The 114775-nt window shown below is 38.5% G+C and carries 122 protein-coding genes, 2 pseudogenes, 2 riboswitches and 3 other annotated features (2 of these 129 cut by a window edge); of the genes and pseudogenes, 91 read left to right on the top strand and 33 right to left on the bottom strand.

Annotated elements, in window-relative coordinates; translation table 11 throughout:
• Together ACFX40_RS22615 and ytvA are read right to left on the bottom strand one after the other, a co-directional pair.
• On the bottom strand, positions 1-464 hold the 5' portion of the coding sequence (locus tag ACFX40_RS22615) for an STAS domain-containing protein (RefSeq protein WP_098334395.1). It extends 370 nt beyond the left edge of the window; only the first 464 of its 834 coding nucleotides appear in the window; the start codon lies at positions 462-464; its stop codon lies off the left edge, out of view.
• A gap of 238 nt (positions 465-702) precedes the next feature.
• Positions 703-1485, bottom strand: a complete 783-nt coding sequence (gene ytvA / locus ACFX40_RS22610) for a YtvA family blue-light photoreceptor (protein WP_098334396.1) — start codon at positions 1483-1485, stop codon at positions 703-705.
• Positions 1486-1637: 152 nt separating this feature from the next.
• Here ytvA and ACFX40_RS22605 point away from each other — a divergent pair, with 152 nt between their 5' ends.
• From ACFX40_RS22605 to ACFX40_RS22590, 4 genes and pseudogenes are all read left to right on the top strand, one after another.
• Positions 1638-1901: a hypothetical protein gene (locus ACFX40_RS22605; RefSeq protein WP_080781662.1), complete on the top strand. Its 264-nt coding sequence runs from the start codon at positions 1638-1640 to the stop codon at positions 1899-1901.
• A gap of 350 nt (positions 1902-2251) precedes the next feature.
• The gene (locus ACFX40_RS22600) at positions 2252-2917 is read left to right on the top strand and encodes a cobalamin B12-binding domain-containing protein (RefSeq protein WP_098332027.1); all 666 of its coding nucleotides are present in this window, start codon (positions 2252-2254) and stop codon (positions 2915-2917) included.
• Positions 2904-3728, top strand: a complete 825-nt coding sequence (locus ACFX40_RS22595) for an STAS domain-containing protein (RefSeq protein WP_377256399.1) — start codon at positions 2904-2906, stop codon at positions 3726-3728. The genes ACFX40_RS22600 and ACFX40_RS22595 overlap by 14 nt, the downstream gene beginning before the upstream one ends.
• Positions 3729-3862: 134 nt before the next feature.
• Positions 3863-4243 (top strand): annotated as a pseudogene (locus ACFX40_RS22590) (EamA family transporter); the annotation flags it as partial.
• 113 nt (positions 4244-4356) lie between these two features.
• Here the strand turns inward: ACFX40_RS22590 and ACFX40_RS22585 are convergent.
• Positions 4357-5271 carry a LysR family transcriptional regulator gene (locus ACFX40_RS22585; RefSeq protein WP_377256396.1) on the bottom strand — a complete coding sequence of 305 codons (915 nt, stop codon included), beginning with the start codon at positions 5269-5271 and terminating at the stop codon, positions 4357-4359.
• A gap of 409 nt (positions 5272-5680) precedes the next feature.
• Between ACFX40_RS22585 and ACFX40_RS22580 the strand changes: the two genes are divergently transcribed.
• The gene (locus ACFX40_RS22580) at positions 5681-6784 is read left to right on the top strand and encodes a citrate synthase/methylcitrate synthase (RefSeq protein ID WP_016764746.1); all 1104 of its coding nucleotides are present in this window, start codon (positions 5681-5683) and stop codon (positions 6782-6784) included.
• Between the two features lie 55 nt (positions 6785-6839).
• Here the strand turns inward: ACFX40_RS22580 and ACFX40_RS22575 are convergent, their stop codons facing one another.
• On the bottom strand, positions 6840-7304 hold the full coding sequence (locus tag ACFX40_RS22575; RefSeq protein WP_223260182.1) for a DUF4306 domain-containing protein: 465 nt from the start codon (positions 7302-7304) through the stop codon (positions 6840-6842).
• A 188-nt stretch (positions 7305-7492) separates the two neighbouring features.
• On the opposite strand from ACFX40_RS22575, the gene ACFX40_RS22570 reads away from it, so the two are divergent.
• Complete coding sequence (locus tag ACFX40_RS22570) at positions 7493-8377, top strand: diacylglycerol/lipid kinase family protein (protein ID WP_025751162.1); 885 nt, start codon at positions 7493-7495, stop codon at positions 8375-8377.
• Between the two features lie 28 nt (positions 8378-8405).
• Here the strand turns inward: ACFX40_RS22570 and ACFX40_RS22565 are convergent, their stop codons facing one another.
• Positions 8406-8969: a YitT family protein gene (locus ACFX40_RS22565; protein WP_016764744.1), complete on the bottom strand. Its 564-nt coding sequence runs from the start codon at positions 8967-8969 to the stop codon at positions 8406-8408.
• Between the two features lie 360 nt (positions 8970-9329).
• On the opposite strand from ACFX40_RS22565, the gene ACFX40_RS22560 reads away from it, so the two are divergent.
• Positions 9330-10499 (top strand): MFS transporter, encoded by a 1170-nt coding sequence (locus ACFX40_RS22560; protein WP_377256393.1) that lies wholly within the window; start codon positions 9330-9332, stop codon positions 10497-10499.
• Between the two features lie 184 nt (positions 10500-10683).
• The gene (locus ACFX40_RS22555) at positions 10684-11130 is read left to right on the top strand and encodes a GNAT family N-acetyltransferase (protein WP_028409176.1); all 447 of its coding nucleotides are present in this window, start codon (positions 10684-10686) and stop codon (positions 11128-11130) included.
• Positions 11131-11458: 328 nt separating this feature from the next.
• On the opposite strand, the gene ACFX40_RS22550 is transcribed toward ACFX40_RS22555, so the two are convergent.
• Both ACFX40_RS22550 and ACFX40_RS22545 read right to left on the bottom strand, forming a co-directional pair.
• Complete coding sequence (locus tag ACFX40_RS22550) at positions 11459-11815, bottom strand: hypothetical protein (RefSeq protein WP_028409175.1); 357 nt, start codon at positions 11813-11815, stop codon at positions 11459-11461.
• A 66-nt stretch (positions 11816-11881) separates the two neighbouring features.
• Positions 11882-12748 (bottom strand): YitT family protein, encoded by an 867-nt coding sequence (locus ACFX40_RS22545; RefSeq protein ID WP_013057742.1) that lies wholly within the window; start codon positions 12746-12748, stop codon positions 11882-11884.
• Positions 12749-12910: 162 nt separating this feature from the next.
• Here ACFX40_RS22545 and cobT point away from each other — a divergent pair, with 162 nt between their 5' ends.
• Positions 12911-13948, top strand: a complete 1038-nt coding sequence (gene cobT, locus ACFX40_RS22540; protein ID WP_028409174.1) for a nicotinate-nucleotide--dimethylbenzimidazole phosphoribosyltransferase — start codon at positions 12911-12913, stop codon at positions 13946-13948.
• A 58-nt stretch (positions 13949-14006) separates the two neighbouring features.
• Here cobT and ACFX40_RS22535 read toward each other — a convergent pair whose 3' ends face one another.
• Complete coding sequence (locus ACFX40_RS22535) at positions 14007-14171, bottom strand: hypothetical protein (protein ID WP_155727968.1); 165 nt, start codon at positions 14169-14171, stop codon at positions 14007-14009.
• A 288-nt stretch (positions 14172-14459) separates the two neighbouring features.
• Here ACFX40_RS22535 and ACFX40_RS22530 point away from each other — a divergent pair, with 288 nt between their 5' ends.
• Entirely contained in the window at positions 14460-15140 is a 681-nt protein-coding gene (locus ACFX40_RS22530; protein ID WP_050689859.1) for an FHA domain-containing protein, read from the top strand.
• Positions 15141-15155: 15 nt separating this feature from the next.
• On the opposite strand, the gene ACFX40_RS22525 is transcribed toward ACFX40_RS22530, so the two are convergent.
• The 3 genes from ACFX40_RS22525 to ACFX40_RS22515 form a co-directional block, all read right to left on the bottom strand.
• The gene (locus ACFX40_RS22525) at positions 15156-15923 is read right to left on the bottom strand and encodes a class I SAM-dependent methyltransferase (RefSeq protein WP_045293281.1); all 768 of its coding nucleotides are present in this window, start codon (positions 15921-15923) and stop codon (positions 15156-15158) included.
• Positions 15924-16111: 188 nt separating this feature from the next.
• Positions 16112-16573 carry a DinB family protein gene (locus tag ACFX40_RS22520; protein ID WP_353749613.1) on the bottom strand — a complete coding sequence of 154 codons (462 nt, stop codon included), beginning with the start codon at positions 16571-16573 and terminating at the stop codon, positions 16112-16114.
• A 120-nt stretch (positions 16574-16693) separates the two neighbouring features.
• The gene (locus ACFX40_RS22515; RefSeq protein ID WP_013057736.1) at positions 16694-16969 is read right to left on the bottom strand and encodes an AbrB/MazE/SpoVT family DNA-binding domain-containing protein; all 276 of its coding nucleotides are present in this window, start codon (positions 16967-16969) and stop codon (positions 16694-16696) included.
• Between the two features lie 413 nt (positions 16970-17382).
• Between ACFX40_RS22515 and rpsN the strand changes: the two genes are divergently transcribed.
• Complete coding sequence (gene rpsN / locus ACFX40_RS22510; RefSeq protein WP_013083817.1) at positions 17383-17652, top strand: 30S ribosomal protein S14; 270 nt, start codon at positions 17383-17385, stop codon at positions 17650-17652.
• 29 nt (positions 17653-17681) lie between these two features.
• Here rpsN and ACFX40_RS22505 read toward each other — a convergent pair whose 3' ends face one another.
• The gene (locus ACFX40_RS22505; RefSeq protein ID WP_377256388.1) at positions 17682-19433 is read right to left on the bottom strand and encodes an N-acetylmuramoyl-L-alanine amidase family protein; all 1752 of its coding nucleotides are present in this window, start codon (positions 19431-19433) and stop codon (positions 17682-17684) included.
• Between the two features lie 560 nt (positions 19434-19993).
• Between ACFX40_RS22505 and ACFX40_RS22500 the strand changes: the two genes are divergently transcribed.
• Positions 19994-20527: a GrpB family protein gene (locus tag ACFX40_RS22500; RefSeq protein ID WP_028409170.1), complete on the top strand. Its 534-nt coding sequence runs from the start codon at positions 19994-19996 to the stop codon at positions 20525-20527.
• A 35-nt stretch (positions 20528-20562) separates the two neighbouring features.
• Here the strand turns inward: ACFX40_RS22500 and ACFX40_RS22495 are convergent, their stop codons facing one another.
• From ACFX40_RS22495 to ACFX40_RS22480, 4 genes are all read right to left on the bottom strand, one after another.
• On the bottom strand, positions 20563-21243 hold the full coding sequence (locus ACFX40_RS22495) for a DUF4397 domain-containing protein (RefSeq protein WP_377256385.1): 681 nt from the start codon (positions 21241-21243) through the stop codon (positions 20563-20565).
• A gap of 115 nt (positions 21244-21358) precedes the next feature.
• Positions 21359-21796, bottom strand: a complete 438-nt coding sequence (locus ACFX40_RS22490; protein WP_028409168.1) for a hypothetical protein — start codon at positions 21794-21796, stop codon at positions 21359-21361.
• Between the two features lie 92 nt (positions 21797-21888).
• Complete coding sequence (locus ACFX40_RS22485) at positions 21889-22626, bottom strand: NADPH-dependent oxidoreductase (protein WP_377256382.1); 738 nt, start codon at positions 22624-22626, stop codon at positions 21889-21891.
• Positions 22627-22655: 29 nt separating this feature from the next.
• Positions 22656-22940: a putative quinol monooxygenase gene (locus ACFX40_RS22480; RefSeq protein WP_013057729.1), complete on the bottom strand. Its 285-nt coding sequence runs from the start codon at positions 22938-22940 to the stop codon at positions 22656-22658.
• 204 nt (positions 22941-23144) lie between these two features.
• On the opposite strand from ACFX40_RS22480, the gene ACFX40_RS22475 reads away from it, so the two are divergent.
• Positions 23145-23459, top strand: coding sequence for an ArsR/SmtB family transcription factor (locus tag ACFX40_RS22475; RefSeq protein WP_013083811.1), 315 nt, complete (start codon positions 23145-23147; stop codon positions 23457-23459).
• 19 nt (positions 23460-23478) lie between these two features.
• On the opposite strand, the gene ACFX40_RS22470 is transcribed toward ACFX40_RS22475, so the two are convergent.
• Complete coding sequence (locus ACFX40_RS22470; protein ID WP_377256379.1) at positions 23479-23814, bottom strand: CHY zinc finger protein; 336 nt, start codon at positions 23812-23814, stop codon at positions 23479-23481.
• Between the two features lie 177 nt (positions 23815-23991).
• Between ACFX40_RS22470 and ACFX40_RS22465 the strand changes: the two genes are divergently transcribed.
• The 16 genes from ACFX40_RS22465 (at position 23992) to ACFX40_RS22390 (ending at position 38848) form a co-directional block, all read left to right on the top strand.
• Positions 23992-25059, top strand: coding sequence for an undecaprenyldiphospho-muramoylpentapeptide beta-N-acetylglucosaminyltransferase (locus tag ACFX40_RS22465; RefSeq protein ID WP_013057726.1), 1068 nt, complete (start codon positions 23992-23994; stop codon positions 25057-25059).
• 157 nt (positions 25060-25216) lie between these two features.
• Positions 25217-25359: riboswitch (cyclic di-AMP (ydaO/yuaA leader) on the top strand.
• A gap of 72 nt (positions 25360-25431) precedes the next feature.
• Positions 25432-25569 (top strand): hypothetical protein, encoded by a 138-nt coding sequence (locus ACFX40_RS22460; protein WP_155920457.1) that lies wholly within the window; start codon positions 25432-25434, stop codon positions 25567-25569.
• A gap of 15 nt (positions 25570-25584) precedes the next feature.
• Positions 25585-25727, top strand: a riboswitch (cyclic di-AMP (ydaO/yuaA leader).
• A 364-nt stretch (positions 25728-26091) separates the two neighbouring features.
• Positions 26092-26178 (top strand): K(+)-transporting ATPase subunit F, encoded by an 87-nt coding sequence (gene kdpF / locus ACFX40_RS22455; RefSeq protein WP_080754503.1) that lies wholly within the window; start codon positions 26092-26094, stop codon positions 26176-26178.
• Positions 26179-26202: 24 nt separating this feature from the next.
• Positions 26203-27864, top strand: a complete 1662-nt coding sequence (gene kdpA, locus ACFX40_RS22450) for a potassium-transporting ATPase subunit KdpA (protein WP_176526453.1) — start codon at positions 26203-26205, stop codon at positions 27862-27864.
• Positions 27865-27885: 21 nt separating this feature from the next.
• A complete protein-coding gene (gene kdpB / locus ACFX40_RS22445) occupies positions 27886-29961 on the top strand; it encodes a potassium-transporting ATPase subunit KdpB (RefSeq protein ID WP_098332036.1) in 2076 nt (691 codons plus the stop codon).
• Between the two features lie 13 nt (positions 29962-29974).
• A complete protein-coding gene (kdpC, locus tag ACFX40_RS22440; protein ID WP_377256376.1) occupies positions 29975-30541 on the top strand; it encodes a potassium-transporting ATPase subunit KdpC in 567 nt (188 codons plus the stop codon).
• 53 nt (positions 30542-30594) lie between these two features.
• A complete protein-coding gene (gene kdpDN, locus ACFX40_RS22435) occupies positions 30595-31737 on the top strand; it encodes a KdpD-like non-kinase potassium sensor (RefSeq protein WP_060746321.1) in 1143 nt (380 codons plus the stop codon).
• A 35-nt stretch (positions 31738-31772) separates the two neighbouring features.
• Positions 31773-32207, top strand: a complete 435-nt coding sequence (locus ACFX40_RS22430; protein WP_028409161.1) for a CBS domain-containing protein — start codon at positions 31773-31775, stop codon at positions 32205-32207.
• 254 nt (positions 32208-32461) lie between these two features.
• Positions 32462-33016, top strand: coding sequence for a signal peptidase I (lepB, locus tag ACFX40_RS22425; RefSeq protein ID WP_013057720.1), 555 nt, complete (start codon positions 32462-32464; stop codon positions 33014-33016).
• Positions 33017-33106: 90 nt separating this feature from the next.
• A complete protein-coding gene (locus ACFX40_RS22420) occupies positions 33107-34201 on the top strand; it encodes an oxidoreductase (RefSeq protein WP_377256372.1) in 1095 nt (364 codons plus the stop codon).
• Positions 34202-34450: 249 nt separating this feature from the next.
• Positions 34451-35338 carry a sulfite exporter TauE/SafE family protein gene (locus tag ACFX40_RS22415; RefSeq protein ID WP_336064443.1) on the top strand — a complete coding sequence of 296 codons (888 nt, stop codon included), beginning with the start codon at positions 34451-34453 and terminating at the stop codon, positions 35336-35338.
• 464 nt (positions 35339-35802) lie between these two features.
• Complete coding sequence (locus ACFX40_RS22410) at positions 35803-36264, top strand: hypothetical protein (protein WP_013057717.1); 462 nt, start codon at positions 35803-35805, stop codon at positions 36262-36264.
• Between the two features lie 115 nt (positions 36265-36379).
• Positions 36380-36838, top strand: a complete 459-nt coding sequence (locus ACFX40_RS22405) for a hypothetical protein (protein ID WP_060746317.1) — start codon at positions 36380-36382, stop codon at positions 36836-36838.
• Entirely contained in the window at positions 36838-37158 is a 321-nt protein-coding gene (locus tag ACFX40_RS22400) for a hypothetical protein (RefSeq protein WP_013057715.1), read from the top strand. Before ACFX40_RS22405 ends, ACFX40_RS22400 begins: the two co-directional genes overlap by 1 nt.
• The gene (locus tag ACFX40_RS22395) at positions 37158-38417 is read left to right on the top strand and encodes a glutathionylspermidine synthase family protein (protein WP_060746316.1); all 1260 of its coding nucleotides are present in this window, start codon (positions 37158-37160) and stop codon (positions 38415-38417) included. The genes ACFX40_RS22400 and ACFX40_RS22395 overlap by 1 nt, the downstream gene beginning before the upstream one ends.
• Before the next feature lie 14 nt (positions 38418-38431).
• A complete protein-coding gene (locus ACFX40_RS22390; protein ID WP_013083802.1) occupies positions 38432-38848 on the top strand; it encodes a DUF350 domain-containing protein in 417 nt (138 codons plus the stop codon).
• A gap of 18 nt (positions 38849-38866) precedes the next feature.
• Here the strand turns inward: ACFX40_RS22390 and ACFX40_RS22385 are convergent, their stop codons facing one another.
• Complete coding sequence (locus tag ACFX40_RS22385; protein ID WP_016764718.1) at positions 38867-39013, bottom strand: hypothetical protein; 147 nt, start codon at positions 39011-39013, stop codon at positions 38867-38869.
• Between the two features lie 189 nt (positions 39014-39202).
• Between ACFX40_RS22385 and ACFX40_RS22380 the strand changes: the two genes are divergently transcribed.
• Positions 39203-39628 (top strand): DUF6843 domain-containing protein, encoded by a 426-nt coding sequence (locus ACFX40_RS22380; RefSeq protein ID WP_014459441.1) that lies wholly within the window; start codon positions 39203-39205, stop codon positions 39626-39628.
• Between the two features lie 42 nt (positions 39629-39670).
• On the opposite strand, the gene ACFX40_RS22375 is transcribed toward ACFX40_RS22380, so the two are convergent.
• Positions 39671-40123: a hypothetical protein gene (locus ACFX40_RS22375; RefSeq protein WP_013083800.1), complete on the bottom strand. Its 453-nt coding sequence runs from the start codon at positions 40121-40123 to the stop codon at positions 39671-39673.
• A gap of 172 nt (positions 40124-40295) precedes the next feature.
• Between ACFX40_RS22375 and ACFX40_RS22370 the strand changes: the two genes are divergently transcribed.
• A complete protein-coding gene (locus tag ACFX40_RS22370; protein ID WP_028409155.1) occupies positions 40296-41633 on the top strand; it encodes a sodium-dependent transporter in 1338 nt (445 codons plus the stop codon).
• A gap of 303 nt (positions 41634-41936) precedes the next feature.
• Positions 41937-42338 (top strand): hypothetical protein, encoded by a 402-nt coding sequence (locus ACFX40_RS22365; RefSeq protein WP_274155533.1) that lies wholly within the window; start codon positions 41937-41939, stop codon positions 42336-42338.
• A 217-nt stretch (positions 42339-42555) separates the two neighbouring features.
• Here the strand turns inward: ACFX40_RS22365 and ACFX40_RS22360 are convergent.
• A pseudogene (locus ACFX40_RS22360) lies at positions 42556-44080 on the bottom strand (catalase); the annotation flags it as partial.
• A gap of 452 nt (positions 44081-44532) precedes the next feature.
• Between ACFX40_RS22360 and ACFX40_RS22355 the strand changes: the two are divergent.
• On the top strand, positions 44533-45708 hold the full coding sequence (locus tag ACFX40_RS22355; RefSeq protein WP_028409153.1) for a C40 family peptidase: 1176 nt from the start codon (positions 44533-44535) through the stop codon (positions 45706-45708).
• A 124-nt stretch (positions 45709-45832) separates the two neighbouring features.
• Positions 45833-46147, top strand: a complete 315-nt coding sequence (locus ACFX40_RS22350) for an MTH1187 family thiamine-binding protein (RefSeq protein ID WP_028409152.1) — start codon at positions 45833-45835, stop codon at positions 46145-46147.
• Between the two features lie 64 nt (positions 46148-46211).
• Here ACFX40_RS22350 and ACFX40_RS22345 read toward each other — a convergent pair whose 3' ends face one another.
• Positions 46212-47795, bottom strand: a complete 1584-nt coding sequence (locus ACFX40_RS22345) for a PucR family transcriptional regulator (RefSeq protein ID WP_028409151.1) — start codon at positions 47793-47795, stop codon at positions 46212-46214.
• 306 nt (positions 47796-48101) lie between these two features.
• Between ACFX40_RS22345 and allC the strand changes: the two genes are divergently transcribed.
• From allC to ACFX40_RS22290, 11 genes are all read left to right on the top strand, one after another.
• Positions 48102-49343, top strand: coding sequence for an allantoate deiminase (allC, locus tag ACFX40_RS22340; protein ID WP_377256422.1), 1242 nt, complete (start codon positions 48102-48104; stop codon positions 49341-49343).
• Positions 49344-49355: 12 nt separating this feature from the next.
• Entirely contained in the window at positions 49356-50606 is a 1251-nt protein-coding gene (locus ACFX40_RS22335; protein ID WP_098432190.1) for a pyridoxal-phosphate-dependent aminotransferase family protein, read from the top strand.
• Positions 50607-50649: 43 nt separating this feature from the next.
• Positions 50650-52260 (top strand): gamma-glutamyltransferase, encoded by a 1611-nt coding sequence (gene ggt, locus ACFX40_RS22330; protein WP_377256367.1) that lies wholly within the window; start codon positions 50650-50652, stop codon positions 52258-52260.
• Between the two features lie 24 nt (positions 52261-52284).
• Complete coding sequence (locus ACFX40_RS22325; RefSeq protein ID WP_028409147.1) at positions 52285-52869, top strand: chromate transporter; 585 nt, start codon at positions 52285-52287, stop codon at positions 52867-52869.
• The gene (locus ACFX40_RS22320) at positions 52866-53396 is read left to right on the top strand and encodes a chromate transporter (RefSeq protein WP_028409146.1); all 531 of its coding nucleotides are present in this window, start codon (positions 52866-52868) and stop codon (positions 53394-53396) included. Before ACFX40_RS22325 ends, ACFX40_RS22320 begins: the two co-directional genes overlap by 4 nt.
• Before the next feature lie 59 nt (positions 53397-53455).
• On the top strand, positions 53456-53914 hold the full coding sequence (locus tag ACFX40_RS22315) for a GNAT family N-acetyltransferase (RefSeq protein WP_029322642.1): 459 nt from the start codon (positions 53456-53458) through the stop codon (positions 53912-53914).
• Between the two features lie 200 nt (positions 53915-54114).
• Positions 54115-54320, top strand: a binding site (T-box leader).
• 70 nt (positions 54321-54390) lie between these two features.
• Positions 54391-54597 (top strand) — a binding site (T-box leader).
• 126 nt (positions 54598-54723) lie between these two features.
• The gene (locus ACFX40_RS22310; RefSeq protein WP_060746308.1) at positions 54724-55797 is read left to right on the top strand and encodes a bifunctional 3-deoxy-7-phosphoheptulonate synthase/chorismate mutase; all 1074 of its coding nucleotides are present in this window, start codon (positions 54724-54726) and stop codon (positions 55795-55797) included.
• A 6-nt stretch (positions 55798-55803) separates the two neighbouring features.
• Positions 55804-56004: a binding site (T-box leader), on the top strand.
• Between the two features lie 48 nt (positions 56005-56052).
• Positions 56053-57219: a chorismate synthase gene (gene aroC / locus ACFX40_RS22305; protein WP_013057697.1), complete on the top strand. Its 1167-nt coding sequence runs from the start codon at positions 56053-56055 to the stop codon at positions 57217-57219.
• Between the two features lie 20 nt (positions 57220-57239).
• The gene (locus ACFX40_RS22300; RefSeq protein ID WP_028409144.1) at positions 57240-58097 is read left to right on the top strand and encodes a prephenate dehydrogenase; all 858 of its coding nucleotides are present in this window, start codon (positions 57240-57242) and stop codon (positions 58095-58097) included.
• A gap of 15 nt (positions 58098-58112) precedes the next feature.
• Positions 58113-59384 (top strand): 3-phosphoshikimate 1-carboxyvinyltransferase, encoded by a 1272-nt coding sequence (aroA, locus tag ACFX40_RS22295; protein ID WP_098334414.1) that lies wholly within the window; start codon positions 58113-58115, stop codon positions 59382-59384.
• Between the two features lie 141 nt (positions 59385-59525).
• A complete protein-coding gene (locus ACFX40_RS22290; protein WP_013057694.1) occupies positions 59526-59771 on the top strand; it encodes a hypothetical protein in 246 nt (81 codons plus the stop codon).
• Between the two features lie 42 nt (positions 59772-59813).
• On the opposite strand, the gene ACFX40_RS22285 is transcribed toward ACFX40_RS22290, so the two are convergent.
• A complete protein-coding gene (locus ACFX40_RS22285) occupies positions 59814-61358 on the bottom strand; it encodes an FAD-dependent oxidoreductase (RefSeq protein WP_377256363.1) in 1545 nt (514 codons plus the stop codon).
• 127 nt (positions 61359-61485) lie between these two features.
• Here ACFX40_RS22285 and ACFX40_RS22280 point away from each other — a divergent pair, with 127 nt between their 5' ends.
• From ACFX40_RS22280 to ACFX40_RS22260, 5 genes are all read left to right on the top strand, one after another.
• Positions 61486-61644 (top strand): hypothetical protein, encoded by a 159-nt coding sequence (locus ACFX40_RS22280; protein WP_176526451.1) that lies wholly within the window; start codon positions 61486-61488, stop codon positions 61642-61644.
• A 366-nt stretch (positions 61645-62010) separates the two neighbouring features.
• On the top strand, positions 62011-62982 hold the full coding sequence (locus ACFX40_RS22275; RefSeq protein ID WP_028409141.1) for an extracellular catalytic domain type 1 short-chain-length polyhydroxyalkanoate depolymerase: 972 nt from the start codon (positions 62011-62013) through the stop codon (positions 62980-62982).
• Positions 62983-63322: 340 nt separating this feature from the next.
• A complete protein-coding gene (locus ACFX40_RS22270) occupies positions 63323-63742 on the top strand; it encodes a CBS domain-containing protein (RefSeq protein WP_013057690.1) in 420 nt (139 codons plus the stop codon).
• Positions 63743-64005: 263 nt separating this feature from the next.
• Positions 64006-64329: a hypothetical protein gene (locus ACFX40_RS22265; RefSeq protein WP_377256360.1), complete on the top strand. Its 324-nt coding sequence runs from the start codon at positions 64006-64008 to the stop codon at positions 64327-64329.
• A 123-nt stretch (positions 64330-64452) separates the two neighbouring features.
• Positions 64453-65406 carry a sporulation protein gene (locus tag ACFX40_RS22260; protein WP_377256357.1) on the top strand — a complete coding sequence of 318 codons (954 nt, stop codon included), beginning with the start codon at positions 64453-64455 and terminating at the stop codon, positions 65404-65406.
• A gap of 29 nt (positions 65407-65435) precedes the next feature.
• Here ACFX40_RS22260 and ACFX40_RS22255 read toward each other — a convergent pair whose 3' ends face one another.
• Together ACFX40_RS22255 and ACFX40_RS22250 are read right to left on the bottom strand one after the other, a co-directional pair.
• On the bottom strand, positions 65436-66761 hold the full coding sequence (locus ACFX40_RS22255) for a hemolysin family protein (RefSeq protein WP_377256354.1): 1326 nt from the start codon (positions 66759-66761) through the stop codon (positions 65436-65438).
• Between the two features lie 650 nt (positions 66762-67411).
• Positions 67412-68044 carry a spore coat protein gene (locus ACFX40_RS22250; protein WP_028409137.1) on the bottom strand — a complete coding sequence of 211 codons (633 nt, stop codon included), beginning with the start codon at positions 68042-68044 and terminating at the stop codon, positions 67412-67414.
• 208 nt (positions 68045-68252) lie between these two features.
• On the opposite strand from ACFX40_RS22250, the gene ACFX40_RS22245 reads away from it, so the two are divergent.
• On the top strand, positions 68253-68804 hold the full coding sequence (locus ACFX40_RS22245) for a hypothetical protein (RefSeq protein WP_028409136.1): 552 nt from the start codon (positions 68253-68255) through the stop codon (positions 68802-68804).
• Between the two features lie 22 nt (positions 68805-68826).
• On the opposite strand, the gene ACFX40_RS22240 is transcribed toward ACFX40_RS22245, so the two are convergent.
• Positions 68827-69279, bottom strand: coding sequence for a Dps family protein (locus ACFX40_RS22240; protein WP_028409135.1), 453 nt, complete (start codon positions 69277-69279; stop codon positions 68827-68829).
• Positions 69280-69471: 192 nt separating this feature from the next.
• On the opposite strand from ACFX40_RS22240, the gene ACFX40_RS22235 reads away from it, so the two are divergent.
• From ACFX40_RS22235 to ACFX40_RS22225, 3 genes are all read left to right on the top strand, one after another.
• A complete protein-coding gene (locus ACFX40_RS22235) occupies positions 69472-69753 on the top strand; it encodes a Fe-S cluster assembly protein HesB (RefSeq protein ID WP_098524722.1) in 282 nt (93 codons plus the stop codon).
• A gap of 93 nt (positions 69754-69846) precedes the next feature.
• The gene (locus ACFX40_RS22230; protein ID WP_013057683.1) at positions 69847-70020 is read left to right on the top strand and encodes a hypothetical protein; all 174 of its coding nucleotides are present in this window, start codon (positions 69847-69849) and stop codon (positions 70018-70020) included.
• 555 nt (positions 70021-70575) lie between these two features.
• The gene (locus ACFX40_RS22225; protein ID WP_098332046.1) at positions 70576-71277 is read left to right on the top strand and encodes a poly-gamma-glutamate hydrolase family protein; all 702 of its coding nucleotides are present in this window, start codon (positions 70576-70578) and stop codon (positions 71275-71277) included.
• 51 nt (positions 71278-71328) lie between these two features.
• Here ACFX40_RS22225 and ACFX40_RS22220 read toward each other — a convergent pair whose 3' ends face one another.
• Positions 71329-71598, bottom strand: a complete 270-nt coding sequence (locus ACFX40_RS22220) for a CPCC family cysteine-rich protein (RefSeq protein ID WP_013057680.1) — start codon at positions 71596-71598, stop codon at positions 71329-71331.
• Positions 71599-71881: 283 nt separating this feature from the next.
• Here ACFX40_RS22220 and ACFX40_RS22215 point away from each other — a divergent pair, with 283 nt between their 5' ends.
• Positions 71882-72442, top strand: a complete 561-nt coding sequence (locus ACFX40_RS22215; protein ID WP_028409133.1) for a copper resistance CopC family protein — start codon at positions 71882-71884, stop codon at positions 72440-72442.
• Positions 72443-72446: 4 nt separating this feature from the next.
• On the top strand, positions 72447-73508 hold the full coding sequence (locus ACFX40_RS22210) for a copper resistance D family protein (protein WP_377256351.1): 1062 nt from the start codon (positions 72447-72449) through the stop codon (positions 73506-73508).
• 31 nt (positions 73509-73539) lie between these two features.
• Here the strand turns inward: ACFX40_RS22210 and ACFX40_RS22205 are convergent, their stop codons facing one another.
• Positions 73540-73734 (bottom strand): hypothetical protein, encoded by a 195-nt coding sequence (locus ACFX40_RS22205; protein ID WP_377256348.1) that lies wholly within the window; start codon positions 73732-73734, stop codon positions 73540-73542.
• Positions 73735-73953: 219 nt separating this feature from the next.
• Between ACFX40_RS22205 and ACFX40_RS22200 the strand changes: the two genes are divergently transcribed.
• Positions 73954-75681, top strand: a complete 1728-nt coding sequence (locus ACFX40_RS22200; RefSeq protein ID WP_377256345.1) for an ABC transporter ATP-binding protein — start codon at positions 73954-73956, stop codon at positions 75679-75681.
• Positions 75682-75722: 41 nt separating this feature from the next.
• On the opposite strand, the gene ACFX40_RS22195 is transcribed toward ACFX40_RS22200, so the two are convergent.
• The gene (locus ACFX40_RS22195) at positions 75723-76388 is read right to left on the bottom strand and encodes a type 1 glutamine amidotransferase domain-containing protein (RefSeq protein ID WP_013083773.1); all 666 of its coding nucleotides are present in this window, start codon (positions 76386-76388) and stop codon (positions 75723-75725) included.
• Positions 76389-76486: 98 nt separating this feature from the next.
• Complete coding sequence (locus tag ACFX40_RS22190) at positions 76487-77065, bottom strand: hypothetical protein (protein WP_098432181.1); 579 nt, start codon at positions 77063-77065, stop codon at positions 76487-76489.
• A 150-nt stretch (positions 77066-77215) separates the two neighbouring features.
• Here ACFX40_RS22190 and ACFX40_RS22185 point away from each other — a divergent pair, with 150 nt between their 5' ends.
• On the top strand, positions 77216-77614 hold the full coding sequence (locus ACFX40_RS22185; protein WP_098432180.1) for a FixH family protein: 399 nt from the start codon (positions 77216-77218) through the stop codon (positions 77612-77614).
• Positions 77615-77677: 63 nt separating this feature from the next.
• Here ACFX40_RS22185 and ACFX40_RS22180 read toward each other — a convergent pair whose 3' ends face one another.
• Positions 77678-79054 (bottom strand): aminotransferase-like domain-containing protein, encoded by a 1377-nt coding sequence (locus ACFX40_RS22180; RefSeq protein ID WP_028409127.1) that lies wholly within the window; start codon positions 79052-79054, stop codon positions 77678-77680.
• A 150-nt stretch (positions 79055-79204) separates the two neighbouring features.
• On the opposite strand from ACFX40_RS22180, the gene ACFX40_RS22175 reads away from it, so the two are divergent.
• Together ACFX40_RS22175 and ACFX40_RS22170 are read left to right on the top strand one after the other, a co-directional pair.
• Positions 79205-80122: a DMT family transporter gene (locus ACFX40_RS22175; RefSeq protein ID WP_028409126.1), complete on the top strand. Its 918-nt coding sequence runs from the start codon at positions 79205-79207 to the stop codon at positions 80120-80122.
• 294 nt (positions 80123-80416) lie between these two features.
• Positions 80417-81748, top strand: a complete 1332-nt coding sequence (locus ACFX40_RS22170; RefSeq protein ID WP_028409125.1) for a polysaccharide biosynthesis protein — start codon at positions 80417-80419, stop codon at positions 81746-81748.
• 34 nt (positions 81749-81782) lie between these two features.
• Here the strand turns inward: ACFX40_RS22170 and ACFX40_RS22165 are convergent, their stop codons facing one another.
• Positions 81783-83573, bottom strand: coding sequence for a transglycosylase domain-containing protein (locus ACFX40_RS22165; protein WP_028409124.1), 1791 nt, complete (start codon positions 83571-83573; stop codon positions 81783-81785).
• An 822-nt stretch (positions 83574-84395) separates the two neighbouring features.
• Here ACFX40_RS22165 and ACFX40_RS22160 point away from each other — a divergent pair.
• The 6 genes from ACFX40_RS22160 (at position 84396) to ACFX40_RS22135 (ending at position 89913) form a co-directional block, all read left to right on the top strand.
• On the top strand, positions 84396-84998 hold the full coding sequence (locus ACFX40_RS22160; RefSeq protein ID WP_028409123.1) for an alpha/beta hydrolase: 603 nt from the start codon (positions 84396-84398) through the stop codon (positions 84996-84998).
• A gap of 290 nt (positions 84999-85288) precedes the next feature.
• Positions 85289-85999: a polysaccharide deacetylase family protein gene (locus ACFX40_RS22155; RefSeq protein ID WP_060746959.1), complete on the top strand. Its 711-nt coding sequence runs from the start codon at positions 85289-85291 to the stop codon at positions 85997-85999.
• A gap of 15 nt (positions 86000-86014) precedes the next feature.
• Entirely contained in the window at positions 86015-86608 is a 594-nt protein-coding gene (locus ACFX40_RS22150) for a DedA family protein (RefSeq protein WP_013083764.1), read from the top strand.
• Complete coding sequence (locus ACFX40_RS22145) at positions 86605-87738, top strand: MGDG synthase family glycosyltransferase (RefSeq protein ID WP_013057664.1); 1134 nt, start codon at positions 86605-86607, stop codon at positions 87736-87738. The genes ACFX40_RS22150 and ACFX40_RS22145 overlap by 4 nt, the downstream gene beginning before the upstream one ends.
• A 92-nt stretch (positions 87739-87830) precedes the next feature.
• Entirely contained in the window at positions 87831-88580 is a 750-nt protein-coding gene (gene nfsA, locus ACFX40_RS22140) for an oxygen-insensitive NADPH nitroreductase (RefSeq protein ID WP_028409121.1), read from the top strand.
• Positions 88581-89019: 439 nt separating this feature from the next.
• Positions 89020-89913, top strand: coding sequence for a 3D domain-containing protein (locus ACFX40_RS22135; protein WP_377256341.1), 894 nt, complete (start codon positions 89020-89022; stop codon positions 89911-89913).
• 80 nt (positions 89914-89993) lie between these two features.
• On the opposite strand, the gene ACFX40_RS22130 is transcribed toward ACFX40_RS22135, so the two are convergent.
• The gene (locus ACFX40_RS22130) at positions 89994-91136 is read right to left on the bottom strand and encodes a C40 family peptidase (protein ID WP_028409119.1); all 1143 of its coding nucleotides are present in this window, start codon (positions 91134-91136) and stop codon (positions 89994-89996) included.
• A 194-nt stretch (positions 91137-91330) separates the two neighbouring features.
• Here ACFX40_RS22130 and ACFX40_RS22125 point away from each other — a divergent pair, with 194 nt between their 5' ends.
• The 8 genes from ACFX40_RS22125 (at position 91331) to ACFX40_RS22090 (ending at position 97483) form a co-directional block, all read left to right on the top strand.
• Positions 91331-92380: an anthranilate phosphoribosyltransferase gene (locus ACFX40_RS22125; RefSeq protein WP_377256338.1), complete on the top strand. Its 1050-nt coding sequence runs from the start codon at positions 91331-91333 to the stop codon at positions 92378-92380.
• Positions 92381-92532: 152 nt separating this feature from the next.
• A complete protein-coding gene (locus ACFX40_RS22120; protein ID WP_028409117.1) occupies positions 92533-92835 on the top strand; it encodes an urease subunit gamma in 303 nt (100 codons plus the stop codon).
• Positions 92836-92849: 14 nt separating this feature from the next.
• A complete protein-coding gene (locus ACFX40_RS22115; protein WP_028409116.1) occupies positions 92850-93176 on the top strand; it encodes an urease subunit beta in 327 nt (108 codons plus the stop codon).
• Between the two features lies 1 nt (position 93177).
• The gene (gene ureC, locus ACFX40_RS22110; RefSeq protein WP_098790616.1) at positions 93178-94887 is read left to right on the top strand and encodes an urease subunit alpha; all 1710 of its coding nucleotides are present in this window, start codon (positions 93178-93180) and stop codon (positions 94885-94887) included.
• A gap of 10 nt (positions 94888-94897) precedes the next feature.
• Positions 94898-95344: an urease accessory protein UreE gene (gene ureE, locus ACFX40_RS22105; protein ID WP_050689807.1), complete on the top strand. Its 447-nt coding sequence runs from the start codon at positions 94898-94900 to the stop codon at positions 95342-95344.
• Positions 95337-96023: an urease accessory protein UreF gene (locus ACFX40_RS22100; protein ID WP_098248159.1), complete on the top strand. Its 687-nt coding sequence runs from the start codon at positions 95337-95339 to the stop codon at positions 96021-96023. The genes ureE and ACFX40_RS22100 overlap by 8 nt, the downstream gene beginning before the upstream one ends.
• A 39-nt stretch (positions 96024-96062) precedes the next feature.
• Complete coding sequence (gene ureG / locus ACFX40_RS22095; RefSeq protein ID WP_377256335.1) at positions 96063-96677, top strand: urease accessory protein UreG; 615 nt, start codon at positions 96063-96065, stop codon at positions 96675-96677.
• A complete protein-coding gene (locus tag ACFX40_RS22090; protein ID WP_377256332.1) occupies positions 96674-97483 on the top strand; it encodes an urease accessory protein UreD in 810 nt (269 codons plus the stop codon). The genes ureG and ACFX40_RS22090 overlap by 4 nt, the downstream gene beginning before the upstream one ends.
• Positions 97484-97739: 256 nt before the next feature.
• Here the strand turns inward: ACFX40_RS22090 and ACFX40_RS22085 are convergent, their stop codons facing one another.
• Positions 97740-98378, bottom strand: coding sequence for a HoxN/HupN/NixA family nickel/cobalt transporter (locus tag ACFX40_RS22085; RefSeq protein ID WP_016764672.1), 639 nt, complete (start codon positions 98376-98378; stop codon positions 97740-97742).
• A gap of 272 nt (positions 98379-98650) precedes the next feature.
• Between ACFX40_RS22085 and ACFX40_RS22080 the strand changes: the two genes are divergently transcribed.
• The 17 genes from ACFX40_RS22080 to ACFX40_RS22000 form a co-directional block, all read left to right on the top strand.
• The gene (locus ACFX40_RS22080) at positions 98651-99112 is read left to right on the top strand and encodes a hypothetical protein (RefSeq protein WP_013057650.1); all 462 of its coding nucleotides are present in this window, start codon (positions 98651-98653) and stop codon (positions 99110-99112) included.
• Positions 99113-99347: 235 nt separating this feature from the next.
• Positions 99348-100115: a carotenoid biosynthesis protein gene (locus tag ACFX40_RS22075; RefSeq protein ID WP_028409108.1), complete on the top strand. Its 768-nt coding sequence runs from the start codon at positions 99348-99350 to the stop codon at positions 100113-100115.
• Entirely contained in the window at positions 100112-100825 is a 714-nt protein-coding gene (locus tag ACFX40_RS22070; RefSeq protein ID WP_050689803.1) for a lysophospholipid acyltransferase family protein, read from the top strand. Before ACFX40_RS22075 ends, ACFX40_RS22070 begins: the two co-directional genes overlap by 4 nt.
• Complete coding sequence (locus tag ACFX40_RS22065; protein WP_377256329.1) at positions 100789-101928, top strand: glycosyltransferase family 2 protein; 1140 nt, start codon at positions 100789-100791, stop codon at positions 101926-101928. Before ACFX40_RS22070 ends, ACFX40_RS22065 begins: the two co-directional genes overlap by 37 nt.
• Positions 101925-103385: a phytoene desaturase family protein gene (locus ACFX40_RS22060; protein WP_377256326.1), complete on the top strand. Its 1461-nt coding sequence runs from the start codon at positions 101925-101927 to the stop codon at positions 103383-103385. The genes ACFX40_RS22065 and ACFX40_RS22060 overlap by 4 nt, the downstream gene beginning before the upstream one ends.
• A 141-nt stretch (positions 103386-103526) precedes the next feature.
• Positions 103527-104255 carry a hypothetical protein gene (locus ACFX40_RS22055; RefSeq protein WP_050689800.1) on the top strand — a complete coding sequence of 243 codons (729 nt, stop codon included), beginning with the start codon at positions 103527-103529 and terminating at the stop codon, positions 104253-104255.
• A gap of 157 nt (positions 104256-104412) precedes the next feature.
• Positions 104413-105156 carry a sugar phosphate isomerase/epimerase family protein gene (locus ACFX40_RS22050; protein ID WP_060746907.1) on the top strand — a complete coding sequence of 248 codons (744 nt, stop codon included), beginning with the start codon at positions 104413-104415 and terminating at the stop codon, positions 105154-105156.
• Positions 105153-106112: a sugar kinase gene (locus ACFX40_RS22045; RefSeq protein ID WP_377256323.1), complete on the top strand. Its 960-nt coding sequence runs from the start codon at positions 105153-105155 to the stop codon at positions 106110-106112. Before ACFX40_RS22050 ends, ACFX40_RS22045 begins: the two co-directional genes overlap by 4 nt.
• Positions 106113-106114: 2 nt before the next feature.
• A complete protein-coding gene (locus ACFX40_RS22040; protein WP_028409101.1) occupies positions 106115-107395 on the top strand; it encodes an MFS transporter in 1281 nt (426 codons plus the stop codon).
• A gap of 26 nt (positions 107396-107421) precedes the next feature.
• Complete coding sequence (locus tag ACFX40_RS22035; protein WP_028409100.1) at positions 107422-108066, top strand: bifunctional 4-hydroxy-2-oxoglutarate aldolase/2-dehydro-3-deoxy-phosphogluconate aldolase; 645 nt, start codon at positions 107422-107424, stop codon at positions 108064-108066.
• Positions 108067-108167: 101 nt separating this feature from the next.
• Positions 108168-109178, top strand: coding sequence for a LacI family DNA-binding transcriptional regulator (locus ACFX40_RS22030; RefSeq protein ID WP_013057640.1), 1011 nt, complete (start codon positions 108168-108170; stop codon positions 109176-109178).
• Positions 109179-109279: 101 nt separating this feature from the next.
• Positions 109280-109915 (top strand): 3-hexulose-6-phosphate synthase, encoded by a 636-nt coding sequence (hxlA, locus tag ACFX40_RS22025; protein ID WP_377256320.1) that lies wholly within the window; start codon positions 109280-109282, stop codon positions 109913-109915.
• Positions 109915-110463, top strand: a complete 549-nt coding sequence (gene hxlB, locus ACFX40_RS22020; protein WP_028412834.1) for a 6-phospho-3-hexuloisomerase — start codon at positions 109915-109917, stop codon at positions 110461-110463. Before hxlA ends, hxlB begins: the two co-directional genes overlap by 1 nt.
• A gap of 339 nt (positions 110464-110802) precedes the next feature.
• A complete protein-coding gene (locus ACFX40_RS22015) occupies positions 110803-111774 on the top strand; it encodes a DHH family phosphoesterase (protein ID WP_060746904.1) in 972 nt (323 codons plus the stop codon).
• 21 nt (positions 111775-111795) lie between these two features.
• Complete coding sequence (locus ACFX40_RS22010; protein ID WP_028409096.1) at positions 111796-112545, top strand: SDR family oxidoreductase; 750 nt, start codon at positions 111796-111798, stop codon at positions 112543-112545.
• Between the two features lie 270 nt (positions 112546-112815).
• Positions 112816-113463 (top strand): nitroreductase family protein, encoded by a 648-nt coding sequence (locus ACFX40_RS22005; RefSeq protein ID WP_098332836.1) that lies wholly within the window; start codon positions 112816-112818, stop codon positions 113461-113463.
• A gap of 425 nt (positions 113464-113888) precedes the next feature.
• Positions 113889-114775, top strand: the 5' portion of a protein-coding gene (locus tag ACFX40_RS22000) for an APC family permease (protein WP_025751241.1). 685 nt of this gene lie beyond the right edge of the window; only the first 887 of its 1572 coding nucleotides appear in the window; it begins with the start codon at positions 113889-113891; its stop codon lies beyond the right edge, outside the window.

The raw sequence follows: 114775 nt of genomic DNA, 5'->3' as shown, positions 1-114775 counted from the left end.
TTCAGCTGTTCTTGCGTATTTTTATGATATTCTTGAATGAAGATATAAATAGATAGATCAAAAGCTTTAACAATAATGTCATACCACATAAATATCTTATCTACGCTTACCTCATTCGAATGCAAAGAGATGAACTTCTTTAAATAATTAACGGCAATTTTTTGTGAATTAAAATATTCTCGAATAATAAAGTGAAGAGGCGTACTTAAATGTTTTGGATCACGAGCTAGTTCTATCGACCACTGCTGAAAATCCGAAAAAAAATACTCCTCATCCTTTATAAATACGTCAAATAAATGCTGAAAATAATCTTGATTTTGCTGCTTCAGTTCTTTCACAATTGCTGGATTTTTACTCGAATAGACAGAGAACTCATTTTCATCGTCGAGCTGATTGTACCAGTCTTCGGTTAATTGAAGAGAATGTTCTTTGAAAAAATGATATAAGTCCTGATTTTTATGCATGAAGACTCTCCTTATATATGTATAGTCTAATTGATTTATAAATAAAGGCATAAAAGCATCCCCTGATCTAGAGTGAGGATGCTTATAAATAAATCCATTATGAAGCGCATTTATTTTCCTATACGCCTTGTTTTCCCTAACTGTATACTCTCAAACCCAATTTATTAAAAAATAAACATTTTTTAACTAGCATATTCATGCATTTTACCTATTTTTCATAAAGAACCACTTCTTGCGCTTATAGCTTTAGCTTGGGTAAGGCATCTTTAATGCTTTGATAGACTAAAATAAAGGACATATCATCTTCCATAGTGCTCATATGTATGGCCATGTCAGGAGAAATTCCTGTTAAAACAAGCTGAGTTCCCATGAGCTTCAGCCAATTGTAAATATTAAGAATATCACGGCCGAATGAATCATTAAATCGCGCTAACCCTGAGACGTCTAGGATTAAATAACGATCTTTGCTCCTTGTGTTACGTGAGGTGAAGCTATTAAATAGCATTTCTATACGCCGTTCGTTTAACGTTCCGATTAATGGAAGAACAGAGATTCCTTTCTCTATTGGCACGATAGGAGTGGATAGCCTTTCAACTTCTTCCAAAGCTTGCTGTAGCTGTTCCTGGGCTGTAATCTCTATTGTTACGTCTTTTTGAACCCCGATAAAGTAGTATTTATCTTCTTCTTCTATATATGTCGGGTCAATCGTTAGCTGATTATGAAAGAAAGAGCCGTCTTTTCGATAATTAACAAGCGTAACAGAGACTGACTGATTGCGGCTGATAGCGCTGCGAATTTCATCAATGTGGTGCGGGTTTGTTAGAGGCCCTTGTAGAAAACGGCAATTTTCTCCTAATACTTCTTCTTCCTTATAGCCGGTCATAAGGGAAAACCCTTGATTGAGGTAAATAATTGGGTTATCAGGCAAAGAAGGGTCTGTCACGATAATGCCAGATTGTGAGCTATGAAGGGCTTTATTTAAAATGGACCATTTTGAATCTTGAGCTTCGGGTGTAGTCAATGCATTCCCTCATTCCTTGGAATTTTTATAAAAATATTGTGACATAAACACATTAAAAAAACAATTTTCGACGCGTGTGCTCCTAGAGAAAGAATGAAGATAAGGAAAAATATGTTATAATAGTTTCAGGGGCAAAGGGAGTGTGAACAAACGTGATAACCATCAATTTATTTAATGTTAGTTTCTTTGTGATGGCGCTAGTAGGCTTTATTCTTATTTTTTGTTTGCGTCTAAAGTTTAACCGGCCACTGTCATTATTTAAATGGTCTTTTTTGTTCGGAACGGTGCTGCTGTCGCTAAGCTTATACTTGTTTATGGCGACCAGCCAATATATTCATTTGATATGCAATACAATCGGCTCAGTTATGACAGCGCTCTATCTTATCAGTATTATGGTCGGAGCAGAAGAGTCATAAATACATATGTTTAAAAGTCTATTGAAAGTGGAAAAAAGAAAGATGCATAAAAGAGAAAGATACAAACTTACATTCTTTTAGCTGAAATGATGACGACTGGAAAAACACCTCGGTATAAAATGCCGAGGTGTTTTTCATAAATAAAAGGGAAAGGAGAATATTTAGAGAAATACTAGTCATATTCTACTGAGTGTAGTAAAATAAAAAGTTATTATTCTATTTTTATGTTGTTGCTATTGGCAACATGTGTTAGTCTAAAAGTGGTATACATTTTAGGCGATCCTGAAAAAGAGAGACGAGAAGCTTTTATTCAAGTTTCTTAAAAGCTTTACGTTTACTGAGGTGAAACAATGAAATCTCAAGTACAAAAATTTGTAGGCTATTTATTAGCTGGTGATCAAGACAGCGCTTGGGAAATTGTGCTGGAAGAAATCCAACAGGGAAAGAACAGCCTAGATATTTATGAAAATTTAATTACAACCGCAATGCGAGTAACTGGAGATATGTGGGAAGAAAATATCATTTCTGTAGCTGATGAGCATGTTGCAACTACGACATGTGATTATGTGCTAACTCGCTATCGCTTTTATAAAAAAATTCAGGGACACGCTTCAGACACCGCTCCAAGGGCACTGCTTCTATGCTTGGAACAAGAACAGCACTTCATTGGTTTAAAGATGGTGGCTTTATTGTTTGAGGAACATGGTTGGAATACTCGCTTTTTAGGGGCCAATCTCCCTCTGGAATACGCTGAGAAAATGGCTATAGAATGGAAGCCGCACATGGTAGGATTATCTGTCAGCATCCCTTATCATATTGAGAGGCTTGCTGAATACACCAAAACTTTGGACAAATTAGAACCAAGACCAACGGTAATGGTAGGAGGGCGCTTAGTTTCTCAAATTGATTTCCGTTCTTACTGTTCTGAGCATACACGCCTAATTCCGGATCTTCACCAACTAAATAACTGGTTAATCAGTTATCACAAAGGAGTGGAAGTTAATGTCGATGCTTGAATATGTTCCAATTCCTTACTTTTTAGTGGATACTGAATTTAATATTTTGGAATGGTCGCAACAATCAGGTCATTCATTTAAGCCTTCAGCTAATTTTTTAGATCTTGTAGACGTATTTAGTCAAGAAAAGGCAAGAAAGTTTTTAAGCTTGCGCCAAAAAGATTCTCGAGAATTGTCTGTAGACGAACCCCATGATGAGCAAACGCTTGTCCAAAGCCGAGGCCAGGCTATTCAGAAAGTAGAGCTCGTGATGCAAACCAATGATTCTCCTTATTCACTGTTTGAATGCTTAATTCAATGGGATAGCGATATAGGTCATTTAGTTTGTATTCGCCAAGATGAACGTATACAAGAGTTAACGAGTCTTGTTCAAGACCATCGGAAACGATTAGCAGATACAGATTTTGAACTGCTTGAACAAAAAGAATGTCTTGAAAAATCATTACAGAAAATCAAGCAATTGTCCGCTTCTTTTATTAAGTTATCCTCTAAAGTAGGACTTATACCTCTTTTTGGAGACTTAGATACAGATCTTGTAGCTGAAAATACGTCCATTTTGCAAAACTTTGCGCATGAAGGAAATTACACCACGCTTCTATTTGACTTTGGAGGACTAGATATATTAACGACCGAAGGAATTCAAGCTTTTGCAGGCTTTATGCAGTCCTTCTATCTCATGGGTATCACATGCTATATTATTGGCATGAAGCCGCACCATACGGCTGCTTTGAAAAATAGAACGTTTGGTGATCAAATTATTTATATGAATAACCTGAGTGAAATTATTGCTGTGAATAAAAATGTGAGTTAAAAGAGTGGAGGAGAAGAAAGTTATTCTTCTCCTCTTTCTGTATACACTTCTCTTCTTATAATTAAACATCTATTAAAGAATCTTTTTATATTTCAGCTGAAAGAATGGCGTTAAGACGTTGAAGTCCTGTGTCGTTTTTAATTAACGGTATTCAAATGTTTTACGGGGGAATATTTCTACTGGTGCTATCTTTGTGTACAGAGCAGATCCATGTTTCAACTATTATGCCTTGGAACGCAGTATGGTCTATTGTATATTTAATTTTTGTTGGTTCAATTGCTGGACACGGCTTATATTATTGGCTAATCGCCCAAACAAATCCGGTTTTTCCATCTACTTGGTTGTATGTATCTCCTTTAATCGCAGTGTTAATCGGCTATGTAGTCTTAAATGAAGCTATCACGCCTTCTATTATTGGCGGAGGCCTTCTTATTTTAATAGGAGTGTTTATGGCCAATCGTGAAGCTTTGGGAGTACATTTTAAAAAAGGTGTGCTATTCAAAAAACAGCTGTAAAACAAGTCGCCATTTGCTGACTTGTTTTTAGTTGATCGCAAGACAAAAAAGATTGAAGAAAGATATAAAAGATGACTAAAAGCCTCTTCCTAATGAAAGAAGAGGCTTTTTTGTTAAGAGTTTGCTGACATTGTATGAGACGGCAAAATGATATCTTGGTCTACTAGGAAGGATAAAAGTTCCCGTGTAGCATATGACATATAGCGATCTTTTTTCAAAATGATGCCGAGCTCCCACATTGGGGTAGGTTCGGCAATTGGAATACTTTTAATAAAAGGGTTATTGATCTTTGGAAACACGGACTTTGGTAAAATTGCAATACCTAATTCAGAAGCGACTAGTTCAATAATCAAATCCCATTGCGAACTTTCGTACGCTATTTTTGGATGAAAACCCGCTTGAATGCACTCATGAATAATGCGATCATGAAGAGAAAAATCTTTGCTGAACAGGACAAACGGCTCTTCTCTAAGCTCGCTCAAAGCAACGATTGATTTAGATGCCAGCGGATGCTCATGATGAATGTATAAATTAAACTCTTCTTCAATAAACGGATAGACGTGAAAAAGAGGGTTTTGAATAGGCAGCACGATAATGCCAAGGTCTACTTGTTCGTTTTCTACAAGTTCGACAATTCGCTTTGCGCCAAGCTCCACAAGCTCTAATTTTACCTGAGGATGTTTTGATGTAAAGTTTTTTGCAATCATCGGGAAAACAACAGTTCCTACTAAAGGAGGAATTCCTACTTTAATATCTCCTGTAGGAAGATTTCGTAAATCATCTAACAGAGCATGCAGCTCGTGAAGAGTGGATACCAGCTTTTGGCTTTGCCCATACACAATCTGTCCTGCATCGGTTAACGTCAGCTTTCGAGTAGAGCGATCAAAAAGATCTACGCCGAGTTCTTCCTCTAGTTTTTTTACAATTTTACTTAATGCTGGCTGAGACAAATGAATTGCAGCTGCTGCTTTCGTGAAACTTTTTTGATTAACTACTTCCATGAAATGTTGCAGTTCTCGAATATCCATAAATTCTCCTCACTAGTATTCTTAGTTTTCATACTATTTATTCTATTTATCTATTTTACTTATGATTCAAATAAATGTAAACTCTTACATAAGGAAGTGAATAGAGATTCATCTAAAAATAGTACATCAAATTCCTCTAAATACGTTAGAAACCCACATATTTGTAAGCGTTAACAAAAAAGCACCCTCGAAGAAAATCCTAGAAAAATATTTTTTTCTCCTGTAAAACAAAGCCGCGAGCGCAGAAATAACACGTGTTGAAATGTTCATTTTGTATACTGTTCTGACAATTAAGAAAGAGGAATAAAATGGTATAGTGAACCACTAAGGTGAGTCTATTCATTCTGCAAACGAGCCGTACATAGAAAAAAGGGCCGGTTTGTTAAAAATAATTGGGGGAGTGGTTGAGATGACATACGTTAAAGGACTAGAAGGAATCGTTGCAGCTGAAACAAAAGTAGGGCACGTTGATGGAGAGAAAGGTCAGCTGATTTATCGCGGATATTGGGCAAAAGATTTGGCGATCAATTATTCTTTTGAAGAAGTTTCTTATTTAATTTGGAACGGCACGCTGCCAAATCATGATGAGTTAAAAGCATTCAAACAAAAAATGGTGACTCATCGTACGCTTCCGGCTAATATTGTTGCGTTAATGGACTGTTTGCCAAAAGATACAGAAGTGATGAGCGCGCTTCGCACATGTATCTCAGCATTAGGAGACCCTTCATACAGCTGGCCTCCGACAAAAGAGCAGGCGCTTGCGATTACAGCGGTAACACCTACCATTATTGCCTATTGGTATCGTAAAATGAATGATTTAGAAGTAGTAGAACCTAACGAGCATTTGGATCATGTAGCAAACTATTTATATATGATTAACGGAGAAATTCCAGATCAAAGTTTGGTTACTGCACTGAACGCCTATTTTGTTTTGACAATTGAGCATGGGATGAACGCCTCAACCTTCTCATCACGCGTTATTTCATCTACCGAATCTGACATGGTTTCAGCTATTTGCGGAGCAATTGGCGCGATGAAAGGTCCGCTTCACGGAGGAGCTCCTTCTGGCGTTATTACCATGTTTGATGAAATTGGAAGTGAAGAGAATATTGAGCCTTGGGTTCGTAAAAAATTAGATAATAAAGAGAAAATCATGGGATTTGGTCATCGCGTTTATCGTACACATGACCCAAGAGCAGAAGCATTAAAAGAAGTATCGAAACAAATCTCAGGAGACAACGGGCTATTTGATTTAATTGTTAAAATTGAAGATAAAACCATTGAATTACTCAATGAATACAAGCCGGGTCGAGGCATTTATACCAATGTAGAATATTTCGCTGCAGCGGTTATGAAAGCGGTTGAGCTTCCGTCTGAACTATTCACCCCAACCTTCACAGCAAGCCGTGTAGTTGGCTGGACAGCTCATGTCGTAGAACAGTCAGAAAATAATCGTATCTACCGACCTCAGTCTGCGTATATAGGTTATACGCCAGTTGAACAAAATCAATAAATAAACTCGCTTTCACATAAAAAACGTCGGTAGATCCGACGTTTTTTTCATATGGTTAAATATATTCTTTTTGAGAATAAAATCGCTTTAATAAATAGAATAATCCGACTGCTAAGCATAAACTTGCTGCAGCTAAGCTAGAGGTAATCATGGCGTGCTCACCTTCGGTAGGGGTATGTGAAAGTTTATAGCTGCTGTAGCATAAGAGAGCTGTGATACATAAACAGCAGGAGCTAATCAATCCATACCGCTTTTTGAAGCCAATAATAGATAGTAATACAATCAAATAAATTCCGCTCACCATCATCATAATTGGAAACTGAGGGTGGAATTTAATTGTATATAACAAATAATCGATGTGAGAATAGTGATGAACCGCCGAGGACTTTGTTAGCCCTCCGGTCAAACTAGCTGATAAAGGTCCTTCAAGCATCGAAGAGCCGTTATACCAAGTAGCGACTGAGGAAAGTAAAAAAACAAAACAACTTGCAAATAGCTGCGTCATGCATTTTATTGACACGTATAGAAAGCTCCTCTCAATAACCATCTTTTGTTAATACAAGTCCGAAAATTATTATAGCAGGTTTTGAAAGTAAAAAAAGTACTATTGGAATGGTTTCATAAAACGTTCATATTTGAAAAGGTTTGTTTTTTAAAAATAAAGGGAAAAAAAGTGAAACGGAAGATATGAATAGAGGAGAGAGAAAGATGAAGGCAGCAGTGATTTTGAATCCAAACGCAGGAAACAAAAAATTAGTAAATGAAATTGACTTTATATGTGATCGGTTAAACACTGCATTTGAGACGGTTACTTTATATAAAACAGAGCAACCTGGAGATGGTGCCGATCTGGTAAGAAAATTGGAAGGCAAAGCGGATGTCATTATTGGAGCAGGAGGAGACGGGACAATTTATGAACTCATTAATGCTCTTGCTCCGCTGCAGCAACGTCCTGTATTTGCTATTTTACCTGGTGGAACGTGCAACGACTTTTCGCGTGCAATTGGAATGAATCAAAATCCTTTAAAAGCGGTGGAGCAAATTATAGAAAAGCAGACCGAGGCAGTGGATGTTGGAAAACATGGCGAAGATTATTTTTTAAACTTTTGGGGAATCGGCCTCGTAGCTGATGTATCTGAAAATATTTTGGAAGAAAATAAAGAGAAATTTGGTAAGCTCTCTTACTACATGAGCGTAGGCAGAACTTTAAATCAAGCAGAGCCTTTTCAATTAAAAATGACGAGCGAAAAAGCTTCCTATGAAGGAGAAGCTGTTATGGTGTTAATTGGAAACGGTCCTTTTTTAGGAGGAACTCGCGCTATGCTAGGAAACAGCTCATTTCAAGACGGATTATTAGATGTATTCGTTATTAAAGAAATGGGAATCGAGCCGGTTATGGCATGGTTACAAACAAGCCCTGATGAGGAACAGCTTAACCCTGAAAGCAACCTTATGCATTTTCGTGCAAAAGAAGTTCATATTGAAACTACTCCTGAAAAAACGGTAGATTGTGATGGAGAAAAAGAAACGACGACACCTTCAACGATTACGGTTCTCCACAATCACATCAATATGATAGTCGGAAACAGATAAAAAAACGCTGGAAGTTCCAGCGTTTTTTTTATGAAGACAGCCATCGCGGAGAAGTAAAGAGCATAATCATTATGCTGCTCATCGTAATAACAAGCATGGAGTAGCAAAAAGCAGTAAATCCGATAATATGTAAGCCCACTATCATAATCGTACTGTCTAAGATAAAAATGGTTATTCCTATATTGATTTTCCATTTTTTCGATACAATAATGGCAATTAAATCAAGCCCATCCGAACTGATGCCGTAGCGAAGCATCAGCCCTATTCCCATTCCTACGAGTGCGCCTCCAAGCAATGAGCTAAAGAGCAAAGGAAGCTCCAGCGTACCTTCGAGAATAGAGAGCCATTCTGTCATAAAAAAAGAAACAAATAAACCTATACTTCCATAAAAAAAGTTTTGACGATGACGAAAAAAAGCATATAAATAGACAGGTACGTTCAAAAAGAAAATGGACAGTCCGATAGGAGTTCCAAACACATAATATACGATAAGCCCAAATCCTATAAGTCCACCGTCTAGTAAGTGATACGGAGCAATAAATCCGTTTAGCCCTAGTCCAATTAATAAGCTTCCACAGCAAATCGAAACCACTCTCGAAAAAATATTCCTCACCCTATACGTTAAATTTTAATAGGAGTACTCGTCCCTCTATGTATATGGCAAGCTTAGGTTATTTAGAAGTGAAGAAGAAGAAAAAGAAAATTATGTAAAAAGTATTGATTCTATAACTCTGATATTCTATAGTTAATCTAACTTCGTTTTCACGACAATTTCTTGATTTTTTACGATACTGTTTAACTGTTTGTATTTTTTACTATATAAAAAAGGTTCGTTCTGCAAAAAGCATACGATTGTAATAAGTCGGTAAAAGCAAGCCGCTATATAAAAGGGGTTGATTACGTGTAGGATTCTCTTTCTTTTCAGTCATACTAAAAAGAAAGAGGGATTGTCGTGAAAAATCGTTCCGTACTTTTTTTATGGTTTGGTCAAAGTCAAGCCAATTTAGCAGATGTATTATATATTGTTGCGTTAATCAGCATTCTTTATGCTCAAAATAGTTCTCCTGTGCTGCTTTCATGCATTCCATTTACCATTACGACTGCTAAGTTTTTGAGCAGTTTTACTGTGCCTTTTCTTATAGATCGCTACAGGGCTAAGCGTATTCTTGTTGTGTCTCAGCTGTTAAAAACCAGTGTTTTGTCTATGTTTTTCCTGTGGCATATGTCGCTTATCAGCATGCTGTGCTGCGTGTCGCTTATCGCTTTTTTCGATGGGTGGGCAGCTCCGGTTCAAAGCTCTATGCTTCCTCATTTAGTAGATAAAGAGAAGCTGTTGAAATGGAACAGTATGTTTAATGTCACCGATCAAATGATTCAAATTGCAGCCTATCCGCTTGGAAGCTTTCTGATCATTAGCTGGGATGCTACTGGCCTTTTATGGCTGTCATTTTCGTTATTCAGTTTGTCAATCGTATTTATGCAGGCTATTCGTATTAACGCTCATTCTTCTAAAACGAAGCAAAAACAAGGGTTAAAAGAGGGATGGAAGCTAATTTGGCATTATCCGCGCCTGCGGGTTTTATTAGTCATGGAGGTTTTAGAAGGAATGGCTGCCGGCGTTTGGGCATCAGCAATTGTCTACGTGTTTGTGAAAGAGATATTAAATAAAAATGAAGCTTGGTGGGGATATATCAACAGCAGTTTTTTTGTTGGAACGGTTCTTGGAGGTTTCGTTTTGTTGAAGATTTCAGTTGAACAAGAGAAAAGTCTTTATCATATCGTAACACTAGGCAGTCTTTTATCAGGTTTCTTTACATTATTGTTCGGAGTGATGCCTGCTCCTTTTCTTTCACTTTTACTTAGTTTTGCTATTGGCATTGCCCTTCAAATAAGCGCTACGTGTTCTTACACGCTTACACAAACGGCCGTTCCTTTAGAAAAGCTTTCTAAGGTACTTTCCGCTACGCTTAGCGTTTCATATGTGACGTTTGGGCTTTCGGTGCTGCTGCTTGGAGCTGTTGCTTCGCTAAATGTAACGGCGGCGTTTCTAACAGCAGGAGGACTGATTGTAATCAGCGGCTGTGTAGGTTTATTCTTACGAAATTATGCGCTTGCTAACTAAAAAAGGTTGCTATTTGCAACCTTTTTTAAAACATCGTATTTTTTCTCCTCAACCATAAGCCGTATAAGGTTGTTTGCCTTAAATACCCCTTGTGTAAAAGTAGGGAGCTTTTCACGAAAACGAAAGGAAATAAAGTATGGCTATCGAATTATGTTAAGAGCGTTCAGCTAAAAGGAGTGATTAAATGGTTGTCATTCGACAGGCGGTTGAAACTGATCGAGAGCGACTGGCTACGTTAATGCAAGAATATATAGTAAAATTCTGTGAGCAGCCTGCCCCTTCCCGGAAAGCTTTAACTTTACATATTAAGCGCTTATTGAATAATCCTTCCTATGGTATCCAGTTTGTTGCTGAATTGGAAGGGAAACTAGTAGGTTTTGCGACGGTGTACGTATCGTGGAGCACCAATTATTTTAAAGAAACAGCCATCTTAAAAGACTTGTACGTATCTCCTTTAAACAGAGGAAATAAAATTGGTGAACGTTTGTTTAAGATCTGCCTGGCCTATTCTCAAAAGTATGAGTTTGCAGGGATGACCGCTGAGTGCAGCAGTGAAAATAAAGTGGCTCAAAACCTTTATCAAAAAATGAACGGTAAAGAAAATGCAGGGGTTCAATACCTTTTTTTTTAAGAGAAGTGCAGCTTTTACTTTTAAGACTTCTACTAAATGGCAAAAATATGTTATAGTATGAAAAGTGAAATTGATGAAAATGTCGGTGGGCTATATGTTAGATGATCGTATCAATAGTAGGGGGAAGTTGGACTAGCTGTTTGAAAGGCGGCCATCCTATTTTTAGTATAGCCGCAAGGAAGGAGCAGGACCTTGAAAAAAAATCCAATCTTAAACGCGTGGAAAATAGTAACTGCGACGAGCGGTTTTTTACTTGCGCTGTTTATCTTTAAAGTCCGAAAAGGAAGATAATCATATAAAGAAAGCTCCTCGATTGAGGAGCTTTTTATTATTTAGTAATAGGAAACGCCAAGGGAGTCACGGTTGATAAAGAATCTCTGTAAGAATGATAAGTGAAATAATGACGTGTTGGACTATAAATAGTCATGTAAAGTAAATAATCATATTTCGTTTCCATATAGAAAAAAACGCCGTCTATGTGGAGTGTATAGAAAGAGTACGAAATCCCGAGCAGCGTTTGCTTTTGTACACGTGTGCTGGGGTTTTCTTTAATCCATTCGTACAGTTCAAACACACTCACTCCTGGTGATGATTGCAGCGTATGTACTTTGTCATATAACTTATCAGATACATCAGAAACCGACTGTTTTAATTGGTGAAATAAGTTGGACATTTGTTCTTTCATTGTGGTGAGCTCCTTTACGGGTAGTCAGCTATTAGCATGCTCAGAGAAATCCACGCTTATGTATAGTTAGTGGATGGCTGATTTGAATTTGCCGCCATGCGCTTCTTGGGTATCCATAATGGTTGTAAAGGCATGTGGATCTATTTCGGAAATAATGGTTTTAAGCTTGGTAATTTCTAAACGCGTCACCACTACGTATATGACTTCTTTTTCTGTACCTTCAAATCCGCCTTTACCATACAGTTTCGTCACGCCGCGGCCTAAACGATGCGTAATAGCGTCTGATAGCTCTTCATAGTGATTTGAAACTATAAAAGCTGCTTTTGTTTCATCAAGCCCTTGAATAATCGCATCGATTGTTTTAGAAGCAATATAGTACGTAAGAATTGAGTACATGGCCTGTTCCCAACCTAGCACAAACCCTGCCCAAGCAAAAATGAAGATATTTAAAAACATCACAAATTCGCCCACAGAAAACGGGATTTTTTTTGTTAATAAAATACCTAAAATCTCAGTTCCGTCTAATGCTCCGCCGTGACGAATGACCGTTCCTACACCTGCTCCCAACAGCAGCCCGCCAAATACAGTAGCAAGAAGCGGTTCAGATGTTACCGCTGGAACATGGTGCAATTGAGATTCTACAATGGATAAAGCAACGACTGCAAACATAGATGAAAAGCAAAAGTTACGACCAATTTGTTTGTATCCACTATATAAAAAAGGGAGATTAAAGATGATGATAAGAAGACTGAACGGCAATTTCGTTAAGTACACTAAAATTAGAGAAATACCGATAATACCGCCATCAATTACGGAATTTGGGACTAGAAATAATTCGATAGAAACGGCAGCCAAGGAAGCCCCAATTAACATCATAATGTAGCGATAAATGAGCCGACCTGCCTTTTCCTTTTTGTGCTGTTTCGTTGTCATAAAATCTTTCCTTTCAAAATACTGCCTATACGCAACTCTTACTAGTATAACTAAGTCTTGGGAACTCTATCCAATTATCTACTTTAAAAAAGACTAGCCAGAATAAACAAAATCCTGTTAAATTAAACGGTAGACATTTGCTGAAATAAAGGAGCTGTACATATGATAAACGTATATATTCCAGCGCTTCAAACAAGCGCTGGCGAAAAAGCGGCACGCTATATTGATACATTAACCAAACCGATAGGAAGCCTTGGCAGACTCGAAGAAATAGCAGTGGAATTAGCGGCCATGACCGGGGAAGTTTTTCCGACGGTCACGCCGCCAGGAGTCCTCGTTTTTGCAGGTGATCATGGAATTGTAAAAGAAGGAGTTTCAGCTTATCCACAAGACGTAACGGCACAAATGGCGCTGAATTTTTTACAGGGAGGAGCAGCTATTAACGTGTTTAGTCAGCAAATAGATGCCCAGTTCAAACTGATTGACATCGGCATTGCTTCTGACCTTTCCCATAAGAACCTTGTACAACGCAAAGTGAAGCTAGGTACAGCAAGTTTTTATAAAGAAGACGCGATGACGCGCAGTGAGGCAGAACTGGCTGTTCAAGTCGGATATGAAGAAGCTGAAGAGCTTATTGCCCAAGGAATCAAATGTTTGATTGTAGGAGAAATGGGCATCGGAAATACTACGTCAAGCACGGCTATTTTAGCTGTATTGACAGGAGAAAAAGTCTCTAAGCTTGCAGGAATGGGCACAGGGATTTCTGATGAACAACTGCGCCACAAAGTGAACGTGATTGAAGAAGCGCTGCAAAACAGGCACATCAACCCTCAGGATCCGATTGATATTATCAGTAAAATAGGGGGTCTTGAAATTGCCGGGATGACAGGCGCTATGCTGGCGGCAGCTGCTCACCGTATTCCTATTTTAGTAGATGGTTTTATTTGTACAGTTGCAGCCCTTCTAGCGACAGAAATCAATACACAAGCAAGAGACTATATGTTTGCTAGTCACGAATCTGTTGAACAAGGCCATGCATGTGCAATGAAGCTTCTTGACAAGAAACCGCTCCTCAACCTCAATCTTCGGTTAGGTGAGGGAAGTGGAGCTGCTGTTACATTTCCGCTGCTGCACTCGGCTTCACTGATGATTGCCAATATGGCCACGTTTCAATCTGCGGGAGTGTCTGAGAAAGAATAAACCTAAAAAAGACATGGGAACAAAACCATGTCTTTTTTCTTTATTTTATAAAAAAATCTTATATTTTTAACATCATAAACCAATAAATGCTAAAGCTAGCACCTGTTAAAATAAATGATCCAATAATTAACAATACCAGTGCAACGCGTCGTTTAATCGCTTGAATTTCTCTATCTTTTGGCAAACGTCCCATTGGTCTTCCTCCATTATGTAAATATTTCACGTATTTTCCTATTTTACTCCGCTTTAAAAAGAGAGAACATATGTCAAAGTTACTAAAAATCAAATTATTTCACAAAAAAATTGTATCCCCGTTACAGCAGGGCAAAGAATACGTATTTTTCCAGTTAGAAAAGGACTGCTCTAAAGGTTTACTTACATGGCAACAACCTTTATCATATAACTGACTATACTATGATGTTATCCAAAGTTGGAAGAAATCTCAATAAATGTGAGTGTTATAATTACATGATAAGAGTCAGAAAATTTTAAAAAAGAGTGTGAGCAAACAATGAACGGTATGTTGATTATTCGGAACGGTGCTCCTTTTTATGAAGGAGCTTCCGTGCCTATTCCAAAAGATAAATCCTGTATTATCGGACGAAGCAGTGAAGAATGGGAGCCTTATCTGGCCTTTCAAAGTGCTTACATTTCACGCAAGCATTTTGAAGTAACGTACGAAAGCAATGCTTTTTTCATTACAGACTTGTTTAGTAAACACGGGACAAAAGTAAATGGAGAAGAGTTACAGCCTGGAACCCCTCGTTTATTGAAAGAGCAGGATGTCATTACCTTAGCAAATGAAGAGGCAGCTTTAGTATTTAGAAATGATGATATGGATGCAACCCTCGATTTAGGACCTTTGCTAAAACAAATAAATAAGCCATTTTACACATTAGATCCAATTTTGCAGAAAGTAAAAGTAAAAGAGGAAACGTATATTCTGTCAGATAAAGAATACGCGTGCTTAGCTTATCTTCTAGAATACAACAATCAATTTGTTTCAAAAGAAGCATTAAAAAAAAGCGTTTGGCCTGAACGAGTAGAGTCAAATGGAGAAATTCTAGTAGCAGCAGAAGAGCTGAATGCGCTGATTTACCGGGTTCGCAAAAAAATAGGAACATATTTAGAAATCGAAGTGATTCGAGGAAAAGGATATTGGCTGCACTTTAACGAAAATGGACGTGAATAGAATCACGTCCATTTTTTAATCTCGTTTTACAGCATGTACACGTATATGTTTAGCTTCTGCCAGCCAAGATCCGTTTTGAAATAGTTTATCTTGCATTCGATTTTCTAAGCGCGTAATGAGGACATTTTTAGTTTCTGTCGTCACGTGAGCAAAAAGAGGGGCTGCATTTGTTTCTAACCAATTACGCAAGCCGTTTTCCCCTTTTAACAAGAAGGGGCGGCTGTAGTGAATAGCCGTGGTGACTTGAAAATTCTGTGATTCCAAAAGAGAAGAATATTCAGCTACAGAAGGAAAGTACCATGGGAAATCTACATCGTTATAAGGGATATCAAACGTTTTAAATTGACGAATGATTTCTGTGAAAATTTCGTCCATGTTTCCTTTTCCCCAAAATTCTGCTACAAATCGGCCATTTGGTTTTAAAGCATTGTAAATGTTTTTAATGACAAGGTGAGGAGGACGGATGTCGTGTAAAGTTGCATTGGAAAAAACTGCGTCAAATTGTTCGTAATAAGGAAGGTTAAGGGCATTTACCTGTTCAAAGGATAGAGTTGGATACTGATGACGAGCTTGTTCAATCATATTTTCAGAGCAATCGATGCCTGTTGCACGGACATGAAGCTTATTGAGCTGCGAAATAAATTCGCCAGTGCCACAGCCAATATCTAAAATATGTTCGCCAGCTTGAGGAGAAAGAAGGTTCATAGCACTTCCTCCAAATGAAGAAACAAACGGAAGATGATACACTTGAGCAATTTTTTGTTGATTAACAGTTTGACTCATGAAGTGATTCCTCCTTTGTAAAAGATGATGACTATCGTTTTATAAGAAGAAACAAGCTTTGAATAGTAGATATGAAGTTATTGATAGAATTATACCATATATCTTACTTATTATGCCGAAAACTCCAAAGAAAAAGCGCACCAAACTTCTAGTTTGGGCGCTGATAAGCATGAACTATTTTATAACCATTAACCGAACTGAACAAATAGAGGAAGATCTGTATGACCCATCTCACGTACGTAGACGTATAAATTTCCTTTATGATGAATTTCATGGTCAATGGCCATTTGTAAAAGTTGTCTTCCAGGAAGCTTTCTTCCAAACGCTGCAGTTGCGTCAATGGTCTTGTTTAAATCATCTTCGCTAAGTGAGCGTAATACGTCTACTGTTTTTTTCGTATATTCAGCTGCAAGGTCCGATAATGACTTACCGCTAAAATCAGCTTTTTGACCAAGTGGAGATAAATCACCGGATTTTACCACTGATGCAAATGCATAAAAGGATGTTAAAATATGCGTAGATAAGTCAAAAGCGGACATAGATGTCGGGGCAGGCTTGTATTCGTAGTGACCTGCTTCAATTTTGTTGATTAATTCATTAGTTACGTTTCGATGTGCTAAAAAGTGATGACTCATTTGTTCAACTGTCATGATGAAAGGCTCCTTTATTATGTATTCGCTTCTGAGTATAGCATTTGAAAATCAGAAAGCGAAGAAAAAACTTTATCAATAAGAAAAACAGCTGCATATGAGCAGCTGTTTTTCTTAATATTAGAAATTACGTTGTTTTAACTCTTCAAGCAATAACTCCATACCTTCGCGGCTTAAAGTTAATTTGCCATCTGCAATTGTTACGTTGTCAGAAGATACTTCGCCAGTAATCGCACAAGCACCGTTCGGCTCATATTTCTTTAAAATAATTCGATCTGTTTCGACAAAAATTTCAACAGGATCTTTTACATCTATTTCAAGAACACGTCTTAACTCTTTAGGAATTACGATACGACCTAAATCATCTACTTTTCTTACAATACCAGTCGATTTCATTTTTTAATCACCTTTACTTTTATATTTTATTGAGTACGCAAAATATTATTTTTGGAATTTCTAAGATGATTATATACTAGATAACCGCTAAATTTGTCGAAGTTATTAATATGTAAATGAACTGTAATATTATTGAAATATTATCTGTAAATACAAATCCTCCTACAATATGGAATATATAGGGCTCTTTGTATGATATAGGAGATGAAGGAATTAATTACATTTGACATACAATTTTATTTATGTTTATGCAGCAGCCTAGAGTTAGGCTACATGTAAGTGTGGAAGCAAACAAGTTGAAAGAATGAAGAGAATATGATTAAATTAAAAAAGTAACTTGCTCAAAATAATTAAATCGTAATGATTACGTATTTCAAATAAAAAAGTAATAAAACGAAAGGATGACAAAGAGTTTGGCTAAAAAATCAAAAGTTGTAAAAGAACAAAAGCGTCAAGAGATGGTAGCGAAGTATGCGCAATTGCGCCAAGAGCTGAAGGAAAAAGGAGATTACGAAGCGTTAAAAAAATTGCCTAGAGATTCTTCGCCAACGCGCTTAAATAATCGCTGCCGCGTTACCGGTCGTCCGAGAGGCTACCTTAGAAAATTTGAAATGTCACGCATCGCGTTTAGGGAATTAGCCTACAAAGGACAAATTCCAGGTGTTAAAAAAGCAAGCTGGTAGTATAAAAGCCCTCATAATGAGGGCTTTTATTATTTATTAGCTGCAAAATATCGAGCAATTCCCTGGTAAATACCTGTAGATATTTGCTGCTGATACGCGTTAGAAGAAACAATTTGCTCATCGTGAGCATTTGATAAAAAGCCTAATTCAAGAAGTACAGCCCGCTGGTTGTTTTCTCGAGTAACATAATAATCTCCAAAACGAACCCCCATATCCTTCATAGAAGGCGCGTTTTCAGCCATGCTTTCTTGAATGTATTTTGCTAATTCTTTATCTTTGGATTCACTGTAATAAAATGATGCGATGCCGTTTGCAGACGATGAAGTAGACGCGTTATAGTGAATGCTGATAAATGCATCTGCATGCTTTGCTTCACTAACGTTCACTCGTCCGCTTAGTGAAATAAAAGTATCGTTTGAACGCGTCATAAATACATTTGCTCCAGCATTAGCTAAGCGGCTTGCCACAAGTTTTGCTGTTGTTAACGCTAAATTTTTCTCAATCGATGACTTGCCTGAAGTGCCAGGATCATATCCGCCGTGCCCAGCGTCTACTACAATAATTTTATCTTTTAAAGCAGCAGATGAGGAAGGCAAACTAGCTGAAGTTGTAGAATCAGCCGCAGCTGTTAACCCTTTTGATACCCATGCTGTTTGACTGGCAGAGTACTGAATTTGCACCCAGTCATTCGTTTCGTTTACTTTTTTGAATCTTTCACCTGCTTTTGCTACGCGAATGATTCCCGCATTTAAGCTCGGCTGACTGCGTAAATTTGAAGCTTTTGTAATTTGAATCGACTGGGCTGTTTGTGAAGACTGTCCAGAACCTGTTTGTAAGTATTGACTTGCCACCCAGCCTGTTTTGCCGCTTGCTGTTTTAATCTGGGACCAGGATCCGCTTTCTTTTAACACGGTTACTTTTGCATTGCGCGGTAAGTTCGTCACGATGGACGCACTTGTGCTTGCAGAAGAACGAACGTTTAATGAACTGGCGTTAACGACCGCTGGCTTGGTTGACGTAGAACCAGAGTCATTAGTCGGCGCAGAGGAGCCAGAGCCTACTTGTAGGTACTGACTTGCTACCCAGCCCGTTTGACCGCTTGCCGTTTTAATCTGGGACCAAGACCCGCTTTCTTTTACCACGGTTACTTTCGAATTGCGCGGTAAGTTCGTCACGATGGACGCGCTTGTGCTTGCAGAAGAGCGAACGTTTAATGAGCTCGCATTAACGACCGCTGACTTCGATGTTGTAGAGCTAGAATCTTTAGCTGGCGCAGAAGAACCAGAGTCTGCTTTTAAGTACTGACTTGCCACCCAGCCCGTTTGACCGCTTGCCGTTTTAATCTGCGACCACGATCCGCTTTCTTTTACCACCGTTACTTTTGAATTGCTCGGTAAGTTTGTCACGATGGATGCGCTTGTGCTTGCAGAAGAGCGAACGTTTAATGAGCTCGCATTAACGACCGCTGACTTCGATGTCGAATTTGCGGTAGACGTACTGTTTGTTTGCGTTTTATTTATGTATTGAGATGAAATCCAAGCTTCTTTACCGTTATAGGTAATTTTAGCCCATCCTTTGCTTTCATCTACTATATCAACGGTGTTTCCCTTCGTTATTTTTCCAACGATAGCACCGCTTGTACTAGGCGTTGCACGTACATTTAACGATGTAGCAGTTACTTTAGCCGATTCAGCTGCATCTGCATCAATTGAATGCAAAAGCAATGAAGAGCTTAAAAGAACAGAAGAAACGGCTGTGTACATGACATGTTTTTTATTCATTTTTTCCTCCTTGCAAATTACAAATTTCAACATAAGGTTATTGGTATACAAATCATATATCGGCAAATAGTCCAAAATTTTGAGTTAAATCTACTATTATCTCATAATACCGATATTATCCATCATACTATATGTCGAAATTCAATTGTATAATGAATTTGAACTATCTGCCATCTTTGCCGATAAAATTTTACATTAATGTAAAATATAATTATATTAAAGGTGGAATTTAGCGATATTAAAGACCTTTAATCCTTTGTTCATCTACATTTTGAGGATGTGTCTTCTACTAGTAAGAACGTAAAATAGTATAAAACAGCTGAGTGTGAATATGATAGAGGAGAGATAGAAAATAAAAGCGTATCTATCTTTTGGAGGAGGAAACATCCACAATTATGAAACATTTAGAATAAAAATAACAAAAATATATAAAATAATACAAAGCCTGTCTGGAGGGGTATAAAGCTCGTAGCGCAAACCAAAAGTAAATAGTTAGAAAATTCTTTCTTTTTACTTTAAAACATGGTACAGTATAAAAAAGTGAAAGGGTGGAAACTGATATGCGAAAGATTGTTCAGTATGAAACAAAGTGGTCGCTTTTGTATCAAATGGAAAAAGAAGCGTTGCTTAATACACTAAGAGATTTTTCAGTAGACATCGAACATATTGGAAGCACGTCCGTTCCAGGATTGGCTGGTTCACCAATCGTTGATATTTTAATCGGAGTCAAACGCGAAGAAGATATAAATGAAGTGCGCGCTATATTAAAAAATAAATCTCACGTATATGTAGCAGAAAAAGAGATGTTTGTCTTATTAAAAGAAGGCGTTCCAGCTGCACACTACCCTCCAATTATGACAGCTAAAAATGCACGTAAGCTCATTCCACATGATGCGAGAAGAAGTCATGTATACGTAACGGTCAGTGAATCACCTTACTGGAACGAACGAATTAATTTCAGGGAGCAGTTACGCTCGAACGAACGTGCTAGAAAAAAATATGAAGGTATGAAATACGAGCTTTCAAAACGACTGTGGAACGATATTTCTACCTATGAGTACAAAAAAGAGGAATTCATTCAGCGCAGTCTATAAAAAACGTCATTTCAATTGAAATGACGTTTTTTTAATTAATTATCTTGTAAAACAATGGTCTCAAGCTTGTCAGCAGTATTTACTGCGAGAACCGTATAGTTTTTACCACTTTGAAGATTTGTTCCAGGAAGACTTAGTATTTCTTTTCCATCTGCCGTGGAAACAGATAGATCATACGAACCCGGATTTACTACTTGATAACCTGAAATGCTTTTAAAAGACAGATCTTTAAATAAAGGAGCAGCACCTTTAGGACCTACGTTTACCGCAGGAGCATCAGGAGATAAATGAGCAACACGTAAGCTTGCTTTTCCATCCATTCCTTGCTTATTATTCGTGAAAGCCTGCAGTTCAAGGTTTTCTGCTTTATTTACAGCGGCCACTGTATACGATTTTCCACCGTCTACAACAAGGGTAGCTTCGATGATGGAATCTTTTGTTCCTTTTGTCTTCGCTTCGTATACTTCTACTTTATGAGAACCGGCTGCCAAAGGCAAAGAGTTGGCGACATCTTTAAACTTTGCTCCTTCTACTAAAGCTTTGTCATCCACAAAAATGTCTACAGCCGGAGCATCCGGTGAAGCATGAACGATGCGAACTTCTGCATTTTGAGCTGTTCGCTCATTTGCAGCAGGAGGTGTTTCAGCGGCAAATACTAACATGCGGCTAAGCGCCAAGAAGGCAATCACTGCTGCCATTACGAATAGTCGTTTCATCAAGTATCACTCCTTTTTTAGTATACACAGCTTTATGTAAAGAGAAGGACTGTGCAGTTGTTAGCGTATACTAAATAAAATCAACTATTCGTTTGTTTGTTAATTTTTGATGTGTTTACTGAGATTTCTGACGAAAAAATCGAAGAATAGCCAAAATATTGTACAGAGCTGTTAAGAGCCATGTCAGTAAAAAGCCTAGGCCAAGCCCAATATTGGCATCTATATACGTATGCGTGAAGTCATCATATACGACGTAAGAAAGAGGAGCAATCGACAGTAAAAATAGAAGAAAAAACAAAAGCGTTTTCCATTTGTTTAAAGTGAAGGTTAAACAAAAGAAAAGGAAAGCAGCGAACAATAGAAGAGCGTCTCGAATAGCCCAAGGTAAAACGCCGATATGTGGATTAGCGAGAAGAAAAGTCGGAATAATTGAAAGGAGGAAAAGGAGAGAAAGTAAAGTCACGTGAAGAGTGTGCTTTTTTGTAAAAGCCGGCACCAATAAAAACGCTGCGGTTGCGCTTAAAAGAAAATTACAAATTAAAATAAACTCCATATCAACACCTCATTTATTGAGTATTACTTTTAGTCTATTCAGCATGCTGTTAAAGTAGATAAAAAAGCTGCGATGTTCATCGCAGCTTTTGGTTATTCGAATTTAAATCCTTGTTTTTCAAGCATAGCTCGAACTTCTGGGTAATAAATGGTTTTATAAATAGCTGATACAGTTTGTGACCAGTTGCGGTCATCAGCACCGTTTGTTCTCTTTTTCATATACTCTGCCATTTCAGCATCATAGTCTTGAATCAATGGCTTTAAGTCGTGATTATAGCTTTCACGATGGTGCACAGCAGCTTGTGGCAATCGAGTTTTTTTCGCAGAATGATCTGCCGGATGTCCAACCACAAGACCGCTTACTGGGAATACGTATTCCGGTAAATCGAGCAGTTCAATGACTTCTAGCGGCTTTCTGCGAATTCCTCCGATTGGGACTGTACCTAAACCGAGTGATTCTGCTGCAACTGTTGCGGCTTCTAAAGAAATTCCAGCATCAGTTGCTCCGACTAAGATTGATTCAAGCCCATCGGTTACGCCAAGAGGGGCATCGTTAAGTTCAGCTGCAATCTTAGCACGGTTAAAATCTGCACAAAAGATTAAAAATAGAGGAGCTTGGTCGATCCACGCTTGGTTGCCGGCAAGCTCCGAAAGTTTTTTCTTCTTTTCTTTATCTTGGACGCTAATAATAGTCACTTGCTGTCCATTAATAGAAGAAGCGGCTGACTGAGCAGATTGAATAATCGTATCTAAATGCTCATCACTTACTGCTTCGTCTGTATACTGACGGATAGAACGATGATCTTGAATTGTACGAATTGCTTCATTCATGATGCGTCATCCTTTCAAAAAAGTTATGATTAACCTTGTAATGTTTTTACATCTAAAGGTGCTACAAGTACGCCAGTTTGAGCAAATGCTACAAAACTTTGGAAGTGAGCTGATTTATTGTGTGCTTGAATTGCTTCTTCGCTTTTCCACTCTTCAATCATCATAAATGTGTTAGGTGTAAAAGCATCTTCAAATAGTTGATAGTTGCTGTTTCCTTCTTCTTGTAAAGAATGCTTAATTAGTTCTTGTACGTTTTCTAAAAATTCTTCTCTTTTTGCTGGGTTAACTTTCATTGAAGCTTGTAAATGAATCATGGGTGATTCCTCCTTTAATAATGATGGTGCTTTATATTATTTGTTTTGTTTTTAATCTTTCATTCAATTTATGATTAAAATGAAGATAAGTTCGAATATCATCGAACAATGAAACTATAACACCGATTAAATAACAGTGCAAGGAATTTAGTTCGGAAGTTATCGAACATTGATACACAAAAGAAGCTGTGTTATATTTTAAGCATGAGAAAACCTTATCAACCACCGAAATCTGAAATTAAATTAACGCCTATTTTACATGCGTTGAGTGATCCTAACCGGCTGCGAATTGTACAGTGTTTAGCGACAAGAAAGGAGCAGACCTGTTCGTATTATCAAAAATTAAATGTATCAAAATCAACGCTATCACATCATATTAAAGTACTTCGCGAAGCTGGAATTATCAAACTACGTATAGAAGGTACGCAGCACTATTATTCCTTGCGTTTAGAAGAACTTGAGGAATTGTTCCCAGGTCTGCTTCCTTCCATTATAAATATAGATGAGCAGTTATTTTAAAAGCTGAACAATGTTTTGTTCAGCTTTTTTGTTCAAAATAAATGTGTCCATGCAGGCTGCATCCGGGATTAAAAGGAGAACGACAGTGAGGGCAAGTCGAGTTACAAGTTAAATATTCATGAATGGATAGCTCATGTTTACATACTCCGCAAAGAATAGCTTTTTCATTAAACATAGCTTTTGGCCACCTTTTAATATCATGATCAGCATGTCCGTTATGACATTGATAGCATGGATAATATGTATTACAGCAATAAAATTTTATTGCAATAATATCTTTATCCGTACGGTAGTGCATGCAGCGCGTTTCGGAATCCACCGTATCACCTTTTACTATAGGTGCAGATTTGTTCATTATCATCACTCCCTATGAAAAGTATAGCATGCTTTTATACGCCTTATCATACATATGTAAAAAGAAAAATGCTATAATAAAACCATCGTTTTACATGTCAGATTGCATGCTAAAAAGATCAGATAAAAATTGATGTCAAAACAGATCCATTAAGTGAAGTAAAGAGAGGAAGAAAAAATGAGTAAGCAAGTTATCGTTTTTACCGGAGGCGGAACAGCTGGACACGTAACACCAAACATTGCCATTATGAAAGAATTAGACAGTGAAAAATGGGATATCCATTATGTCGGTTCTCACAATGGTATTGAGAAAGAATTAATTACAAAATTAAACGTTCCATATCATGCGATTTCAAGCGGGAAGCTGCGTCGATACGTAGATATGGAAAATGTAAAAGATGTATTTCGAGTAGCAAAAGGAGTTGGCGATGCACGTCGCGTGCTGAAAAAGTTAAAGCCTTCTCTTGTGTTTTCAAAAGGCGGTTTTGTCACAGTCCCTGTTGTAATGGCTGCTAAATCGCTAAACATTCCCGTGTTCATTCATGAAAGTGATTTAACACCGGGACTGGCAAATAAAATTGCGCAGAAATTTGCCACTAAAATTTTCACTTCTTTTGATGAAGCGGCAAACTATTTTCCAAAAGAAAAAGTGCAGGTTGTTGGTTCACCTATTCGAAAAGAATTATTTAGCGGAAGCGCAGCGAACGGGGAAAGCTGGCTTCGCTTTTATGATAAGCGCCCAATTTTAACCATTATGGGCGGAAGTTTAGGAGCACGTCGCATCAATGAGATTGTTCGAGAGTCCTTGCCTGAACTGCAAAAGAAATTTCAAATTGTACACCTGTGCGGAAAAGGCAATGTTGATACAAGCCTTGAAAAAGAGTCGGGCTACCGTCAGTTAGAATATGTAAATGAACAGCTTCCAGATGTTCTAGCGGCGACTGATTATGTGATTACACGCGGCGGATCAAATGCTATCTTTGAGTTTTTAGCCCTTCATAAACCGATGATGATTATTCCTTTGTCAAAAGCACAAAGCCGAGGAGATCAAATTTTAAATGCACAGTCCTTTAAGAAAAAAGGCTACTGTATGGTTGTGGAAGAAGAACAGTTAACAAAAGAAGTGTTTTTGCGTGAAGTAAATGAGCTTCAGCAGCAGGCAAGTACGATGAAGCGTACAATGCGTGAAGCAACAAAAACGGATGCCATTTCAATTCTTGTAAATGAAATTGAGAAAATGAGCTAAAAAAAGCGTTCTTATCGAGGAGATAAGAACGCTTTTTTCTTTGAATCTATTATTTTAAAATAATGAATAAATAGCAAAAAATAAAGCTTTTAAAATTTCAAAAAATGTTGTTGACAGTAAATTTTAACAGGAGTAAGATTACTCTCATGAAACGTTCCACAGTGAAACGCTGAGTCTTTCCTGAAAGAGAGGGAAAGAGCGGAGGACCCAATTACTAGGGGTGAATCTCATAATTGAGTAGGGTTACTTTCTTGACCCGAACCCGTCAGCTAACTTCGTAAGCGTTAAGAGAGAGGATGGTGTAATCGTGGCCGTTTTCTATAAAAGCGGATAGCGCGTTCCTTTCAAAATATAGGCGAAAGGAGCGTTAACATGCATTTATCTAAGCAAATGATTCAAATGATTGAATATCGTGCAATATGTGATCAGCAATCTTTTGATCTAGCAAACCGCTATTTGTCTATGTTAGCTAATCAAAGTATTAAACGCAGCAGTAAAAACCATAATTAAGTCTAAAAATTAAATAACAAATATACGCTTAATCAATTATGAGCGGGGGACCCAATATTTTGTACGTATGTACTAGGGGTGAATCTCTTAACTGAGTAGGGTTACTTCCATAACCCGAATCCGACAGCTAACTCCGTAAGCGTTTTGGGAGTGAAAAAATTCGTGTCGATCACGGCTTATTTGTCGTGCATTAAACCGCGGAAGAGGACTCTCTTCTGCGGTTTTTTTATGGAAAAATAGGAGAGCAGCTTATGTCTGCACCGTAAAGAGGATATAGTAGGGCTTTTAAAACGAGATCAACAATACGTTAGGAATAATCAAAGATAACCTTTCGCTGCTAGCTCACTTGGGCGTGATGCTTTACGCACGGTAACAGTCACTACGCTTAATCATTGGTGGTAAGAAACAGTTAGGAGGGAGCAACTTGGATATAATCATGCTGGGAACGCTTGTCATATTAACAGCTGCTATGTACGGAATTATTTGCTGGTCGTCTCGTGTAGTAGACGAAAGAGAGGAGAAGTGAACGTGTCGTTCATTTTGCTAGGTATTTCAGTTCTCGTTTTAATTTATTTAGTATATGTACTGTTAAATCCAGAACAATTTTAATAAGCGGAGGAATAAAACGTGGGGATTTTTCTACTATCAGTTGCGCTACTGCTTGTTTTTGTAGCGCTTATTGCAAAGCCCGTAGGTATTTATATAGCGAATGTGTTTTCAAACGATAAAAACACTAGCTTGGTAGGAAAGATAGAATCGGTGATGTTTAAAGCGGCAGGAATTAAAGGGCATAATCAGACGTGGAAGCAATATGCAATTGCTCTCGTTTTGGCGAATACGTTTATGATTTTTGTGGTGTATCTTATCTTCCGGTTTCAAGGGGTACTGCCGCTTAACCCAAGCCACATCAAAGGAATGGATCCGGCCCTTGCTTTTAACACGGCCATTAGTTTTATGACAAATACGAACTTGCAGCATTACAGCGGTGAATCAGGTTTGTCCTATTTCTCGCAGATGGCAGCCGTTGTATTTATGATGTTTGCTGCACCAGCAACGGCACTTGCAGTAGCAATCGCGTTTATTCGTGGGTTGGCAGGGAAGGAAATAGGAAACTTTTTTGTTGATTTTGTGAAATCAATTACGCGTGTTTTACTTCCTATCGCTTTTATAACCGGCATTTTATTTATGATTTCAGGTGTCCCTCAAACGTTAAGCGGAACGGTGACTGCCCATACATTAGAAGGGGCAACACAGCAAATAGCAAGGGGACCAGTTGCTTCTTTTCTTTCAATTAAAGAGCTAGGCAACAACGGAGGGGGATTTTTTGGTGTTAATTCAGCCCATCCATTTGAAAATCCTAACGCGTTGAGCAATGTATTACAAATTGTCCTTATGCTTTTATTGCCAACAGCACTTCCTTTTACGTACGGAAAAATGATCGGACAGCGTAAGCAAGGCCGCATCTTGTTTGTAGCGATGAGTATGCTGTTTATCGTTATTTTAAGCACAGCGTTTGTAACAGAGTGGGGCGGCAATCCAAGACTTGATGCTTTTCATCTAAATGAAGCGAGCGGTTATATGGAAGGCAAAGAAGTTCGTTTTGGTGTCGGTATGTCGACTCTTTACGCCATCGTGACGACAGCAAGTGAAACAGGTGCGGTCAACACCATGCACGATACCCTTACACCTCTTACCGGGTTGTTAACGCTTGGAAATATGATGTTAAATACCGTATTTGGCGGTGTCGGAGCAGGATTTATGAATGTCATGATGTACGTCATCATCGCCGTATTTTTATCAGGTTTAATGGTTGGAAGAACACCAGAATACGTAGGTAAAAAAATTGAAGGAAAAGAAATGAAGCTCATCGCCGTGACGCTTATTCTGCAGCCGCTGCTAATTTTAGGAGGAACAGCCGTAGCGCTAACTACTCATTTAGGAATAGAAGGTATATCAAACCCAGGCTTTCACGGGTTAAGCCAGGCACTGTATGAATTTACATCATCAGCAGCAAACAATGGCTCTGGTTTTGAAGGACTCGGTGACGCAACTCCGTTTTGGAACATTTCTACGGGAATTGTTATGTATATTGGACGCTACTTCGGACTAATTACGATGCTGGCGGTATCGAGCTCACTAGCATCTAAGCAGCTTGTTCCTGAAACACCTGGGACATTTAAAACGGATACGTCTTTATTTAGCGGCATTTTAATTGGAACTACCGTTATTGTAGGGGCACTTACGTTTTTCCCAGTGCTTGTACTTGGGCCGGTTGCTGAGTATTTGACACTGTAATCAAGAAAGCGGAGGATTATAATGAATAAACGGAATTTTACGAATAATCTTGAATTGGATCGTAACAGTCACATTCAAGGTGCTGTAGATAAACAAACTTCATCGATTTTTATTCAATCAGTAAAGCAGGCTTTTATCAAGCTAAGTCCAAGAACGATGATAAAAAACCCTATCATGTTCGTAGTAGAAATCGGGTTTGTTATTACGCTTTTTTTAGCTGTTGTTCCAGATCTTTTCGGAGAAAGTACAGTAAGCGCAGGCTTTAATATTGCCGTATCTCTCGTGTTATTTTTCACAATTGTTTTTGCTAATTTTGCAGAGGCATTAGCAGAAGGTCGAGGAAAAGCACAGGCAAACTCATTAAAGCAATCGAAAGGTGATATTACAGCTAATAAACTTCAAAACGGGCAAATGATACAAGTTTCGGCATCGCAACTAAAAAAAGGAGATATCGTCGTCGTTTCACAAGGCGAAATGATTCCTGGAGATGGAGAAATCATTAAAGGACTGGCATCTGTTGATGAATCGGCCATTACCGGTGAATCGGCACCTGTTTTGAAAGAAGCAGGCGGGGACTTTAACTCTGTAACTGGAGGTACAAGAGTTGTCAGCGATGAAATTACAGTTAAAATTACGTGTGAGCAAGGTGAATCATTTTTAGATAAAATGATTTCGCTTGTTGAAGGAGCAGAGCGTCAAAAAACGCCAAATGAAATTGCGCTAAATACGGTTTTAACAAGTTTGACGATTATTTTCTTACTAGTTGTTGTGACGCTTCCTGTATTTACAAACTACTTACATTTTCAACTGGACACGGCTATTTTAATTTCACTGCTCGTTTGCCTCATTCCTACGACAATTGGAGGATTATTATCGGCCATTGGAATTGCTGGGATGGACCGAGTTACGCAGTTTAACGTGATCGCTATGTCAGGAAAAGCAGTAGAAGCAGCTGGTGACATTAACACAATCATTTTAGATAAAACCGGCACCATTACGTTTGGAAACCGAATGGCTCATCAATTAACGACTGTAGAAGGCACAGACGAACGTGAACTTTACAAATGGGCGTTTGTTTCTTCTCTTTATGACGAAACACCAGAAGGACGCTCAGTTGTTGATTTTATTCAAAACCGCATGGGAGTAGAAGATCTTAAAAAAACCGAAGGGACGTTTGTTGAATTCAAAGCTGAAACGCGAATGAGCGGCATTGACTTACAGAATGTATCTGTACGAAAAGGGGCAGTGGACGCCGTCACGGCATGGGTAGAGTCAAATGGCGGGATGGTTCCCTCTGATTTGCAGCAAAAAGCAAACGAAATTGCAGGAGCTGGTGGCACGCCGCTTGCCGTCGCCGCTGATGATAAAATTTACGGCTTGATTTATTTAAAAGACACGGTAAAACCAGGAATGAAAGAACGTTTTGAGGAACTTCGTAAAATGGGTATTAAAACAGTCATGTGTACAGGAGATAATCCGCTAACCGCAGCAACCATTGCAAAAGAAGCGGGAGTAGATGAATTTATTGCGGAATGCAAGCCAGAAGACAAGATTCAAGTGATTAAATACGAACAGCAGCAGGGAAAGTTAGTTGCCATGACAGGTGACGGGACAAACGATGCCCCTGCACTTGCTCAAGCTGATGTTGGCTTAGCAATGAACAGCGGAACCTCAGCTGCTAAAGAAGCAGCAAATATGGTGGACTTGGATTCCGATCCCACAAAAATCATTGAAGTCGTTTCGATTGGAAAACAGCTATTAATGACAAGGGGTGCCTTAACTACATTCAGTATCGCAAACGATATTGCGAAATATTTTGCCATTATTCCAGCGATGTTTACCTTGGCGATTCCGCAAATGGAGGCTCTTAACGTAATGAAGCTGAATTCACCTCTATCTGCCGTATTGTCAGCGCTTATTTTTAATGCGGTCATTATCCCGCTGTTAATTCCCTTAGCCATGAAGGGAATTGCGTATAAGCCGATGAGTTCTAACGCCCTATTGCGAAAAAATTTGTTCATTTACGGGTTAGGCGGGGTGTTGGTTCCATTCATTGGGATTAAAGCAATTGACTTACTACTTTCATTTGTAATGTAGAGGAGAAGAAACGATGATACAAACAGAACGAACGGGAAGCATTATTGTTCGCTTAACAATTATGATGATAATTCTTTGTGGTCTTATTTATCCTGTTGTGATGACAGGTATTGCTCAAACAGCTATTCCAAGTAAAGCAAACGGCAGCTTAATCTATTCAAACAACCACCAAGTTATCGGTTCTAAGCTCATTGGACAGCAGTTTACAAGCAATGAATTTTTCCATGGCAGAGTCTCTAGTATCGATTATAACGGGGTAGGATCTGGGTCGTTGAATTTAGCACCTTCAAATAAAGATCTTACGAATCGTATCGAGAAATCCGTAGCGGCGTGGAAAAAAGAAAACGAGGTGCCAAAAGAAGGAATTCCAGTTGATGCCGTCACAAATTCGGCTTCTGGACTCGATCCTGACATTACGCCACAAGCTGCATATGCACAAGCAGAACGAGTGGCAAAAGCGGCGCACATTAAAACCAACATGCTAAAAGAGCTGATCAAAGAACACACTCAGCAAGGAGCTTTTGGTGAAAAACGAGTAAATGTAGTAGAGCTAAATTTAGCTGTTCAACGAAAGCGCTAATTACATGCACTCGCTTCATGTATTGAAGCGAGTGTGATAAAGGAGTACAAACAATGAAAGAAAAAGAAGCTCATCCATACTTTCGAAGAAAAACTCCGGAAGAACTATTGCGTGAACTTCATGATCAGAAGCGAGGAAAGCTTAAACTTTACATCGGTGCCGCGCCGGGAGTAGGAAAGACGTATAAAATGCTTCAAGATGCGCACGATTTAGTCAAAGAAGGCATAGATGTCGTAGTTGGATATATAGAAGCACACGGCAGGCACGAGACTAAAGAGATGATCGGAAATCTAGAAGTAATCGAAAGAGAAACCGTTTTTTATAAAGGAAAAGAATTGAAAGAGCTTGATTTGCTGGCGATTGTAAGAAGGCGCCCAAAAGTTGTAATTATCGATGAACTTGCTCATACAAATGTTCCGACAAGCCGTCATAAAAAACGTTTTGAAGATGTTTCTTACCTGCTCAACCAAGGCATTTCAGTCATGTCAGCAATGAATATTCAGCATATGGAAAGCGTACATGATCTCGTATATGCCATTACCCAGGTAAAAGTTCGTGAAACAGTGCCAGATTTATTTATTCAGCAAGCAGATGAAATTCAGCTTGTCGATGTTACGCCGGAACAGCTGCAAAAGCGTCTTCGTGAAGGCAAAATATACGAAGTTCATAAAATTGAACAAAGCCTGCAGTCTTTTTTTAAGCTCGCAAATCTCCATGCCCTTCGTGAATTAACGCTCCGAGAAGTAGCGGATGAAGTGGACGGTAAGCTCATTCATGCCCATGAAATTGGCGTAACAGGTATTTGCGAACGCATTTTAGTATGCATTCAATATAGTGGAACAGCTGAAAAATTGATTCGAAGAGGCTGGAGAATGGCAAACCGATTGAAAGCAGATTTGCTGCTGCTTCATGTTTTTACAGGCGAGCAAACTGAAAGGCAAAAAGCACAAATTAAAGAGTGGCGGGAATTTGCTGATCGCTTTCACGCATCGCTAATTGTTGAAGAAGCTAAAAACCAAAAACCAGCTGCAGTGATTGTGAACGTAGCCAAGCAGTATCGCGTTACTCAAATCTTACTAGGGCAATCAGCCAGGACAAGGTGGGAAGAGATTCGAAAAGGGTCTATTGTGAATACGATTATGAGACAGACTTATAACATCGACATTCATATTGTTTCAGATTCAGCAAAGCAATAACAATAAAATGGATGTATACTAAAAGGAGAATATGAGTGAATATTGCGTTTTTTTTACTCCCGAAAAAAGAAGTCGTTACCCTGTCGACACGGTCAACTGTTCGTCAAGCATTGGAGAAAATGGAATATCATCGCTACTCTTCTGTACCGCTCATTAACCAAAAAGGAGAATATGTAGGGACTTTGGCAGAAGGAGACTTGCTATGGAAGCTAAAAAGCCTAGAACATATAGAACTTCATGAGCTAGAACACCTGCGAATTGAAGAGGTCCCAAGGCATCGTGATTATGAACCTATCACCATTAATGATGAAATGGAAAGTATTTTGTCACGTGCGTCTGAACAAAATTTTGTACCAGTTGTAGATGACCAAAATATTTTTATTGGACTCGTGCGGCGAAGAGAGATTATAGAGTATTGTATCTCTCAACTTTTTATACATGGAGAAACGTCTTTAAATGTGAAGATTTAGTTAAGTTTGCGTAAAAAACATAATTTTTACATAAAAGGTAGTCTTTTTTTATATAATTAATGTTATAATAAGAGATGTAAAGACGAAACTTGCGTAATGTAAGCCTCTAACATTTGTTAGAGGTTCTTTTTTTACATAACATAAAACATTTGATTTCAGTTCTTTCTATGATTAAGTTAGAATAAGTGTTAAAGTAAGAGGTTTCTTGCTTTTTTACATAAGAAAAGTGAGCTGTACAAAGGAGACAAAGTATATTGACTACGGAAAAAACAAAAAGCGATCAATTACGCAGCATATTCAAAACTATTATCTTCGCTATCGCTCTAGTATTTATGATTCGCGCATTTTTATTTTCTCCGTATATCGTAGAAGGCGCTTCAATGAACCCAACGCTGCATAACGGAGAGCGTTTGTTTGTGAATAAACTGTCGTATTCGCTCCATGATATTCGCCGCGGAGATATTGTGATTATTAAAGATGAGGCTAAGAATAAGCATTATGTAAAAAGAGTAATCGGTCTGCCAGGTGAAAAAATCGAAATGAAAAAAGATCAGCTTTATATTGATGATAAAAAAGTAAGTGAACCTTATTTAAAAACGAATCGTCAAATTGCCAATAACATGGATATGGAGCTTACAGGAGATTTTGAACCTGTTCAAATACCTAAAAACGAAGTATTTGTAATGGGTGATAACCGTTTGTACAGTATGGATAGCCGCAACGGTCTAGGTCTCATTGATGAAAAACGGATTGTCGGAAAAAGCGAATTTGTATTTTACCCCATTAAAAAAATAAGAAAAACAACGTAAAAAGAAATGCCGGCGAAGGTATTTCTTTTTTTGTGCCTATGTCTACTCGGCTTCTAGATGGGCAAGCTAAGGAAAAAAGGTGTGAATTAATTGAAGACAGCCTATGAAAAATTATTTAAGCATTTTAAATTTGTTGATGCTCTTGAGATGAAAAACCGATTAGCAATGGGACCTATCCTCACATACGCTTCACGGGAAAACGGAGAAATATCCGATCTTGATATGTCTTTTTACGAAAAACGAGTAGGGGGCGTCAGTACGGTAATTATCGGCCCCGCGTTTATCACAGAAAATGGCCAAGTAGCACATGGTCAAATCGGCATTCATCGTGATCAGGTTATACGAAAGCTTCATCAACTAACCCAAATGATTCATAGAAGAGGAGCTAAAGCGATTCTTCAACTATCACACGGGGGAAGAAAGTGCGTAGAAATGAAAAATAAATGGCAAGCCATTAGCCCAAGTGAAAAGCCTCATAAACGTAAAGGCAAAAAGCCTGTTCAAATGACCGAGCGCGATATAACTTATATTGTTCAAGCGTTTGGCGAAGCTACCACCAGAGCTATGGAAGCCGGGTTTGATGGAGTAGAAATTGACGGAGGAAATGAATGCTTACTGCAGCAGTTTATGTCAAGGCAAGCAAATGAACGAAGCGATTCTTATGGAGGAAGCGCAGAAAACCGCTTCACTTTTGCACTTGAAGTTATTCGTGAAGTGACGCGTCGAGCAGCTCATGCGGGCAAACCATTTATTGTGGGATATACATTAGCACCCAAAGAAAAAGGCTATTTAGGAAATAAAGTGGAAGATACATTTGAGTGGATTGATCGTCTTGTTTATACAGAAATTGACTATTTACATATCAGTGCTTTGCATGAACCTACCTTAAGTAGTGAAGAAAATCGTTCACTGGTTTCTTCGATTATTAAGCACGTTAATCACCGGATCCCTCTTGTGGGTACAGGAGGACTTACGGCAACAGAAGTAGCAGAAGCTTTTGAGAAAGGGCTGGCTTTAATTACGATTGAACAAGCATTAGTTGTACAGCCAGATTGGGTAGAAAAAGTGATAAATAGCGATGAGCCCGCTTCTATGGATGTGACGTCATTAGATAAAGATGTGAGTTTGCCACCTGAAGTGCTGGCTCACTGGCAAGATATGCATAAAAACGACCGCCCTTATTAAGTGAGCGGTCGTTTTTATGTTGTTGACTTAACAATAAGAATTTTATTTTACTGATACTATAACCAAGCAGCATACATAGACTAAAAGAAAAACTAAAAACACAGTTGACTTCTAGGAATAGTTAGGATTACAATATAAACAACTTATTCATAAAACGGACAGCTGATCGGACATACCGAAGGCTTCTAGCAAACAACTGTTGGAGGCCTTTTTGTGCTTTCTAACAGAAGATGAAAGTGGAGGGACAACATGAAAAAGTTAATTACGTTTGCACTTATTGGCTTTTTAGCTCAGTTAATTGATGGATCACTTGGAATGGCATACGGGGTGACATCAACTACGCTGCTTTTAACGTTTGGAATTGCACCAGCTGTGGCTTCCGCATCTGTTCACTTAGCAGAAGTTGTAACAACAGCAGCTTCTGGTGTTTCGCATATTAAATTTGGAAATGTAGATAAATCGATGGTGTTAAAACTAATTATCCCGGGTTCCATCGGAGCTTTTGTAGGAGCCTGCTTTCTAAGTAATTTACCTGGAGATGCGGTAAGGCCTTACGTTTCAACATTCTTATTACTTCTAGGAGTTTATGTGTTATTTCGTTTTTTATTTACGTTTAAAACAAACGAAGAAAAGAGCACCAAACCTTTATCGACGAAGCAGTCCATTCCGCTGGGATTAATTGCTGGATTTGCTGATGCTACAGGAGGAGGCGGCTGGGGGCCGATAGCAACGCCTGTATTGCTAGCTAAAAAAGGCACAACAGCACGGAAAGTCGTTGGAACCGTGGATACAAGTGAATTTGCTATTGCCGTCTCGGCTACACTTGGCTTTTTAATCTCTCTTGGCTGGGAGCAGGTAAATTGGTTCTGGGTAGGCGCCCTTATGATTGGCGGAATTATCGCGGCTCCGATTGCTGCATGGTTTGTTCGTATTATCCCGGCTCACTTGCTTGGTTCACTTGTTGGTGGGTTTATCATTTTAACAAATGCTCGAACACTCTTAAACACTTGGGTACCCAGCAGCTCTACTCAGATAGCTGTATATGCATTCATACTTATCGTGTGGGCAGCAGCGATCATTTACTCACTGTTACAAGGAAAAAAATATAATCAAAATCGAAACGTAGAAGTTTCATAATAAAAAGGATGGAATAAAAGTAGCTCAGTTAAAGAAAGATCTGAACGTGTTTGATTCTGGATAGAGAATCAAATGTGTTCAGATTTTTTTATGGTTAGAGGGAAGGCAGTTTCATGTATGTAGTGTCCTCTAGCTGTTGGCTGGAGGGCAAGGCGAGGACTTATGCGTAAAAAGCGGAACAGGTGAGACCCGGCAGGAGCGGTCGCCCTCGGAAAGCGAAGCCTTGTACGGAAATCAACAGCGGTGTAACAAAGGGGCCATACTAGCGCATTATCCCATTTGTTCGTCTTTAGATTGGGGTGATTTCATTATGTCTCAATCTCTTTTATTATCTGAATTCCGTAAAATAGAGAAGCGTAGATATTTTTTTTGCGTCTTATGATACAATAGACGAGTTCATTCATGAGTGGGAATACTTTCTAACACATATAAAATTCATTGAATCGTCGAGGTGTGAAGAGTAAGTGGTCTATTTTATTTTAGTATTAGTAGCAGCTATCGAAGTAATTGTCTTATTGATTAATCGACCTGTATTTGCAAACATTCCGTATGTTCAAGTATATATTGTTCCTTTGTTAGTAGTAATTGTCATCACAATGTTACTTTCGCGAAATCCAAAGAGATTTATGCGTTGGTTTAAACAAGGGCTTATTACGATTTCAGTCGTTGTGCTTGTATTCGTACCGGTTCTCTATGCCAAAAATCTCCCGCTGTATGGTTATAATGAAGCAAAAAAAATGCTTGCGCAAAGAGAACAGCTCTTGCTAAGTCAGTTCCAAAAAGGAAAATACGTATATCCAGCAAAAGACAGCCCTAAAAAATACCGTTATCTATTTAAAGTCAATCGTGGAAACGGCATGCTTGAATATGTATTCGACCCATACACAGGCGGTTATGAAGTTGTGACAGATGTGATAAAAAAATAAAGGTTTAGCTTATTTAAAGCTAAGCCTTTTAATGTGAGAAAAATTGAAACTTTTTGAAAATCTGTGCGTATTTATTAAAGAACGTTCACAAAAAAGTCACAAAAGGAGTTGCACAATGGGAAAGTTAGAATACCGACTGCTAAAGCCTGATGATACGTTTGTATCTATTTATCACTATCAATCTATTGAACTTGAACAAATTTTAGCACGAAGAGAATGCGAATTTTTTGTTAAAGAAGGAGTAACGTATAAACAAACTTCATCTGCAGTCGAAGATGATATACATATTATTTATGTAAAAGAACATGAACATGGGCCGAAAGAGCAAGCAGAAGACGATAACAAAGAGATTACGTTAGAAGTACGCGAACTGAATTCTCTTCGAGGACATCCGATTTTATTCGTCTCTTCATTTTATACGCATTTGGACGTATTAAGCTATATCGGAACAGTTTATACATACTACAATGGATGGGAATGGGAAAGAGACTCTGCGGAAATTGATGAAGATCGCAGCGTGTACAGTTTATATGTAACAAAAACAGGCGTAACGTATGAAGGGGGTAAGGCGTAATGTCAAAAACAAAAAAAATGATGGCCGGGGTTTTGACCACAGCTTTAATGACATCGCTCGTTGCCTGTGGTTCAACTGATCAGGCAAGACCAGCTAAACCGAAAGATAAATCGTGTGACAAGTGGAAGTGGGATGAAGATACCCAAACGTACTACTGTTCAGATTCTTCTTCTTCGCACAGCGGCTCATATTATCACGGAGGCCGCTACTACGGCTCTAAAAAACAGTTGACCTCATCATCGGCCTATAAATCATTTAAATCAAGCAGCTCGTATAAATCTGGAATTGGGAGCGGCTCTAAAGGCGGTTTTGGCGGGTAATGCATAAAGAAAAACGAGAAATGTTTTATAAAGAAATTGAAGATTTTTGGCACGATTTATACGGAACAGAGTATGCTCTTTATGACGTACATACAGAGTCTTCTCATATCATTGATTCTATTAAAGAAGCTGCAAATCGAATTGGAGAATTATTTTTTAAAACTGCACCTTTACTTCGTTCGTTAGATGATCAGACGCTTTTTTCTTTAGGATTTCCAAAAGACAGCCTCCCGTACCTACGACTGAAAACGATGGAAACAGAAAGTGTGATTTCGCGCCTTGATTTTGCTGTTACGACTGATCAAATTAAGCTTTTAGAACTAAATGCGGATACGCCTACGTTCATTAAAGAATTATTTCATGTAAATGAGTTAGTCTGTCGGCATTTTCAAGTACAAAACCCTAATAAGCTTGAAGAAAAAAAGCTTGCTTTAGCATTAAAACACGCCATTTTTGAAGCTTACAACGAGCTCGATAGAACGAACTATCCAAACGTCGTTTTTTCTTCGCACGATACGCATGAAGAAGATAAGTTAACGACTCTTTATTTAATGAAGCTAGCCGATGTAGATGCTACATACGTTCCATTATCGCAGCTTCGGATTGTTCCTTCCTCTACAGTGGAAGAAGGTGAACATATAGAAGCGGGCGTGTATGATCAATATGGACAAAAAATAGACGTACTCTATCGCCAAACGTATCCGCTTGAACATTTAATTGAAGATGAAGATCCGAGTACGAATGAAAAAGTCGGACACATGCTTTTAACATTGGCACAGCAAAAACAAGTAGCCATAATCAATCCGCCTTCTGCATTTTTGCTGCAGTCCAAAGCCGTGCAAGCACTCATTTGGGCTTTGCATGAACAACATCATCCTTTCTTCACTAAAGAAGAGCATCACATCATTGAAACATACTTTTTACCAACGTATTTAGAAGAAGATCCATTTATTGAAAGAAAACAAGCATTTGTGAAGAAACCATCCTTTGGTCGTGAGGGAGATACCGTTGAAATTTATAATGAAGACGGAATCAAAATAGACGAAGATCAGCAGAAAACATATCAAGAATACACGGCTGTGTATCAACAGTTTATTCCTTTGCCAACTGCAACGATGAAGACTCAAACGCAAACAATAGAGGCTCATATCATGTACGGGTGCTTTTTATTAAATGGAAAAGCAAGCGCAGTAGGAATACGAGCTGGAAATCAAATTACCGATAACGAATCTTATTATTTGCCGATTGGATTAAAATGAAAAGGGGAATAAAAATGACACAATGGATTGATTGGGCTAGTATAGGAAGTTTTTTATCTCACGTAGCGGTAGGGTTAGGGCTATTATTTATCGGAGTTATGGTATTTGAATTAACAACAAAATTTAATGACCGTGAACTCATAAAAAAAGGCAATGTGGCGGTCGCTTTGAAGTTATGGGGAAAAGGAATCGGGCTTGCTATTGTCATTTTTACTGTATGGAGCAACAGCTTAAATTTGGTAGATGCAACTCTTTGGGGAGTAGTAGGTATCATTACTCAAGTAGTAGCATATTGGATTATTGAATTTATCATGACGCCCAAAACGAGCCTAGCCAAAAAAGTAGAAGAAGGAAATATAGCGGTTGGAGTAACTCTTTTTGCAGCGTCGGTTGCCGTCGGCCTTATTGTGGCCGGAAGCTTAACATATTAAAAGAAGGCGATTCCTGTTTTACGGGGAATCGCTTTTTTTATGTCCAGATTGCTCGTGTTCACTTAGTAATAATGTACGTGTATTTTCACGGTCGGCACGAACAATTTTTTGCTGTGTGTAAAGCGGAATGACAAAGAGCAAAATAAATAAAAAAACATAGCTCATTTTTGTTATCCTCCCATGTAAATTGTAAACGCCTGCTAATAGTGTGTGACAAACAATACGTAAATATATCATATTTGACTGGGTGAACTGGAAAAAATTGAGGGATGCAAAAAGAATATAATCTTACCTTCAACAAAAACTAAAAGCAGTATAGAGGCACGTCTTTTATTAAGAAAGGAGTTGGGAAAAGTGAAAAGGTGGCTCATTTTGTGCTTAATGATTATAATCGCAGCTGGATGTGGACGCCCAGATGAAACGTCTCAACCGAGCATTTTCCTTATACCAGAAGGGTACAAAGGATGGGTTATGGTCGAATATGATAAAGATAACGGAAATCCCAGCAAGACAGAAGGAGACTACACTGTATTTAAAGTAAATGACCAGGGAGTCGGGAAAACCAAAACGCTTTTAAGCGGCGGCGGCTGGGCAAGAAATAAATATTTCTATGTAAATAAAAATGGAGAGCGAAAGCAATTGAAGCAGGGTAAAATGATTCATGGAACGACTCAAGGTAACAAAAATCATACGGTAACCTACTTTTTCGTCGGCACCGCAAAAGAGTTCGATAAGGCCGGAGACTATCGAAGAAAACTTACCGAAGAAAGTTCTTCGTAAGAAAAGAAACGTTGCCTCTTTGGCAACGTTTCTTTTCTATCTTCATTTGAATGTGCAAAAAACGGTATCTTTTAAACGTTGAATTTCACTTAATGCTTCTTCTTGCTTATGAATTACCCAATCTGGCAATGAATGTTCAACCGACAGCTCGTCGAAACAAGCCCCGCATGTTTTAACTTCAATATAAGATTCAATATACTGAAGGTGATCTAAGTTATAAGCCCAAAGCCGACGTTCAGGGCATATCGTTTCTAAGTAAAGCGGAAGCTGAAAAAAAGGATCTACTGCTTCAGAAAGTTCTAACGGCCCTTGGCTATCAGCGTTGGTTACGTCTAGATAACCGCAGTGAGGACACGTGCATGAGTGCGTTGACCCGCTCAATTTTTTATCCAGTTTTACAACTCGCGCACATAGTTCGCAGTTTGGACATTTTACTAAGATAAAGTCAAGGAACTTATCTAAAAATTGTTGCTGTATTACTTGCTGATTTGTCATTTTTTGTACCTCTAACTGTCAAACTTTTTTTAGTTACGAAAATAATTCATGAAACCTACATACTATTCATAACACATGATGAGGGTTAAAACAACAAAAACCCTTTTCGACAGAAGGGTTGTATGATATAGTATGACAAATCAGAATAAATAAAGAAAAATGGTGAGAAAAAATGAGTCAAAACGAACAATGGACATCAAAACTCGGCTTTATCTTGGCATCTGCCGGTTCCGCAATTGGAATCGGAGCCATTTGGAAACTGCCTTATGTAGCCGGAACAAGCGGAGGAGGGGCCTTCTTTTTACTGTTTATCCTGTTTACAGCAATTATTGGTTTGCCGCTTTTACTCGCTGAATTTGTACTAGGTAGACATACACAAAAAGAAGCAATTCGTGCATATGATGCAGTTGCTCCCGGTTCCCTATGGAAAGGAATCGGGTATTTAGGTGTGATCACATGCTTTATTTTATTATCCTTCTATAGTGTAGTAGGAGGCTGGATTTTGCAATATATTTTTGCAAGCGTCACGGGTCAGCTGAATGGAGTAAGTGACTACGGGAGTTTATTTAACTCGACCATTGCTAATCCAACAAGTGCTGTTATCTCTCAACTTGTTTTTCTTCTTTTAACAATTGTTGTAGTAGCAAGAGGCATTCAAAATGGTATTGAAAAAGCAAACAAAATTTTAATGCCTGCTCTCTTTATTTTATTTATTATTATCATTATTCGTTCTTTAACATTAGACGGGGCAATGGAAGGCGTATCTTTCTTTTTGTATCCGGATTTTTCAAAGCTTACATCCCAAACCATTTTGTTTGCGATGGGACAAGCATTCTTTTCCCTTAGCGTAGGCGTTTCAGTTATGGTTACGTACAGTTCGTATCTATCTAAGCAGCAAAACTTGCCAAAATCGGCTATTTCAATTTCGGCGTTAAATATTTTGATTTCTTTACTAGCAGGACTGGCAATTTTCCCTGCGGTCTTCTCAATGGGTGTAAAACCGACGGAAGGACCAGGTCTTTTATTCATTGTATTGCCTTCTATTTTTGAACAGCTTCCGTTCGGAATTGTGTTTCAAACTTTCTTTTTGGCGCTGTTTTTATTTGCCACTTTGACATCTGCGTTTTCGATGTTAGAAATTATTGTTGCTTCTTTAGCCAAAGGAGAGCAGCATAAGCGTATAAAGCTATCTTGGATTTCGGGCTTGCTAATCTTCGTGGTAGGAATACCTTCAGCACTATCGTATGGTTTATTAAGTGACGTATCGATCTTTGGAAAAAGCATCTTTGACTCTTTCGATTTTCTTGTAAGTAATATCCTTATGCCACTAGGTGCTCTTTTAATTGCCATCTTTGTTCCTTGGAAAATGAAAAAAGATGTACTAATTGAAGAATTTAAGCACGGTTCAACGAATGTGAAGCGCTGGTTCTCTTTATGGCTTCTTGCTATTCGATACATTGCACCTGTTTTAATTATCATTGTATTTATTAATATGCTAGGCTTTATCTAACGAAAAAACGCTGTTAAAACGCTTGGTTTTAACAGCGTTTTTTTGAAGGAAGAGGAGGAGTATGATGCTTGATTTCTTATATGATATGTTTGCAGGGGCAGGGGTATTTATTTTATTAATAATTGTGTTGCTAGTAGCGAGAACGTCAGGGAAACGCAAGAAATAGGCGGGTATAATTCCCAGTGTAAAAACCCCAAAAAAGACTAACACCACAGAATTAAACTATGATAATATATTATCCTATGAGCATAATAAATGCTCACATATGTTGTGATGAAGCGTTTTTTAGAAAGAGGGATCATCTTGAGTGGAGAAGTTCTTGTCAAGATTTTATCTCAAGCGTATGAACAAAAAAAGACATTACCAATCGTCTCATTCTCGTCTTTTTTTGAACAAAAAAAGGTGGGCTTTCGTTTAAATAACGATGTGTCCACTGATATTATCTACCATACGCTTATGTGTATTCAGAGAAAAACGTGTGTCCAAGATGTGTTAGTGGAAGTACTAAAAGTTGATAGTCCAAACAATGACGGGGCATTTTCTGATTGTGTATATATTTTAGCAAATGGTACAAAACAGCAAGTGAAAGAATGGGTTCAACCCTTACATCCTAAAAGAGTGAAACAAGGATATCAGCACGGGACACCCATTGATGCGCCACAGTTAAAAAATGACTACCACGTGTTTGCCGTTACTTGGTCATAAGCGTTTAACCCAAAAAACATCCTGCTGTCGCTGCAGGATGTTTTTTGTTAATAAGGATGAGCATCGTGTCCTTTTTCATTAGCTTCTTCTACCGCATCAGCAGCTTTGTTGCTCCCTAACGGTGAACCGCCTTCTTTTGGCAATTTGCCGTATGTAGGAGTCATTTCTGCTCCCATTTCAATTTCTAGGGAACCATCATCATGCATTAGAAGACCAATGCCATTTGCTACTCGATTGCCATAGTCAAAATCACATTGAGTTAAAAGCTCAATCATCTTTGTTTGAACGGTATGATGACAACATTTTAAGCCGTCTACTAAATTTTGAATAAGCTCATCACGTTCCCAGTCCTCTAGTAAACGATAGCGTTCACCAGCTTGCTTAAAGTCATTTGTGCGATCAATTTTTTCTTTTTTTACATTTCCTTCAACATAAGGCTGATGAGGTTTTGGATGGTCATGCGCTTCTTGAAGACCTCCAAGAGAAGAAGGTTCGTAATTCACGTGCGGGTTCTGACCTGGAGCAGCATCTACATGATAGGCCATTTGACCGTCGCGTTGATTTGTTGCTACATGTTTTTTCGGCGCGTTAATAGGCAGCTGCAAGTAGTTTGTTCCCACCCGGTGACGCTGCGTGTCGGAATAGGAAAACGTTCTTCCTTGCAACATTTTATCATCAGAAAAATCCAGCCCGTCTACAAGTACACCCGTACCAAATGCGACTTGCTCCGTTTCAGCAAATACGTTGCTTGGATTTTTATCTAGAACCATTTTACCTACTGGTAGAAATGGAAATTGGTCTTCCGGCCAAATTTTCGTGTCATCAAGCGGATCAAAATCCAGTTCAGGATGCTCTCCATCTTCCATGATTTGTATACAAAGTTCCCACTCGGGGTAGTTACCGCTCTCAATCGCTTCATACAAGTCTTGAGTGGCGTGACTGATATTTTTAGCTTGAATTTCTTCTGCTTGCTTTTGGGTCAAATTTTTAATTCCTTGTTTTGGTTCCCAATGGTATTTCACAAGAAACGCATCGCCATCTTTGTTTACCCACTTATATGTATTAACACCGGAACCTTGCATTTGCCGATAGTTAGCAGGTATTCCCCAAGGTGAAAATAAAAAAGTAATCATATGCATAGCCTCAGGGGTGTGAGAAATAAAATCAAAAATACGCTCGGTATCTTGACGGTTTGTCACAGGATCGGGCTTAAAAGCATGAATCAAATCAGGGAATTTAATAGCATCGCGGATAAAAAATATTTTAAGGTTATTTCCTACTAAGTCCCAGTTTCCGTCTTCTGTGTAGAACTTTACAGCAAATCCCCTTGGGTCTCGCATTGTTTCTGGAGAGTCCTTTCCATGAGTTACGGTAGAAAATCTGACAAAAACGGGCGTCTGTTTGCCTGCTCCTGAAAAAACTTTTGCGCGGGTGTATTTTTCAACGGGCTCATCCCCAAGTTTTCCGTACGTTTCAAAATATCCGTGAGCTCCGGTTCCTCGGGCATGAACAACACGTTCTGGTATACGTTCACGATCAAAATGCGAAAGTTTTTCAATCAGCTGGTAATTTTCAAGAGTAGCAGGTCCTCTGTTGCCTACCGTTCGAGAATTTTGGTTATCACGAATGGGGTGACCTTGACGCGTTGTAAGCGTCTGCTCGTTTTCTCCGGCTGCATAGCGTTTGTCTTCCGAGTCACCTGATCCGCTAACATTTGTACCATGAATGCCTTTATGGCTCATAAAATAATCCTCCTTGTTTCAAACATAACAAGACTATTTTTTTCAGCCCTCGCTTTTTTATTCATTAATATGGAAATAATATAAATTTTTAGAAGAAAAGCTGTTTTACTAAAGAGGGGAACAAATCCGCTAAACGAATAAATTTAAAAAAAGTTTCACATTTCAAAAAAAAATAAATTGTTTTTTTTGAAATATAAAGATAATGTTACGGGTGATTTTTTACCTATTATTAGTGTAGGAAAAGGAATAATATTGGAATATATTAGCTTTTTTGTCGAACTTATTAAGTGTTAAACGACAATAAACTACGACAATATACACCATACACCTGCGCTACTGTCGTTTCCTGTAACATAAATGTAATATTAGTGATGTTATTTTGTAATAATGTGTTGTTACAATGTAAACGTCTTATAGATTAGTAGATTATGGCATTGGAGGAACCTTTTTTTATGAAAAAGTTGATATATTCGTTAGCGTTATGTGGATCTTTAACAGTAGTACCTACAATTAGTGAAGCTGCTTTAGGAGATGCTACGCTGCACCCAGGAACAAGTAATTCAGATGTGAAAGAATTACAGCAAAAATTAAAAAACAAAGGTTATTTTACATACGGTACAACAACAAACTATTACGGTTCAATCACGACTAGCGCAGTAAAGTCGTTTCAGCGTGCAAATGGCTTGTCTGCAGATGGTATTGCAGGTCCATCTACATTTAATAAACTGCTAGGAAGCGGAAGCTCATCAAGTTCATCAATTAGCTCAAGTTCATTGCTGCGCGTTGGTTCAACTGGACCAAACGTACAATCTTTACAGCAGCAGCTAAAGAATAAAGGCTATTTTAAAGGAACTACGACTCAATACTTCGGTTCAATTACAAAAAATGCAGTAATGGCATTTCAACGTGCAAACGGACTGTCTGTGGACGGAATTGCGGGTCCAGCTACGTTGAGTAAATTAAAAAATGGCGGTTCTAGCGCTTCAACTGGTGGTTCTAGCTCTAGCAGCTCAACTATTTTACGTCAAGGTATGAAAGGTTCAGCAGTAAGCAGCCTTCAGCAAAAACTAAAAAATAAAGGTTACTTCTCAGCTGGTGTAACAGGCTACTTTGGCTCAATTACAACAAGTGCAGTAAAATCATTTCAACGTGCAAATGGTTTATTAGTAGACGGAGAAGCGGGTCCAGATACGCTGAATAAATTAAATTCAAGCAGCTCTAGCAGCTCAAAACCTTCAACATCAACAGGAAGCAGCACAAGCTCAAGCTCAGCTTCAAAAGTTATTTCATATGGTAAACGTTTTATGGGAACACCTTATGTTTGGGGTGGAGCTGCGCCTGGAGGCTTTGATTGCAGTGGTTACCTTAACTATGTATATCGCAATGCAGTAGGTGTAAGTCTTCCTCGTACAGTTGCTAGCATCTATCAAACTGGTACGCGTGTAAGCTCACCTCAGCCTGGCGATATCGTTTTCTTTGAAACGTACCAACCAGGAGCTAGTCATGCTGGAATTTATATCGGAAACGGTCAATTCATGCATGCAGGTTCTTCAACAGGCGTGACAATCACATCACTAAGCAACTCTTACTGGTCAAAACGTTACTTAGGAGCAAAGCGTTACCTATAAGAGTGTAACAAAAAGGAGTAGTTGTAGAACTATTCCTTTTTTCTATGCACCATAAACGTAAAAGTAGGAAATTTTTGCGCGATTTGGTATGATAACTAGGGAACAAATAAAAGGAGTGTATAACATGGCTATTGTAGATGTAACCATTATTCCGGTAGGTACGGAAACGCCAAGCGTGAGTCAGTACGTAGCTGATATTCAAAAAGTGTTGGCCAAGCATGAAAATGAAATTACATACCAATTAACCCCTATGAATACATTGATTGAAGGGGAATTAAGCACGCTGCTAAAAATTGTTCAAGAGATGCATGAAGTACCTTTTGAAAATGGCATTCAGCGCGTATGTACAAATTTACGAATTGATGATCGCCGTGATAAAGAAAATCATACGATGGCGGGGAAATTACAATCAGTACAGTCTAAATTAAAAGCGAAATAAATAATATGAAATACAATAAAAAACGCCTGAGTATCCACTCAGGCATTTTTTATTGTATTTATACTTAATTAGCATGCACAAGAGAAAAAATTTGAAAAGCCACGCGCAGCCTAAGAGTTTCCTCTGACGTGTGAATAGGTCTTTTTAATAATTCTTCGCATTTTTCAATTCGATAGATCACCGTGTTCCGGTGAACGAATAACTGCTTAGCGGTCTCTGAGATTTGGCAATTGGAATTTAGATATGTTTCCAGCGTGTCAAGTAAGATGGAGCGATCTTTCTTATCGTACTGCAGCAAACCTTCTAATGTTTGAGAATAGTAATCCTGTAAATCGTTTGCTGGAAGCAACCTCAGCAGTTCTTTAAACTGTTTTGGCTGATAAAATTGAATAAGCTTCGACTGATCTTTAAAATGGATGGTTTCAAGAGCTTCAACAGCTTCTTTATATGAGTCAGCGATTGTAAGTAGGGATTGGCTTTGGTTTCCAACTCCAAATGACATTCGCTTATCGTAGTGACGGTAAACAGCTTCCTGCAAGCGATGCAAGCATTCTATAATCATAGGTTGAGAATGAGGTGTAAACAAAAGAATATAAAGATTGTCATAGAAAAACAAAATGGCCTCTGGATGACCTGCTGATAACTCATAGTGAAGGAGCTCATAGATCATATCATCATCGCTGTAAGGCGTGAATGTAGAGTGGATTTTCCCGACGGCGCAAATATAGCTGTTTGCTGCTGATAAGCCCATCATCTGCGCTTGAAAGGAAGCATCTTCAAGCGTTTTATAATAATTGTTAACAAGCTGATTGAAAAAATCGTTTTTTCGTCGCCGTTCAGCTTCATACAAAGCCTGCTGCCTCATCATTTCGAAGGATAAAACGTTTGTCGCTTGTTCAATCGTTAGGAGCGCTGAATCGGATAAAGAAACTTGATGTTCAATAAGTAAATAACTGTACTTTCTTGTATGTGTCGCAATCGGAAAAAGCGTAACGGTTTTTTTGGTGTGTAAAAAGGAAAAGGTTGTATATTTTGACGTTCGTAAAAACAGCTGCTTAGCGCCCGCTACCGCTTCTTCCATCGGGAGTGAAAAAGGTTCGCGTTTGTTTGTATAAAAGAGTTCATGGCCATGGGTATCAAAAAGGGCAACATGAGCATTGCATAACGTTTGAATGGATTGCATAATTTTCTCAATGCCTTTTCCTTGTAAGATGTATGAGGAAAATAGCTGATGTGTGACCATCGCTTGCTGAAGCTCGGCTGTTTTTTTATCTAAAATAAAGCTGAGAGATTCGTTAATAACCGCGCCTAACGTTTCGTCCGTTTGGAAATCAATGATCGGAAAGTGAAGTTCATCAGCTAGCTGACAAATAGAAGCAGGCACGTGTTCGAAAAAGCGCTTCGTTTTGATGGCCAATCCTGCACATTTCTTTTTAGCCATTCCTTCTACAAGTTTTGCTAAGCTTTCTTCATGTTCTTTGAAGTGATAACCCGTTGTAATTAAAAATTCTCCTTCTTTTAAAAAAGATAAAATATCGGGTGCGTCCATCATATTGACGTTATGTACTTTGCGGGTGACTCCTTTTTGCCCAGCTACTACAGATGCTTTCTCATAAATTGGAATGCGTAAAAGAGTTTGTAGTTCCATTATTTATTACTCCCTTTGTTAAAAATTCTCACATTTCCCTGCGCGTATCTTTATCTATCTTTTATTTTATAAGAAAGTTTAGTTAAAATAAATAAAATTTTCAGAAAAAAATGTATAAATTGTTAATGAAGAAGTGTATTCAATCCTGTAAGATAAAATAAATAACATATAATGTTAGAAAAAGTGACGTATATAAGACTTTATATATTTAGTGATAATAGCCAAAAAAACACTAAATCATTGTAGGAAGTGTTAATGAAAACAATCAGTCATTTTCTTAAAATGAAGATAGCAGGAGGGATAGCAATGGTTGCAGATATGACGGGAAAATCTAAGCTTTGTCAGCAAATCGAAGAAAACGTTAGCTGGCTGTCACAGTTTGGGTTAGATGAAAAAAAAGGGGTCACGAGGCTTTTATATACGGAACAGTGGAATGCAGCTCAAAAGGCATTGGAAGAAAAAATGAAGGGACTTCACCTCAAAACGTATTACGATGATGTAGGAAATTTATTTGGACGGTTGCAAGGAACGGGTTCAGAACAACAAGTTATTTTAACAGGATCCCATATCGACACCGTAATAAACGGAGGAAAGTATGACGGGGCGTTTGGTGTTGTGGCAGGTATCATTGCTCTGCAGTACCTATATGCGCATTACGGATCCCCTACAAAAACCTTAGAGGTCGTATCACTTTGTGAAGAAGAAGGCAGTAGATTTCCTCTTACGTATTGGGGATCAGGTAATATGAATGGATTACACAGCAAAAGTGATGCAAAACATGTTATAAATAAAGAAGGGGTTAAGCTGGATGACGCAATGAAACAGCTCAATTTCGGAAAAGGCCTCCACAGCGAGCCGTACCGCACGGACATCGCTTCTTTTATTGAACTGCATATCGAACAAGGAAAGCAGCTTGAAATGTCTCATTGCGATATCGGAATTGTTTCTAGTATCGTCGGACAGAAACGATTTACAGTATCTGTTGAAGGTGAAAGTAACCATGCAGGCACAACCCCGATGAACATCAGAAAAGATGCATTTTATGTGAGCTGCAAACTTGCTAAAGCATTTATTGAATTGAGCGAAAAATATCATAACGCTTTATACGTAACGGTTGGCAAAATTACACTTTCTCCAAATGCACCGAATGTAATACCAGGATATGTAGAATTCACGGTCGATATAAGACATCATGAATATGAGGCTTTACAAGAGACAGAACGAGAAATGAAGGAAATTATAAAGCGAACAGCAGGGGATTTAGAAGTGAATATCGACTGCTGGATGGATGAAAAACCTGTCGCCATGAGCGAAAAATTATCTGAACTTTCCAAAATTATTTCCTCGGAAAAGAATATCTCCTCCCGAGAATTAGTAAGCGGTGCAGGACACGACTCGCAGGTATTCGGACGAAGAGTTCCAACATGTTTGTTATTCGTACCGAGCCAAGATGGAATCAGCCATTCCCCAAAGGAATTCACCAAAGGAGAACAGTTAGAAAAAGGAGTAAAGGTCTTAATAGAACTATTATATAAACTTGCCTACTAGGAGGAATTTGACATGACTATAACAAAACAGCTTCATACACCGCCGCGTACGATTATGACCCCCGGACCCGTAGAAGCAGATCCCCGCGTATTAAGAGCATTAGGAACACCTATTTTAGGTCAGTTTGACCCCGCATTTACGCACATTATGAACGAAACGATGGAAATGCTTCGTGAACTATTTCAAACCAAAAACAAATGGGCTTTTCCCGTTGATGGAACGTCTAGAGCTGGGATTGAAGCAGTTCTTGCAAGTGTAATTGAGCCTGGCGATAAAGTGTTCGTTCCGATTTTCGGCCGCTTCGGCTATTTATTAACGGAAATTGCCGAGCGCTACGGAGCTGATGTACACAATATTGAATGCGAATGGGGAGAAGTATTTGACCCTGAAACAGTTATCCGTGAAATAAAAAAAGTAAATCCGAAAATTGTTGCAATGGTTCATGGTGAAACGTCTACAGGAAGAATGCAGCCTCTTAAAGAAATTGGTGCTGCATGCCGCAACCAAGATGTTTTATTTATCGTCGACGCAGTAGCCACTATTGGGGGTACGGATGTAAAAGTAGATGAGTGGAACATTGACGCATTGATTGCAGGCACACAAAAGTGTTTATCTGTTCCGTCCGGCATGGCACCTATTACGTACAATGATCGTATTGAAAAAATTATCATGGAACGCAAAAAAGTTGAAAAAGGAATTGCCACAAAAGCAGATGCTCAAACTGTTCGTCTGCGTCCGAATATTATCAGCAACTATTTTGATTTGAGTCAGCTTCAAGACTATTGGAGTGAGCGCAGATTAAATCATCACACGGAAGCAACGTCCATGCTCTATGCTTTAAGAGAAGGGCTGCGCGTTATTTTAGAAGAAGGATTAGAGGAAAGATTTGCAAGGCATCGCCTCCATGAAAAAGCACTTGTAGCCGGTATTAAAGCAATGGGATTATCTTTATTCGGAGATGAGGATTCAAAAGTTCCAACCGTTACTTGTGTTTTAATTCCCCGAGGTATTGACGGAGAGGCAGTTCGTTCTACACTCCTTGAACAATTTGGGATTGAAATTGCAAGTTCTTTTGGGCCGATGCACGGAAAAATATGGCGTATCGGTACAATGGGATACAGCTGTCGAAAAGACAACGTTCTATTTACATTGGCTGGTCTTGAAGCAGTGCTTATTCGAAACCGTGCAACCGTGAATGCAGGTTCTGCTTTGCAAGCAGCATTAGAAGTTTACGAGGAAGAGGTAGCGTTGTCTAGTCTGTAAAGATTCGTTTTATTCATCATATAAAGAAAAGAGGAGATTTTCTATGAGCGAATACTTTTTTACACACCCCTATGCATCGCAGCGTACGTGTACGTTTGGAAAAAATGGAATGGTAGCAACCAGTCAGCCTCTTGCCGCTCAAGCGGGTCTTGAAATGTTGAAAAAAGGAGGCAATGCGGTAGATGCTGCTATTGCCTCCGCGGCTTGTTTAACGGTTGTAGAGCCTACTTCAAATGGAATTGGTGGAGACGCATTTGCTCTTGTGTGGATCAATGAAGAGCTATACGGACTCAACGCAAGCGGTCCTGCTCCTGCTTCTATCTCTATTGAGGCTCTGCGTGCCATGGGGATAAAAGAGATGCCCGCTCGCGGTTTTGTTCCTGTTACGGTCCCAGGTGCCCCGAGTGCGTGGGCGGAGCTGTCAAAACGCTTTGGGCGGCTATCGTTAAAAGAAGTGCTGCAGCCTGCTATTTCATATGCACAAGAAGGGTTCCCAATCTCCCCGATTTTAGGGTACAATTGGGAACGAGCGTTTGAACGATTTACACACGCGTTAAAAGGTGACGAATATAAGCACTGGTTTGAGACATTTACCAACAATGGATCAGCTCCTAAAGTAGGGGAAATGTGGCGATCGCCAGACCATGCTGCTACGCTGCTTGAAATTGCCGAAATGAATGGAGAATCTTTTTATAGAGGGGATTTAGCTGATAAAATAGCAGCTTTTTCGAAAAAACACGGCGGATTTTTAGCAAAAGAAGATTTAGCAGCTTTTAAAGCAGAGTGGGTGAAGCCGATTTCAACTTCTTACCGAGGATATGATGTGTGGGAAATTCCGCCTAACGGCCAAGGCCTTATTGCACTTTTAGCTTTAAATACGCTAAAAGGCTTTTCTTTCGATGCCAAAGATTCTGTCGATACATACCACAAGCAAATTGAAGCCATGAAGCTAGCGTTTGCAGATGGACAAAAATTCATTACAGATGCTGATAAAATGACAGTAGCAGTTGAAGATTTGTTGAATGATTCTTATGCAAACAAGCGCAGAGGGCTGATTGGTGAAAAAGCGCTTATTCCCGAAGCCGGACAGCCGTCTCATAGCGGCACGATCTATTTAGCGACAGCTGATGGAGAAGGAAACATGGTATCATTCATTCAAAGTAATTACATGGATTTTGGCTCAGGACTTGTCGTACCTAATACGGGCATATGCCTGCAAAACCGCGGGCATAATTTTTCGTTAGACCCACAGCACCATAACCGATTAGAGCCTGGAAAACGGACCTACCATACCATTATTCCTGGATTTTTAACAAAGAATAAAAGCGCTGTAGGTTCATTCGGTGTAATGGGCAAATTTATGCAGCCTCAAGGACATGTGCAAGTCGTCATGAATATGATCGATTTCCATCTAAATCCTCAGGCAGCTTTAGATGCACCAAGATGGCAGTGGATTGAACATAAAAAAGTTCTTGTGGAAAAAGAAATGCCTTCACATATTGTAGAAGCATTAGAACGCAAAGGGCATGATATTCATGTGGCTACGAGCAGACATACGTTTGGAAGAGGGCAGATTATTTTAAGAGATGAACAAACCGGTGTATTATACGGCGGCACAGAAGCGCGAACAGACGGAGCGGTTGTTGCTTATTAGATCACAGAGAAAGGAGCGCGAGAAATGCGACAATTGGATATTTTTATAGCGTTTTTTCGCTCAGGTATGCTCGGCTACGGAGGCGGGCCTTCAGCTATTCCACTCGTGAAAAAAGAAGTGGTCGATACGTACAAGTGGATGGATGACGATGAATTTGGCGATTTATTAGCAATCGCCAATACGCTTCCTGGGCCTATTGCTACAAAACTGGCTGGATACATCGGCTATCGAGTCGGCGGTATTTTGGGTCTCGGGACAGCTTTATTTGCAGCCGTTATTCCAACCGTTTTTTTAATGGTATTGCTGTTAACAACTTTAACGCAATTTAAAGATCAGCCGTGGGTTATGGGCATGACCAAAGCAGTTGTTCCTGTAGTGGGAGTTATGCTCGCGGTTATGACGTGGGACTTTTTTAAAAAATCAACGTCTGGTTTAGGGTGGACGCCAGCTATTATCTTACTGATTATTAGCTTAGGATTAATGGAATTTGCCCATATCCATCCAGCGGTCATTATTATTGTTCTTATGGCAGCAGCTTGGATTCCGCTAAAACGAAAAGGAAAAAAAGGCGAAAGTGCTGAACACAAGCAAGAGAGGGAATCGGTATGATTTATATTCAGCTATTTATGGCGTTTTTTGTTTCAAATATTTTAGGCTATGGAGGCGGACCAGCGTCGATTCCGCTTATTCAAAAAGAAGTCGTGGATCACTATCATTGGCTTACGGTCAAAGAGTTTAGTGAAATGCTGGCAATTGGAAATGCGCTTCCTGGTCCGATTGCAACAAAAATGGCGGGGTTTATCGGATATCAGCAGGCAGGGATTTTAGGTTCTGTGATTGCTCTTTTTGCAACGATTGCTCCATCGGTTTTACTTTTAGTTATTTTACTTCGAATATTATTTAAGTATAAAGATTCGCCAAATGTTAAGAAAATGACGAACTACATTCGTCCCGTTATCGCCATTTTACTGGGCTTGATGGCGTATGAATTTTTTATGAATTCATATGGTGATTCAGGTATATGGCAAACTTTATTTTTAGTAGCAGCAAGCTTTCTTTTATTAGAAAAATTGCGCGTGCATCCAGCGTTCGTTATTGTCGGAGCACTCGTATACGGAGCTGTTTTTCTTGCTTAAATGAAGCTCTCAAATAATGAGAGTTTTTTTGTGTAAAAGAGACGAAAAGAGGGGAAGTTATGGTTGAAAAAGCAGCGCTAGAAAACGTTCAGGATTTGGTTAAACTGCGAATGTTGCTCATGAAAGAACTGGGAGAATTAAACGGGAACGAGGAGCTGTTTCAAAAAGCTACAGAAGAATATTTTACTGCAAATATAAATAATCCAAATAGCTATACGGCCATTTTAAAAGCGGATGGAGAAATTGTATCAGCAGGAAGCATCGTCTTTTTTATACGTCCGCCTTCACCGAGTAACCTCCAAGGAAAAGAAGCATATGTTATGAACATGTATACAGCTTTTGATCACCGAAAGCACGGCTATTCTTCAGCTATTTTAAAGCATTTGATGCAGTACTGCCAAAAAAGTGGCGTAAATCGAATATGGTTAAATGCTTCTTCCGCTGGAAAAAGCTTGTATCAAAAACATGGATTTATTGAATGTGAATCTGAAATGGAATACAAGTTTGAAAAAAATTAGAGTAGCAAAACTCTTGATAGAGAAGGGTTTGAAAGAGCTGTGGTTTTAAAAAAATAAAAAAAATTAATAAAAAGTGTTGACGAAGATAAAAAAACCATTCATAATACAAATCAACATCACACAACATTATACACAACTTGGAAGCGACAAACAGTTTCAAACGATCGGAACTGATTATCCAAGTACACATACATAGTCAATACTGAGCGTTGATAGGAGCACTAGTAGAAAAAATTTCCCTGTAACAGAGAGCTGACGGTTGCTGCGAGTCAGAACACAAATTTTTTCGAAGTACATTCCTTGAGCATCTTTTCCGAGCAGGAAAAGACGGCCTAGCCGTTATTTTAATGAAGAGGCAAGCAAAATGCTTGCAACTAGGGTGGTACCGCGAATTTTCGTCCCTACTGACTCTTAAGAAAAATCTTAAGGGTGAGTAGGGACTTTTTGTATTTCGGTCCGTTATAATTTTATATCCATTACAAGCGATGAAAAGAGCATAGTAGCAAAATCTTCCCTGTATTCAGAGAGCTGATGGTTGGTGCGAATCAGTACAAAAGAGATTGCGAATTACATTCTTGGAGCTTTCTTTTGGCGATAGTCAAAAGCGGCAATAGCCGTTATCTTAATGAAGAGGCAAGCAATGCTTGCAATTAGGGTGGTACCGCGATCAATTCGTCCCTACTGATACAATCAGTAGGGACTTTTTGTATATCCGCATAAGCGGCTGTGTAGGTGTAAAACGGATTTTTCAATACAAACTAAACGAGAAAGTCCGTTCGAGGTTATAAAATCAAAGGAGGATTTTTAAAATGACAAAATCATTAGAACAATTACGAGGACAAATCGACGAAATAAATTTAGAAATTTTAGAATTATTAAACAAACGCGGTGAAATCGCACAAGAAATTGGAAAAGTAAAAGGTACACAAGGTGTGAATCGCTTTGATCCAGTTCGTGAACGTAAATCGTTAGATCAAATCTTAGCTAAACATAATGGTCCATTCGAAGCTTCAACAATTCAGCATATTTTCAAAGAAATTTTCAAAGCTAGCTTAGAGCTTCAAGAAGACGACCACCGCAAAGCACTTCTTGTATCTCGTAAAAAGAAATCCGAAGATACAATTGTTGACATCAACGGTACTAAAGTAGGACCTGGAAACTTAGAATTTGTAATGGGACCATGTGCAGTAGAAAGCTACGAACAAGTAAAAGAAGTGGGCTTAGCGCTTAAAGAACAAGGCATTACATTAATGCGCGGCGGAGCGTTCAAACCACGTACATCACCTTACGATTTCCAAGGACTTGGAGTGGAAGGATTAAAAATCTTACGTCAAGTAGGAGATGAGCTAGGCCTATCAATTATTAGTGAAATTGTTTCTCCTCAAGATATTGAAACGGCTCTAGACTACGTAGATGTGATTCAAATTGGTGCACGTAACATGCAAAACTTTGAGCTATTAAAAGCAGCAGGTTCTGTAGACAAACCAATTCTTTTAAAACGTGGATTGGCAGCAACAATTGAAGAATTCATTAACGCTGCTGAATACATTATGTCTCGTGGAAATGGAAACATTATTCTTTGTGAACGCGGTATCCGCACATACGAGCGTGCAACACGCAACACATTAGATATCTCAGCTGTTCCAATCTTGAAAAAAGAAACGCATTTACCAGTTGTAGTAGACGTAACGCATTCAACAGGACGCAAAGACTTACTATTACCATGTGCAAAAGCAGCGATTGCTATCGGCGCAGATGCTGTAATGGCAGAAGTTCATCCAGACCCAGCAGTAGCACTATCAGATTCAGCACAGCAAATGAACATTCCTGAATTCCACAAATTCATGGAAGAATTAAAAGGTGCAGCAGTAAAATTATCTTAATTTCATAGTGATACAGTGATAAGAAACTAGTAGCAAACATTTCCCTGTCTCAGAGAGCTGACGGTTGGTGGAAGTCAGTACACAAATGTGAGCGAATTACACTCTTTGAGTACTCTTTTATAGAGCGGTCAGCGGATCGTTAACAATTCGAGGTGGCAAGCAATGTTTGCAACTAGGGTGGTATCGCGAGAAAAACTCGTCCCTATGACGTAGGGGCGAGTTTTTTATTTTTTATAACAGAAAGGAATCGATAATATGAGATATTTAACAGCAGGAGAATCGCACGGACCTCAATTAACAGCGATTATTGAAGGAGTACCGGCAGGGCTTGAATTAACAGCCGAACATATTAATGAAGATTTAGCAAGAAGACAAAAGGGACATGGGCGCGGACGCCGCATGCAGATTGAAAAAGATCAAGTTCAGATTAAAGGTGGGGTTCGCCACGGTGAGACGCTTGGTTCACCCATTGCTTTAGTCGTTGAAAACAAAGATTTTACTCACTGGAGAAATATTATGGGTGCTGATCCAGTTGATCATGATGAAGAAGTGAAGCGACAAATTACAAAACCTCGTCCAGGTCATGCGGATTTAAATGGAGCGATTAAATACGGTCACAGAGATATGCGAAACGTATTGGAACGTTCATCTGCTCGTGAAACGACGGTACGAGTAGCCACAGGCGCAGTTGCCAAACAAGTACTAAAAGCTGTAGGCGTAAATATTGCATGTCACGTACTTGAAATCGGCGGTGTGAAAGCTGAAAAAACGGCATATGAGTCACTGACAGAACTTCAGGAAAAAACAGAAGCGTCGCCTGTTCGCTGCTTAGATGAAGAAGCGGGACAGAAAATGATGAAAGCAATCGATGATGCAAAAGAAAATGGAGACAGCATTGGTGGCGTAGTGGAAGTAGTAGTAGAAGGAATGCCTACTGCAGTGGGAAGTTACGTGCACTATGATCGTAAGTTAGACTCAAAGCTAGCTGCTGCTATTATGAGCATTAACGCGTTTAAAGGCGTTGAAATCGGCGTAGGCTTTGAAGCAGCTCGCAGACCGGGAAGTGAAGTCCATGATGAAATTCTATGGGATGAACAAAACGGCTATACGCGTAAAACGAACAATGCTGGAGGTTTAGAAGGAGGCATGACAACAGGGATGCCGATTGTTGTGCGAGGTGTCATGAAACCTATTCCTACCTTATACAAGCCGCTGCAAAGTGTAGATATTGATACAAAAGAGCCATTTGCTGCAAGTATTGAACGCTCAGACAGCTGTGCAGTACCAGCGGCAGCGGTTGTAGCGGAATCAGTGATTGCTTGGGAACTAGCATCTGCTATTATCGATCAATTTGGAGCAGATCGAATTCAGTTAATTCAAGAAAACGTAAAAAAACATGAAGAATACGCAAAGCAATTTTAATGAATAGAGGAGAATGAAAGGTGAAAACACGTGTATTACTTATTGGCGTTGGTCTTATTGGAGGATCATTAGCGCTAGCTATGAAGAAGCATCGTCACGTCACAGTCGTTGGAGCTGATATCAATACAAATGAAGTGCAAGTAGCCAACCAGCTAGGTATCGTTGATTATGTAGCTGAAGATATAAAAACAGAAGCAGCCCAAGCAGATTATATCGTGCTTGCTACTCCAGTAGAGTACACGACAGCATGGATACACGACCTTTCTACTTGGAAGCTTAAAGAAACGGTTATCGTAACGGATGTCGGAAGTACCAAAGGTGAAATTATGAAATCAGCCGAAGCGCTGAATAAAAAACGTATTTCATTTATTGGCGGACATCCGATGGCTGGTTCTCATACGAGCGGTGCAGTCAATGCACGAGCGGATTTATTTTGTTCGGCGCGCTATATTTTAACGCCGTTTGAAAATGAGCAAAAAGAAAAAATAGATGCGCTTATGCATTTGCTAGAGCCTACAGGTGCACAATTTGTACCGCTTGATGCAGCTACTCATGACCAAATCACTGGAGTTGTCAGTCATTTACCTCATGTGATTGCGACCAGTCTTGTAAGACAAGTAAAAGGATATTCAGCACAGAATCATCTTGTCACGGAAATGGCAGCAGGCGGTTTTCGAGATATTACGAGAATTGCTTCAAGCAACCCTCATATGTGGAGAGATATACTAAAACAAAACCGTTCTATGCTTTTAACATTGCTTGATGACTGGATGAAAGAAATGGAACAAGTAAAACTATTAGTAGAAAAAGGTGACGGTCACGAATTATTTGATTACTTTTCAGATGCGAAAGAATTTCGTGATTCGCTTCACGCATAAAAGGAGAGACGTATTGTGACAGTAAAAGCTTTACGAGGAACGATTCAAATTCCAGGAGATAAATCCATTTCTCACCGTTCCGTCATGTTTGGTTCGATTGCAGAAGGAACAACAACGATTAACGGATTTTTGCCAGGAGACGATTGCCTTAGCACCATTTCCTGCTTTCAAAAACTAGGTGTAGATATTCAAATGATTGATGAACAAAGCGTCGTGGTAAAAGGAAAAGGTATACAAGCGTTGAAAGAGCCATCTGATATTTTAGATGTTGGAAATTCGGGCACCACGATTCGCCTCATGATGGGGATTTTAGCAAATACACCCTTTCATTCAACATTGATTGGAGACGAATCCATTGCCAAACGCCCTATGAAGCGTGTGACGGGTCCGCTTCGTGATATGAATATTCATTTAGACGGCCGAAAAGAAGCTAATTTTACACCGCTTGTTATACGAGGTGGGAAAGCAAAAGGTATACACTATACATCTCCCGTTGCGAGCGCACAAGTAAAATCAGCTATTTTACTTGCTGGACTGCAGGCGGAAGGAACAACTTCTGTAACGGAACCGGCGAAATCGCGTGATCATACAGAACGTATGCTAGAGGCATTTGGTGTTAAAGTCGAAGAAGAAGGCTTAACCGTTTCAATTGAAGGCGGTCAAACGTTAAGAGGAACGCATGTAGAAGTGCCTGGTGATATTTCGTCAGCTGCATTCTTTTTAGTAGCGGGGGCTATTATTGCAAACAGCCGCATTGAAATTCAAAAAGTGGGGATGAATCCGACTCGAACGGGTATTTTAGATGTGCTTTCAAATATGGGCGCTTCGATCGAGACAGTCAAAGAAACAAAAGAAACCGCAGAACCCTATGCAGATTTAGTTGTAGAAGCTTCTCACTTAAAAGGCACAGAAGTAGGCGGAGACTTAATTCCACGCTTAATTGACGAAATCCCAATTATTGCACTAGCTGCCACGCAAGCAGAAGGGATTACAGTTATTAAAGATGCTGCAGAGTTAAAAGTCAAAGAAACAAACCGTATTGATACGGTAGTGAATGAGTTAACCAAAATGGGCGCTAACATTGAAGCAACGGAAGATGGAATGATTATTCACGGAGGTGCAAAACTTCACGGAGCAAATGTAAACAGCCACGGAGATCACCGTATCGGTATGATGCTCGCTGTTGCCTCTTGTATTGCAGAAGGGGAAACAATTATTGAAAATCGCGACGCGGTATCCGTCTCTTACCCGCAGTTCTTTGCTCACTTAGAGTCTTTACAGCAGTAAATTCCCTTATTATGTTAAAATAACAGTTTGAAAGTTGTAAGGAATTTATAAAATTAAAACCAATGACTCTATATTTCGCCGGAGAAATCCGATATAATCATTACAACACCTCTAGTATTAAATAGAATTTGGTGAATGATTATGTTTTTGATGATTGTCTACATCGGGGCCATTTTATTTTTTATAAAAATGTTTATGGATCGAGATTTTATTTGGTTTTTATTTTTATTGCCATTTTTGATGTTTGTTATGTTTTTTGAAACAGACTATCTTGATCATGTCCCTGAATCTGGAAGGTTAATTATCTTTACATTTTCTTTTTTAGTCATTTATGCAATGGTTTTGGTGTATAATCGATACTTTAGAAAAGAAGGATGTAAAGAGTAAACTCAAATGTGAATCCATTGATAATGATAAAAAAAGCATGCCCTACGGCGTGCTTTTTTTATCGCTTGAATTGACATCCACTGGTGTAAGCGGCTTTTTAGCAGGGCCTTCTACCACAGATCCGTCGTAAGAGAAACGAGAACCGTGACAAGGGCAGTCCCACGTGCGGTCACCAGCGTTCCAATTCACTTCACATCCTAAATGCGTGCATGTAGTATCGACGCAGTGAAGCTTCCCTTGAGGATCTTTATAAGCCCCTGTACGTTTGCTGTTTACATATACGACCGATCCTTCATCATTTTGGAGCTGATCCAGTCCTTTTTCAGGCATTGAAAACTTACCGGTAATAAAGTGTTCAGCCACATCAAGATTTTGACGAAAGAAATGCTTAAGGCTAGGGTCCGCGTAAAAACGAGATGGATTATACAACTCTGCATATGGGTTGTCTTTTCCGGTTATTGCATCTCGAATAATATGTGCTGCAATGGTGCTATGAGTCATTCCCCATTTTTTAAATCCGGTAGCAATAAAGATATTTGGCTTGCTTTCTTTAATGGGACCGATATATGGAATTTTATCAAGCGTAAATAAATCTTGTGCAGACCATTTATAACGAAAATGTTGAACAGTAAAATTTTCTTCAGCGAACCTCTGAAGGGACTCATAGTGGAACATAGTATTAATTCCTTGTCCAGCTTTGTGGCCTTCTCCACCAATTAAGATGAGTTCTTCTCCGTCAACTTTTGTTGAACGCAGCGAATGAGTAGGCTGATCAGCGCTTAAATACATGCCTCCAGGGTAAGCTTGTTCAACTTTTGCTGCTAACACATACGAACGTTTGGCATACATGCGCGTATAGTAAAAGCCCGCTCCATCATAAAATGGAAAGTGTGAACACGCCACTACATATTTGCAAGAAATTCGATGGCCGTCTCTTGTGACAACGGTGGGCGACGTGCTTTCTTCTACGTCCGTTGCTACGGTGTTTTCAAAAATCAATCCGCCGCTTTCTGTGAATTTTTTGACTAAATGAAGCAGATATTTTAACGGATGAAACTGAGCTTGATCTTTCATAATAGCCGCTGCCCTAATATCAAAATTAAAAGGAAGCTCTGTTGCAAATTCACATGGAATATGTAATCGCTGATAGGCTCGAAATTCTTTACGAACTCGATGATCAAACTCCAGCGTTTCTCCGTATAAGTAAGCATCTTGTACCGAAAAATCACAGTCAATGTTTTCCGTTTGAATTAAGTTTGTCATAAACTGCAGAGCTTGTTCGTTTGCTTTATAATACAGCAGCGTTTTTTCTTCGCCAATGTGTGAAAGCAGCTCATCATAGATAACGTCATGCTGAGCTGTAATCTTTGCTGTTGTGTGACCGGTTGTACCATTTAAAATATTATCAGCTTCAATTAACGCCACGTTCAGCCCTTCTTTTTGTAATAAATAAGCTGTTGTAATACCGCTAATACCGCCTCCTACTACTACAACATCAACTTTTCGATTTTCTGAAAGAGATGGGTATGTTGGAAACTTTAAATGATCTCGCCAGTAGGGCTCAGTATCCTTTGGGATATTTGCCAATTTATTCACCTCCATATGATAAATCTTATTTTTACCATAGTTTTCTAAAAAATGTATGCAAAATAAAGGAATCTACTCTAATAGCATCTCTTTGCTGTGCCTATTTAAGCAAAAGGAGGGGAAAAGAGTGATTGCAATCAGCCTTTGTACGATTGTTGCGAACGAAGCAGAGGTTAAACGAAAATATTTGCTCTTCAAGATTCTTCTTTTTCAACGTGGCTTCCGCACCTGCACCTTGCCGTTTGCTAGGATAGAAGTGGTGAATAAAAAGCAGAGTATGAAATAGTAAAGGTTACAGATTTAAACATGAAGAGCAATAAATTCATATAAATGATAGGGAGCATCATATAATAAAAGTATAGAGGCTTAATTCGGCAAAAGGTATTTAAACATCAGGGTCCAAATAAAAGGGCAAACGGCATGTTTGTCCTTTTTTCATGATTATAGTGACAATTTTCATATATAGTAATAAAGTATATATATAGCAAAAAAATCCCAAATTTCAAGAAGATAAAAAACGGCTTAAAACCAAAATAAGTTGTACTCTCAGAGTATGTAGAACGTGCAAAAAAACGAAATAATATGTAGTATTGTAATACAGGACGTAATTGGGAAGAAAAATGAAAACGTTGACAAAAAGAGGAGGGGTACCATGTTGGGTTCACTACCTAATGTTATAAATACGTCAACGCTTGTGTCTTCAAGTGAACAACAAGAAGCGTCATCTGAATCATTTAAAACATATACTCATAAAGGAAAAAAATTTAAGGTCTATTTACCTAAATCTTATCATATTTTAAAATCTTATCCACTAATGGTTATGCTGCATGGATGTACACAAAATGCAGATGATTTTGCAATAGGCACGCAAATGAACGAGCTCGCCGATGAAAAGGAATTTATTGTCGTATACCCACAGCAGTCTTCTAACTCAAATATGAATAAATGCTGGAACTGGTTTGAACCTCTTCATCAAATTAGAGGGTTTGGCGAGCCAGCTATTATTGCAGGAATTGTAAAAAAAGTCCAAAACATGCACTTCATTCAGAAAAATAAAGTGTTTATTGCCGGTCTGTCAGCAGGAGGAGCAATGAGCATCGTTATGGGGGTAACGTATCCAGAACTGTTTGCTGGAATAGGTGTGTCAGCAGGTATCGAATATCAGGCGGCTCTTAACGTATTTAATGCGTATTCTGTCATGGCCAGTAAAGGTCCTTCCCCCGTTAAACAAGGGAGAATTGCTTATCAGCAAATGGGAAAACGTGCAAAGCCACTGCCGCTCATTGTATTTCATGGTAACGCTGATTCTACGGTAAATGTAGCCAATGCAGATCAAGTGGTTCACCAGTGGATTACAACGAATAATCTTGCTTATAACGGAAGAATAGATGGATGGATTCAAGATAGCCCGGTTAAAACGAGAGAAGAAAAAATTCTCTTTGGACGGGATTATACAACATATCGCTACGAAAGCAGCAAGGGAGAATTGGCTATTGATAAATATATTATCAATGGAATGGGTCATGCATGGTCAGGAGGGAACTCAGCGGGCAGCTATACAGACCCTAAAGGCCCCAACGCTAGTCGAATCATGTGGGACTTTTTCATGAGTCAACAAGTATAAACAGAGCATATAATGAGGTTCAGTTGCGTTCTTATCGCAGAGAAGAAGAGCTGAAAGTAGCTCTTCCGGCCCTTATTAGTATAAAGAAGCAGCTGCAGGAACCATTATTTTAACTAGACGTGTTTTTCTAAAAATTAGGATTTGATTATTTAGAAAACGGGTACTGTAATAAAGAAAATAAGAAGTCAAAATTACATAGCTTAGGATTGACAGCTTATAGTTGTAAATGTAAGATAACTGCGAGCTGCATTTTGTATGATTAAAACATTAAAATAAGCCGAAAACTGAAAAAATAAATAGAAATTGTAAGATGAGCGGGTAAGGAAAAGGAGATTAAAAAATGAATATTGCATTTTTCTTAGTACCAAAAAGTGATGTTGTAACACTAAATATTCAATCCACATTAAGACAGGCTCTTGAAAAAATGGAGTATCATCGCTATTCTACAGTTCCACTAGTTGACGATGATGGTAAATATGTGGGCGTTCTTACTGAAGGGGATCTTCTTTGGAAGTTAAAAAGCCTAGGAGACTATCGCTTTCAAGATACGGAAAATATTAAATTAACAGAGATTGACCGCTATCAAGATTATAACCCAGTTGCTATATATGATGAAGTTCAAAACATCCTTTCAAAGGCAATTGACCAAAATTTTGTTCCTGTAACGGATGATCAAGGTGTATTTATTGGAATTGTGAGAAGAAGAGAAATTCTAGAGTTTTATGCAGAAAGCGCAAGTAAAGTGAAAAATCAAATATAAAAAAAGTCATCTCTAGATGGCTTTTTTTCTTGTCTTATCGCCCCCGTACATACTCCTAAAAACAGGCTTAGGTCATGGCCCACAGCAATGCACTTCCTTGTACTAGTTTACATAATCTATTTATATATAGGTATAAAATTGCCTATATAAATCTTATTTATAGATAAGGATGGTTTATGTGAGTTACAACAATAAAAAGAAGTGTTGCTGGTGTTCTAATCAGTATTATTACAAAACTTCTGGCTATGATCCAAGAAGTAGCCATGAAGGAAAATGCTGTCATAACGATTATAAGCATAACGATCATTGTCCTAAACATGATGATGATCATCGTTCTGGACATAAAAAATGCCATCATGGTGGCAACCATGGCGGAGGTCACGACGGTAACCATGGTGGAGATCATGGTGGCAACCATGGCGGAGGTCACGGCGGTAACCACGGTGGAGGTCACGGCGGTTGTCATGGCGGAGGTCACGACGGTAACCACGGTGGAGGTCACGGCGGTTGTCATGGCGGTAACCACGGCGGTTGTAAAAGACGTCGCTGCTGTTGGGGCTGGGTGTTTTAATTTAATAAATAATTGAATTAAAATGAAGCGTTGATTTAGCAGAAAGAACTCAAGAAATTGAGTTCTTTTTTTGTAAGTTGAAACTTATAAACGGTATACTTCGTATATATAGTAAGAGCATTTTGGAGGAGGAAAAAAAATGTTTAAAAAAATGTTTGCTAAAATTGGAGTTGGAGCTGCCAAAGTAGATTTACGCCTAAATGAAACGGCCTATACGCTCGGTCATGTAATTGAAGGAGCTATTATCATCCAAGGTGGAAACGTTCAGCAACATATTAATTTAATTGATGTCGAATTTTGGCTTGAAGTTCAAATGAAAAGCGGTCAAATGCATACACATCGTGTGGAAAGCCTACGCGCAGCTTCTTCATTTACAATTAATGAAGGCGAGAAAAAAGAAATTCCATTTACATATCATTTACCTTTGGATCTTCCAATCTCTGCGAGCAACGTCAGCTATTTTTTTAAGACACACTTAGATATTGAAGGGGGAATAGACTCAACAGACCGGGACCCTGTGCGCATTAAAGCTCCAAAAAGCTTATATCAGTTAGTAGAGGGCTTTGAAGCACTTGGGTTTAGAGAAAAACATCATTCAGGAAAGTTTAACGGATACAAACAAGAATTTGCATTTTTTCCTACAGACTTCTTAAAGGGGTATGTAAATGAAGTTGAGTTTGAGGTAGCCATTGAACGAGAAGGTATTCGCGTGTTATTGGAGCTGGATTTGCCTTCTTTCGGCCGAGAGAGGGAAATAAAAAACGAACTCTTTTTTACAAATGATGAACTAAGCCAGCCATCCACTATCGCTCGCTTGCTGGAAGAAGCGATGGAAGAGATGATGGAAAATCCTCGAGACTATGAGTATTATAAGCCTTCTCACTATGATCAGCATTCACACCACCCACGTATGAGCGGTTTGGGAGGAGCAATGGGAGGCTTTGCAGCCGGTATGTTAGGCGGACTGCTCATTGAGAATTTGATGGATGATATGTTTGAAGACTCGGCGCTTGGCGAAATTGGAGAAGATATTGAAGAAGCCGGGGAGGATCTGTTGGATGGAGATTTTTTTGATGGAGGAGACGATTGGTAAAAGGGATTTTGAATAAATAAAAAGGATGATTAATGATGATCATCCTTTTTTTCTTTCTTCTTTCTTTTTTTTACTTCTATATACTTAATGTGAAAATCCTCTATAATCAGAACTTTAAAGTAAAATTGCTCATGCTGAATGATATCATTTTTGGTCACATCAAACTTTTCGGTTAACACCCACCCGGCAATGGTATCTACTTCTTCATCGCTAATATCCGTACCGAGTAAATCATTTACTTGGCTAATGAGCATTTTTCCATCAAGAATATAATGATCGTCTTTAATTTTTTGTACATAAGGAATTTCGTCCGTATCAAACTCATCTCGAATTTCTCCTACAATTTCTTCAATAATATCTTCTACTGTAACAAGCCCAGCGGTTCCGCCATACTCATCAAAAAGAATAGCCATTTGGATACGTTCTTTTTGCATCTTTACAAGCAAGTCATGAATAGGTACAGTTTCAATTACTTTAAAAATAGGCTTGACGTATGATTCTAACATATTAGTGCCGTCTTTTTCGTTAAATACAATATCATTATAAATTTCTTTGATATTAACAAGACCGATTACTTTATCTTTATCCCCATCTTCAACAATTGGATAGCGCGTATATTTTTCGACATTTGCGATTTGCAAAAAAACCTCTACGACGTCGTCTTTGGAAGCACTCACAATTTCCGTACGAGGGACCATTACTTCTTTAGCTAAACGATCATCAAAATCAAAAATTTTACTCATATATCGATATTCGGATTGATTAATTTCGCCGCCTTCGAAGCTCTCAGATAACAAAATGCGCAGCTCTTCTTCACTATGAGCAGCTTCATTTTCTGAAATCATCGTTATACCAAAAACCTTGGTCAACATACGAGCTGAGCCGTTTAATATTTTAATGAACGGATACATAAGTTTGTAAAACACGATAATCGGTTTTGCAAAGTTCAGCGTAATTTGTTCAGCCATTTGAATAGCAAACGTTTTAGGAGCTAATTCTCCCAAGACAACATGTAAAAAAGTAATAACAACAAATGCAATGACAAAAGATAAAATGCCAGCAAGCGGCTCATTCGTATGGAAGGTAGTAAAAAGAGGGTGAAGCAACCGATCTAGCGTCGGTTCACCAAGCCAACCAAGCCCGAGAGCCGTGATGGTGATACCAAGCTGACAAGCGGATAGATATTCATCTAGATGCGTAATAACATGTTTGGCAGAGACGGCTTTTTTATTTCCTTCTTCTAGAAGCTGATTAATTTTTGAACTTCTTACTTTTACAATAGCGAATTCTGTCGCTACAAAAAAAGCAGTTAATGCAATTAAAACTGCGACTAATAGTAATTTTACGGCGATCATTAAAGTCACCACCTTGTACGTAAATGTATATCTTAAGTGTTAGCCAAAGTGGAGAAAACATGTATTAAATCCGGAAAAGAAAAACGCACATAAAAAAACTGCTTCTATCTTTAAAAAGAATAAGAAGCAGTTTATTATGTTACATGTTCATTTAGGGGAATTAATCTTAACTTTACCATCATGGTCTATCACATATCGGTTCTACAGTTCAACTGACTTTTAGCAAACGTATTGCGAGCGTGTTATGACACCTCCTTTAACTGTAATCCGAGTATATATGATGCATCTCTCACTCCTTTCTATTGGTTAAATTTATTATAATACATAATTAATCAAAATACTACAAATATTCAGAAAATAATTCAAAATGCATAGTTTTTTGTCATTTTCTGAAATATACACAAAAAACGAGATTGAGATATAACAAAATCAATACAATCTAAAGACGAATAAACTGAGTAAATGATCTAGTACGGGTCGTGTGGTTACACTGCTGGTGATTTCCGTGCAAGGCTACGCTTTCCCTCCAATCAACAGCTAGAAGCTACTCTAAACATAACCTATATTCACCATACTAATGAAAAGACCCGAACGATGAATCGTTCGGATCTTCCTTTAATTAAAATACGTTTGCCCCAGCCTCTTTTTAATTAATGCACGTTATGGTTATTAGGCATCTGAGGAGAGGCAGTGGCTTTTGTAAAACTTGTGATCATTTGCTGCATATCTTCTTTTGCAAGCTGCGGCACTTGATAATAATGGTGTTTATTTTGATAAAGAGAAATTTCATAAGCCATTTCAATCCAATTAGGAACACTGTCTCCGAATATTCGGCGAACAACAGGATTTGTTATTTCTAAAGCGGTCATGGTTAAAAGAGATGCTTGAGACTTGATTAGACCTAGCATATGACCTGATATGCCTTTTTCATTAATTTCCTCCACGGACTGATTCGGCTTTTTAGGCTGCGAAGGCTTTAAACCATAAATAAAGGTATTAGACTGCTTCATGTTATACACATGTGTAGAACCGGCCGGCTTTTGACCCGTAGAAAAAGCTTCTACGATTAAATTATATTCGTTTAAAATAAACTGATATTGCCGATCAATGATATCAAGCAGCTCTTGTTCTTTTACATATTGCCTAAACATCATAAACTGATCCATTACATTAATCGAACCGGCAAGTGTTTCATGAACGTCAAATAGTTCATGCCCTCCATGGTTCAATTGAGGGGGGATAGCTCCAGTTTGCATGTTTGTAGGAAGTTCGTGATTATTCATACTAAGTCCTCCTTAAAATCGGTATCGACTATAGTCTTTAAACTTCTTCAGGTTTTATACTCAAACTTGATTTATTCATAAAATGTTGCTCTACATAACTTAATTTACAACTAGTTATTTAATTAAAGGATAAAAGTGAAAGGGTTTTATAAAAAAAAAGCGAATATCAATAACAATTCACGATCTATAGATAGGGGAATCAAAAAACATGAATGAGCTGCTGTCATACTCAAGTGAATTAAAACACGAAGCAAATCAACTGGTGGTATCCAATCATTTATTGGATCTGTTAAGAGAATATGGTTGTCCTCTCTCAGGGGAGAGTTTTGAATTAAATGTCATGACAAATCGCATCATTAATTTTTACGTAGGAAATGATGAAATGAATGAAGAATCTGTTTTTCACATGGGGTATCAGCTTACAAAGCGTTTTAACCCTTATAAGATGATATTTGCTAATGAAAAAGATAAGTATCAGTGGAGTGTGTATATGATTCAGAAGGGAGAAGAGTGGAAACTTGATATTTCCGTGCTTCCAGAAAATATCGTGAAGGACAAAGTTGAGAAACAAGAGTTATTAAAATCACTTCTCACTGAAAAGAAGCGGGAATGCATTTTATTTTTCAAACAGCAAAGCGGATATAATCGCTATTATACGAGTGATCATGTCTATAAGGCTGTGCTAGAAGATGACATTCACGATGATATGTCTTTTTTTATGTGGCTGCAAAGACAAAAAAAAGTAAATCAACAAACGTAAAAAAGAGCCGGTTAGGCTCTTTTTATGCGTTTACGGATGTTTTTACAGGTAAAGCAGCTTTTAGCATCCAAATATGTTTTTCAATGTTACCGATTGTTCCAATGAATAAGTCAGCTGTTACGTGATCGTGTGCTGCTTCAGCTTTTTCAACTGCGTTTTTTAAGTTTTTAACAAGTAGCATATAATCATTAATTAAAGTTTCTACCATTTCTTCACTCGTTTGCTCGTTTCCATCTTCAGAAAGAGTAGCTGCTTGTAAAAATTGCTTCATTGTAGCAATTGGACTTCCTCCAATGGCTAGTAATCGTTCTGCATATTCATCTATATAGTCCGCCGTCTCATTATAGAATTCTTCAAATTTTTCATGAAGCGTAAAAAATTGAGGACCTTTTACATACCAGTGAAAGCGATGCAGCTTCGTATACAATACGTTAAAATCGGCAATTTGTTGGTTCAATACGTTTTCTAAATTCATAGTTAATAGCCTCCTAATGAGTTGTTGTTATCTTATGTCTATATTATATCAAATATCAAATTAAAATCAATACTTATTTATAATGATTATTAAATAATAATCAAAGTACTTTTAAATTGCAGTTATTCTCTTTAAAAACTCTAAAGATATGATAGGATAGAGCAAGAGTATTGAAAGGAAGAAGGGTTAGCTATGCATATTACACCAGAAGCAAAAGAATTAATTAACAATATACTTGAAGAGCAGGAGATAACAGGAATTCGCTTGTATTTCAAAGGAATTAGCTGTGAAATCCCTAATATTGGGTTAGCTTTTGAAGAGCCTTTTGAAAATGATGAAATGTATGAAGTCGACGGAGTACAAGTAGCAATGGAAGCTTCTATTGTGCCTTATACAAATGAATTAATGTTAGATGTTCATACAACGCCGTATGGTCCAGGTCTGGCATTAGTTGGGGCTAAAGAGGCTGAGTAAAAAATTTATGTAAGAGAAGCTAACAGGTTTGTTGTTTGTTTTGGTAAACCTTGGTTTACTTAATTCAAACGTTAGTGAAATGGAGGGGGACCTATGCTTCTTTCTCATCATGTAACGGTTGAACAAAGACAGCAAATCAAACGCTTTAAACAGCAAATACAAGACGCAAAAACGCTAGATGAGCGCCGTTTGTATCAAGCCCAGTTAAATAAATTTGTTGAGCGCCTATTTATTGAGAATCGCTTGCAGCGCAGCGGCGAACAATAAAAAACACCTAGAAAAGAAGCCTTCAAAGAAGGTTTCTTTTTTTTAAGTAGATTATTATACTTTCACATCTCGTAATTATTCATTTTCTTATATATCGCCCTTTATCTACTTGAAATCCGGTTTTCTGTATGAATATAGCACTAAAAACGTGTAAGTCACTATTAAATGAAAGCGCTTTCTGTTATAGTGAAGGTATAGAATTGTACTTGTTCACCTACAATGTTCATAAGGAGTGGTTTGTATGATTGAAAGAGGAAACTTCTTAATTGGTTTAGCGTGGGGAACATCTTTGAGCATACCTTTATGGATCGCCTTCTTTGGCTGGATAAAATTAGTTTGGCGCTTGCTTTAAATAAATAAAAACAAAAAAAGTAAAAAAACTTCAGTGAATATGCGCTGAAGTTTTTTTAAATAATATAAATAGGTATTAAGAACTATTAAATAAATTATAATTTATAACGATAAGTAAATAAGACTACTATAAATATTATTTTTGGATTTTTTAGGATTCTAATGTTTTAGGTCTTATTACACAAAAGAAAGCAGGAGTACAAATTGAAAAGCTATCGTTTAGTAAGTTTCTCTACCTTATGTATCTGTCTATTCGTTTTATTTATTTCACCTTTTCAAGATACATCTAGTGCGTCAACTGATAAATATCAAAATTTCAAGCAGCTCTCACAGCACGAGTCTTCAGCTAGCTATAAAGTGACGACTAAAGAAACGAAAAGCCCTGTCCTTATCTTTGCTCCACACGGTGGAGGAATTGAAGGTGGAACAAGCGAAATTGCCAAAGAGCTTAGCAAACAAAATGCTCTTTACCTATTCGAATCGTTAAAGTCGAAAGGATCACGAGACCTGCACCTCACAAGCACTCATTTTGATGAGCCCACAGCGCGTAAGATGGTAAGCAAGTATGAGAATGTTTTATCTCTTCACGGGTATTCTGGAAACGAAAAACATATTTTTGTGGGCGGGACTGATCGGGAGCGCGCAAAAAAATTAACGCAATTATTAAATCAAAATGGATTTCCGGCGGAACTGATTACAAAAGGACACGATGAGATTGCAGGCATTAACCCTGGAAATATTGCAAATAAAAATCGTACCGGGAAAAGTATTCAATTAGAGATTAGCCAACCGCTGCGAAGTGCTATGTTTGATTCATTCACTTCAAAAGGAAGAGTTTCGTCTAAAACTCAAACTTTTTATAAGTTTACAAATTTGCTTTCTACATTCGTTTCCACTTCTTACTGAATTCAAAAAAGAATGCTTTCGCAAGCATTCTTTTTTTATAAACTAGTTTTGCTATTCGTGACTTATAATAGGTTTCCAGTTAAAATCTTTTACATCTTGAACAGAAGGCTTTCTCACGTGCTGTAAGCTTTCTTTATTACACGCTCCATAAACTATAAAATTTTCCTGAGCTTCTATTAAAGAAATAGAGTTGGCTCCTAATTCGTTGGCATTCAGCTTTTGGTACGGATCGTCTTCCCAAAAACATATCTCACAAATATCATAGTCACCATCACTGTCTAACGATTGATAACCACAGCAAGGGCATGTATACTTTTTCATTGTTTCTATCCTTTCTGTATGGGATTTTAAGCTAGAAAAAAGTCAGCCATCTTATTTAACTATTTTACTATATTCAAGGATAGTCTAAAAGAATATTCAAAAAATTACAGCGGCATATGCCTTAGGATTTGTGAACATTTTATAACGAATTGGTAATAGTTATTGTGAGACTGAGTAAAAAAGGAGTACACTTACTAGGAAAATAGATCGTGTTCGGAAACGTCTACATAAAAACATTTTTGGATATGATGAAAAAAGAAAAAAGAGATAGGGAGTCATAAATATGAAAAAAATAATAGGTTTACTTTTAGCATGCTTTTTAGCTGTTCCGACAGTTAGTTTCGCTCATACACATGTGCAAACAACCGTGCCGGAAAATGGTGCAACTGTTACAGCTCCTCTAAAAGAAATTAAATTAACCTTTGAAACACACATCGAGAAAATCAGTACTGTAACCGTTACAAAAGATGGACAAAAAATTTCACTTGCATCGCAAAAAGTAGAGGGTCATGATTTAATAGCTTCTGTCGATCAGCCTCTTGAAAACGGATCTTACACAGTGGACTGGGAAATTGTAGGGGAAGATGGTCATGTAATGAAAGATTCGATTGCTTTTAAGGTAGATGTGAAAGATGAAGCGAAAGAAGAGAATACTCAAGCAGCCGGAAAAGATAGTGAAAAAAAGCAAGACGCCACGCAATCCAAACAGCACCAAAAAAGTGCAGTAGCAAGTGATGAAAAAACAGAGAACAATGATTCTTCATCGTTTTTTGTTATCATGATTATTGCTATTGTAGTGGTGGTTGGAGCATTACTCTTAATCTTCAGGAAGAAAAAGGCTTAAAAAGATGAGTATTTTGTTGCCTGTTTTTGAGTGGTTCACATACGTAGGTCTTTCCTTACTATTAGGATTTGCCGTACTGCAATATGTACCTCTTACAAAAAAGCCAACAATTTTATTATCAAAGCGATGGCTACTTGCAAGTGCAGCGGCTGTCGCTATTTTTTCGGTTGGAAATTCGCTTGAGATTATTTTATCTTTTTCAAAAATAAGAGGGTTAAGTGAAACAGTTCGTCTTGTATTATTGGAAACAAGAACGGGACACGCCTGGATCTTTGTTGTGCTGATTGCTATTTTATGTATGGTTGCTGTGTCAATAGAGAGCCACCCTCATATGTATACATTACTGACTGTAGCCTTAGTGGGAGGAATCGCCTACGCAAGTCACGCAGCATCCGCTTCTGCGCTTAGCGGCATGCTTTCTCATTCTCTTCATATTTTAGCAGTTGGACTGTGGGGAGGGGTGGTTCTGATTGTTGCCGCTTTTTCAAAAGAAACCTCCAATTGGAAAAGTTTCTTAAGCTGGTTTACTCCTTTTGCAATCGCTTGTTTTGTGCTTCTTTCATTAAGTGGGTTCATTTCGATGGTCATTATCATGGGCCTGTCCAACTATGTAAATTCATGGGCTACAGATTACGGGCAGTCTCTTTTACTAAAGCATATTACGATTATTCCGCTGCTTGCATTTGCCGTCATCAATGGCTTTCTTATGAAAAAAACGATAAAACATCCAGAATATAAGCCCGTGATGTGGATTCGAGCAGAAAGCATTATTTTGCTTATCATTTTTTTATTTACAGCTATGATGGTGACGCAATCGCCGCCAACTAATATAAGTCATATGGCAATGGATTCATCGATTCTTCCGTTTATCTATGGAAAGCAAGTGACGCTTCCTCTAACTTTTCACGTAACGGTTGTAGGAATTCTGTTCTTATTTGTCGCACTGCTGTTTTTTGTGTATTTATTTATTTGTTTTTACAAAAAGACAGTATGGCTTAGCGTATTAAGTGCGGGTTTGTTTGTTTTTGCTTTTTATATTGCGATGATGACAAGTATTCAAGTCTAAAAACAGTGAGAATTACCTCACTGTTTTTTTATTAGCCATTAAAAGTGGTGTTATCTCTCGGGCCTTTTCCCGGAGAAGGAGGCATCGGCATTTGGGAACTAGAACTAGAACTAGAACCAGAACCAGAACCAGATCCGCTTGGAGGCGATATATTTCCTGCGTTTCCAAAAATAACGATCCCGCCAGAAATTGTGCCAATAGAAATAGATTTAATATAAACAGACATTCTTATTCAACCTCTCATCTAGTAAAAGAATTCAGTGTACCATAGTATATGACCAGCTTGTCATTTTCGTATAGACGAGTTTAAAAAATAGGTAAAAGCTTAGATGTTCAGGTTTAGAAAGGAAATGGTGTAAAATAAGATAGAACTTTGAAGGTAAATTGTGTGGTGTCTGCCTAAAGTGTGTATACCACCTATTAAAAGAATTAGAAAGGAACTAAGATGAATACGCAAAAAGGAATTCATTTTTCATTTAAAAAATTATGGTTGCTAACGAACCCTCCGACAGGAAAGCTACTCATTTCGTTCATACTGGCCTTAATTAATACCGGAGCGTCGCTTTCTATTCCTCTTGTGATTAAAGAAGTGATGGAGAAAATTGCGGTAGGCGTCTCACCGCAGCTTGTAGCAGGACTCCTTGGTTTATTTGCTGCTCAAATGGTAACAAGCGCATTATCTCTTTATCTCCTTGCTCAAGTAGGGCAAGGTGTTGTAAAAGAACTCAGACATAAAGTGTGGAACAAGCTCATAAAGCTTCCGGTTTCATTTTACGACCAAAACCGTTCCGGTGAAATGGTAAGCCGCATTACAAATGATACAACCATTGTGATGAATTTATTGTCAACAGAAATGATTGACTTTGTTAAAAACATTTTATCTATTATCGTTGCCATTGTTATTTTATTTACGCTTGATGTACCCATGACGCTCATTTTATTAGCGGTTATTCCCGTTATGTTTGTACTGGTTATGCCCCTAGCGAGAAAAATACATAAAATTTCACGTGAGCAGCAGGATAAAATGTCCAAGCTTACGGCTTTTTTAGCTCAAATGCTGAGTGAAATCCGCTTGATTAAAGTATCCGGTTCAGAGAAAAAAGAAGTTGATTCCGGCTTACAATCGTTTCAGTCACTCTACCTCTTCGGTGTAAAGAGAGCTAAAATTGAAGCGATCATTACCCCGATTATTAGCACGGTGATGACCGCTGTTATGATTGCCATCGTCGGGTTTGGTGCATACCGAGTGAGTGAGGGATTTATCACTGCAGGAGAGCTGGTGGCTTTTGTTCTTTACCTTTTTCAAATTATGGTTCCGGTTGGTTCACTTACCCGATTTGTTACGAGCTTTCAGCAAACTAAAGGAGCTTCAGAAAGAATCTTTGATATATTAGCTGAGAAAGAAGAGAACTATGAAAATGGAGAAGTGCTTGAACAGGTAGGGAGTTTAAGGTTCGATAAAGTTGCTTTTCAATATGAAGATAAACCAGTATTGCAGGAAGTTTCATTTTCTGCTAAAAAAGGAGAAGTTACCGCTTTTGTTGGACCTAGCGGAGCTGGAAAATCTACTGTTTTTTCACTTATCGAACGCTTTTATGAGCCTTCATCGGGGCGCATATTCTTGGATGGAACAGACAGTCAAAACGTCAACTTACGTTCGTGGCGTCACCTGTTTAGCTATGTTCAGCAGGATTCTCCGATTTTAGCAGGAACAATTCGAGAAAATCTCATTTACGGATTAGAGCGGCATGTGGCGGATGAAGAAATAGAAGAAGCAGCGAAGTTAGCGAATGCTCATCATTTCATTCAGTCCTTTGAAGATCAATATGAAACAATGATTGGAGAAAGAGGTATTAATCTCTCAGGAGGACAGCGACAGCGTATTGCAATTGCCCGAGCGCTGTTACGCAATCCCCAGTTTTTACTACTGGACGAAGCGACAGCTAGCTTGGACTCCGAATCAGAAAAGCTTGTGCAAGAGTCATTGGAAACGGTAATGAAAGAGCGCACATCACTCGTCATTGCCCATCGTCTATCTACGGTCATTAATGCAGACCAAATTGTTGTAATAGAAGAAGGGAAGGTTACAGGAAGCGGAACGCATAAAGAGCTGTTAGCCTCTCATGCTTTTTACCGGCGTTTGGTAGAGCAGCAGTTTCAAACATCCCTATAGAACAAACAAAAAAAGACTGCTTTCAAGCAGTCTTTTTTTGTTTATTTATTTAGCTTTTTAACTAATTCATCACCCATTAACTCAGAAGAAAAAGGATCTCGGCTTGTGACAATTTGATCATTTGCCCAAACGGCATATGCTTTTTTATCCATCTCAGGGATGTAATTAGCCACTTCACGAAGTTCTTGTTCTAAACTGTATGGTAAAAAGGGAAGTACTTCTTCCGGTTCAATTTCATCAGGATAACCGGTTACGTCTAGTCCTTTAATTAACAGTTCATCATCGGATCCTTTCAAGAAAGCAAAAACAGAAGGTCCGTGACACTCAGCTGCTAAAATACCTCCGTTGTCGTACACTTTGTTCATAAGTGCATGCAAGTCCACATTTTTTGCTAAGTCAAACATAGCGCCATGGCCGCCTACTACTAAAATAACGTCATAGTTCTCAGCATCTACTTCTTCAAGTTTCATTGTCTGATCCGCTCTTCCTGATTCATATAATTTCTTATACGTTCCGTCTGGATCAAAGTCTTCTGAAATACTTCGAACGTCTACTTCCGGCTTACCTCCAAAAGGTGAGGCTAAATCAACGGTGTGCCCTGCGTCCTCAAGCTTTTGCAGCGGAGCAAATAATTCTTCTGCCCACCAACCTGTGTGATAATCTTTCTCTTCGTATCCGCTTGATAATACAGCTAACACTCTTGCCATGTTTATACCTCCTAAATGATGTAAAAACGTATAGTGATACATATCATGTATTCATTGTGAACTGTACCCTATATAAAAAAACTTTAAACAATGGCAAGTTATGAAAAGGTAGCGTGAATCATAAACAAAACCAAAAAAGAGATAGCAAATTTAAGATGCCACTTTTTATCTGTACGCTTATAGCGCTTCACGCCCATCACGAGTAAACAAGCTAGAACAGCCATCGTAATAATTCCTGAAAAGTACGTGAAATTTGCTTGAAATCCTTTTATTAAAGCCATATAACCATGTAAAATAATCAAAGCCGTTGATATAAGAGCAATTGGAACGTGCCACTGACGAACATACTTGGCTAAAAATTGGATAAGCGGCTTTAACTCAAAATTTCCTTTTTTTATGTGCGATAACGGTTTCCATTTTAGTAATAAAAAAATAGGATAAATGGCTAAAGCTGCAAAGAAACCAATTCGTGCAATTGAACCAAGCTCTTTAAAATTTCCTTCATATATTTTAGAATCGAGTGGAAGGGAATGTTTATAAATAGGGATGTAAATAAACCCTGCTACGACTAGTAAAAAAGAGATAGTAAAGATAAAGATTACTTTTTTACGCTCGCTTTTATTTTTAATTAATGTCTGTAACCATGATTTTTTAGCTGGAGATTTAGCTGAATTCATTTTCTTCCTCCTTGGAAAAAACTAGTTAGTATCAGTATGAACTTTTTTTCTTAAAAAATCTTTAAAAACCCTTCTTTTTTAGAAAAATTCATTTTTTTCTTTGCAATACGCGTTATAGTTAAACAAAAGGTTTAAAAAGGAGATGAATACATGAAAAAAAGAATAAGTATATCTATAATCAGTCTTTGTTTACTTTTAACGGCCTGTGGTCAGGAACCTGCTCAAAGCACAAATGCTGTGCAGCCAAAACCGTTGGACGTAAATCTTCAAGGCCCAAAGGCGTTACAGAAAAATGAAAGCGGTATCTACAAAGCCGAAGTTACATATGGAGACGAAAAAGTAAAAAATGATGATGTTGAAATGATTGAATTTGAAATAGAGAAAAAAGATGGCGAAGGGAAAGGGAAGATGTTAAAGCCTAAACAAATAGGAGAAGGTGTATATGAAATACAAACATCTTTCTCTGAGCCTGGCACATATACCGTGCAATCACATGTTTCTGCAAAAGGGACGCATAACATGCCTCTTATAACCGTTACGGTTAAATAAAAAAAGTCAAGGATGCTAATTCCTTGGCTTCTTTTCGTTTAGTATGTCCATTGAATTCTCATTCTACAAGGGGAAAAGGTTATTTGGAATAGGATGATGTTTTCTATCATCAATTAAAGTAATGCACTGAGCTAGCTGTTCAATTCCTCGTTTGATCGTATTCGTATCTACTTGTGAGATGCTTAATCGGAGAAGAGTGTCTCGTTTGTATTCTGGTAAAAAAAATCTAGAGGCATCATCAACATATATGTGCTGCTCGTTTAGCATGTGAACGATCTGTTTTGCTGTCACATGCTCAGGCAAACTAATGGATAAATAGAATCCTGAAGTTGGTTTAGAAAAATGTGTATAAGCGGGTAGGAGTGAATCACATGCTTCTACAAGAGTTTGCATTTTGGTATGGTATACCTCTTTTATCTTTTTAAGATGACTTGTAAACATGCCGCTTTTTAAATAAATTTCAAGAGCACCTTGGGAAAGCGCTGAACTATTAAAATCTGAACTGAATTTATATCGTAAAAAGTTGCTATTCATTAACGAAGGAAGCACGACAGCAGCAATACGTAACCCAGGAAGAAAGATTTTCGAAAAGCTTTTAATGTAAATAACTCGTCCACAAGGATTAAAAGAAAATAAAGGATCTGATTTTGCATCGGGATCAAGGTCGCCCAAAAAGTCATCTTCCACTATATATACATCGTATTTTTCGGCTAGCTCCACGATTTTTTTCTTCTCAAAATTTGTATAACAATGCCCAAGAGGATTGTGAAATCTTGGAATAATGTAGAAAAATTTTATATCATTATTTCGAAAAATGTACTCCAAACGATCAAGATCAATCCCTTCCATTGATAGCTCAATCCCAAAAGTAGTAGCTTGGTGCAGCGTAAGAGACTCGATAAAACCGAAATAAGTGGGCTGTTCAATTAGGATATTATTTTTTCCATTTGGAAAGGGCATAGAAACTAGTAAGTGAAGAGCTTGCTGAGACCCGGATACAACAACTAACCTTTCAGCTTGAGTGAACACCTGTAAGTTCTGCAAGTGTTTCACTAACTGTACCCGCAATGAGTAAGAGCCTTGTTGATCAGAGTATGTAAAAAGCTCTTCTTTGTAGTGTTCAATCGCTTGGTTTATACAATGCTGAAATTCAAGATAAGGCATAACGTTTTTATCCGGACCAGCAGACAAGAAATCAATCACTTCATTTTCATTCGTCTTATGTTGAAATTCTGCCACAACGTAGTAGCCGCTTTTAGGAACAGAATAAATTAAATGCTCTTTTTCTAGTTCGCTGTACGCTTTGATAACGGTATTCTTGCTGCACGAAAAATGTTGGGAGAGTCGGCGAACAGAAGGGAGTTTACCACCTGCAATAAACGATCCATTTGCTAGGCCAAGCTTAATTTCTTCCATGATTTTCAGATATTTTAAACTCATAGGTCCTACTCCTTTAATTTGTACCCTTACAGATAGGTAAAAGAATGATTTATTTTACTAGTTGTCCTGCGCTATCCTTTTAATTATATCAGAACTTTTTTTAGAAAAATGGTACAGTTCTGAAAAATAAAAAGACAGGGGTAGGGTAAGATGCAAAAAGAAATTAGAGAGAAAATGGGCGTATTGTTGGGATTAGTAGGCGTTATCTGTTTTAGCTTAACCCTTCCTTCTACAAGCATTGCAGTCAAGTATTTCGGAACGACAGTCGCTGGTTTAGGAAGAACAGCTGTAGCTGCTGTTTTAGTAGCTGTGATATTGATTGTACGAAAAGAAAAATTTCCTTCTCTTCGCCAATTTAAAAGTCTGGTGATCGTCGCTTTAGGCGCAGTTTTAGGGTTTCCTTTGCTCACTTCTTGGGCAATGAAATCATTGCCTGTTTCTCACGGAGCGGTTGAACTGGCTCTTTTACCATTAGCCACAGCCGGTTTTGCGATGTTTAGAGGGGGTGAACGTCCTTCTTTAAAATTCTGGGTCTCAAGTATAATCGGTTCGGCAGCTGTTATCGTGTATGCTCTTCACCTCGGATTCGGTCAACTGCAGTTTGCCGATGCAGCTTTACTAGCAGCGGTGCTGATACTTGGACTGAGCTATGCAGAAGGAGGGGTGTTAGCAAGAGAATTAGGCAGCTGGCAAGTAATTGCTTGGGCCATTATCATCGGTGCACCATTTTTTATGATTCCAGTAGGACTAAGCATTACAGCTGAAATGCTCCATGCGCCTTTACAAGCGTGGGTTAGTTTGATTTATCTCTCAGTAGTGAGTCAATTTTTAGCATACGTTGCTTGGTACAGCGGGATGGCTATGGGTGGAATAGCCAGAGTTAGCCAGGTTCAATATTTACAGCCATTTTTAATGATTCTGTTTGCAGCTCTATTTCTAGGTGAAACAATTACACTTTTTACTCTTGCTATAGCAATAATTGTTGTCTTTTCGGTTGTACTAGGCAAAAACGCTTCGGTGTCAAAAAAAGAAGTGCATCCACAGAAAATAGTGAATAAAGACGCTTAACTAATATGTGAATTTGTTACATTAAAACAACATGCTCTATTCCCATTAGCAATCAGCAGATTCATTCGGTCTTCTGTTTTTCTATGTAAGTCTCAAGAGCCAAAGTATAAGAAATGAATGAATTTCCTATGTGAAAAAGGTATATAACGGTTTTTTTTCACATAGGTTGAACATTATACAAGAACTTGTACACCAAAAAAATACAATTAGATAAATAATTCGGATTGGGCTTGTCATATACATAGAGAGAAGAGGTAGTGATGAAAAAGGACGGGAGATAGAGGAGATAACGAGATGAACACTTTTTTGAAGGGAACGTTTATTCTAGCAGGTGCTGCCTTTGCAGGAGAGTTAATTGAATTTCTTGTAAATATGGTACTTGCTAGAGAATTAGGAAGGGAAGGCATGGGCATGTACATGACTGTTCTTCCTATCATTTTTCTTATTGCCACCGTAGCCAACTTAGAACTGCCTATTTCTATTTCTAAATTTTTGGCCGAACATCACCGCAAAGAACATCAGCATATGATGAAGCATGCCACCATTTTTGCGACTGCTGTGAGCTTGGGAATCTTTTTTATTACACTGGCCGTATTAGCAGCCTTTCCATTTTTCAGTCACTATCATCCTTACTTAAAATGGGTTGTACTATGTTTCATTCCGGTTGTTTCATTTTCAGCCGTGCTTCGTGGATATTTTACGGGTAAAAATAATATGACGACTATCGCCGTGTCTAATTTTATCCGCAAAGCCTTTCAGCTAACGATTTTATTTGTTGTTTTTCAAATGTTTGCTTTCACAGATGTTAAAATGTCGCTGTTTATTGCGATTTGTACGCTAATTGGAACCGAAGCTGTTATTTTACTTTATTTTTTTATCACGTATGTTACTCAGTTAAGTGTTTTATCAAGAGGGCACAGACCTTTGCTTTCCCCAAGTGAGATTCGGAAAAAGCTGTTAGGCGTCTCACTTCCGACCACGGGACTGCGTTTATTTAATGCGGTATGTAATGCTGTTCAGCCGTTTTTAATCAAACACGCGCTCGTTTTGTCGGGCATGACTTTAACCGGGGCCACGCAGCATTTTGGTATGCTAACAGGTGTAGCGATGTCGATCGGCTTTTTTCCAGCTTTCTTTGCTCATTCTCTTTTAGTAGCACTAATACCTGCTGTATCTGAAGCTCATGCGAAAAATCAGGAAGAACAGCTTCAAAGACTTTTGACTCAAAGTATGCAAATGACATTTTTATATGGGATTCCGTCTATAGTGGCAATGTATTTCTTTGCTGAGCCGCTTACTAACTTGTTTTTTCATTCTACAGAGGCCGTGTACTATCTAAAGGCTTTATGGCCGTATTTTCTTTTTCACTTCTTTGCTGTTCCGCTTCAAGCTTATTTAATTGGACTTGGCTATGTAAAAGATGCTTTTTATCATACGATTTGGTCTCATATTGTATCTTTTTCCCTGATGTTTTTCTTAGGATCACAAACAAATATTGGCATGCAGGGAATTATTATCGGAATGAACTGTGGCGTGGTTGTCTTGACCGTTCTGCATTATGTAACGATTTGCAAAGTCATCAACGTTTCCTTTTTTTCACTTAAGCATAAAACGCATTTATCTTAAAAAACCTCCAACGGTGAAGTTGGAGGTTTTTTTGTTACCAGTTATTCATAATTGAGCTAAACAGTGTAGCAGGGTCTTGTCCGCCGCCGCCTGATAAGTATTTCGTTGTTTGCGTAGAATTAGCATTATCAAAGCCAGCGTGGATAGAAACGACTGCATCATCGGTATACCCGACAAACCAAGCATCTTTGACATCGTTGGTTGTACCAGTTTTACCTGCAGCATCTCGTGAAGAACGAGCGTTAACACCTGTTCCATAGCTTTTTTCAATCACATCTTGCAGCATGGATGTCATTGTATCCGCATTTTCTTCACTCATTACTCTCTCTGTCTGAATGTCTGGCTTTTTCACTTCACCGTCGCGCATCTCAATTTTTCGAATTGCGTACGGCTTAGTCATAACGCCTTTGTTAGCAAAAGTTGTATATCCTTGTGCTAACTGAAGGGGAGAGAACGTTGTCGTCGTTCCTCCAAGAGCAAGCCCTAATTTTGACTTATCGTCATCTTCAAGAGGAAGTCCAGCTTTTTCCATAAATTTTGCACTTGTATCAATACCAATTTGTTTTAAAAGCCAAACAGCTGGAACGTTGAGTGAACGAGTAAGTGCTTCACGCATTGTCACATGCTTTTGATATTCACCTTCTGCGTTTTTAGGGCTATATCCACCGCCAAAGTCTTGTCGTTCGTCACTTAGGAGTGAAGTTGGTGTATAATCTCCAGTTTCTAAGGCTGGACCATATACGGCTAAAGGCTTAATAGCTGAACCAAGCTGATAGCCGCTTGTAGCACGGTTTAAGCCGTTTCGCTCATAGCTGCGTCCTCCATACATCGCTGAAATCCCACCTGTTTTAGGGTTGACAGCTGAAATTCCAACCTCTACTTTGCTGTTGATGGCATCATCTCGGAACGTATGATTTGCTACAGAGTTATTAATCGATTCCTGTAAATTAGGATCTAAATCTGTATAAATGGCATAACCACCCTTATAAAGGTCATCAGCAGATACGCCATACTGTTGAGCAGCTTCTTTAATTACATAATCAATAAATGCTTGATTAGAGTTCGGTTTTTTAACAGGAACACTAGGCTCGACTACACGTTCATTTAACGCTTGCTGATACTGAGTATCGCTAATAACGTTTTGGTCATGCATCAGTTTCAATACAACGTTTCGTCGGGCTGTCGCTTTTTCTGTACTATTGCTTGGTGAATACGTACTCGGCGCTTTTGGCAGTCCCGCTAAAAGCGCAGCTTCGCCTACGGTTAAATCTGATACAGGCTTATTAAAATAAAGCTGAGAAGCTGCACCAATACCATATACACCGCTTCCGAAATAAATTTGATTTAAATATAATTCCAAAATTTGATCTTTTGTAAATTGTCTTTCTAAGCCTAGTGATAGAAACATTTCATCTACTTTACGTTTAATGGTCTTATCACTAGATAAGTAAAGATTTCTTGCTAACTGCTGTGTAATGGTACTTGCGCCTTCAGCTTTACTCATTGTTACAATGTTCTTAAAAAGGGCGCGGCCAATACCTTGTAAATCAATCCCAAAATGCTTGTAAAAGCGACGGTCTTCCGTTGCAACAAACGCCATTTTTACATAATCGGGAATTTCATTGCTCGAAACATTTTGACGGGGAACGGTTTTATACAATTCGTCAATCTTACGGTCATTTTTGTCATAGACTACCGTACTTTGAACCGACTGCAGTTTCGAGTAAGATAAATCAGCCGTTTGCTGAAATTGCTTTAATACATAGGTAACTCCCAGCATTACAATTAAAACAACGACTAAAAAGGCTAAAATAAATTTCCTCATGTTGGTTCACTCCACTAAGTAATAATTCCATGTTCACACATAGCTACATTCTTCGTCTTTACAAGGTCGTTATGTAAAGAATGCTGAAGTTTGTTGACCCATTCAATCTTTTAACAGAGAGATGGGTGATAAAGTATTAACGTTCACAAGCTGACGCGCTAAGTTTAATAAAGGCTATTATTCAAGTGCAGGTAAGTTTTTAGGGTATAAGATGATTGACATGAATAGCTCTTTACGCAGTTATTTTTTGCTTACTCGCAGATGCTTCGTTTTTTTATTAAACTGAAACAAAGTGAAATACAATCATCTGAACTTAGTTTACCCATAAATTTGTGTTTGTCAAATAAAGTCGTATAAAGCACCATTCGGGGCTTTGTTCCCCTTTATGAAAAAACAAGCTGGTATTTTACGTTCTGTTTCTCATAGAAAAAAGTTGTTATAACACGTATAAGAAATAAGATTTAGTACGTTCGGGTATAAATGCTGATATCTGTTGAAAGTAACGAAATAAAGAAAAAATTAACTAATTTATCAGACTAGGGCACTTTTTATACGAAGGAGGACGGGCGAGTTTTAATCATTATCCACCTTTTGACGGGAGCACTTAGCTAAAAGTGGAATATTTCTTTCCTCGCTGTAAGTCAAACGAATTAAATACCTAGCTGCATATGAGCAATGGCCATATGAAGTTATTCAGTATTATGTGATACTGCCAGCAAAACATACAGGTATTTCTTTGACAGTAGTTCCTTTACAAATGCTTCGAAAGTTCTTATAATAAAATTATCTTTAATTCGAGATATTCAAAAGGAGTGGATATACGTGAAACATATTTTTAAAAAAGGAACGGACGAGACGAAACCGACTTTATTGCTGTTGCATGGTACAGGAGGTACAGAACAAGATCTGCTCCCTGTTGCAGATATGATTGATTCCTCTTGCTCCGTATTATCTGTAAGAGGAAATGTACTAGAAAACGGAATGCCTCGTTTCTTTAGACGTTTACAAGAAGGAATATTTGATATAGAAGATTTAATTGAACGCACAAAAGAACTTCATCAATTTTTAGATGAAGCGGCTGAAACATACTCATTCGACCGACACAACATCGTAGCTGTAGGCTACTCAAATGGTGCCAATATTGCAGGAAGTTTGCTATTTCATTATGAAAATTCTTTAAAAGGGGCGGCTCTTCTTCATCCGATGGTTCCAAGAAGAGGAATTGAAGTGCCTAAGACAGACGCTTCTATCTTTATTGGCGCAGGCACAAACGATCCTATTTGCCCAGCATCAGAAACGGAAGAACTTTCTGCGCTTTTAGAAAAAGCTGGAGCGGACGTACAGGTGCATTGGGAATCATTTGGCCATCAGTTAACACGAACAGAAATTGAAGCAGCTGAAAAATGGTATCGAGCAAAATTTTAATTTAAAAACTTTCCGCATTCGTGCGGGAAGTTTTTTTATTTTTAAAAAATAATGAAAGCTATCGTACAAAAGATAGATATAAATGGTAAAAAGTACTTTTTTTACTGAATGAAGGGAAATTTTATGATATCATTTTATTTCCGGTATATCCTTGAAGAATAGCTATTTTTAGGTAAAGTATCAAATTATTTTAAAATTCCTGGCTTCTATCACAAAAAAATGAAACCAAAGTCTGAGTAAACCGTTATAATAAATGCAGGATTTAAATTCAAAAGGATGGTTAAAAGCATATGACTCGTTTTTTTATTGTTTTACTTTTCGTTCTAATGGTTATATGTGTATATACCATTATTTCGCAAACCCTTTACCGTCGCTATCATTCATCAGTCATAATAAAAGGGGTAAAAAAGCATAAAATAGCTATAACATTTGATGATGGACCTCATCCTGTTTATACGCCAAAAATTTTGGACTTGTTCAAACTGCATGAAATGAAAGCTACTTTTTTTATTGTGGGAGAACTAGGGGAAAAACACCCGTCTATTTTAAACAGAATGATCGATGAAGGACATGAAGTAGCTATACATCATCATCGTCATGTGAGTGCATGGACGCAAACACCTTGGCAATTAAAAAGACAAATTCATCAATGTGCACAGGTTATAGAGAAAGTAACAAATCAAAAGCCGCTTTTTTATCGTCCGCCGTGGGGACATTTAAATATGAGCAGTTTATCAATGGCCAAGCCATATCACCTTGTGATCTGGACAGGAATCTTTCAGGATTGGACACTAAAAACAACGAAAACGGCATTAGTTCAAAAACTAATGCGTAAAGTAGAAGATGGAGCCATTTTTGTTTTACACGATAATGGAGATACCCCGGGAGCAGATGAAAAAGCACCTGAAATGACGATTGCGGCGTTAGAAGAATTTTTACCTTACTTAAAACAGCAAGGGTATGAAAGTATAACCATGCAGCAATTGATGAATCAATCGTAAATAGAGGAGCGAGCAGTGGACTTAACAATTATTTCTCAGTATATACATTCCTATGGTTATATTGTTATTTTACTTGTACTTTTTTGTGGGATTGTTGGAATTCCAGCGCCTGAAGAATCATTTTTAATATTATTAGGCATGTTTATTGCCAAACATCAGCTGAACTTATACGAATCATCTCTTTTTGCTTTTTTAGGTGTTATAACTGGAATGCTTACTGCTTACGGGCTAGGAAGGTATGCGGGAACCCCATTTTTCGATAAGTACGGAAAATACGTAGGGTTAACCAAAGAAAAAATTGAAGCGGCAAGCGGCAGCTACCATAAATATGGGATATGGACCATTTTATTTGGTTTATATATTCCAGGCTTGCGTCAGATTAGCCCATATATGGCGGGAATAAGTCGCTATCCGTTTTTGCTTTATTTATTGTTATCGGTAGTAGGAAGTCTAGTATGGGTCCTTTCTTTTCTGATTTTGGGTTACTACGTAGGAGATCGAATTCATATTTCGTATATTATCATGGGCGCTGTAGCTTTTTTTGTCATTTATTTACTTATAAAAAGAACAAGAAACCGAAAACGTCTTGAGAGGAGGGATGGTCAATGAGGAAGGTTTTATTCTTACCGCTTTTTCAGATGCCATCTGGTCATCACCAAGTAGCAGACGCCGTTATGGATGCCATCATGGAGCGTTTTTCGCACGTTATTTGTCAAAAAATTGATTGTTTAAGCTATTGGAGCAAACCGCTTGAACAAATGATTTCATCAATATACATGAAATGGATTTCTGTTTTTCCAAAGCAGTTTGAAAAATTTTATTACGGTCATGTATACAAAAAAAACGACCATACGATGGATGACTTTGTTGTGAAAAAGTGGCCGATTATCGAATACCATATGAAGAAGTTAATTGATGCAGAGCAGCCGGATGTCATTGTTTGTACCCACAGCTTTCCTTCCTGTGTATTAAGCGGGTTAAAAGAAAAAGGAATCATTGATCTTCCTATTATAAACGTATACACCGACTTCTTAGTAAGCGACGTATGGGGTAAAAATGGAATTGAGCTTCACTGCGTACCTGATCAGGATACAAAAGCGTTTTTACAAAACGTTCACGGTGTAAAAGAGTCTTCTATTTATGTAACGGGAATTCCGGTTCATAAAGCGTTTTTAAAAAGACGGATTGACCATCTCATGCCACAGAAACATATACTGATTGCCGGAGGGAATTCCGGCCTTGGAAATGTACGCAAAATGCTTCAGCAGCTTCCGCAAAACTGTACGTATATGTATTATGTGCTGTGCGGAAAAAACAAAAAGTTGTATCAAGAACTAATAAAATTAAACCACCCGAGAATTAAAGCGGTCTCGTATGTAAAATCGAGAGAGAAAATGAATGATTTATATGAGGGAGCAGATGCCATTGTCACAAAAGCGGGGGGAGTGACAATTAGCGAAGCCCTTCACAAGAGACTACCTATTTTTATTCACTCATCTCTTCCCGGTCAAGAACAAATTAACATTGAATATCTCAAAGAAAAAGAGCTGCTGATACCGCTTAATGATGCTGAAGCCTTTGAGCAGCAGCTTAAGAACATTTTAGAAAATGATGTGAAACGAAACCGCTTGATAAAACGAATGGACGAATATGTAGACAGCTTAGAAGTAAAAGTAGATCGCGTGCTTGCAGATCATTTTAAGCTGTATCGATATGAGACAAGTCAAAATCAATTTTAAGCAGAACATTGGTTATTTCTTTTTACATTCGATAAACTAACTGTAGAGATAACATCTGTAGAAGGTTAAATGAAGTAAAAGGAGATTATAATATGAATTCAGTTATTGAAACGATTTTAAATCATCGTTCTATTCGCAAATATGAAGACAAACCATTGTCCGAAGAGCAAATTCAGACGATTGTAGAAAGCGCACAGGCAGCTTCCACATCAAGCTATATTCAAGCGTATTCCATTATTGGAGTAAAAGATAAAGAAACGAAGCGAAAGCTTGCTCAATTAGCAGGAAATCAGCCTTACGTAGAAACAAATGGCCACTTCTTTGTATTTTGCGCTGACTTTCACCGTCATGATGTCATTGCGCAAATGGAGAAAAAAGATTTATCGACAGCGCTCGAAAGCACAGAGCAGTTTATGGTAGCTATTATTGACGTTGCCCTTGCTGCGCAAAATGCAACGCTTGCTGCTGAATCAATGGGACTTGGAGCTTGTTACATTGGCGGTTTGCGTAACGAATTAGAAGAAGTAAGCAAAGTGTTAAAACTGCCTCATCATGTAATCCCGTTATTTGGTCTAACGGTTGGACATCCAGCGGGTATTACGGATAAAAAGCCGCGCTTACCATTTAAACATGTGTATCATGAAGAAACATATGAGCCGAACGATGAGCAGACGAAAAAAGAATTAACAGCGTATAACGAAGAAATTTCTGCTTATTACAATGAAAGAACAAATGGCAAACGCCAAGACACATGGACTGGTCAAATGGCTGAAATGCTTTCCAATCCTAAGCGTATGTATATGAAAGAATTCGTTGAAAAGCAAGGATTTAACAAGAAATAAAAAAGCTGAGACAAAAGTAGTTTAGCCGAATTGAAAAGCGAACCGCTCATCAAAATTTTTGATGAGCGGTTCGCTTTTTTTGTTATGGTGAACATAGGTTTCATTTATGTAGTTCCTTCTAGCAGTTGACTGGATTCATTTCGTTATGTCCCAACCTCTTTTTTTGATATGAAAAAAACTTAATATACCCGTTAAATGGTCAATAAAAAAGAAGAGGCATAGCCAGTAACGATAGAGAAATTTAACTATTTTAGTAAAAACAACAATAAAAAGCAGTAAAAAGTAGAAACGTTTCATCATATAGCCAAATTATCAGAAATATTACGATTGAATGTTCTGTTTTGTTAAGTTTTGTAATAAAAGTAGCATGGCTCTGTAACGGCTGTGAAATGTGAGGATGATATCATTCAATCATTGAGTAAATAAGGAGGTATTCGTAATGAAAAAATTTATATTTACTCTAGGAACAACAGCAATCCTTTCAGCGGGATTTGTAGGTGCAGCTTCTGCTTCTACAAGCGGAACGTATCACGTAGAAAAAGGTGATACGTTATGGAAAGTCGCTCAAAAGCACAGCGTGAGCGTAGACGAGCTAAAAGATGCAAATAACTTAACATCTAATATTATTTATCCAAATCAAGAATTAAACGTAGCTACTATAAAAGAAATGACGCACAAAGTTCAGCAAGGAAACACATTATGGTCCATCAGTCAGCAATACGGCGTGACGGTAGATCAAATTAAAGAATGGAACGGACTGAAGTCAGATTTAATTTATCCTGGCGAACAATTAAAAATTCAGTCTCCAAACGGCCAAGCTCAGCAATCAAGCCCTTCAGTAGCCCAAGCTGCTCCAGAAGCTCAGCAAGCTCAAGCGCCGGCTGAACAAACTCAAGAAGAACAGCAGCAAGCTCAAGCTGAACAAGCTCAAAAAGAGCAGCAGCAGGCTCAAGCTGAACAGGCTCAAAAAGAGCAGCAGCAGGCTCAAGCTGAACAGGCTCAAAAAGAACAACAACCTGCTGAATCGTCACAACAAGCCAGCGGCAAATCAATGACAGTTGAAGCAACTGCCTATACGGCTAATTGTGCTGGATGTAGCGGTACAACTGCTACAGGAGTGGATTTAAAAGCAAATCCAAATCAAAAAGTAATCGCTGTTGATCCTAGCGTTATTCCATTAGGTTCGAAAGTTTATGTAGAAGGCTATGGTGAAGCTGTAGCTGCCGATACAGGTGGAGCAATTAAAGGTAATCGAATTGATGTATTCGTTCCTTCTGAAGGTGATGCTCAACAGTTCGGAAGAAAATCTGTTAAAATCACGGTTATGAACTAAGAAGTTCTTTATAAAATTGCTAGTCTAGTATAGAAATACATAGCTAGTAAAACAAAAGAGGTGCCTTATGGCACCTCTTTTTACTTTATAATACGCTTTGCGCCCGCATAGCTGTTTTTCCAGTACGCTGTTGAAAGTGATTGCGTTTTAACGCCTTTGCTGCTGACATAAATGAATTCTTGTTTGTCTAGGTAAATTCCTACGACTGAAACGGATTTGCCGTTTTTAAAGAAAACTAAATCTCCAGCCTGCAGGCTGTTTTGCTTTACGTCCGTGCCGCTTTTATACTGATCTGCTACTGTACGGGGGATAGAAATATTTGAACCCGCGTTTTTATATACATACTGTGTGTACCCTGATACATCAAAACCTTTTGGTGTCGTGCCTCCATATTTATATGGCTTTCCAATTAGCGTTTTGGCATACGATACAATTTGCTGCTGTTTTGCACTAACAGAAGTTTGAGGTGCTGGAGCCGGCGAAGGTGCGCTTGCACTTTTCACTTTCAGCACTTGTCCAACTTTTAGCGCATCTGTTTTTAAATTGTTTAATTTTTTTAATTCTGCTACCGTCATGCCGTACTTTTTAGCAACTGCTGTCAGCGTGTCTCCTTTTTTCACCGTGTAGGTGCCATTGCTATCAGCCGGTGTAGATGGAGCTGTTGGTGAAGGTTGAATATCTTCATCAAGCAAATAACTCATATTTGCGTTAAACGTTACTTTTCGCTTCGTTTTATAGCTCTTCGCTTTTTGTTGAAATTGCGTATTGTATGCGTTGATTTCTTTTTCAAAATTTGCAGAGATCTTATTAAATTCCGCGTCACTTACATCTCCATACGCATAGTCTTCAAGATCCACAATGTAATTATAAAGAGCAATTAAGCTGTCGTATAAATACCCTTGAAGCTGATCAGCTTCCGAATTAAGATGATTCATCGCGTAATTTTTATCAGTCTTTGTTAGAAACTGGTCAATTTGATCTGCAAGCTGATCATATGCAGCTAACGCTTTTTCGTCATCTTTTATTCCTTCAATTTCTTTTAGCTTTTTTTCTACGGTTTTATAAAATGGTGCGTAATAATCTGCCAGCGAATTAACGTCTTTTTGATAAACGCTGACAGAAGAAGCAGCATAAGCAGAGTGACTAAAAACAGGCGTCGTCACCGATGCTCCTACTAAAACGGATGCTGCTATAAATGGTACAAGTAGTTTCTCTTTTTTCATTTGTAAAGTCCCCCAAATATCCAAATAATAGTATAGCAGATAGATTATACTATATTAGGTTATAAAAGAACTAGTACTTTTCCTTTAATTTCATATTTTTTAGCAGTTTGCGTACTTGATAGAAGATAATCTAAGGAACAAAGAAAATATGTGATACAATGTACAAATATTCAGTTAAAAAGGAAGTGTACGATATGCAGCAATTTATCAAAGAAATAGCGCGCGGAAAAAGAGGATCAACTGACTTAACGTATGAACAAGCAAAAGAAGCAGCTCGCTTAATCGCTTCTGGAGAAGCTACGGATGCTCAGATCGCTGCTTTTTTTATTGCAGAACGTATTAAAACTGAAAATGCAGATGAACTATTGGGATTCGTTCATGCTTTTCGTGAAAAAACAAAAGAAATACCGCTGTCTCAGCCGTTAAAAGATAAATCAATTGATTTTGCAAGCCCTTATGCAGGGAGGAATTCATTTTTTGCGACCATTCCTGTATCGATTTTATTAGCTGAAAGAGGTGTGCCAGCTTTTTTACACTGTACAGAAGCACTTCCTCCAAAGTTTGGAACAACGATTGAAGACGTACTTCATTCATTACAGATCCCTCGAGCTCAAACGATGGAAAACATCGGTCATGTGTTTGAAACGTTAAAAATTGGCTTTGCAAATGCCGAAACAATCTCTTATCCTCTTAGCCGCATCAAAAAAATTCGTCATGAAATTGGTGTGCGAACACTTATTAATACGGTTGAAAAACTACTAAACTTATCAAATGCTTCTTCTTTAATGATGGGGGCTTTTCATCGAACGGCCATTAATAAGATTGTGCCTATTTTTGCTTCTCTGCCTTTCAAACATGTATACGTGGTGCAAGGGATAGAAGGATCTGAAGATGTACCTGTACATAGAAGCAGCTTTGTTTTTACGATCTCAGAAGGAGAGATGGAGTCGTTTATTGTCAATCCAAAAGAATACGAACTGTTTGTGGAAGAAGAGCACTTTGAAAAGAAAATAAGTGTTGAAAAACAAGCGGAATATGTGACGCGCATTCTGGAGGGTGAATCTTCTTCCGAACTGACTTACGTCTATAATCAAGTAGTATTAAACGCTGGCTTGCGCTATTATTTATTTGGGTATGAATCTTCTATTGAAAAAGGAGTAGACTATGCAAAACGTCAGCTAGCTGAAGGTTTGGGCTGGAAACACCTGCAGAAATGGAAAACACAAGCGATTTCAAAAGAGTAAAAGGTGAGCAAATATGCTCATCTTTTTTTATCAGAAGAGATAAATCCTTTGTTTTTTGTCAGAAAATTTACTATAATTAGTTATGCATTTGTGTTAGAAAATATCACATTTGATGTTAACAAGAAAATAGATTAGCAGAAAGGAAGCTTTCATTGAAACTTACGTCGAGAGAACAAGAAAAATTAATGATTGTCGTAGCTGCAGACTTAGCAAGACGCCGTCAGACAAGAGGATTAAAACTTAACTATCCCGAAGCAGTAGCGATCATTACATATGAAATTATGGAAGGAGCTCGTGATGGCAAGACGGTAGCACAGCTAATGCAAGAAGGGACCAAGATTTTAAAACGAGAAGATGTAATGGAAGGTATTCCGGAAATGATTCATGATATTCAAGTAGAAGCTACCTTTCCAGACGGAACCAAGCTCGTCACTGTGCACGATCCAATTCGTTAAGAGGAGGGAAAGATATGATTCCAGGGGAATATTTTTTGAAAAAAGATCCAATCACATGTAATAACGGTAAGAAATCGATTAGCGTGACTGTAATCAATAGAGGCGATCGACCTGTTCAAGTAGGGTCTCACTTTCATTTTTTTGAAGTGAATGCTGCACTCGAATTCCCCCGCGAAGCTTCGCTTGGCTATCATTTAAATATTCCGGCCGGTACAGCCGTTCGTTTTGAACCAGGTGATGCAAAAGAAGTCGATCTCGTTGCTTTCTCCGGAACAAGAGAAGTCTACGGTCTTAACAATAAAACAAACAGATCGCTTTCTGATAGAAAGGAAGATGTATAAGATGAGTTTTCAAATGTCCCGGCGTCAGTATGCAGATATGTTTGGACCAACCGTTGGAGATGCTGTTCGTTTAGCAGACACAGAGCTATTCATTGAAATTGAAAAAGATTTCACAACGTACGGAGATGAAGTAAAGTTCGGCGGAGGAAAAGTCATTCGTGACGGAATGGGGCAGCATCCTCTTGCAACACGAAGCGAAGCAGCGGACTTAGTGTTGACAAATGCAATTATCGTTGATTATACAGGCATATATAAAGCAGATATTGGAATAAAAGATGGACTCATTCAAACCATCGGAAAAGCAGGTAATCCCCTGCTGATGGATGAAGTAGACATCATCATTGGGGCGAGTACAGAAGTGGTTGCAGCAGAAGGGAAAATTGTAACCGCCGGCGGTATTGATGCACATATTCATTTCATTTGTCCGCAGCAAATTGAAACTGCTCTTGCCTCTGGAGTTACAACAATGATTGGAGGAGGAACGGGACCGGCCACAGGAACAAAAGCTACCACTTGTACACCCGGAGCGTGGCATATTGAACGAATGCTCGAAGCTGCTGAAGCATTTCCAATGAATATTGGCTTTTTAGGAAAAGGGAATGCAAGTGCTAAAGAGCCTTTAATTGAGCAAATTGAAGCAGGAGCGATTGGACTTAAGCTTCATGAAGACTGGGGAACCACGGCATCTGCCATTGATACAAGCTTACAGGTAGCAGACGAGTACGATGTTCAAATTGCGATTCATACAGATACTTTAAATGAAGGCGGATTTGTCGAAGATACGATTGCAGCGATTGGTGATCGAGTCATTCATACCTACCATACTGAAGGAGCTGGAGGCGGACATGCGCCTGATATTATGGAAATGGCAAGCTTTCCAAACGTGCTTCCATCATCAACTAATCCAACAAGACCCTATACGGTCAACACGCTTGAAGAGCATTTAGATATGCTCATGGTATGTCATCATCTTGATCCCTCTGTACCAGAAGACATCGCTTTTGCTGATTCCCGTATTCGCAAAGAAACGATTGCAGCTGAAGATATTTTACACGATTTAGGTGTATTCAGTATGATCTCTTCAGATTCTCAAGCAATGGGACGTGTAGGAGAAGTGATTACAAGAACGTGGCAAACAGCTGACAAAATGAAAAAGCAGCGAGGGAAACTTGATGGTGACAGCGAAGCTGGCGATAACGCACGCGTCAAACGCTATGTAGCTAAATATACGATTAATCCAGCTATCGCTCATGGAATTTCCGAATACATAGGATCGGTAGAAACAGGGAAAATGGCTGACTTAGTCCTATGGGAGCCAGCGTTTTTTGGAATAAAGCCTGACTTGATTGTAAAAGGTGGTTTGATTGCACACAGCTTAATGGGAGATCCTAACGCTTCAATTCCAACCCCGCAGCCGGTTTTATACCGTCCGATGTTTGCTTCTTATGGAAAAGCAAGAGCTAAAACGTCTTTTACATTTGTGTCAAAAGCAGCGTACGAGAACAAAGTGGGCGAGAAACTGGGGTTACAAAAGCTGCTTAAACCGGTTAAAAATATTCGTCAATTAAAAAAAACAGATATGAAGTTAAACGGGGAAATGCCTAAAATTGAAGTTGATCCCCAAACGTACGAAGTAAAAGTAGATGGACAAATGATTACATGTGAAGCAGCAGAAGTTGTGCCTATGGCGCAGCGATACTTTTTATTTTGAGGTGAAAGAAATGGTAATCGAAAAAATTATCGGAAATATGGCAACATTAGAAAAACGGGCTCCACATATAGAAAAGGTATATATCGAAAGTGATCACTTAGTAAAACGCGTTCAGCGCGTTGTAACAGATCACGGTAAGGAACTAGGAATTCGTCTAAAAGAAAACCGTGAGCTCACTGATGGCGATGTGCTGTTTATGGATGAAAGCAATATGATTGTTGTGCAGGTGCTGGCAGACGATATTTTAACCATTCAGCCGATTGATATTCAGCAAATGGGAGAAATTGCTCATCAGCTTGGCAACCGACATTTGCCGGCACAGTTTGAAGGTGGAGACATGCTCGTACAGTACGATTATTTAGTCGAAGAATTGCTTCAACAGCTTGATATTCCCTATAAGCGCGAAAAAAGAAAAGTAAAACAAGCTTTTAAGCATATCGGACACAGTCATGACTAATTCATTGCTTTCGCTGATTCAACTATGTGATTCAAATTTTCCATCCGGTGCATTTTCACATTCGTTTGGCTTTGAAACGTATATTCAGCGAGATCAAATTTACAACACAGAAACCTTTCAAGAAGCGCTTCGTACATACCTTGATGTTCAGCTGACGTATACGGACGGCTTAGCATGCAGACTGGCTTATGAGTATGCGGCTCATGACCAGTTTAACGAAATTATGAGAGTGGATCATGAATTATACGCTCTTGCTTTGTCAAAAGAAACAAGAGAAGGGACAAGACGCGTGGGCCAGCGCATGTTAAAACTTTGCTTAGAGTTATTTCAAGGCTCTTATTTAGAAAAGTATATGAGTGAGGTAAAAGAAAAGAAGGCGTATGGACATCCTGCTGTTGTATTTGCGTTAGCCAGCCTGCAGTTAAATATCACAAAAGAAGAGGCAATTTTAAGTCACTTGTACGCTAGCATTTCTTCGTTAATTCAAAATGCTGTTCGCGGCATACCGATCGGTCAAACGGATGGACAAAAAACGCTCGTTCTTTTTCAGCCGCTGCTGCAGAAAGCACTTCAGCATATTTTACAAGCGGATCAAGAGGAATTTGGTGCCGTGACACCGGGGTTAGAAATCGCTCAAATGCAGCATGAACAATTGCATGTCCGATTGTTCATGTCATAAAAAAGGAGGGAAGGCCTTCTAACGATGAAGGCGTAAAAAATGAATGCAATTAAAATTGGAATTGGTGGACCTGTTGGTGCAGGAAAAACAATGTTAGTAGAACGAGTAACGCGTGCACTAGAAGGACAGCTAAGCATGGCGGTCGTTACAAACGATATTTATACAAAAGAAGACGCGCAATTTCTAGTAAAAAACAGTATTTTACCGAAAAATCGTATCGTAGGAGTAGAAACAGGAGGATGTCCTCATACGGCCATTCGAGAAGATGCATCTATGAACTTTGCTGCGATCGATGAGTTAGTGGAACGTCACCCCGATGTTGAACTTATTTTTGTAGAAAGCGGAGGAGATAATTTAGCCGCAACGTTTAGCCCAGAGCTCGTTGATTTTTCGATTTATATCATCGACGTAGCACAAGGGGAAAAAATCCCGCGTAAAGGCGGGCAAGGAATGATTAAATCTGATTTATTCATTATCAACAAAACAGATTTAGCCCCGTATGTAGGAGCCAGTTTAGAAGTAATGGAAAAAGATACAATCCAAGCAAGAGGGCACAAGCCTTTTGTTTTCACCAATTTAAAAGAAGATAAAGGGCTCGACCAAGTGATAGAATGGATTAAAAAAGAGGCCTTTTTAATCGGCCTTGAATCATGAGCTACACGGGTTATTTAGAGCTTCGAGCAGAAAAAAACAGTGAGCGAACCGTTATTAAAGATACGTACCATTACGGTGCTTTCAAAGTTGCCAGACCTATTTACCTGACTCCTGAATCACCTTTTGTTTATATGCTTCACGTAGGCGGAGGATACGTGAGCGGAGACAAGTATAAAACGATGATAACGGTAGAGAAAAATGCGCAGCTGACGGCTACTACTCAATCTGCGACAAAGGTGTACAAAACACCGAACGAAGCTGTTTTACAAGAAACGTGTATAACCCTTGAAGAGCAAGCCATTATGGAGTATATACCCGACCCGCTTATTTTGTATGAAAATGCTGCATTTGTCCAAGAAATAACGGTTCATATGGCACAAAACGCTGCTTTGTTTATGTGTGACAGCATCACCCCGGGGTGGTCGCCGGATGGGCAGCTGTTTCAATATACCTCTATGCGTTCCAAGCTTAAACTGTATGTAAACGAGCAGCTGAAGGTATACGATCACTTATACTTGAAGCCAGAAAGCCATTTGCGCGGCATGATGAAAATGGAAGGATATACTCATTTTGGATCGATTATCATTGTACATCCAAACGCCGACGACGCATTTATAGCGAAAGTACATCAGCTGTGCGAAGAGGCAGGCTGTAAAGTAGGAGCTTCCGCACTTCCGATCCCCGGATGTGCTATTCGAATATTAGCTGCTAGTACACAAGAAGTTGAAGTCATAATCGCTAAAGTATACGGATTGTTCCGACACCATTTACTAAAAGCTGAAGTATCACTTTTACGTAAGTATTAAAGAGGCTGGGACAAAAATATGTTAGTTGAAAGAAGATCCGAACGAGCTGGATTCTTAATGGAGAATCAAATTCGTTCGGATTTTTTTATTGGTAGGCTGAACGTAGGTTTTCTGTATGTAGCTCCTTCTAGCCGTTGATTAAAGGGCAAAGCGACGTCTTGCACAGAAATCAACAGCTGTGGAACAGGCAGTCCAGATCATTTATCCTACTTCTTCATCTTTAGATTGAATTGTTTTCGTTATGTCTCATTCTTTGTTAGAACCACAGACTAAATAATCCGTCGCTTACACCTAAATTATACATATAATAAAGGCCAAATATAATGCTGACAGCGCCTGTTACCTGCATCAAGCAGCGGTTTAACGTCACTTGTTTTTTAGTTGTAACAAATGGAATCCCAATAACCGTTGTAAATAACAGCATACCAAGACAAGTGCCGATTCCAAAAATGATAATGTACAGAGCACCTTGCCATACGTGAGTAACGGTGCTCATCGTTAATACAACCATCGCTGCGCTTCCGGCCAGTCCATGAACAAAACCAATGCCTAATGACTTTAAGTAAGACGTTTTTTCGTGATGCGTATGTACTTGTTTTTTGTAAGACAGAAACGATGTAAAACCGAGGTAAACGAGCATAATGCCTACTAAAAATTCAAGTGACATGCTCATGCGTTCAGAAATACTGCTTTTTAACACCATTAAAATCATGCCAAAAATAAACAGCGTAAGCGTATGACCAATCCCCCAGTATACGCCTGCAAGCGAAGAGCGCCATAGCTTTTTACTTTTTGAAGCAATGGTTGATACAGCGATAATATGATCTGGTTCTAGAGCATGCTTGATTCCTAAAAGAAACCCTAGTATTAAAATTGAAAAAAAACTTGTTTCCATGTCAGCTTTCTCATCCTTTCGTACGTATAAAACTAGTATATCGTACGATTTTGTTTTAATAAACAGAAAATTCTAAACGAAAATGTCTGGTCGAATAGCTAAACTATTTATCAATTTACAATAAGTTACAAATATTAAAGGAGATGTAGTATAAAAATTTTACATTTACAAAAACTATGAGTAAATTATTGTGAGGTTGATAACTATGGACAAAATTTCTACTGATATCATGCTGTGGAGTTCTTTTATACGTCAAAATGTTAGGACAGAACGTGACTAGACTAGAAGCTCTTTTATGGAGCATTGCGTTGCCGGGCTTTGGACAATTACTAAACAAAAAACATATAAAAGGAATTTTGTTTATTGTACTTGAATTTCTCATTAATATGGGCGCAAATTTTAATGAAGGCATTCGCTTAAGCTTTTTAGGAGAAACAAGGCAGTCCCTAGAGGTAATGAACATGCAGTGGTTAATGTTTTATCCATGTTTGTATTTCTTTGCAATTTGGGATGCTGTTAAAGAAGCAGAAAACGGCGCATCGAGATTTACATTTATTCCTTTTGTCTCCTGTGCTTATTTTGTTACAGTAGGCATTATGTATTCCTCAGTAACAACCATCAACGGTGTTTTTATAGGACCAATTTGGCTTCCTATGCTGTCTGTTATACCTGGACTTGTTGTCGGACTCATTGTCAAAAAGCTATTAGAAGTGTATATACATAAGAAAAAATAAACGTCATTACAATCTATACATCCGTAGATTTTAATGGACGTTTATTTTATTTTTGTTTATAAATAAGTAATAAAGTCTCTTATTTAGGGAACGTACTAACAGTGGCTGTTTTTACATAATTTTAAGAGAGCGCGGACTACTCATAAAAAAGAGCACATTGAAAATGGAGAGAATGGGTACAAGCTTATATAATAGCACTTTGACAAAAAGAAGCTGGAGAGAAGGTGGATAGAGGATGATCACAAATGGTATTTATCGTTTTTTTCTTATCTGGTACGTATGCGGAGTCGTCTTGCTTTCCTTCGATTTGCTGCCTTCATGGTTAGAATGGGCAAACGCGGTCTTTTTACACGTGAGCAGTCTTCTTGCTCTTATTTATCTAGCTAAAGCTTATGGAGTAAGGCGGGCACTGCTCGTTGCGATATTTGTGACAGGCGCATCTATTTATATCGAAAGTCTAGGTGTGAAGTATGGATTTTTATTTGGATCCTACGATTATGAAAAAGATTTTGGCGCCAAAATTTTAGGTGTTCCTCTGACCATTGGTTCGGCTTGGTTTATGGTTGTGATTACAAGCAGAATACTAGCTCTAGGAATTATGAAACGTATGGAGTTGCCTTTTATTGTCCATGGAATTGTCTATGCAGTCATTAGTTCGCTGTTTGCTGTTATTATGGATTTGGCTATTGATCCTGTTGCCTATGTTGTTAAACAATATTGGGTGTGGGAAGGGGACAGCTTTTATTATAATATTCCTTTATCAAATTTCTCCGGCTGGTTTTTATTGTCTTTCTTCATTCAGCTGTTCGTATATTTCTTTTTAGCTAAGTCTCCTAAAGAGGAAAATCCGGTGTGGGAAAAAAGAATGGTATTTTTGTATAGTTCAGTTGTCATGATGTTTGTGATTGTAGCGCTAGCAAATGGCCTATGGCTTGTCGTATGGCTGACGATGATTCCTTTTCTTATCCTTTATATTGTGTATAAAAAGGAGACTCGCTTATGATTTACCCGAAGAAAAACTCAATATTTGAGCGATTTTTTCAACTGTTTGTCACATATCAGCTTAAAAAGCAATTTTATCGTATTCATTTACATATAGAAGAGCTCCCAAAAGATAAAAAAATTTTATTAATTGCTAATCATTCCAGCTGGTGGGACGGTTTAGTGACATTTTATTTAAATAACGCGGTATTAAAAACAGATCTATACGCTATGATGTCCGAACAAGGAATGAAGGATTTTCCTTTTTTTCAACGAATCGGAGCTTTTTCGGTAAATGCAGCGTCTCCCAAGCATACGGTGGAATCGTTAAGGTTTGCCAGTAAGCTGTTAGAAGAGAAAAAAGCGGTGCTTATTTTTCCCCAAGGAAAAGAAGAGCATCTTGAAAAAAGACCGTTAACTTTTTCTGAAGGACCTGCTTTTCTTCTAAAAAAGCATTCTGACGTTGAAGTTATTCCCATTACATATTATTATACGTTTCGCCATGATCAGCGACCGGAGCTTTTTATCTGGGTAGGACAAGCTGTTTTTTACGACTCAGCTAAGGCAAGAGAAGAGATAACCAACACACTAGGCGGTGCAGTCACTGCTCAGCTTGATCATCAAAAACAGAAAATAATTCAAGAAAACGATGAGGAATTTACGGTTTTATTAAAAGGAAAAAAGACGCTTAGTGAATGGTTAACGTGGTGGAAAGCGAAGGTGAAAGAATGATTTACTATATGCTTTTATTTATTTTTATGCTGCTTCTAACCATTGTAAATATTCAAGCAATGCCTAAATTAAAAAGATACGAGCCGGATTCCAAAACACCTCAGCCTCTCATTTCTATTTTGATTCCAATGCGAAATGAAGAACGAAATGTAAAGCGAATCATTTCCTCTATTAAAGGATTAACGTACAGCAATCTAGAATGTGTCATACTAGACGATCAGTCCACAGATCAAACACGAACACAGCTGTTGAAAGAAATTCACGGGGATCCGAGGTTTACCATCATAGAAGGAAAAGAGCTGAGAGAGGGTTGGGTCGGAAAAGTTCATGCCTGTCACCAGCTTTCCCAAGCTGCAAATGGAGACTATTTATTGTTTGTAGATGCAGATGTAGAACTAAAAGAACGTACACTAGAACATACTTTAGCCACAGCACAAGCGACCAAAGCCGCTCTTTTAACAGGTTTCCCACGTTTTCCCGTAAAAACGTGGTTAGAAGCATTGGTTGTTCCGCTTCAGCATGTGGTTGTTTTTAGTTATTTACCGGTTGTCGTAGCTAATCGTAACAAGATGAGCAAAGCTTCAGCGGCTCACGGTGCTTTTATGTTTATAAAAAAAGAAGCTTACGAGGCCGTAGGGGGACATGAAGCCGTCAAATCTTCATTAGTAGAAGATGTCCACCTAGCCCAGCTTTTTAAGCAAAAGGAACACCGCGTCATTTTAGCTAATATTACCTCTCATGTTAGCTGTTATATGTATGAAACAACAGAAGAAGTATGGAACGGTTTTGCTAAAAACATCTTTGTAGGTCTGGGCCGCTCCGCTAAAGCAGTTTGGGTACTAAGCGTTTTTTTTGCCTGTTACTATGTGCTGCCGCTTCCTTTTTTTATAGCAGGAATATTCACAGGCAACATGCTTTGGATTCTGCCTTTTTGCATGATGCTTTTTCAGCGGTTTTTAATTGACCGGTCGGCTCAGCAAAAAGGGCTTTTATTTTGCACGATGCCCGCGTCGGCAATTGTGCTGATGCTGCTGATGAATCATTCCATGAAGCGTGAACGAAAAAAGCAGGGATATGAATGGAAAGGAAGGCATTATCAATGAAAAAAGTACTAATAGTTGGGGCAGGGTTAGGCGGATTAGCTGCAGGAGTTCTTCTTCAAACAAAGGGGTTCGATGTCACAATTGTGGAAAAAAACGAGCATGTAGGCGGAAAAATGATGCCTGTGCAGCTAGGAGAATATTCTTTTGATTTTGGGCCTAATACCATTACCATGCCCGAAGTTTTTCAGTGGTTATTTGAGCAAGCGGGTGAACGTCCAGAAGACTATATGCCTCTTGTCAAACTAACGCATCATACGAATAATTTCTTCACCGACGGCTCCAAATTTTCCATGTCTATAGATGAAAGAAAAATGATTCAGCAGCTTGAACTTCTCGATCCCTTTGCTGCGGAGCAATACCCTGCCTATTTAAAAGAAGTAAAAAGAATATACGACATTGCAAAAAGCCAATTTTTTTACCGAACATTTTCATCGTGGAAAGATTACACAAACCCTTCTTTATTAAAAGCATTGCTGCAAGTAAGGCCGTTTGAAACAGTAGATACGTTTCATCACCGTTTTTTTCGAAACGAAAACATTCGAAATGCATTTAATCGATATGCAACCTATATCGGATCTTCACCTTATACATCACCCGCTACGTTTTCACTGATTGGACATTTAGAAATGAATGATGGGGTGTACTATGTAAAAGGAGGAAATCCTAGAATTGCAAAAGGGCTGGGACATGTGTTCCAAAAAGCTGGAGGAAAGCTGTATACAAACTGCAGCGTTACTGAAATAATCGTAAAAAATAAACGGGTTGTCGGAGTGGAAATAAATGGAGAAGAAAAGATAGACGCGGATATCGTTATTGTGAACGGCGACTTGCTAAAAGCCTATCCGGCACTTGTAAAAGAACAGGATAGACCTCATTTTAAAAACAAAAAAGCAGCTGAATTTGAGCCTTCCATATCAGCTTATGTGATCATGGCAGCTGTTAAGAAGCGCTTTTCTCAGCTGATTCATCATCAAGTGTATTTTTCTCAGGATTATAAACAGGAATTCTATGAGCTATTTCAGAAAAAAATGCTTCCAACCGATCCCACCATCTATATTTGTAATTCTTCATATACCGATAACACGGTAGCTCCGGGTGATAATTTATTTATTTTAGTGAATGCTCCTGCTGTGAAAGAAGAGAATCAAGAAGAAATGAAAGCTTACAGAGAAGTTGTCTATCGCAAGCTTTCTCAGTTTGGTTTAGATATCGAGCCTTCACTTGTACATGAACGAATTGTTACTCCATATGAAATTGAACAAACGTTTGGTGCATTTAAAGGTGCTTTGTACGGCGTGAGTTCAAACCGGAAAATGGATAGTTTTCTTCGGCCAAGCAACGTCTCAAAAGATGTTAAAAACTTATATTTTGTAGGAGGAACGACTCACCCTGGAGGAGGGTCTCCTATGGTCACGATTAGCGGCATCAATGTAGCTATGCTTATTTCATCTTCCTAATTGATAAATCAGGATTGTCAAAAAGTTTAGTTTTTTGGTACTATAAGAAAGTGCAGAGGCTGTTACCCTGCTGTTCTTACGGATGGAAAAAATGAAAAAACATGTTACATAACGAAGTTGAAAAGGTGATTACATAACTATATGATTGTATTTACGTGTCTTATTATTATCATAAGCATTATCCGTCCGTACTTGGAAAGCGTGACTGTTAAGCGAATTGCTTCAGAAGGCAAAAAAATTCGCTACTACAAAGAACAGTTCTTTTTTTATGTGCTAATTTTACTATTTTATATTGCGGTGATGGTATATCATAGGGTTCCAATTTCTATGTTAGGACTACAGGGAGTATATCTCGATACGATTCATCGCACGGATCCGTATCCAGCGTGGATTGAATATTTGCTGCTTTTAATCTTTGCAGGCTTTATTATTCTTTCCATTATGCTTCAATGGATGAAAGATCATGGAGAAACGGTTTTTGTGGAACAGGAAATGCCCACGTCAATTGAGGCAACCGTTCCTAAAACGGAAAGAGAGCAAAAGTGGTGGCTAGCATACAGCGGTATTTCCAGCTTCGTAGAAAGCACCGTCTATTTTCCTAGCTTTTATTTATATAGTCACTATATATTAGCCATTGAAAACACATGGGTATTGGCCGTCTTAATTGGTATTGGTTATTTCCTATCACAGCTAGCTTTCCAGCGTGACCGTTTAAGTGTCCAGACGCTGTTAGTTGGTATCGGGCTAGGCGCTTTATTTATCATGACGAAGTCAGTTGTCATCATGGTCTTGTACTATGGCTTTAGCTTTTTGATTTATGATATTTACCAGCAAGATCGCAATCTAGTAAAAAGCACAGATGATCACTAAGAAACAACACGGCATAAAGCTGTGTTGTTTCTTTTTTTTATAAATTATAAAAAAAGCTTGAAAAGCGCTTTCAATAGTCTTATAATTTAGATAAATCGATTTACTAAACCGGTTTAGTAAGTGGTTAGTTAGTATAATAAGAAAGGTAGGTCGGTTTATGAATAGTATCATTATCCCGTTAAATGCATTCGAAACAACAGGTTTTCAGCACACCATGATTGGAAAAATACATGCGCAGCAAGTACATGGAGTGGAAATTCGAAGAGAGTTAATGAAAAAAGTAGATCAAGAGATTGAGCTTATTGCCGAAGAATTAAAAAAATATCCGCTTTTTACAGTATATTCGGCTCCAATTGAACTGTGGAAAGAAAATGGAGAGTTAAACACACAAGAATTAAAAGTTATTCTTGAAGAAGCCGTATCACTTGGCGCTCAGTGGGTAAAAGTTTCTCTTGGTTTTTATCAGCTCCAATCGCCTATGGCAGATTTACAGAAGCTATTAGAAGCATTTCCAGCTTTACGTCTATTTGTAGAAAACGATCAAACCAGTCACGGAGGCAACCTAGCATCTCTGCACGCATTTTTTGATAACGCTTACGAAGTTCCTGTTTCCATGACGTTTGATATTGGTAATTGGCTTTATGTACATGAACAACCCCAGGAAGCAATCAAAATGCTAAGGTCATTTGTGGGCTATATTCATATTAAACACGTAATAAAAAACAGCGGAAAGCTAGTGACAACCACTATATCAAACGATTCAAATGAAATGTGGAAAGATATTTTGAAAGGGTTTTCTCATTCGATTTTTAAAGCTTTAGAGTTTCCAATCGATGAACCGGAACAAATCCCCGGCTTCATTTCATTGGTGCAAGCAGCAGAACAGGAGGAAGTTCAATGAATTCATTAGACGTTATTACCTTCGGAGAAGCAATGGCGATGTTCATGGCTGAACAACCGGGACCGCTGCATGAGATTAAGCATTATACGAAAGAACTGGCCGGAGCAGAAACAAATGTAGCAATTGGTCTCGCTCGTCTCGGTCTGCGCGCAGGCTGGGTGAGCAAAGTCGGCAACGATCCTTTCGGTACGTTTATTATGAAACGGCTGCAAGAGGAGTCAGTCAACACCGATTGTGTACTAGTAGATAGCGAGCATGCAACAGGCTTTCAAATTAAATCAAAAGTGGAAGTGGGAGATCCGGAAGTTTGTTACTTCCGAAAAAATTCAGCAGCCAGTCACTTACACTCCAGCGATTTTAATCAAAACTATTTTTTAGCGGCAAAACATATGCATATGACAGGCATACCGCTTGCTGTATCAGCAAGTATGCGCGATTTTGCTCTACATGCACTTACATCGATGAAAGCAGCTGTAAGAACGGTTTCCTTTGACCCAAACCTGCGACCCACTCTTTGGAAATCGCAAGAAGAAATGGTTGTTACAATCAATGAAGCTGCTAAACAAGCAAACTACGTTCTGCCGGGTATTGAAGAAGGAAAAATCTTAACCGGCTACGAAAATCCAGAAGACATTGCTTCTTACTATTTAGATGCAGGCGTAGAGCTTGTCGTTATTAAACTAGGTGAACAAGGAGCCTTTTTTAAGACGGCTAAAGAGCAAGGGATTGTTGAAGGAATAAAAGTGAAACAAATAGTGGATACAGTGGGAGCAGGAGACGGTTTTGCAGTAGGACTGTTAAGCGGACTTCTTCAAAATAATTCTCTTACTCAATCTGTAAGGAGAGCAAATGCTATTGGGTCATTAGCTGTACAAAGTCCTGGAGATAACGACGGATATCCAACTGAACAGCAGTTGCAAAGATATATGGAATTCCAAAAACAAGGAGTGAAGTGATAATGAAACAGCAGCTAGCAAAAAAAAGATGGCTTCGGTTAATTCCTATCGTATTTATTACATATAGCCTTGCATATTTAGACCGTGCAAACTATGGGTTTGGAGCAGCGGCAGGACTGGCAGAAGATCTTCATATTACGCCAGGTATTTCGTCTTTATTAGGGTCGCTCTTTTTCTTAGGTTATTTCTTTTTCCAAATTCCAGGCGCTCACTATGCTGAAAATAAAAGCGCCAAAAAGCTGATTTTTTGGTCTCTGATTTTATGGGGAGCACTTGCTACAGCTACGGGTATGGTAAGCCACGTCGGATTTTTGTTTGTTATTCGGTTTGCTTTAGGAGTAGTTGAAAGTGCCGTTATGCCTGCTATGCTGGTATTTTTAAGCCACTGGTTTACAAAAGCAGAACGTTCTAGAGCCAACACGTTTTTAATTTTAGGAAATCCGGCAACTGTTCTTTGGATGTCTATTGTTTCTGGGTATTTGCTAGAATCGTTTGGCTGGAGATGGATGTTTATTTTAGAAGGTTTTCCAGCTGTTATTTGGGCATTTTTATGGTGGAAACTAGTAAACGACGAGCCAAAAGATGCAGGCTGGCTGTCGAAAAAAGAAAAAGCAGATTTACACGATGCGCTGCAAAAAGAACAAGAAGGAATCAAACCTGTTAAAGGCTATAAAGAAGCTTTCAAAAATCGTACTGTCATTTTATTAAGCATTCAATATGCTTTATGGAGTATTGGCGTCTACGGATTTGTTATGTGGCTGCCGTCTATTATTAAAGCAGCGCCTAACATGAGTATAGTGAAAACAGGTTGGTTAGCGTCCGTTCCTTACGTATTAGCAGTTGTATTAATGTTAACGGTTTCATATCTATCAGATAAGTTTTTAAAACGAAGCGCATTTGTATGGCCGTTCTTATTAGTAGGAGCGCTTGCTTTTTACGGATCTTATTTAGTTGGCACAAGCAACTTCTGGCTTTCCTTTGCTTTACTCGTTATCGCCGGAGGAACGATGTACGCTCCGTACGGACCGTTCTTTGCGATTATTCCTGAAATTTTACCGCGTAATGTTGCCGGAGGAGCAATGGCTTTAATTAATAGCATGGGCGCACTTGGTTCATTTGCCGGTTCTTATATTGTAGGATTTTTAAATGGATCAACAGGAGGATTTGGCGCTTCATATATCTTTATGGCTGGATCATTATTCCTTGCGGCAGTTTTAACCATTGTGGCAACGAAAAAGCCAAGAGAAGTTCAAAGTGTAAAGCCAGTCGAAACAACGGCTTAATGTAACGATAAAAAAGGAGAATTGAGATGCATATTGAGAAAATTACAAGTAGCGGTATTGTAGCGGTCATTCGAGGAGCAAGTGCTGAGCGAATTATTCCACTTGCCTACGCATTAAAAGAAGGCGGAGTAACAAACCTAGAAATTACAATGGAAAACCCTGCTGCCGTAGAGGTTATTAAAGAGTTGAAAAATGAATTTGACGACTCGATGTTTATTGGAGCAGGAACTGTTCTAGACGAAGAAACAGCACGAATTGCCATTATGGCGGGAGCGTCATTTATTTTTTCTCCTACGGTTAATGAACGAACAATTAAAACGGCTAAAAGGTACGGAGTCATTAGCGTGCCGGGAGCTTTTACACCAACTGAAATACTAACAGCCTATGAATGCGGTGCAGATATGATTAAAGTCTTCCCGGCAAGCGTAGTAGGCCCCGCTTATTTTAAAAATATAGCAGGACCGCTTCCTCATATTCCATTAATGCCAACGGGCGGCGTTACGGCTGAAAATGCGGGCGCTTATATTAAAGCTGGAGCAGCTGCTATTGGGGCAGGAAGCACATTAGTGGATGGAAAGCAGCTTCCAACTCCTGAATACTTACTTCAAGTAACAAAGGAAGCGAAGCGTTTTACTAATGAAATTCAAGAAGCTAGGCTTGCGTACGCTTAATAAATAAAGCCTTCTGCTAGCAAGAAGGCTTTTCCTTTTTCGTTTTTTTCGTTTACACTAGGAGTAGCATAATTTTAGGGATTGAATGAAAAGGACGGATTATGATGCAAAAAGTTACTATGCTGGACGTTGCAAAAGCAGCAAATGTCTCCAAAAGCACCGTATCACAATACATTAACAAACGGTATGAATATATGGGCGAAGAAACACGAAAGAAAATTAAAGAAGCGATTGATACACTCGGCTATCAGCCCAACTATCTAGCAAGGAGCTTAAAACAAAAGCGAACGTCAATGATTGGGATTATTGTCGCAAATATTATGCACAGATTTTCTACTGAAGTCATTCGTGCAATTGAAGACTATTGCCATTCACAAGATATACATGCCATCATCTGTAACGCAGATGATGACCCTGATAAAGAAAAGAAATATATTAACATGTTAAAAGCAAAGCAAGTAGATGGGCTTATTTTATTTCCAACGGGAGCCAATACTTCTCTTTATGAGCAGATGATCAAAGAAGAATATCCGGTTGTTATTATGGACCGTAAAATTCATGATGTAAAAGGAAAAATTCCATCCGTAGTGGCAAACAACCAAGAAGCCACAAAACAGGCTATTTTGCATCTCCTCGAGCTTGGACATAAGCATATAGCGATTATTACAGAACCATTAACTATTACACCCCGGATTGAACGTGTAGAAGGGTACAAAGAAGCGTTAACATCAGCCAATATGCCTGTAAATGAATCCATGATTATCAACTGCAAAAAAGCGGACATGCAAAAAGCGCTTGAGAAGCTATTTGCAGCCGATAATCCGCCGACAGCGCTGCTTGCTGGAAACGATTTAGTATTCATTGAAGTGCAGAAATTTATTAAACAACACGGATTTAATATCCCAAATGATTTATCTTTAATTGTTTATGATAATATTCCTTACGCAGATGTAGCAACGCCTGCCGTTACGACGATTTCGCAGCCCGCTTTTGATATGGGAACAAAAGCAGCAGATTTACTTATTAAACAAATTTTGAAAGAAAAGATAGCTTATGAAGAGTACCAGTATGAGTGTGAATTAATTATTCGAGAAACAACTTTGTCGCATTAAGCTAAAAAGAGCGCCTATGGCGTGCTCTTTTTAGCTCATCAAAATATTGGTTTTTTTTACGTTATTACTAAATCGGTTTAGTAGAAAGTGAGGAGAAAAATATGAAGATACAATTAGCATTAGATCGCGTCACAATTGAAGAAGCTATCATCCTTACCAAGCTGGCAGAACCCTCTGTTGATTGGATTGAAGTAGGTACATCTCTTATAAAAGAGTATGGAATTGAAAGTATTTATAAAATCAAACAGGCATTTCCGCACAAGACGATTGTAGCAGATATCAAAACGATTGATAACGCGGAGTATGAATTTACAATGTGCTATCAAGCAGGAGCAGATATAGCAACAGTCATGGGCGTATCACCTTTACCTACGATAGAGACTTGCGCAAATGTCAGCGAAAAATGGAATAAAAAAATGATGGTGGATTTATTAAACACGTCAAGCAGCTCGCAAAAACAAGTAGGTACTTATAGAAACGCTATTTTTTGCCATCATATCAGCAAAGACGAGCAAGAAAAAGAAGGGAAATCGCTGAGTCGAATAAATTTGCGGCAGTATTTTCATTCAGATGCCCAAATAGCAGTAGCAGGAGGAATTAATCCAGCCTCAGGAGCATCATTACTTCAAATGAAAGCGGACGTCGCGATTATTGGATCAGCGATTACAAAAAGTGCGGATGTGGCAAAGGCATCTGCTGAATTTCAAGACTTATTTATGAGCAGGGGGAACGTATAATGACAAAAACACAAACGATTTTAGACGAAATTACGGCCGTAATGAATCACATAAAAGAACCGCAAATAGAAGAAGTAGCGTTTTCACTTTACCAAGCGAAACGAATTTTTGTTATAGGCGAAGGCCGCTCTGGGCTAATGGGCAAATCATTTGCGATGAGACTGATGCATTTAGGTGCGACAGTATATGTTGTAGGGGAGACCATTACTCCTTCGATTGCAGCAGGTGACGTGTTGGTGGCCGTATCTGGTTCAGGAAAAACACAGCAAGTGGTGAGTGTAGCTAAGAAAGCTAAAGAAGTAGGATGTTCAGTTATCGGCATTTCAGCTAGTACAGAATCACCGTTAACTGCTCATACTGATGAGCTACTGCACATTCCCGCTGCAACCAAATATCGAAGCGAAAATGAAGCAGCTTCCATTCAGCCACTTGGCTCGTTATTTGATCAATGTGCGCACGTTGTATTTGATACCATTTGTTTAGAATACGGGAATTTGAATCACACGGATCATGAACAGGCGTTTAAGCAGCATAGCAATTTAGAGTAAATGGAAAGAGGCTAGAACAAAAGTAGGTTATTTAAAAGAAAATCCGAACGAATCCAGATTCTTGATAAAGAATCACATTCGTTCGGATTTTTTCATTGGTATTGGTGAGCTTAGGTTTCATGTGTGTAGTTGCTTCTAGCCGTTGATTGAATCGATGTAGTTATGCCTCACTCTCTTTTGATACAGATAAGTCTAAGTCTGAACGTTTACTTCAGTTTTGTTTATTGCGAGTATATTCCTTCTCTTAAAAGTAAATAACAGCATTTTTATGCTGAAATTGCTATAATATACAAGCCGGTACATATACTAAGGCGACTGAAAATAAAGGAGTTTTGATTAATGACAAAAATAAAATTAATTTCACATAACGATTTAGACGGGGTAAGTCCAGCACTATTGGGTCGGTTAGCGTTTGGCGATGATAACTTTGATTACAGCACGGTAAGCATTGGCCGCATCAATGACACTGTGACACATTTTATTGAAGAAGAAAATGATGGAGACACAGCTTTATACATAACGGATATTAGCGTAAATGAGGAAGTAGCGGAAAAATTAAATGAACTGGTAAAAAAAGGCCAGAAAATCACTCTTATTGACCATCATATCTCTGCTCTTCCACTAGCTGAGAAATACGATTGGGTTCATGTTATTGCAGAAGACGAAAACGGTAAAAAGACGGCAGCTACATCTCTTTTCTACCACTACTTAGTGCGCAACAACATGCTTCAAAAAACGGCGCTGCTTGATGAATACGTAGAACTTGTACGCTTATTTGATACGTGGGACTGGTTCCATGAAAATAATTTGAAAGCAAAGCGCCTTAATCACCTATATTATCTAATCCCGCATGAAGAATTTAAAGAAACCATTCTAGAAACACTTCGTGAATCGTATCATACTGAAAATCAAGAATTTACATTTACGGACAAACACGAAATTTTACTAGAAGCAGAAGAAAAAAAGATTGAAAAATACATTTATGACAAACAAAAACAAATCATAAAAGAAAGTGTTGAAATTGATAACACAGCGTACAATGCAGGAATTGTATTTGCAGATACATATCAGTCTGAGCTAGGAAATGCACTGTGTCTAGAAAACGAAGATATCGACTTTTCCGTTATGGTGGACATGGGACGCCAAAAGATTGGCTTCCGTGCAGTAAAAGACGAAATCAACTTAGCAGAAATTGTTGGACACCTTGGAGGAGGAGGTCATCCAAAAGCTTCTGGATGCAAGCTAACGGCTGAAACATTTGCTCTTTTCGTCACGGATCACTTGTTTAAAGACGAAGAAAAAAGTGAATAAAGCGTATAAGGAGGAGATGATATGTCGTTTAAAGATTTAGTTGTTGTTGTTACCGGAGCTGCGAACGGAATAGGTAAAGATGTATCCCGCGCATACGCGAAACAAGGAGCAAAAGTGGTACTGGCAGATGTGGACGAAACCGAAGGAGAGCGTCACGCAGAAGCTATTCAAAGACAAGGCGGAGAAGCCATTTTTGTGAAAACAGACGTCCGAAAAGAAGACGACATTTTAAATCTCGTTGAAAAAACGGTCAGTACGTATGAAACGATACATATTTTGATTAATAATGCAGGCGTTTCCCGCTGGAAATCACCGTATGAGCTAACCATTGATGAATGGGATGATATTATCAATACGAACCTGCGCAGCGTGTTTCTATGCTCTCGCGAAGCAGCTAAGGTGATGAGAAAAAACGAAAGCGGAGGCTCCATTGTAAACTTAGCTTCTACGAGAGCTACAATGTCTGAACCTCATACAGAAGCCTATGCTGCTACAAAAGGAGGAATCGTTGCTTTAACTCATGCACTTTCCATTTCACTTAGTGATGACAACATCACGGTAAATGCTATTTCTCCAGGATGGATTGAGACATCTGACTACGATGGCCTTCGTGAAATCGATCATACGCAGCATCCGTCTAATCGGGTGGGAACGCCAGCCGATATCTCAAGAGCTTGTATGTACTTAACAAACGCCGAAAATGATTTTGTAACAGGAGCTAACCTCGTAGTAGACGGGGGAATGACGCGAAAGATGATTTATGAACATTAAGTATCTACGAAAAAAGACTGCCGTATTTAGCAGTCTTTTTTCATATAATCAAGAAAAGAAAAAGATAATATTTTTTTCTTGACAGAACAAAATAATCATTGTAAAGTAAGTTACATAAAGTAATTAAATTTCAATTAATATTTTTTTAGTTTAATATCTCGAATTAGAGATATAAGAATTCATTATATCTTGTTTATCTCCTTTTATCAGGGGGAAGGGTATAAACATGCAATTTAAGCTTAAAAAAACAAACAATTAGGAGTGTGGAAAATGGGTTTTTTAGATAAATTATTTGATAAATCAAGTGATCAACAACAGGTTGGAAAAGATTTTTATGAAGCACTTAAAAACCGACGTTCTATTTATGCAATTGATAAAAATGTAAAAATATCAGAAGAAAAAATTGAAGAAATTATTAACTTTGCGGTGAAACATACTCCTTCAGCATTTAATTCCCAAAGCGCACGCGTAGTCGTTTTATTTGGCGAACAGCATGATAAAGTATGGGATATTACGAGAGAAACGCTTCGTAAAATTGTTCCTGCTGAAAATTTTTCAGATACGGATCAAAAAATGAACTTATTCGGAAGCGGCTATGGAACAGTTCTTTTCTTTGAAGATCAAGAAGTAGTGGAAGGACTGCAGAAGCAGTTTGCATCTTACAGCGAAAATTTCCCGGTTTGGTCTAACCAATCATCAGGCATGCTTCAGCATGTGATTTGGACAGCGCTTGAGCTCGAAGGCCTAGGAGCAACATTACAGCATTACAATCCATTGATTGACGATGAAGTAAAAGCAGCTTGGAATATTCCAAGCTCATGGAAATTAATTGCCCAAATGCCATTTGGTAATCCCGTGGCACCTGCGGGTGAAAAAGAATTTCAACCGCTAAGTGAACGTGTAAAAGTATTTAAATAAGCAAAAAAAGAGGTACGGAAAAAATTATTTTAGTTGAAGCAAAATCCGAACGATGAATCGTTCGGATTTTTTTATTGGTATGGCAAGCCTAGGTGTTGCGTATGTAGCTGCTTCTAGCGGTTGATTTCGTTATGTCTCAGCCTCTTTTTTTCGGTAAATAGTTTGAATATTCTTTTATGTTTAACCTAAGAAAAATGCGGTTAAATAGGAGGAGTAGTCCTCAAATCTTCTGTGGAATTTATGCGCTATACATAAGCAATTCAACGATGTTTTACAAAAAAATAAAGTTTTTAACTTGGTTTTTTAGAGAATATTTGTTAACATATCCACTTGTGAGGTCTTAGTAAGAGGAGGATGATGTAAAGAATCCCATATCGGACGCAAGGGCGTAGATGTGTGGAGTGGAAATTTTAAAGGAGGATATTATGTCTGATCAAGGAAATCAAGGAAAGTTTAAAAAATCAATATCGTTACTTGACCTAACGTTAATTGGGATGGGGGCTATTTTTGGTTCCGCCTGGTTATTTGCGGTTAGTAACGTAGCGTCAAAGGCTGGTCCAGCCGGAAGTTTTTCGTGGCTGATTGGCGGAGTCATCATTTTACTTATCGGTTTAGTGTATGCTGAACTTGGAGCAGCGCTGCCGCGTACCGGTGGAATTATCCGTTATCCGGTTTACTCACATGGTCATTTAGTGGGTTACTTAATTTCATTCATTACCATTATTGCTTACACAAGTTTGATTGCCATCGAGGTAACGGCTGTACGTCAGTATGTTGCGTTTTGGCTTCCTGGTCTAACTAAACATGGTTCTGAATCGCCTACTACAGTCGGCTGGTTATTTCAGTTCGCGTTATTAACGCTATTTTTTATCATTAACTACGTAAGTGTAAAAGCATTTGCTAAGTCAAATGTTATTATATCTGTGTTTAAATATGCGGTTCCTCTTACAATTATCGTCGTGTTAGCTTATCACTTTAAATCAGCTAACTTTACAACTGGCGATTTTACTCCGTTTGGTTTTAATGGTATTCAAGCAGCCATTTCAACAGGTGGCGTTATGTTTGCTTACCTAGGACTTCACCCTATTGTTTCTGTAGCCAGTGAAGTTAAAAACCCGCAGCGTAATATTCCAATCGCGCTCATTATCTGTATTGTACTTTCAGCGATTATTTACACAGCACTGCAAGTATTGTTCATTGGTAACATCCCGGCTGATATGCTATCAGGAGGATGGGGAACAATTCAAGAGCAATTCTCTTTACCATTTAAAGATATTGCACTTATTTTAGGCCTTGGCTGGTTAGTAACGCT

This window comes from Priestia sp. YIM B13552 (assembly GCF_042787775.1).
Taxonomy (GTDB): Bacteria; Bacillota; Bacilli; order Bacillales; family Bacillaceae_H; genus Priestia; species Priestia megaterium_E.
This window is presented reverse-complemented; position numbering and strand designations above follow the sequence as displayed.

Bases quoted from the DNA above. Each gene is read 5' to 3' on its own strand.
- kdpC (WP_377256376.1), top strand. From the start codon at position 29,975: ATGATACAAACAGAACGAACGGGAAGCATTATTGTTCGCTTAACAATT.
- ACFX40_RS22060 (WP_377256326.1), top strand. From the start codon at position 101,925: ATGAAAAAAGTACTAATAGTTGGGGCAGGGTTAGGCGGATTAGCTGCA.
- ACFX40_RS22130 (WP_028409119.1), bottom strand. From the start codon at position 91,136: ATGAAAAAAGAGAAACTACTTGTACCATTTATAGCAGCATCCGTTTTA.
- ACFX40_RS22570 (WP_025751162.1), top strand. From the start codon at position 7,493: ATGAAGGCAGCAGTGATTTTGAATCCAAACGCAGGAAACAAAAAATTA.
- ACFX40_RS22135 (WP_377256341.1), top strand. From the start codon at position 89,020: ATGAAAAAATTTATATTTACTCTAGGAACAACAGCAATCCTTTCAGCG.
- ACFX40_RS22045 (WP_377256323.1), top strand. From the start codon at position 105,153: ATGAATTCATTAGACGTTATTACCTTCGGAGAAGCAATGGCGATGTTC.
- ACFX40_RS22370 (WP_028409155.1), top strand. From the start codon at position 40,296: ATGAGTCAAAACGAACAATGGACATCAAAACTCGGCTTTATCTTGGCA.
- ACFX40_RS22495 (WP_377256385.1), bottom strand. From the start codon at position 21,243: ATGAAACGACTATTCGTAATGGCAGCAGTGATTGCCTTCTTGGCGCTT.
- kdpB (WP_098332036.1), top strand. From the start codon at position 27,886: ATGAATAAACGGAATTTTACGAATAATCTTGAATTGGATCGTAACAGT.
- ACFX40_RS22125 (WP_377256338.1), top strand. From the start codon at position 91,331: ATGCAGCAATTTATCAAAGAAATAGCGCGCGGAAAAAGAGGATCAACT.
- ACFX40_RS22335 (WP_098432190.1), top strand. From the start codon at position 49,356: ATGACTATAACAAAACAGCTTCATACACCGCCGCGTACGATTATGACC.
- ACFX40_RS22600 (WP_098332027.1), top strand. From the start codon at position 2,252: ATGAAATCTCAAGTACAAAAATTTGTAGGCTATTTATTAGCTGGTGAT.
- ACFX40_RS22580 (WP_016764746.1), top strand. From the start codon at position 5,681: ATGACATACGTTAAAGGACTAGAAGGAATCGTTGCAGCTGAAACAAAA.
- ACFX40_RS22290 (WP_013057694.1), top strand. From the start codon at position 59,526: ATGTTTTTGATGATTGTCTACATCGGGGCCATTTTATTTTTTATAAAA.
- ACFX40_RS22550 (WP_028409175.1), bottom strand. From the start codon at position 11,815: ATGAAAGAACAAATGTCCAACTTATTTCACCAATTAAAACAGTCGGTT.
- ACFX40_RS22250 (WP_028409137.1), bottom strand. From the start codon at position 68,044: ATGAATAATCACGAACTTCCTACAAACATGCAAACTGGAGCTATCCCC.
- ACFX40_RS22165 (WP_028409124.1), bottom strand. From the start codon at position 83,573: ATGAGGAAATTTATTTTAGCCTTTTTAGTCGTTGTTTTAATTGTAATG.
- ACFX40_RS22085 (WP_016764672.1), bottom strand. From the start codon at position 98,378: ATGGAAACAAGTTTTTTTTCAATTTTAATACTAGGGTTTCTTTTAGGA.
- ACFX40_RS22520 (WP_353749613.1), bottom strand. From the start codon at position 16,573: ATGACAGTTGAACAAATGAGTCATCACTTTTTAGCACATCGAAACGTA.
- ACFX40_RS22175 (WP_028409126.1), top strand. From the start codon at position 79,205: ATGCAAAAAGAAATTAGAGAGAAAATGGGCGTATTGTTGGGATTAGTA.
- ACFX40_RS22030 (WP_013057640.1), top strand. From the start codon at position 108,168: ATGATGCAAAAAGTTACTATGCTGGACGTTGCAAAAGCAGCAAATGTC.
- ACFX40_RS22355 (WP_028409153.1), top strand. From the start codon at position 44,533: ATGAAAAAGTTGATATATTCGTTAGCGTTATGTGGATCTTTAACAGTA.
- ggt (WP_377256367.1), top strand. From the start codon at position 50,650: ATGAGCGAATACTTTTTTACACACCCCTATGCATCGCAGCGTACGTGT.
- ACFX40_RS22500 (WP_028409170.1), top strand. From the start codon at position 19,994: ATGCGAAAGATTGTTCAGTATGAAACAAAGTGGTCGCTTTTGTATCAA.
- ACFX40_RS22395 (WP_060746316.1), top strand. From the start codon at position 37,158: ATGCATAAAGAAAAACGAGAAATGTTTTATAAAGAAATTGAAGATTTT.
- ureG (WP_377256335.1), top strand. From the start codon at position 96,063: ATGAATGCAATTAAAATTGGAATTGGTGGACCTGTTGGTGCAGGAAAA.
- ACFX40_RS22325 (WP_028409147.1), top strand. From the start codon at position 52,285: ATGCGACAATTGGATATTTTTATAGCGTTTTTTCGCTCAGGTATGCTC.
- ACFX40_RS22205 (WP_377256348.1), bottom strand. From the start codon at position 73,734: ATGTCTGTTTATATTAAATCTATTTCTATTGGCACAATTTCTGGCGGG.
- ACFX40_RS22255 (WP_377256354.1), bottom strand. From the start codon at position 66,761: ATGATCGCCGTAAAATTACTATTAGTCGCAGTTTTAATTGCATTAACT.
- ACFX40_RS22465 (WP_013057726.1), top strand. From the start codon at position 23,992: ATGAGTAAGCAAGTTATCGTTTTTACCGGAGGCGGAACAGCTGGACAC.
- ACFX40_RS22505 (WP_377256388.1), bottom strand. From the start codon at position 19,433: ATGAATAAAAAACATGTCATGTACACAGCCGTTTCTTCTGTTCTTTTA.
- ACFX40_RS22245 (WP_028409136.1), top strand. From the start codon at position 68,253: ATGAATGAGCTGCTGTCATACTCAAGTGAATTAAAACACGAAGCAAAT.
- ACFX40_RS22035 (WP_028409100.1), top strand. From the start codon at position 107,422: ATGCATATTGAGAAAATTACAAGTAGCGGTATTGTAGCGGTCATTCGA.
- ACFX40_RS22065 (WP_377256329.1), top strand. From the start codon at position 100,789: ATGGTTAACGTGGTGGAAAGCGAAGGTGAAAGAATGATTTACTATATG.
- ACFX40_RS22100 (WP_098248159.1), top strand. From the start codon at position 95,337: ATGACTAATTCATTGCTTTCGCTGATTCAACTATGTGATTCAAATTTT.
- ACFX40_RS22055 (WP_050689800.1), top strand. From the start codon at position 103,527: ATGATTGTATTTACGTGTCTTATTATTATCATAAGCATTATCCGTCCG.
- ACFX40_RS22545 (WP_013057742.1), bottom strand. From the start codon at position 12,748: ATGACAACGAAACAGCACAAAAAGGAAAAGGCAGGTCGGCTCATTTAT.
- kdpDN (WP_060746321.1), top strand. From the start codon at position 30,595: ATGAAAGAAAAAGAAGCTCATCCATACTTTCGAAGAAAAACTCCGGAA.
- ACFX40_RS22220 (WP_013057680.1), bottom strand. From the start codon at position 71,598: ATGAAAAAGTATACATGCCCTTGCTGTGGTTATCAATCGTTAGACAGT.
- ACFX40_RS22275 (WP_028409141.1), top strand. From the start codon at position 62,011: ATGTTGGGTTCACTACCTAATGTTATAAATACGTCAACGCTTGTGTCT.
- ACFX40_RS22235 (WP_098524722.1), top strand. From the start codon at position 69,472: ATGCATATTACACCAGAAGCAAAAGAATTAATTAACAATATACTTGAA.
- ACFX40_RS22005 (WP_098332836.1), top strand. From the start codon at position 112,816: ATGGGTTTTTTAGATAAATTATTTGATAAATCAAGTGATCAACAACAG.
- allC (WP_377256422.1), top strand. From the start codon at position 48,102: ATGGTTGCAGATATGACGGGAAAATCTAAGCTTTGTCAGCAAATCGAA.
- ACFX40_RS22170 (WP_028409125.1), top strand. From the start codon at position 80,417: ATGAACACTTTTTTGAAGGGAACGTTTATTCTAGCAGGTGCTGCCTTT.
- ACFX40_RS22460 (WP_155920457.1), top strand. From the start codon at position 25,432: ATGCATTTATCTAAGCAAATGATTCAAATGATTGAATATCGTGCAATA.
- ACFX40_RS22265 (WP_377256360.1), top strand. From the start codon at position 64,006: ATGAAGGAAAATGCTGTCATAACGATTATAAGCATAACGATCATTGTC.
- ACFX40_RS22400 (WP_013057715.1), top strand. From the start codon at position 36,838: ATGTCAAAAACAAAAAAAATGATGGCCGGGGTTTTGACCACAGCTTTA.
- ACFX40_RS22470 (WP_377256379.1), bottom strand. From the start codon at position 23,814: ATGAACAAATCTGCACCTATAGTAAAAGGTGATACGGTGGATTCCGAA.
- ACFX40_RS22230 (WP_013057683.1), top strand. From the start codon at position 69,847: ATGCTTCTTTCTCATCATGTAACGGTTGAACAAAGACAGCAAATCAAA.
- ACFX40_RS22485 (WP_377256382.1), bottom strand. From the start codon at position 22,626: ATGAATGAAGCAATTCGTACAATTCAAGATCATCGTTCTATCCGTCAG.
- ACFX40_RS22040 (WP_028409101.1), top strand. From the start codon at position 106,115: ATGAAACAGCAGCTAGCAAAAAAAAGATGGCTTCGGTTAATTCCTATC.
- ACFX40_RS22010 (WP_028409096.1), top strand. From the start codon at position 111,796: ATGTCGTTTAAAGATTTAGTTGTTGTTGTTACCGGAGCTGCGAACGGA.
- ACFX40_RS22530 (WP_050689859.1), top strand. From the start codon at position 14,460: ATGAACGGTATGTTGATTATTCGGAACGGTGCTCCTTTTTATGAAGGA.
- ACFX40_RS22375 (WP_013083800.1), bottom strand. From the start codon at position 40,123: ATGACAAATCAGCAAGTAATACAGCAACAATTTTTAGATAAGTTCCTT.
- ACFX40_RS22190 (WP_098432181.1), bottom strand. From the start codon at position 77,065: ATGAATTCAGCTAAATCTCCAGCTAAAAAATCATGGTTACAGACATTA.
- ACFX40_RS22075 (WP_028409108.1), top strand. From the start codon at position 99,348: ATGATCACAAATGGTATTTATCGTTTTTTTCTTATCTGGTACGTATGC.
- ACFX40_RS22050 (WP_060746907.1), top strand. From the start codon at position 104,413: ATGAATAGTATCATTATCCCGTTAAATGCATTCGAAACAACAGGTTTT.
- ACFX40_RS22415 (WP_336064443.1), top strand. From the start codon at position 34,451: ATGAAAAAGTTAATTACGTTTGCACTTATTGGCTTTTTAGCTCAGTTA.
- ACFX40_RS22475 (WP_013083811.1), top strand. From the start codon at position 23,145: ATGAGAAAACCTTATCAACCACCGAAATCTGAAATTAAATTAACGCCT.
- ACFX40_RS22525 (WP_045293281.1), bottom strand. From the start codon at position 15,923: ATGAGTCAAACTGTTAATCAACAAAAAATTGCTCAAGTGTATCATCTT.
- ACFX40_RS22270 (WP_013057690.1), top strand. From the start codon at position 63,323: ATGAATATTGCATTTTTCTTAGTACCAAAAAGTGATGTTGTAACACTA.
- hxlA (WP_377256320.1), top strand. From the start codon at position 109,280: ATGAAGATACAATTAGCATTAGATCGCGTCACAATTGAAGAAGCTATC.
- ACFX40_RS22315 (WP_029322642.1), top strand. From the start codon at position 53,456: ATGGTTGAAAAAGCAGCGCTAGAAAACGTTCAGGATTTGGTTAAACTG.
- ACFX40_RS22090 (WP_377256332.1), top strand. From the start codon at position 96,674: ATGAGCTACACGGGTTATTTAGAGCTTCGAGCAGAAAAAAACAGTGAG.
- ACFX40_RS22195 (WP_013083773.1), bottom strand. From the start codon at position 76,388: ATGGCAAGAGTGTTAGCTGTATTATCAAGCGGATACGAAGAGAAAGAT.
- ACFX40_RS22180 (WP_028409127.1), bottom strand. From the start codon at position 79,054: ATGAGTTTAAAATATCTGAAAATCATGGAAGAAATTAAGCTTGGCCTA.
- nfsA (WP_028409121.1), top strand. From the start codon at position 87,831: ATGAATTCAGTTATTGAAACGATTTTAAATCATCGTTCTATTCGCAAA.
- ACFX40_RS22155 (WP_060746959.1), top strand. From the start codon at position 85,289: ATGACTCGTTTTTTTATTGTTTTACTTTTCGTTCTAATGGTTATATGT.
- ACFX40_RS22070 (WP_050689803.1), top strand. From the start codon at position 100,112: ATGATTTACCCGAAGAAAAACTCAATATTTGAGCGATTTTTTCAACTG.
- ACFX40_RS22215 (WP_028409133.1), top strand. From the start codon at position 71,882: ATGAAAAAAATAATAGGTTTACTTTTAGCATGCTTTTTAGCTGTTCCG.
- ACFX40_RS22015 (WP_060746904.1), top strand. From the start codon at position 110,803: ATGACAAAAATAAAATTAATTTCACATAACGATTTAGACGGGGTAAGT.
- ACFX40_RS22320 (WP_028409146.1), top strand. From the start codon at position 52,866: ATGATTTATATTCAGCTATTTATGGCGTTTTTTGTTTCAAATATTTTA.
- ACFX40_RS22385 (WP_016764718.1), bottom strand. From the start codon at position 39,013: ATGAGCTATGTTTTTTTATTTATTTTGCTCTTTGTCATTCCGCTTTAC.
- ACFX40_RS22145 (WP_013057664.1), top strand. From the start codon at position 86,605: ATGAGGAAGGTTTTATTCTTACCGCTTTTTCAGATGCCATCTGGTCAT.
- ACFX40_RS22115 (WP_028409116.1), top strand. From the start codon at position 92,850: ATGATTCCAGGGGAATATTTTTTGAAAAAAGATCCAATCACATGTAAT.
- ACFX40_RS22390 (WP_013083802.1), top strand. From the start codon at position 38,432: ATGACACAATGGATTGATTGGGCTAGTATAGGAAGTTTTTTATCTCAC.
- cobT (WP_028409174.1), top strand. From the start codon at position 12,911: ATGATAAACGTATATATTCCAGCGCTTCAAACAAGCGCTGGCGAAAAA.
- ACFX40_RS22480 (WP_013057729.1), bottom strand. From the start codon at position 22,940: ATGATTCATTTACAAGCTTCAATGAAAGTTAACCCAGCAAAAAGAGAA.
- ureC (WP_098790616.1), top strand. From the start codon at position 93,178: ATGAGTTTTCAAATGTCCCGGCGTCAGTATGCAGATATGTTTGGACCA.
- ACFX40_RS22515 (WP_013057736.1), bottom strand. From the start codon at position 16,969: ATGAAATCGACTGGTATTGTAAGAAAAGTAGATGATTTAGGTCGTATC.
- ACFX40_RS22405 (WP_060746317.1), top strand. From the start codon at position 36,380: ATGGGAAAGTTAGAATACCGACTGCTAAAGCCTGATGATACGTTTGTA.
- ACFX40_RS22585 (WP_377256396.1), bottom strand. From the start codon at position 5,271: ATGGATATTCGAGAACTGCAACATTTCATGGAAGTAGTTAATCAAAAA.
- ACFX40_RS22350 (WP_028409152.1), top strand. From the start codon at position 45,833: ATGGCTATTGTAGATGTAACCATTATTCCGGTAGGTACGGAAACGCCA.
- ACFX40_RS22595 (WP_377256399.1), top strand. From the start codon at position 2,904: ATGTCGATGCTTGAATATGTTCCAATTCCTTACTTTTTAGTGGATACT.
- ACFX40_RS22555 (WP_028409176.1), top strand. From the start codon at position 10,684: ATGGTTGTCATTCGACAGGCGGTTGAAACTGATCGAGAGCGACTGGCT.
- ureE (WP_050689807.1), top strand. From the start codon at position 94,898: ATGGTAATCGAAAAAATTATCGGAAATATGGCAACATTAGAAAAACGG.
- ACFX40_RS22210 (WP_377256351.1), top strand. From the start codon at position 72,447: ATGAGTATTTTGTTGCCTGTTTTTGAGTGGTTCACATACGTAGGTCTT.
- ACFX40_RS22260 (WP_377256357.1), top strand. From the start codon at position 64,453: ATGTTTAAAAAAATGTTTGCTAAAATTGGAGTTGGAGCTGCCAAAGTA.
- ACFX40_RS22240 (WP_028409135.1), bottom strand. From the start codon at position 69,279: ATGAATTTAGAAAACGTATTGAACCAACAAATTGCCGATTTTAACGTA.
- aroC (WP_013057697.1), top strand. From the start codon at position 56,053: ATGAGATATTTAACAGCAGGAGAATCGCACGGACCTCAATTAACAGCG.
- hxlB (WP_028412834.1), top strand. From the start codon at position 109,915: ATGACAAAAACACAAACGATTTTAGACGAAATTACGGCCGTAATGAAT.
- ACFX40_RS22490 (WP_028409168.1), bottom strand. From the start codon at position 21,796: ATGGAGTTTATTTTAATTTGTAATTTTCTTTTAAGCGCAACCGCAGCG.
- ACFX40_RS22200 (WP_377256345.1), top strand. From the start codon at position 73,954: ATGAATACGCAAAAAGGAATTCATTTTTCATTTAAAAAATTATGGTTG.
- ACFX40_RS22345 (WP_028409151.1), bottom strand. From the start codon at position 47,795: ATGGAACTACAAACTCTTTTACGCATTCCAATTTATGAGAAAGCATCT.
- ACFX40_RS22185 (WP_098432180.1), top strand. From the start codon at position 77,216: ATGAAAAAAAGAATAAGTATATCTATAATCAGTCTTTGTTTACTTTTA.
- ACFX40_RS22310 (WP_060746308.1), top strand. From the start codon at position 54,724: ATGACAAAATCATTAGAACAATTACGAGGACAAATCGACGAAATAAAT.